This is a genomic window from Mesorhizobium sp. M1066, from assembly GCF_040318635.1.
Lineage (GTDB): Bacteria > Pseudomonadota > Alphaproteobacteria > Rhizobiales > Rhizobiaceae > Mesorhizobium.
On the sequence record NZ_JAMYMR010000021.1, the window covers coordinates 1 to 108,023 of the forward strand.

108 protein-coding genes and 1 riboswitch are annotated in these 108,023 nt (G+C 62.8%); of the genes, 25 read left to right on the forward strand and 83 right to left on the reverse strand.

Features of this window, described 5'->3' with window-relative positions; all coding sequences use genetic code 11:
• Positions 1-117: 117 nt before the first annotated feature.
• From NKH52_RS22765 to NKH52_RS22775, 3 genes are all read right to left on the reverse strand, one after another.
• Complete coding sequence (locus tag NKH52_RS22765; protein ID WP_023813236.1) at positions 118-1,245, reverse strand: sugar ABC transporter substrate-binding protein; 1,128 nt, start codon at positions 1,243-1,245, stop codon at positions 118-120.
• 301 nt (positions 1,246-1,546) lie between these two features.
• Positions 1,547-2,575: an HTH-type transcriptional regulator GntR gene (gntR, locus tag NKH52_RS22770; RefSeq protein ID WP_352611330.1), complete on the reverse strand. Its 1,029-nt coding sequence runs from the start codon at positions 2,573-2,575 to the stop codon at positions 1,547-1,549.
• Between the two features lie 178 nt (positions 2,576-2,753).
• Entirely contained in the window at positions 2,754-3,926 is a 1,173-nt protein-coding gene (locus tag NKH52_RS22775) for an MFS transporter (protein ID WP_502908093.1), read from the reverse strand.
• A 227-nt stretch (positions 3,927-4,153) separates the two neighbouring features.
• Here NKH52_RS22775 and NKH52_RS22780 point away from each other — a divergent pair, with 227 nt between their 5' ends.
• Positions 4,154-4,444: a DUF3175 domain-containing protein gene (locus NKH52_RS22780; protein WP_031213606.1), complete on the forward strand. Its 291-nt coding sequence runs from the start codon at positions 4,154-4,156 to the stop codon at positions 4,442-4,444.
• 12 nt (positions 4,445-4,456) lie between these two features.
• On the opposite strand, the gene NKH52_RS22785 is transcribed toward NKH52_RS22780, so the two are convergent.
• Both NKH52_RS22785 and NKH52_RS22790 read right to left on the reverse strand, forming a co-directional pair.
• Complete coding sequence (locus NKH52_RS22785; protein WP_023813240.1) at positions 4,457-5,233, reverse strand: FadR/GntR family transcriptional regulator; 777 nt, start codon at positions 5,231-5,233, stop codon at positions 4,457-4,459.
• Between the two features lie 102 nt (positions 5,234-5,335).
• Positions 5,336-6,232 carry an NAD-dependent epimerase/dehydratase family protein gene (locus NKH52_RS22790; RefSeq protein ID WP_352733297.1) on the reverse strand — a complete coding sequence of 299 codons (897 nt, stop codon included), beginning with the start codon at positions 6,230-6,232 and terminating at the stop codon, positions 5,336-5,338.
• 119 nt (positions 6,233-6,351) lie between these two features.
• Between NKH52_RS22790 and NKH52_RS22795 the strand changes: the two genes are divergently transcribed.
• Entirely contained in the window at positions 6,352-7,290 is a 939-nt protein-coding gene (locus tag NKH52_RS22795) for an NAD(P)-dependent oxidoreductase (protein WP_352733294.1), read from the forward strand.
• Positions 7,291-7,314: 24 nt separating this feature from the next.
• Here the strand turns inward: NKH52_RS22795 and NKH52_RS22800 are convergent, their stop codons facing one another.
• Positions 7,315-8,097 carry a FadR/GntR family transcriptional regulator gene (locus tag NKH52_RS22800; RefSeq protein WP_352733291.1) on the reverse strand — a complete coding sequence of 261 codons (783 nt, stop codon included), beginning with the start codon at positions 8,095-8,097 and terminating at the stop codon, positions 7,315-7,317.
• A gap of 197 nt (positions 8,098-8,294) precedes the next feature.
• Positions 8,295-9,284 (reverse strand): sugar-binding protein, encoded by a 990-nt coding sequence (locus NKH52_RS22805; protein ID WP_127396614.1) that lies wholly within the window; start codon positions 9,282-9,284, stop codon positions 8,295-8,297.
• 466 nt (positions 9,285-9,750) lie between these two features.
• On the opposite strand from NKH52_RS22805, the gene NKH52_RS22810 reads away from it, so the two are divergent.
• The 12 genes from NKH52_RS22810 to NKH52_RS22865 all read left to right on the forward strand — a co-directional run bounded on the left by NKH52_RS22810 (position 9,751) and on the right by NKH52_RS22865 (position 20,768).
• Positions 9,751-10,491, forward strand: a complete 741-nt coding sequence (locus NKH52_RS22810) for an ATP-binding cassette domain-containing protein (RefSeq protein WP_013530854.1) — start codon at positions 9,751-9,753, stop codon at positions 10,489-10,491.
• 41 nt (positions 10,492-10,532) lie between these two features.
• Complete coding sequence (locus tag NKH52_RS22815; RefSeq protein WP_352733288.1) at positions 10,533-11,531, forward strand: ABC transporter permease; 999 nt, start codon at positions 10,533-10,535, stop codon at positions 11,529-11,531.
• Between the two features lie 11 nt (positions 11,532-11,542).
• Positions 11,543-12,310, forward strand: a complete 768-nt coding sequence (locus NKH52_RS22820) for an SDR family oxidoreductase (RefSeq protein WP_352733285.1) — start codon at positions 11,543-11,545, stop codon at positions 12,308-12,310.
• A gap of 179 nt (positions 12,311-12,489) precedes the next feature.
• The gene (locus NKH52_RS22825) at positions 12,490-13,317 is read left to right on the forward strand and encodes an AraC family transcriptional regulator (protein ID WP_352733282.1); all 828 of its coding nucleotides are present in this window, start codon (positions 12,490-12,492) and stop codon (positions 13,315-13,317) included.
• A 112-nt stretch (positions 13,318-13,429) separates the two neighbouring features.
• A complete protein-coding gene (locus NKH52_RS22830) occupies positions 13,430-13,873 on the forward strand; it encodes an SRPBCC family protein (protein ID WP_013530850.1) in 444 nt (147 codons plus the stop codon).
• A gap of 13 nt (positions 13,874-13,886) precedes the next feature.
• The gene (locus tag NKH52_RS22835) at positions 13,887-14,684 is read left to right on the forward strand and encodes an FAD binding domain-containing protein (protein WP_352733278.1); all 798 of its coding nucleotides are present in this window, start codon (positions 13,887-13,889) and stop codon (positions 14,682-14,684) included.
• Positions 14,685-14,740: 56 nt separating this feature from the next.
• Positions 14,741-15,223 (forward strand): (2Fe-2S)-binding protein, encoded by a 483-nt coding sequence (locus NKH52_RS22840; protein WP_352733275.1) that lies wholly within the window; start codon positions 14,741-14,743, stop codon positions 15,221-15,223.
• A 13-nt stretch (positions 15,224-15,236) separates the two neighbouring features.
• Positions 15,237-16,604, forward strand: a complete 1,368-nt coding sequence (locus NKH52_RS22845; protein ID WP_352733272.1) for a xanthine dehydrogenase family protein molybdopterin-binding subunit — start codon at positions 15,237-15,239, stop codon at positions 16,602-16,604.
• 1 nt (position 16,605) lies between these two features.
• Positions 16,606-17,610: a xanthine dehydrogenase family protein molybdopterin-binding subunit gene (locus NKH52_RS22850; RefSeq protein ID WP_352733269.1), complete on the forward strand. Its 1,005-nt coding sequence runs from the start codon at positions 16,606-16,608 to the stop codon at positions 17,608-17,610.
• Positions 17,611-17,618: 8 nt separating this feature from the next.
• A complete protein-coding gene (locus tag NKH52_RS22855; protein WP_352733267.1) occupies positions 17,619-18,500 on the forward strand; it encodes an AAA family ATPase in 882 nt (293 codons plus the stop codon).
• 244 nt (positions 18,501-18,744) lie between these two features.
• Entirely contained in the window at positions 18,745-19,881 is a 1,137-nt protein-coding gene (locus NKH52_RS22860; protein WP_352733264.1) for a vWA domain-containing protein, read from the forward strand.
• Positions 19,881-20,768 carry an amidohydrolase family protein gene (locus tag NKH52_RS22865; protein ID WP_352733337.1) on the forward strand — a complete coding sequence of 296 codons (888 nt, stop codon included), beginning with the start codon at positions 19,881-19,883 and terminating at the stop codon, positions 20,766-20,768. The genes NKH52_RS22860 and NKH52_RS22865 overlap by 1 nt, the downstream gene beginning before the upstream one ends.
• 4 nt (positions 20,769-20,772) lie before the next feature.
• On the opposite strand, the gene NKH52_RS22870 is transcribed toward NKH52_RS22865, so the two are convergent.
• The 7 genes from NKH52_RS22870 to NKH52_RS22900 all read right to left on the reverse strand — a co-directional run bounded on the left by NKH52_RS22870 (position 20,773) and on the right by NKH52_RS22900 (position 30,087).
• Positions 20,773-21,180 (reverse strand): carboxymuconolactone decarboxylase family protein, encoded by a 408-nt coding sequence (locus tag NKH52_RS22870; RefSeq protein ID WP_352733262.1) that lies wholly within the window; start codon positions 21,178-21,180, stop codon positions 20,773-20,775.
• A gap of 381 nt (positions 21,181-21,561) precedes the next feature.
• Positions 21,562-23,058, reverse strand: a complete 1,497-nt coding sequence (locus NKH52_RS22875; RefSeq protein WP_352733259.1) for a sugar ABC transporter ATP-binding protein — start codon at positions 23,056-23,058, stop codon at positions 21,562-21,564.
• Positions 23,058-24,107, reverse strand: coding sequence for an NHL repeat-containing protein (locus tag NKH52_RS22880; protein WP_352733257.1), 1,050 nt, complete (start codon positions 24,105-24,107; stop codon positions 23,058-23,060). Before NKH52_RS22880 ends, NKH52_RS22875 begins: the two co-directional genes overlap by 1 nt.
• Complete coding sequence (locus NKH52_RS22885) at positions 24,104-26,227, reverse strand: ABC transporter permease (RefSeq protein WP_352733254.1); 2,124 nt, start codon at positions 26,225-26,227, stop codon at positions 24,104-24,106. Before NKH52_RS22885 ends, NKH52_RS22880 begins: the two co-directional genes overlap by 4 nt.
• 85 nt (positions 26,228-26,312) lie before the next feature.
• Entirely contained in the window at positions 26,313-27,338 is a 1,026-nt protein-coding gene (locus NKH52_RS22890; protein ID WP_352733251.1) for a sugar ABC transporter substrate-binding protein, read from the reverse strand.
• Positions 27,339-27,398: 60 nt separating this feature from the next.
• On the reverse strand, positions 27,399-28,385 hold the full coding sequence (locus tag NKH52_RS22895; RefSeq protein WP_128303419.1) for an ABC transporter permease: 987 nt from the start codon (positions 28,383-28,385) through the stop codon (positions 27,399-27,401).
• 268 nt (positions 28,386-28,653) lie between these two features.
• Complete coding sequence (locus tag NKH52_RS22900; protein WP_352733247.1) at positions 28,654-30,087, reverse strand: DHA2 family efflux MFS transporter permease subunit; 1,434 nt, start codon at positions 30,085-30,087, stop codon at positions 28,654-28,656.
• A gap of 121 nt (positions 30,088-30,208) precedes the next feature.
• Here NKH52_RS22900 and NKH52_RS22905 point away from each other — a divergent pair, with 121 nt between their 5' ends.
• Both NKH52_RS22905 and NKH52_RS22910 read left to right on the forward strand, forming a co-directional pair.
• Positions 30,209-31,210 (forward strand): ornithine cyclodeaminase family protein, encoded by a 1,002-nt coding sequence (locus NKH52_RS22905; RefSeq protein WP_352733244.1) that lies wholly within the window; start codon positions 30,209-30,211, stop codon positions 31,208-31,210.
• Complete coding sequence (locus tag NKH52_RS22910; RefSeq protein WP_352733241.1) at positions 31,207-32,688, forward strand: HAL/PAL/TAL family ammonia-lyase; 1,482 nt, start codon at positions 31,207-31,209, stop codon at positions 32,686-32,688. The genes NKH52_RS22905 and NKH52_RS22910 overlap by 4 nt, the downstream gene beginning before the upstream one ends.
• An 11-nt stretch (positions 32,689-32,699) precedes the next feature.
• Here the strand turns inward: NKH52_RS22910 and purU are convergent, their stop codons facing one another.
• From purU to NKH52_RS22985, 15 genes are all read right to left on the reverse strand, one after another.
• Complete coding sequence (gene purU / locus NKH52_RS22915) at positions 32,700-33,581, reverse strand: formyltetrahydrofolate deformylase (RefSeq protein WP_352733238.1); 882 nt, start codon at positions 33,579-33,581, stop codon at positions 32,700-32,702.
• Entirely contained in the window at positions 33,578-34,378 is an 801-nt protein-coding gene (locus NKH52_RS22920) for a 3-methyl-2-oxobutanoate hydroxymethyltransferase (protein WP_352733236.1), read from the reverse strand. The genes purU and NKH52_RS22920 overlap by 4 nt, the downstream gene beginning before the upstream one ends.
• A 33-nt stretch (positions 34,379-34,411) precedes the next feature.
• Positions 34,412-34,726 (reverse strand): MocE family 2Fe-2S type ferredoxin, encoded by a 315-nt coding sequence (locus NKH52_RS22925; protein ID WP_013530832.1) that lies wholly within the window; start codon positions 34,724-34,726, stop codon positions 34,412-34,414.
• Positions 34,727-34,736: 10 nt separating this feature from the next.
• The gene (locus NKH52_RS22930; RefSeq protein ID WP_352733334.1) at positions 34,737-35,819 is read right to left on the reverse strand and encodes a fatty acid desaturase family protein; all 1,083 of its coding nucleotides are present in this window, start codon (positions 35,817-35,819) and stop codon (positions 34,737-34,739) included.
• A 49-nt stretch (positions 35,820-35,868) separates the two neighbouring features.
• A complete protein-coding gene (locus NKH52_RS22935; RefSeq protein ID WP_352733234.1) occupies positions 35,869-37,050 on the reverse strand; it encodes an aldose 1-epimerase family protein in 1,182 nt (393 codons plus the stop codon).
• Between the two features lie 16 nt (positions 37,051-37,066).
• A complete protein-coding gene (locus NKH52_RS22940; RefSeq protein ID WP_164780215.1) occupies positions 37,067-37,849 on the reverse strand; it encodes an ATP-binding cassette domain-containing protein in 783 nt (260 codons plus the stop codon).
• Positions 37,846-38,826, reverse strand: coding sequence for an ABC transporter permease (locus tag NKH52_RS22945; protein WP_352733231.1), 981 nt, complete (start codon positions 38,824-38,826; stop codon positions 37,846-37,848). The genes NKH52_RS22940 and NKH52_RS22945 overlap by 4 nt, the downstream gene beginning before the upstream one ends.
• 82 nt (positions 38,827-38,908) lie before the next feature.
• On the reverse strand, positions 38,909-39,853 hold the full coding sequence (locus NKH52_RS22950; RefSeq protein WP_352612604.1) for a sugar ABC transporter substrate-binding protein: 945 nt from the start codon (positions 39,851-39,853) through the stop codon (positions 38,909-38,911).
• Between the two features lie 67 nt (positions 39,854-39,920).
• A complete protein-coding gene (locus NKH52_RS22955) occupies positions 39,921-40,835 on the reverse strand; it encodes a sugar phosphate isomerase/epimerase family protein (RefSeq protein ID WP_127317901.1) in 915 nt (304 codons plus the stop codon).
• A 54-nt stretch (positions 40,836-40,889) separates the two neighbouring features.
• The gene (locus tag NKH52_RS22960; protein ID WP_352733227.1) at positions 40,890-41,975 is read right to left on the reverse strand and encodes a Gfo/Idh/MocA family protein; all 1,086 of its coding nucleotides are present in this window, start codon (positions 41,973-41,975) and stop codon (positions 40,890-40,892) included.
• 35 nt (positions 41,976-42,010) lie between these two features.
• Positions 42,011-43,072 carry an ABC transporter ATP-binding protein gene (locus NKH52_RS22965; protein WP_352733224.1) on the reverse strand — a complete coding sequence of 354 codons (1,062 nt, stop codon included), beginning with the start codon at positions 43,070-43,072 and terminating at the stop codon, positions 42,011-42,013.
• Between the two features lies 1 nt (position 43,073).
• Positions 43,074-44,165 (reverse strand): ABC transporter ATP-binding protein, encoded by a 1,092-nt coding sequence (locus tag NKH52_RS22970; protein ID WP_352733222.1) that lies wholly within the window; start codon positions 44,163-44,165, stop codon positions 43,074-43,076.
• Positions 44,162-45,121, reverse strand: a complete 960-nt coding sequence (locus NKH52_RS22975; RefSeq protein WP_352733219.1) for a carbohydrate ABC transporter permease — start codon at positions 45,119-45,121, stop codon at positions 44,162-44,164. Before NKH52_RS22975 ends, NKH52_RS22970 begins: the two co-directional genes overlap by 4 nt.
• On the reverse strand, positions 45,118-45,978 hold the full coding sequence (locus NKH52_RS22980) for a carbohydrate ABC transporter permease (protein WP_013530821.1): 861 nt from the start codon (positions 45,976-45,978) through the stop codon (positions 45,118-45,120). Before NKH52_RS22980 ends, NKH52_RS22975 begins: the two co-directional genes overlap by 4 nt.
• A gap of 81 nt (positions 45,979-46,059) precedes the next feature.
• A complete protein-coding gene (locus NKH52_RS22985; RefSeq protein ID WP_352733216.1) occupies positions 46,060-47,673 on the reverse strand; it encodes an extracellular solute-binding protein in 1,614 nt (537 codons plus the stop codon).
• A gap of 336 nt (positions 47,674-48,009) precedes the next feature.
• On the opposite strand from NKH52_RS22985, the gene NKH52_RS22990 reads away from it, so the two are divergent.
• The gene (locus tag NKH52_RS22990) at positions 48,010-49,038 is read left to right on the forward strand and encodes a LacI family DNA-binding transcriptional regulator (RefSeq protein WP_352733214.1); all 1,029 of its coding nucleotides are present in this window, start codon (positions 48,010-48,012) and stop codon (positions 49,036-49,038) included.
• Between the two features lie 49 nt (positions 49,039-49,087).
• Here the strand turns inward: NKH52_RS22990 and NKH52_RS22995 are convergent, their stop codons facing one another.
• The 7 genes from NKH52_RS22995 to NKH52_RS23025 form a co-directional block, all read right to left on the reverse strand.
• Complete coding sequence (locus NKH52_RS22995; protein WP_352733212.1) at positions 49,088-50,107, reverse strand: aliphatic sulfonate ABC transporter substrate-binding protein; 1,020 nt, start codon at positions 50,105-50,107, stop codon at positions 49,088-49,090.
• A gap of 35 nt (positions 50,108-50,142) precedes the next feature.
• Entirely contained in the window at positions 50,143-51,039 is an 897-nt protein-coding gene (locus NKH52_RS23000; protein WP_352733210.1) for an ABC transporter permease, read from the reverse strand.
• A gap of 12 nt (positions 51,040-51,051) precedes the next feature.
• Complete coding sequence (locus NKH52_RS23005; RefSeq protein ID WP_352733331.1) at positions 51,052-51,888, reverse strand: ABC transporter ATP-binding protein; 837 nt, start codon at positions 51,886-51,888, stop codon at positions 51,052-51,054.
• Between the two features lie 32 nt (positions 51,889-51,920).
• Positions 51,921-52,247, reverse strand: coding sequence for a 4Fe-4S dicluster domain-containing protein (locus tag NKH52_RS23010; protein WP_352733207.1), 327 nt, complete (start codon positions 52,245-52,247; stop codon positions 51,921-51,923).
• A complete protein-coding gene (locus NKH52_RS23015) occupies positions 52,244-53,869 on the reverse strand; it encodes an FAD-binding protein (protein ID WP_352733204.1) in 1,626 nt (541 codons plus the stop codon). Before NKH52_RS23015 ends, NKH52_RS23010 begins: the two co-directional genes overlap by 4 nt.
• 30 nt (positions 53,870-53,899) lie before the next feature.
• The gene (locus NKH52_RS23020) at positions 53,900-54,496 is read right to left on the reverse strand and encodes a thioredoxin family protein (protein ID WP_352733201.1); all 597 of its coding nucleotides are present in this window, start codon (positions 54,494-54,496) and stop codon (positions 53,900-53,902) included.
• Positions 54,497-54,774: 278 nt separating this feature from the next.
• Entirely contained in the window at positions 54,775-55,719 is a 945-nt protein-coding gene (locus NKH52_RS23025; protein ID WP_352733198.1) for a heme/hemin ABC transporter substrate-binding protein, read from the reverse strand.
• Positions 55,720-55,904: 185 nt separating this feature from the next.
• Between NKH52_RS23025 and NKH52_RS23030 the strand changes: the two genes are divergently transcribed.
• Complete coding sequence (locus NKH52_RS23030; protein WP_352733195.1) at positions 55,905-58,025, forward strand: TonB-dependent hemoglobin/transferrin/lactoferrin family receptor; 2,121 nt, start codon at positions 55,905-55,907, stop codon at positions 58,023-58,025.
• Between the two features lie 2 nt (positions 58,026-58,027).
• Positions 58,028-59,113, forward strand: a complete 1,086-nt coding sequence (locus tag NKH52_RS23035) for an SIP domain-containing protein (RefSeq protein WP_352733192.1) — start codon at positions 58,028-58,030, stop codon at positions 59,111-59,113.
• 221 nt (positions 59,114-59,334) lie between these two features.
• Here the strand turns inward: NKH52_RS23035 and NKH52_RS23040 are convergent, their stop codons facing one another.
• The 10 genes from NKH52_RS23040 to NKH52_RS23085 all read right to left on the reverse strand — a co-directional run bounded on the left by NKH52_RS23040 (position 59,335) and on the right by NKH52_RS23085 (position 68,353).
• Complete coding sequence (locus tag NKH52_RS23040) at positions 59,335-59,769, reverse strand: aconitase X swivel domain-containing protein (protein WP_352733189.1); 435 nt, start codon at positions 59,767-59,769, stop codon at positions 59,335-59,337.
• On the reverse strand, positions 59,766-61,016 hold the full coding sequence (locus tag NKH52_RS23045; protein WP_352733186.1) for an aconitase X: 1,251 nt from the start codon (positions 61,014-61,016) through the stop codon (positions 59,766-59,768). The genes NKH52_RS23040 and NKH52_RS23045 overlap by 4 nt, the downstream gene beginning before the upstream one ends.
• A gap of 212 nt (positions 61,017-61,228) precedes the next feature.
• Complete coding sequence (locus NKH52_RS23050) at positions 61,229-62,290, reverse strand: ABC transporter ATP-binding protein (RefSeq protein ID WP_352733183.1); 1,062 nt, start codon at positions 62,288-62,290, stop codon at positions 61,229-61,231.
• Positions 62,290-63,078, reverse strand: coding sequence for an ABC transporter permease (locus NKH52_RS23055; RefSeq protein ID WP_352733180.1), 789 nt, complete (start codon positions 63,076-63,078; stop codon positions 62,290-62,292). The genes NKH52_RS23050 and NKH52_RS23055 overlap by 1 nt, the downstream gene beginning before the upstream one ends.
• Entirely contained in the window at positions 63,078-63,941 is an 864-nt protein-coding gene (locus NKH52_RS23060) for an ABC transporter permease (RefSeq protein ID WP_127297903.1), read from the reverse strand. The genes NKH52_RS23055 and NKH52_RS23060 overlap by 1 nt, the downstream gene beginning before the upstream one ends.
• A gap of 65 nt (positions 63,942-64,006) precedes the next feature.
• Positions 64,007-65,068 carry an ABC transporter substrate-binding protein gene (locus tag NKH52_RS23065; protein ID WP_127273265.1) on the reverse strand — a complete coding sequence of 354 codons (1,062 nt, stop codon included), beginning with the start codon at positions 65,066-65,068 and terminating at the stop codon, positions 64,007-64,009.
• Positions 65,069-65,126: 58 nt separating this feature from the next.
• A complete protein-coding gene (locus NKH52_RS23070; RefSeq protein WP_352733176.1) occupies positions 65,127-66,098 on the reverse strand; it encodes a PfkB family carbohydrate kinase in 972 nt (323 codons plus the stop codon).
• On the reverse strand, positions 66,095-67,135 hold the full coding sequence (locus NKH52_RS23075; RefSeq protein WP_352733173.1) for an ADP-ribosylglycohydrolase family protein: 1,041 nt from the start codon (positions 67,133-67,135) through the stop codon (positions 66,095-66,097). The genes NKH52_RS23070 and NKH52_RS23075 overlap by 4 nt, the downstream gene beginning before the upstream one ends.
• A 3-nt stretch (positions 67,136-67,138) precedes the next feature.
• The gene (locus NKH52_RS23080) at positions 67,139-67,864 is read right to left on the reverse strand and encodes a GntR family transcriptional regulator (protein ID WP_023814058.1); all 726 of its coding nucleotides are present in this window, start codon (positions 67,862-67,864) and stop codon (positions 67,139-67,141) included.
• 219 nt (positions 67,865-68,083) lie between these two features.
• Positions 68,084-68,353, reverse strand: a complete 270-nt coding sequence (locus tag NKH52_RS23085) for a DUF982 domain-containing protein (protein ID WP_027035091.1) — start codon at positions 68,351-68,353, stop codon at positions 68,084-68,086.
• A gap of 84 nt (positions 68,354-68,437) precedes the next feature.
• Here NKH52_RS23085 and NKH52_RS23090 point away from each other — a divergent pair, with 84 nt between their 5' ends.
• The gene (locus NKH52_RS23090) at positions 68,438-68,695 is read left to right on the forward strand and encodes a hypothetical protein (protein ID WP_023814060.1); all 258 of its coding nucleotides are present in this window, start codon (positions 68,438-68,440) and stop codon (positions 68,693-68,695) included.
• Positions 68,696-68,976: 281 nt separating this feature from the next.
• Here the strand turns inward: NKH52_RS23090 and NKH52_RS23095 are convergent, their stop codons facing one another.
• From NKH52_RS23095 to NKH52_RS23125, 7 genes are all read right to left on the reverse strand, one after another.
• Positions 68,977-69,132, reverse strand: a complete 156-nt coding sequence (locus NKH52_RS23095; protein ID WP_352733328.1) for a DUF3309 family protein — start codon at positions 69,130-69,132, stop codon at positions 68,977-68,979.
• 251 nt (positions 69,133-69,383) lie between these two features.
• Positions 69,384-70,001: a hypothetical protein gene (locus NKH52_RS23100; RefSeq protein ID WP_352733170.1), complete on the reverse strand. Its 618-nt coding sequence runs from the start codon at positions 69,999-70,001 to the stop codon at positions 69,384-69,386.
• Positions 70,002-70,210: 209 nt separating this feature from the next.
• Positions 70,211-70,906, reverse strand: coding sequence for a methyltransferase family protein (locus tag NKH52_RS23105; protein WP_352733167.1), 696 nt, complete (start codon positions 70,904-70,906; stop codon positions 70,211-70,213).
• 173 nt (positions 70,907-71,079) lie between these two features.
• The gene (locus NKH52_RS23110) at positions 71,080-72,099 is read right to left on the reverse strand and encodes an ABC transporter substrate-binding protein (RefSeq protein ID WP_352733164.1); all 1,020 of its coding nucleotides are present in this window, start codon (positions 72,097-72,099) and stop codon (positions 71,080-71,082) included.
• Positions 72,092-72,859 carry an ABC transporter ATP-binding protein gene (locus NKH52_RS23115; RefSeq protein ID WP_352733161.1) on the reverse strand — a complete coding sequence of 256 codons (768 nt, stop codon included), beginning with the start codon at positions 72,857-72,859 and terminating at the stop codon, positions 72,092-72,094. The genes NKH52_RS23110 and NKH52_RS23115 overlap by 8 nt, the downstream gene beginning before the upstream one ends.
• Positions 72,856-73,617, reverse strand: coding sequence for an ABC transporter permease (locus NKH52_RS23120; protein ID WP_352733325.1), 762 nt, complete (start codon positions 73,615-73,617; stop codon positions 72,856-72,858). The genes NKH52_RS23115 and NKH52_RS23120 overlap by 4 nt, the downstream gene beginning before the upstream one ends.
• Before the next feature lie 94 nt (positions 73,618-73,711).
• Entirely contained in the window at positions 73,712-74,320 is a 609-nt protein-coding gene (locus tag NKH52_RS23125; protein WP_127382253.1) for a YkoF family thiamine/hydroxymethylpyrimidine-binding protein, read from the reverse strand.
• A riboswitch (TPP riboswitch) is annotated at positions 74,311-74,424 on the reverse strand. It overlaps the preceding gene by 10 nt.
• Before the next feature lie 196 nt (positions 74,425-74,620).
• Between NKH52_RS23125 and NKH52_RS23130 the strand changes: the two genes are divergently transcribed.
• Positions 74,621-74,941 (forward strand): RodZ family helix-turn-helix domain-containing protein, encoded by a 321-nt coding sequence (locus NKH52_RS23130; RefSeq protein ID WP_023814068.1) that lies wholly within the window; start codon positions 74,621-74,623, stop codon positions 74,939-74,941.
• A gap of 45 nt (positions 74,942-74,986) precedes the next feature.
• Here NKH52_RS23130 and NKH52_RS23135 read toward each other — a convergent pair whose 3' ends face one another.
• The 3 genes from NKH52_RS23135 to NKH52_RS23145 form a co-directional block, all read right to left on the reverse strand.
• On the reverse strand, positions 74,987-76,018 hold the full coding sequence (locus NKH52_RS23135) for a formyltransferase family protein (RefSeq protein ID WP_352733158.1): 1,032 nt from the start codon (positions 76,016-76,018) through the stop codon (positions 74,987-74,989).
• Positions 76,019-76,399: 381 nt separating this feature from the next.
• Positions 76,400-76,918, reverse strand: a complete 519-nt coding sequence (gene msrA / locus NKH52_RS23140; protein ID WP_128304624.1) for a peptide-methionine (S)-S-oxide reductase MsrA — start codon at positions 76,916-76,918, stop codon at positions 76,400-76,402.
• 132 nt (positions 76,919-77,050) lie between these two features.
• Positions 77,051-78,595: a glycosyltransferase family 39 protein gene (locus tag NKH52_RS23145; RefSeq protein WP_352733154.1), complete on the reverse strand. Its 1,545-nt coding sequence runs from the start codon at positions 78,593-78,595 to the stop codon at positions 77,051-77,053.
• A gap of 89 nt (positions 78,596-78,684) precedes the next feature.
• Here NKH52_RS23145 and NKH52_RS23150 point away from each other — a divergent pair, with 89 nt between their 5' ends.
• Both NKH52_RS23150 and NKH52_RS23155 read left to right on the forward strand, forming a co-directional pair.
• Positions 78,685-78,855: a hypothetical protein gene (locus NKH52_RS23150; protein ID WP_164762750.1), complete on the forward strand. Its 171-nt coding sequence runs from the start codon at positions 78,685-78,687 to the stop codon at positions 78,853-78,855.
• 39 nt (positions 78,856-78,894) lie between these two features.
• Positions 78,895-79,602: a hypothetical protein gene (locus NKH52_RS23155; protein WP_352733151.1), complete on the forward strand. Its 708-nt coding sequence runs from the start codon at positions 78,895-78,897 to the stop codon at positions 79,600-79,602.
• Between the two features lie 84 nt (positions 79,603-79,686).
• Here the strand turns inward: NKH52_RS23155 and NKH52_RS23160 are convergent, their stop codons facing one another.
• The 9 genes from NKH52_RS23160 to NKH52_RS23200 form a co-directional block, all read right to left on the reverse strand.
• Complete coding sequence (locus NKH52_RS23160; protein WP_352733148.1) at positions 79,687-80,001, reverse strand: hypothetical protein; 315 nt, start codon at positions 79,999-80,001, stop codon at positions 79,687-79,689.
• Between the two features lie 362 nt (positions 80,002-80,363).
• Positions 80,364-80,687 carry a hypothetical protein gene (locus NKH52_RS23165; protein ID WP_013530789.1) on the reverse strand — a complete coding sequence of 108 codons (324 nt, stop codon included), beginning with the start codon at positions 80,685-80,687 and terminating at the stop codon, positions 80,364-80,366.
• Positions 80,687-80,872 (reverse strand): hypothetical protein, encoded by a 186-nt coding sequence (locus tag NKH52_RS23170; RefSeq protein ID WP_032909564.1) that lies wholly within the window; start codon positions 80,870-80,872, stop codon positions 80,687-80,689. Before NKH52_RS23170 ends, NKH52_RS23165 begins: the two co-directional genes overlap by 1 nt.
• On the reverse strand, positions 80,857-81,090 hold the full coding sequence (locus tag NKH52_RS23175; RefSeq protein ID WP_023814075.1) for a hypothetical protein: 234 nt from the start codon (positions 81,088-81,090) through the stop codon (positions 80,857-80,859). Before NKH52_RS23175 ends, NKH52_RS23170 begins: the two co-directional genes overlap by 16 nt.
• A gap of 1 nt (position 81,091) precedes the next feature.
• Positions 81,092-81,310, reverse strand: coding sequence for a hypothetical protein (locus tag NKH52_RS23180; protein ID WP_224699536.1), 219 nt, complete (start codon positions 81,308-81,310; stop codon positions 81,092-81,094).
• Positions 81,307-82,017 carry a glycoside hydrolase family 108 protein gene (locus NKH52_RS23185; RefSeq protein WP_352733145.1) on the reverse strand — a complete coding sequence of 237 codons (711 nt, stop codon included), beginning with the start codon at positions 82,015-82,017 and terminating at the stop codon, positions 81,307-81,309. The genes NKH52_RS23180 and NKH52_RS23185 overlap by 4 nt, the downstream gene beginning before the upstream one ends.
• A gap of 475 nt (positions 82,018-82,492) precedes the next feature.
• Positions 82,493-83,284 (reverse strand): class I SAM-dependent methyltransferase, encoded by a 792-nt coding sequence (locus tag NKH52_RS23190; RefSeq protein WP_023814079.1) that lies wholly within the window; start codon positions 83,282-83,284, stop codon positions 82,493-82,495.
• Positions 83,285-83,320: 36 nt separating this feature from the next.
• The gene (locus tag NKH52_RS23195; RefSeq protein WP_352733142.1) at positions 83,321-84,616 is read right to left on the reverse strand and encodes a hypothetical protein; all 1,296 of its coding nucleotides are present in this window, start codon (positions 84,614-84,616) and stop codon (positions 83,321-83,323) included.
• Positions 84,617-84,683: 67 nt separating this feature from the next.
• On the reverse strand, positions 84,684-87,347 hold the full coding sequence (locus NKH52_RS23200; RefSeq protein ID WP_352733140.1) for a right-handed parallel beta-helix repeat-containing protein: 2,664 nt from the start codon (positions 87,345-87,347) through the stop codon (positions 84,684-84,686).
• On the opposite strand from NKH52_RS23200, the gene NKH52_RS23205 reads away from it, so the two are divergent.
• Positions 87,346-87,501 carry a hypothetical protein gene (locus NKH52_RS23205; RefSeq protein WP_352733137.1) on the forward strand — a complete coding sequence of 52 codons (156 nt, stop codon included), beginning with the start codon at positions 87,346-87,348 and terminating at the stop codon, positions 87,499-87,501. The genes NKH52_RS23200 and NKH52_RS23205 overlap by 2 nt on opposite strands.
• On the opposite strand, the gene NKH52_RS23210 is transcribed toward NKH52_RS23205, so the two are convergent.
• The 15 genes from NKH52_RS23210 to NKH52_RS23280 all read right to left on the reverse strand — a co-directional run bounded on the left by NKH52_RS23210 (position 87,489) and on the right by NKH52_RS23280 (position 103,804).
• Positions 87,489-89,837, reverse strand: coding sequence for a glycoside hydrolase family protein (locus NKH52_RS23210; protein ID WP_352733134.1), 2,349 nt, complete (start codon positions 89,835-89,837; stop codon positions 87,489-87,491). The two genes, NKH52_RS23205 and NKH52_RS23210, sit on opposite strands and share 13 nt — an antisense overlap.
• 432 nt (positions 89,838-90,269) lie before the next feature.
• Complete coding sequence (locus tag NKH52_RS23215; protein ID WP_352733131.1) at positions 90,270-90,584, reverse strand: hypothetical protein; 315 nt, start codon at positions 90,582-90,584, stop codon at positions 90,270-90,272.
• Positions 90,585-90,592: 8 nt separating this feature from the next.
• Complete coding sequence (locus NKH52_RS23220) at positions 90,593-90,886, reverse strand: hypothetical protein (protein WP_023814084.1); 294 nt, start codon at positions 90,884-90,886, stop codon at positions 90,593-90,595.
• The gene (locus tag NKH52_RS23225; protein ID WP_352733128.1) at positions 90,874-91,104 is read right to left on the reverse strand and encodes an HNH endonuclease; all 231 of its coding nucleotides are present in this window, start codon (positions 91,102-91,104) and stop codon (positions 90,874-90,876) included. Before NKH52_RS23225 ends, NKH52_RS23220 begins: the two co-directional genes overlap by 13 nt.
• 485 nt (positions 91,105-91,589) lie before the next feature.
• On the reverse strand, positions 91,590-91,904 hold the full coding sequence (locus NKH52_RS23230) for a hypothetical protein (protein ID WP_352733125.1): 315 nt from the start codon (positions 91,902-91,904) through the stop codon (positions 91,590-91,592).
• A gap of 60 nt (positions 91,905-91,964) precedes the next feature.
• A complete protein-coding gene (locus tag NKH52_RS23235) occupies positions 91,965-92,582 on the reverse strand; it encodes a T6SS immunity protein Tdi1 domain-containing protein (RefSeq protein ID WP_352733122.1) in 618 nt (205 codons plus the stop codon).
• Complete coding sequence (locus tag NKH52_RS23240; RefSeq protein ID WP_352733119.1) at positions 92,582-95,224, reverse strand: hypothetical protein; 2,643 nt, start codon at positions 95,222-95,224, stop codon at positions 92,582-92,584. The genes NKH52_RS23235 and NKH52_RS23240 overlap by 1 nt, the downstream gene beginning before the upstream one ends.
• Positions 95,224-95,727 (reverse strand): hypothetical protein, encoded by a 504-nt coding sequence (locus NKH52_RS23245; protein ID WP_031213873.1) that lies wholly within the window; start codon positions 95,725-95,727, stop codon positions 95,224-95,226. Before NKH52_RS23245 ends, NKH52_RS23240 begins: the two co-directional genes overlap by 1 nt.
• Before the next feature lie 3 nt (positions 95,728-95,730).
• Positions 95,731-96,399 (reverse strand): hypothetical protein, encoded by a 669-nt coding sequence (locus NKH52_RS23250; RefSeq protein ID WP_352733116.1) that lies wholly within the window; start codon positions 96,397-96,399, stop codon positions 95,731-95,733.
• 241 nt (positions 96,400-96,640) lie between these two features.
• On the reverse strand, positions 96,641-99,124 hold the full coding sequence (locus NKH52_RS23255) for a phage tail protein (protein ID WP_352733113.1): 2,484 nt from the start codon (positions 99,122-99,124) through the stop codon (positions 96,641-96,643).
• Positions 99,124-99,720 carry a phage connector family protein gene (locus NKH52_RS23260; RefSeq protein ID WP_352733110.1) on the reverse strand — a complete coding sequence of 199 codons (597 nt, stop codon included), beginning with the start codon at positions 99,718-99,720 and terminating at the stop codon, positions 99,124-99,126. Before NKH52_RS23260 ends, NKH52_RS23255 begins: the two co-directional genes overlap by 1 nt.
• Before the next feature lie 430 nt (positions 99,721-100,150).
• Entirely contained in the window at positions 100,151-100,666 is a 516-nt protein-coding gene (locus tag NKH52_RS23265) for a hypothetical protein (protein ID WP_352733107.1), read from the reverse strand.
• Positions 100,667-100,895: 229 nt separating this feature from the next.
• The gene (locus tag NKH52_RS23270; RefSeq protein WP_352733104.1) at positions 100,896-101,885 is read right to left on the reverse strand and encodes a Coat protein; all 990 of its coding nucleotides are present in this window, start codon (positions 101,883-101,885) and stop codon (positions 100,896-100,898) included.
• Between the two features lie 184 nt (positions 101,886-102,069).
• Positions 102,070-102,981: a hypothetical protein gene (locus tag NKH52_RS23275; RefSeq protein WP_352733102.1), complete on the reverse strand. Its 912-nt coding sequence runs from the start codon at positions 102,979-102,981 to the stop codon at positions 102,070-102,072.
• Positions 102,982-103,231: 250 nt separating this feature from the next.
• Complete coding sequence (locus NKH52_RS23280; protein WP_352733099.1) at positions 103,232-103,804, reverse strand: hypothetical protein; 573 nt, start codon at positions 103,802-103,804, stop codon at positions 103,232-103,234.
• Positions 103,805-104,060: 256 nt separating this feature from the next.
• Between NKH52_RS23280 and NKH52_RS23285 the strand changes: the two genes are divergently transcribed.
• Positions 104,061-104,375 (forward strand): YMGG-like glycine zipper-containing protein, encoded by a 315-nt coding sequence (locus NKH52_RS23285; RefSeq protein WP_027040217.1) that lies wholly within the window; start codon positions 104,061-104,063, stop codon positions 104,373-104,375.
• 104 nt (positions 104,376-104,479) lie between these two features.
• Here the strand turns inward: NKH52_RS23285 and NKH52_RS23290 are convergent, their stop codons facing one another.
• Genes NKH52_RS23290 through NKH52_RS23300 form a run of 3 tightly spaced genes read right to left on the reverse strand, consistent with a single transcriptional unit; the run spans position 104,480 to position 107,249 of the window.
• Positions 104,480-105,028 (reverse strand): hypothetical protein, encoded by a 549-nt coding sequence (locus NKH52_RS23290; protein ID WP_352733096.1) that lies wholly within the window; start codon positions 105,026-105,028, stop codon positions 104,480-104,482.
• Complete coding sequence (locus NKH52_RS23295) at positions 105,028-105,399, reverse strand: hypothetical protein (protein WP_352733093.1); 372 nt, start codon at positions 105,397-105,399, stop codon at positions 105,028-105,030. Before NKH52_RS23295 ends, NKH52_RS23290 begins: the two co-directional genes overlap by 1 nt.
• Positions 105,400-105,452: 53 nt before the next feature.
• A complete protein-coding gene (locus NKH52_RS23300; RefSeq protein ID WP_352733090.1) occupies positions 105,453-107,249 on the reverse strand; it encodes a hypothetical protein in 1,797 nt (598 codons plus the stop codon).
• Positions 107,250-108,023 lie beyond the last annotated feature (774 nt).

Consider the following 108,023-nt stretch of genomic DNA (forward strand, 5'->3'; position numbering starts at 1 on the left):
CCCCCACCCCCCCCACCCCCCCCCCCCCCCCCCCCCCCCCCCCCCCCCCGGGCATCGCGGGCTTGCCCCCACCCCCGGCGCCACCCCCCCCCCCGCCAGGTGACAGCCAGCGATGATTTACTGGTTTTCCTTGGTCTGACCCATGATTTCCTGGGCGCTGAAATTGATGCCGCAGGTCGGGAAGGAATTGCCGACGAAGAAATTATCGGATTCCTTGGGGAAATAATCCGTGCCTTCCTTCAAGTTCGGGTCTTCGGCGATCGCCAGCGGCAGCTTCACCTCTTGTGGCACAACCTCGCCTTCGAGTGCGGCGATCGCGGTCTTGATGGCAACGGCGACCTGAGCCGGACCCGAGCCTGCGGACGAGCACTTCAGCCCGTCGGCCGAATGCGCGGCGCAGAACTTGCGGAAGCCGTTCTCGGTCTCGCCGCCAAACGGCACGAACGGATGCTTGGCGTCGATCATCGCCTGCACGATGCCGGTGTCGCCGCCCTGCCCGGTGATGCCGTCGAACGGACCGTTGGTGGCGATCGCATCCGCGGTCACTTTCTGTGCCACGCCGTCATCCCATTTGCCGGCGACTTCGGTCACGTCCCACTTCTTGCCGGACGCGTCGAAGACCTCGTGGATGCCGTTGTGACGATCGGTGTCGACCGAGGTGCCGGCGACGCCGCGCACTTCCAGGATCTTGCCGCCGTTCGGAATCTTGGCGACCAGCCACTTGGCCCACAATTCGCCAAGGCCCTTCTGATCGACATTGACGTTGATGGCGTCCTTGGTGTCGAGGATGTTGTCGAAGGCGACCAGCACGATGCCGGCTTCCTTGGCGCGCTTGATGACCGGACCGAAGGCCGTCGGGTTCTGGGCGTCGGTCACGATGGCGTCATAGCCGGAATCGATGAAATTGTTGATCGCCGAGATCTGTGCCGGCACGTCCTCGCCCGTCGAGACGACCTTGAATTCCTTGATCTTGGCTTTGACTTCAGGTTGTGCGGCGTAGGCCTTGGCCGTCTGCACCATCTGGATGCGCCAGGTATTGGCGATATAGCCATTGGCAAAGGCGATGCGGAACGGCCCTTCCTTCTTGGGATATTTGAAGAATTTGGTCTCCGCGCTCCACGGCGCGAAACAGTCCGCCTGAGCGGCGGGACCCGACACGATTTCGGGTCCGGCGGCCATGGCGGCCGAATTGAGCATGACGAATGCAGTGGCGGCAACGACGCCACCAACAAGTGACTTGATCATCGATAATCCTCCCGATTGCAGTTCAGATTGTTCGTTTCGCAACGCGAATTTTCGCGCGATGGACCGGCACCTCCCGCCTCGCCATGCGCGTCCTTGGCCGCCCGTGGTGGCCGACCCGGTTCCTCCCTTGTCGCCCCCAGCGGTACGAAAACTATCATATTATCCATAATAAACAAGTATTAGTTGTCGCTTATGTATAATAAACAGGTACGCCCTGTCGTTTATGCACCTGCCTGCGGGAAATGGTAGCGCTACCAAATTGGCGTGTAAACCGGCATTTGCACAGTCGCTCCTGTGCGTTTCAACGCGCCGTGCTCTCGCGGCGCTTGAGCTCGAAACCGAGGTCGACGATCCGTTGCTCCGGTCTGTTGCCGGCGATCGCCGCAAGCGCCATGGCAACGGCACGCCGGCCGATCTCATAACGATGGGTGCGGATGCTGGTGACCGAAGGAAACGCCACCTGCATCATGTCGAGATCGTTGAACCCGACGATGCCGATCGTCTTCGGCACCGCGATCGAAGCGCGATGGCATTCGAACAAGACACCGAGCGCGATATCGTCATTGTTGCAGAAGACACCGTCGAGTGTCGGCACCTTGGCCAGCGCATCGCGGAACATCTCGCGGCCGAGCGACACGCTGGACAGCACCGGCGTAGTGGTGACGAGGCGCGGGTCGAACAGGCCCGCGGCCTCCATCGCCGCGCGATAGCCGGCAAGGCGCCGCTGCGAACGCGGATCCATGCGCGCGCCGATGAAGCCGATGCGGCGATAGCCGGCCTCGATCAGATGCTCGGTCGCCGCCCTGCCGCCATCGAGATGCGAGAAGCCGACCATCATGTCGACGGGATCTGGACCGGTTTCCATGACTTGCACCACAGGGCAGCCGGCACTTTCCAGCAGCTTTCGCGAAGCCGGTGTCTGATCGATGCCGGCGACGATCAGCGCGGCTGGCCGTTGCGAACCGAACACCTGCAGCAGCCGCTCTTCCTCAAGGCCGGAATAGTGGGTGTTGCCAAGCTGGATGCGGAACGGGCTGGCCGACAGGCTGTCATAGATGCCACGCACCACCTCGGCGAAGACGTTATTGGTCAGCGACGGCACCAGCACGCCGAACACCTCGGCGCGCGCCGAGGCCAGGGCCCGGGCATTCGGGTCCGGCACATAGCCCAGTTCGTCGACGGCGGCCTGGATCTGGCGGCGCAGCTCTTCGGACACACGCTCCGGCTCGCGCAGGGCGCGCGACACGGTGATGGCGCCGACACCGGCCTTGCGCGCGACATCCGCGATGGTAGGGCGGCCGCCGCCCCGGCGCGAGCGCGGCTTGGTCAAGGGCGCACTCCTGGCGACGGGCTTGTGCAGCCAAGCGCCTTTAGAACCATATTCAGGGTCTTTGCCACCGTCGTCATGCCAAATCGGCCTGTTGCCGCACCCATCCGCCTTCCGGCGTCGCGCAGCCTTGGGTGGTTGTCAAGCCGCGCAGCTCCCGGACCATTTGGGCAGGGTGAGCTCAGGCCATCACGGCTGTGCTGCGCCGTGCCTTCCACAACAGCAGCCCGATCGCCAGTATGTTCAGCAAATTCCAGGCGATGCCGTTGAGGAACGCAGCCGCATAAGAGCCGGTCAAATCGTAGATCCAGCCCGACATCCAGCCGCCGATCGCCATGCCGAAGATCGTCGCCATCAAGACGATGCCGATACGCTGGCCAGCCTCTTTGGCCGGCATGTAGTCGCGCACGATGATCGCGTAGCAAGGCACGATACCGCCTTGCGACAGGCCGAACACCAGCGACACCACATAGAGCGAGGCAAGCCCGTCGAACGGGATGTAGAACAGCAGCGACAGGCATTGCAGCACCGAGCCGATCATCAGTGTCCACACCGCGCCGATACGGTCGGCGAGAAAGCCCGATGCCAGCCGACTGACGACGCCGCCTGCCATCATGATCGACAGCATGTCGGCGCCATGCGCCACGCCGTAGCCGAGATCCATGCAATAGGCGACGATATGCACTTGCGGCATCGACATCGCCACGCAGCAGCCGAGGCCGGCGACGACCAGCAGCACCTGCAACGCCGCCGGCGACAGCGGCATCGACTGCACCGGCCGGCTTCCGGGCGAACCGGCGGCAGCCGCAACTGGGGCACCACGCCTCAGCATCAGCACCAGCGGCACCATTGTCACCAGGCAGAAGATGCCGATTGCCGCATAAGTGAAGCGCCAGCCTTCCGCCTTTATCAGTGTCGGCATGATGGTCGGCCAGATCGCTCCGGCGAGGTAGTTTCCGGCGGCCGCCGCCGTGACCGCGACACCGCGACGGCGGTTGAACCAGTGCGAGATATCGGCGATCAGCGGCCCGAAGATCACCGACGTGCCGATACCGATCAGCACTCCTTGGGCAAGCGTGAATTGCAGGATCGAGGTCGACAGCGCCGCGAGAAGCAGGCCGGCGGAAAGCGCGATCGAAGAGAGCAGCGCCGGGATCCAGTAACCCATCCGGTCGATGGCGCGGCCGACCAGCACGTTGCCGGCGGCGAAACCGACCATGGTCGCAGTGTAAGGCATGGACGCCGCGGCGCGGTCGACGCCGAACTCGGCCTGCACCGCGGGCAGCACCACGACCACAGCCCACATGCCGACGGCGCCGATCGTCGCCAGCAGCATCGAGATGGCAAGCCGCATCCAGGCATAGGAGCTGTCGATGCCGGGGCCGGCCGGGATGCTGTCGGTTCGGGTCAAGGCGTTTCCTGTCGGCGGTCTCGGAGATCGGCCGCCGTTTGCGCCACTATCGGCGCATTCTCAGGCCGCAGCAGCGCCACAGCGGGCAAATCCGTGGCTCCAGAGCCAGGGCGGAACCGATGCCGATGTGCGGAGTTTCCCGGCAACCCACCCTGCAGAGGAGTCCTGCGATGACCGCCACCAGGAAAAAATGGTCGGCCGAGGTGACCGAGCACAGCGACGCGATGGATCTTGAGGATCACGTCTTCGAATCCGACGACGCCAGGAAGATCGCCGCCTCGCTCAAGCGATCCGCCGAACACAGCCACCGGCGCAAGGCCGAGCCGTTCCAGTCGGCCATGTCGATGCTGAACTTCTACATCAACCGCGCCGGCAAGAACTTGCCTGCCGCGCGCAAAAAAGTGCTTGAGGACGCCAAGGACGAACTGCGCAGCGCCTTCGGACGTGACAAGGATGATTAGCGGCGGCCGGCCCTACCGGGCGCGGATGACGCCGTCTGTGTTGGCGAGCAGTTTGCGCACTGCATTGCGCGCCGCGTCGGGGCGCTGCAGGCGGATGTTCTTCTCGATTGCCTCGTGCAGCTTCTGCGCGTGGTTGAGATCGTCGATCTCCCGCGTCGTATAGGCAAAGAGGTGATCGAAGGCGGATTCGATCAGTACGCCGAGCGGCACCAACAGGTCGTTGCCCGAAGCCCGCAGGATGGCAAGATGGAAGCGCGTGTCGGCGCGGGTCCGCTCCTGCAGGCTCGTCGCCTCTCCCATCTCCCGGCAGGCCAGGCTGATCTCGGCCATCTGCTCGTCGGTTCTTCGCATGGCGGCAAACGCGGTCGCTTCCGGCTCGATGATGTGGCGGAATTCCTGCACCGTCTTGAGGAACACTTCGCGATCCGGCGACGTCGCGTACCAGGCAAGCACATCGCGATCGAGCAGGTTCCAGCGTTCCTTCGGCTCGACCCAGCTGCCGATCTTGGGACGTGAGGCCAAAAGGCTCTTGGCCATCAGCATCTTGATCGCCTCGCGCACCGCCGAGCGGCTGACGCTGAAGGTCTCCGACCATTTCGCTTCATTGGGCAGGATGGTGCCGGGCGGATAGTCGCCGCGCACGATCCTGAGGCCAATTTCGCTGGCCAGCGAGGCGTGGACGCTGGAGCCAGGAATACGGGCGGCGTCCGCCCGGCGAACGCCGCCCGGACGGTCCCCGGAGGCCGCTTTCCCCAACGATTTTTCCTTGTTCGGCTTCGCGTCCCGCATGGGTTCCAGAAAGTCCGTATTAAGCAGGCTGTCAAGCGCGGCAAGCGGCTTGCACCGCAAAGCCGCCCGCTGTGCACAGATCAGCCTCGATTGCTTCGCGGATCAGTCCTGCTTGACGTGTTTGCGCCAGCTATGCTCCGGGCGGAAGCCGAGCACGTCACGCGCCTTGCGGTTCGACAGCAGCGTCTCGTATTCGCCGAGTTCGGCCTTGACCGGCACGCCGGGGTAGAACCGCTTCAAGAGTTCGGCGGTCGGCAGGTCGGACGAGGTGTCGTCATTGGCCGCGTTGAACACCTGATAGCCGAGCCCGTCCTTCTCTATGGCGCGCAGCGTGATCTGGCCGAGATCGCGTGCATCGACATAGCTCCAGGCGATGCGCTTGCGGAAACCCGGATCGGCGAACCATTTCGGAAACAGCGAATATTCGTGCGGCTCGATGACGTTGCCGATGCGCAAGGCATAGATGTCGGTGCCGTTGCGCTGCGCAAAGGCGCGTGCCGTCTTCTCGTTGACGACCTTGGACAAAGCGTAGCTGTCCATCGGGTCGACGTCATACTCCTCGTCGAGCGGGAAATATTTGGGATCGCGCGGCTCGTTGGCGAAGACGAGACCATAGGTCGTCTCGCTGGAGGCGATGATAATTTTGCGGATACCGAGCTTCACCGCCGCCTCGATGACATTGTAGGTGCCGAGCGCGTTGATGCGGAACACCTCGTTGTCGGTGGTGATCATGATGCGCGGGATGGCGGCGAAATGCACCACCGCATCGACCGGCTGCGGGCGCAGCGAAGGGTCGAATTCGTGCAGGCCCATATAGCTCGACAGTGCGTTGAACACCTGCCCGCTGTCGGTGATGTCGGTGATCAGCGTGCGCACCTTTGGGTTGTCGAGCGGCCTGGTGTCGATGTTGAGCACCTGGCAGCCTTGCTCCACCAGATACTGGACAACATGGCGTCCGGCCTTGCCACTGCCGCCGGTGAACATGATCCGCTTCGTCATTTTGCTCTCCACATCCTCAGGAATTTATGTGTATTGTCAGACAATATCGCCATCCGCAACCACCCACGCCTGCAAAACGGCAGCGCCTGACATCAATCATTGCAACAGGACTTGAAGACATGAACACGACTGCCGCGCGCGAAAAGATCGGCTTCATCGGCCTTGGCCTGATGGGCCACGGGATCGCCAAGAACATCGTCGACAAGGGCTACAGCCTGACCTTCCTCGGCCGCAAGAACCGCAAGCCGGCGGAAGACCTGCTTGGCCGCGGCGCCACGGAAGCATCGACCTCGCGCGATGTGGCGGCAGCGTCTGATATCGTCTTCATCTGCGTCACCGGTTCGCGCGAGGTCGAAGCCATCATTCGCGGCCCGGGCGGCCTCAAGGAGGGTTTGAAGAAAGGTTCGGTCGTCGTCGATTGCTCGACCTCAGATCCAGTCTCGACCATTGCGCTTGCCGCTGAGCTCAATGCACTCGGCATCGATTTTGTCGACGCACCGCTCAGCCGCACGCCGAAGGAAGCCTGGGAAGGCACGCTCGACGCCATGGTCGGCGCACCGGACGCCCTCTTTGCCAGGGTGAAACCGGTAATCGAAACCTGGGCCGGCCGCATCGTCCATATCGGCGACACCGGCGACGGCCATCGCATGAAGCTGCTCAACAATTTCATCTCGCTCGGCTACGCCGCGATCTATTCCGAGGCACTGGCACTGGCTGAGAAGGTCGGCATCTCGCCGCCGCGCTTCGACAGCGTCATTCGCAATGGCCGCATGGATTGCGGCTTCTACCAGACCTTCATGCGCTGGACGCTGGAAGGTGACCGCGATGCGCACAAATTCACCATCGCCAATGCCTTCAAGGACCTGACCTATCTGGAATCGATGGCGGGTGCGGCCGGCATCGCCAACCCGCTCGGCAACGCCACCAAGAACTCCTTCGCCGGTGCCCATGCAACCGGCCCGGCCGAGCAATTCGTGCCGATGCTGGCGACGCATATCGGCAAAGTGAACGGTGTCGACCTGATGCCGATGAAGGATGGCAAGAAGCAGACCATTTAACCGATCGCCCAACGCTGGCGCCGGTCACCGCCGCCACCGCCCTATCCCGTCGTCGGTATCTGCAAGCAGCTTGTGCACGGCGTTGCGCGCGGCGGCGGGGCGCTGCAGGCGGATGTTCTTTTCGATCGCCTCATGCAGCTTCTGCGCCTGGCGCTGATCGGCGACCTGCTGTGTCGTGAATGCGAAGAGATGGTCGAGCGCCGATTCGATCAGCACGCCGAGCGGCACCAGAAGGTCGTTGCCGGAAGCGCGCAGGATGGCCAGATGAAAGCGCGTATCGGCGCGGATACGCTCCTGCAGGCTCAAGGCCTCGCCCATGTCGCGGCAGGCCTGGCTGATTTCCGCCATTTGCTCGTCGCTGCGCCGCATGGCGGCAAAGGCCGACGCTTCCGGCTCGATGATATGACGAAACTCCTGCACGGTTCGCAGGAACGCCTCGCGGTCGGGCGCCGTCGCGTACCAGGCCAGAACGTCGCGGTCGAGCAGGTTCCAGCGCTCCTTCGGCTCGACCCAACTGCCGATCTTGGGGCGTGAGGCCAATAGGCTCTTCGCCATCAGCATCTTGATGGCTTCGCGCACCGCCGAACGGCTGACATTGAAGATCTCGGCCCATCTGGACTCGTTGGGCAGGATGGTGCCGGGCGGATAGTCGCCACGCACGATCCGCAGGCCAATCTCGCCGGCCAACGAGACATGGACGCTCGCCCCCGCAAAATGCGCGGCACCAGCCTTCCGCATGACAGCCGGACCGTGGCTCGCTTGTGCCTTGGTTCGGTCGGTTCGCTTGCTTGACTTCTCGTCCGGCATCCACGTTCCAATGCGTCGACCGTCTGTCGTCCGGACTGGTCCGAACCGTACGGGCGCCGATCTCGTTGCCGAAAAATCCAGATCACGGGCGCGGCAAAGCCGGAGCCGATTGCCCCAACCATTGCGTCCGTTCGGGAATGATCGCTCCGTTCAGGAATGACGGGGCGCCCGCAACCGGGCGCCCCGAAATCGAGAACCTACTTCTGGATGCAGGTGTCGACCGTATCCTTGGTGCACTCGTCGAGGCCGGTGAACACCGGATCGGCGACCGCCTTGCCTTCGATCAGGTCGATCATCACCGACGGTGCCTTGTAGCCCATTTCGAACGGCCGCTGGCCGACCAGAGCCGTTACAAGGCCGTCACGAGCGATCGCCACTTCGTCGCCGATCGTGTCGGCGGCGCCGATGACGAAGTCGTTGCTGGCGATCCGGTCCTTGAGCGGCCCGAACAGATCGCGGTAGGGCTGCGGCGCGCCGAACAGCGGCCAGCCGCCCATGATGCCGAAGGCGTCCAGCTTGGGGTTGGCGGCGAGGATGTCGGTCATCGCCTGCACGCCCTTGGCGCCGTCGTCATTGGTGAACACCGGGCAGCCGGCGACTTCGGTCCAGCCACCTTCACCCGCAAGTGCGGCAAGGCCTTCCTTGCCCGACAGTGCGTCACGCATGCCTTGCGCACGGCGCAGGATGTTGTCGGCTGCCGGGTTGCCTTCGATGGTGCAGATCGTGCCACCATTCGGCTTGCCCTTCTTGATGTACTCGCCGATCTTCTTGCCCATCAGGTAATTGTCGGTACCGAGATAGGTCTTGCGAAGACCTGCGTCTTCCTTGCTGAGATCGGCATCGACCGTCATGATCGGGATCGTCGGATTGGCGCTCTTGATCGTCTGCGCGATCAGCGGCGCGTTGGACGGCGAGATCGCCATCGCGACCGTGTCGGCCTTGCTCAGCATGTCCTGGACGATCTGCGCCTCGCCGGCCTCGTCCGAAGTCGATGCCGGACCGGTGTAGAAGCATTCATACTCCGAGCTGGCGTTTTCCTTGTTCCATTTCTCGCAGCCCTGGTGGATGGCCTCGAAGAACGGATTGTCGAGACCTTTCACGACAATGACGAGCTGTTTCTTGGCCAAAGCCGGCCCGGCACCCAACGCCATTGCGGCGACGGCGGCGAGCAAAAGTGTTTTCCTCATGTCAGTCCTCCCTTGAAACAAACGGACACGGCGTGCCCGCCATACAGATCGACCGGATGCGTGATGACCGAGGGTCGTTTCGCGAGCGCTCGTGTCGCCAGGACAGATCGATAAGCATTTCCAGATTCGGCTTCAGATCAGCTCACACACAGGTGCCGCCGGATGCTGGGCCGTCAAACCTCCGCCGATTCCGGCCGGCGAACCGCCAGCGGGGATCGGCATAATCTCCTCCGACGCTTAGCTAATATCGGCTTGGCGCCAACGTCAATGCTATTTGTCCTACAAAACGGATTTTTAAAATAGTCCTGGCCCAATTCGTCCGACAATTGATTGACGTGCGCCGGCTTTTGCGTAAAAGAACGCTAACGCCGTCTTCGGGAGGAGCCGGGGAGAGCGAGGCCAAAGCAGCGTCGGCATCCACGCCGGGAACAGCGGCAGGTCGCAAATCACGGGGAGGCAAAGGCTGGTGGCGGTTCTCGAACTCACCAACATCTCAAGGCATTTCGGCGCCATCCAGGCTGTCAACGACGTTTCGCTGTCGATCGAGCCCGGACAGGTGGTCGGCCTCATGGGCGACAACGGCGCCGGCAAGTCGACGCTGGTCAAGATGATCGCCGGCAATTTCCGCCCGAGCCATGGCACCATGCACATGGACGGCAAGGAATTGATCCTGCACAAGCCGGCGGAAGCCCGCCAGCACGGCATCGAGATCGTCCACCAGGACCTTGCGCTCTGCAACAATCTGACCGCCGCCGCCAATGTCTATCTCGGCCGCGAACTGCGGCGCGGCGTCGGGCCGTTCCGCATCCTTGACTATGCCTCGATGTACAAGCGCGCCGGCCAGCTCTTCGCCGAATTGAAGTCCGAAACCCGTCCGCGCGACCTCGTCAAGCAGATGTCGGGTGGCCAGCGCCAAGCGGTGGCGATCGCCCGCACCATGCTGTCGCAGGCCAAGATCGTGCTGATGGACGAACCGACGGCCGCTATCTCGGTGCGCCAGGTCGCCGAAGTGCTGAACCTGATCCGCCATTTGCGCGATCAAGGCATTGCCGTCGTGCTGATCAGCCACCGAATGCCTGACGTCTTCACCGTCGCCGACCGCGTCATAGTCATGCGGCGCGGTCGCAAGGTCGCCGACAAGACGATTGCGTCGAGCTCGCCCGAGGAAGTCACCGGGCTGATCACCGGCGCCATCGAACAGGTTTGATTTCAGCGAATTTCACCACGCACAGCAGATGAAGGTCGACGATGGCACTGACAATTGACCAGCCGATCGAACACAAGCAGCAATCCTTGGCAGCGAGACTGTTTGCCAGCCAGACCTTCTGGGTGGTGATCGCGGTCATCCTCGCCTGCGTGTTCCTGTCGTTTGCCACCGATGCCTTCGCCACGTCGAAGAACCTCTACAACATCACCCGCAACATCACCTTCGTCGCCATTATCGCGCTCGGCATGACCTTCGTCATCATCACCGGCGGCATCGACCTCTCGGTCGGCTCGGTGCTGTGCCTGTCGTCGATGATTTTGGCCGTCACCATGCATGCCGGCTACTCGATCGAGATCGGCATCCTGGCCTCGATCGCCACAGCGCTCGCCATTGGCGCCTTCAACGGCGTGCTGATCGCCTATCTCGGCTTTCCACCGTTCGTGGTGACGCTCGGCATGCTGTCGATCGCCCGAAGCCTCGCCATGGTCGCCTCCAACAACACGGTCGTCTTCCAGTTCGGGCCGGACCACGCCAAGCTTCTGTCATTGGGCGGCGGCGCCTGGGTGTTCGGCATCGCCAATCCGGTGCTTTACATGATCCTCCTGGCGCTGATCACCGGCTTCATCCTGCGCTGGACCAAGTTCGGCCGCCACATCTTCGCCATCGGCGGCAATGAGCACGCGGCAACGCTGACCGGCGTTCCGGTGCGCCAGATCAAGGTTGCCGTCTACATGATCTCGGCGCTGTCGGCGGGCATTGCGGGCATCATCCAGACCGGCTGGCTGGGTGCCGTCACCACCAATCTCGGCACCGGCATGGAGCTGCAGGTGATCGCCGCCACCGTCATCGGCGGCGCCAATCTGGCCGGCGGCGTCGGCACCGCCTTCGGCGCCATCGTCGGCGCGGCCCTGATCGAGGTGATCCGCAACAGTCTCGGCCTGCTCGGCATCAATGCCTTCTGGCAAGGTGTGTTCATCGGCGGCGCCATCCTGCTGGCGGTGCTGTTCGACCGCATCCGCAATTTCCGCCGCAGCGACTAAGCCGACAGTTGATGGCCAACTCCCTGTTCAGCCTCGAGGGCCGGCTGGCGCTGGTGACTGGCTCCGGCCAGGGCATCGGCTTCGCGCTGGCTCGGGGCCTGGCCGAACATGGGGCAAGCGTGGTGCTGAACGGCCGCGACGCCGCCAGGATCGGCGGTGCCGTCGAAAAGCTGCGCGATGCCGGCTTCAAGGCGCACGCCTCGACCTTCGACGTCACTGATTTTCAGGCGGTCAACGAGGACATCGCCCGCATCGAGGCCGAGATCGGCGCCATCGACATCCTCATCAACAATGCCGGCATACAATTCCGCGCCCCGCTCGAGGACTTTCCCGAGGAGCAATGGGAGCGCCTGTTCAAGACCAATGTGTCGGGCGCCTTCCATGCCGCCAAGGCGGTCGCCCGCCACATGATCCCGCGCGGCAAGGGCAAGATCATCAACATCGGTTCGGTGCAGAGCGAACTGGCAAGGCCGAACATCGCGCCCTACACCGCCACCAAGGGCGCGATCCGCAACCTGACAAGGGGCATGTGCGCCGATTGGGCCAAACACGGCCTGCAGATCAATGCGATCGCGCCCGGCTATTTCCGCACCGAGATGAACCAGGCGCTGGTCGACAATCCCGAATTTTCCGCCTGGCTGGAAAAGCGCACGCCGGCGGGGCGCTGGGGCAATGTCGACGAGCTGATCGGCGCCGCCGTGTTCCTTGCCTCCGACGCCTCGTCTTTCGTCAACGGCCATACGCTGTATGTCGATGGCGGCATGACGGCTTCGGTTTGAGGTTGGCAATTCTCCCGACCGCTATTCGTTCCAGTGCCTATCGCTCAGTCTGAAAATCCGGCCTCACTGGCCGTCATTCGCTCTCGCCGCCCCCGCGCGTCTTGACGCGGCCCCGAACTCCGCCGCACAATCCCTGTTGCAGGCGAAGGGAGGCCAGTCGTCTGCGGGAGGATATACCCATGACGGAAGCGATCAGGCTCTACTGGGGCCGGTTCGGACATGTTTCTATCCTGAATGTCGCAAGCGACTTCGTCACCCATGCCCATGTCGAGGCCCATCTGATCATCTGGCTGGAAGGTACGGCCGGCGAAATGACCATCGGCCGCGAGACCGTCCGGCTTGGACCTGGAACGGCCGCCGGCATCAACTCTTTCCAGCCGCACAGCCATGTTCTGTCGCAAAACGGGACGCCCGGTCTGTTTCTCGCCTTCTACATCGATGCCGACTGGGCGCGGCGCCGCCGCGACCTGCCTTCGTCGGCGCCGCTGTTCTCACAAGCCGCGATTACGCTGGAACCGTGGCTGCATCAGGCCGCCGCCAATCTGCTCGACCACCTCAGCGACAATGAGAGCGTTGACGATATCGCCAACTACGAGATCGAGCGTTTCGTCGATAGCGTGCTCGACGCCGCCGACGCCTCGGCGCCGCAGGAGGCCCGTGTCCGCATCAACACCATGCAGGATTTTCGTGTCCGCAAGGCAATCCAGCTGATGAAGGCCAATGTCTGCGAGCGCATCTGCTTCGACGACGTGGCACGCAGCGTCGGCCTGTCGCGGCCGCATTTCTTCGCTCTGTTCAAGGAACAGACCAATCTGACGCCCAATGTCTACTGGAACACGCTGCGCATGGAGGAAGCGGTGCGGCAGCTGCAATGGTCGCAGGAACCGCTGATCTCGGTCGCCTGCAATCTCGGCTTCACCACGCAGGGCAATTTCTCGCGCTTCTTCCGCGACCATGTCGGCGTGCCGCCGACGCTCTACCGCGAGGCCGCGCGGGCGATCGCCTGAGCCAACCGCCCTTTTTCAGACTCCTTGATAGGCGCTCAAGACGCATTGATAAGCGTCGCTGAAATGGCCGCCCTACCCTTGCACCGGATCGCTTTTGCAAGGGAACATTTGAATGGCCAAAGTCACCATATCCAGCGTCATCGACGCGCCGGTCGAAAAGGTCTGGGCGCGCATACGCGACTTCAACGGGCTGCCGGACTGGCATCCGCGCATGGTGGAAAGCCACATTGAAGACGGCAAGGACGCCACTACGATCGGCTGCGTGCGCAATTTCCAGCTCGCCAGCGGCGCCCGCCTGCGCGAAAAGCTGCTCGATTTTTCCGATCAGAATTTCCTGGTCAGCTACTCCATCCTGGAGACGCCGCAGCCGCTGACCAATCACAAGGCGACGCTTCAATTGCGGCGTGTGACCGATGGCGACCGCACCTACGCCGAATGGACCGCCAGCTTCGACGCCGCGCCCGAGGAGGCAGACAAGCTGGCCGAGGGCATGGGCGCCAATGTCTTTCAGGGCGGCTTCAACGCCCTGAAAAGCCATTTCGCCGGCCAGAGCTGACAGGAGCCAAACCATGGCGCTGGCACTGCAGACTTTTGCAACGGTGAAGGACGCGAACGCGGCACTGAAAGCCCAGGGCACACGCTATCTCGGCGGCGGCACGCTGGTCGTCCGCGCGGCCAATGAAGGCGATGTTTCGGTTTCCGGCCTTGTCAAGTCGACCGAGCCGTCCCTGTCCACCATCGCCGTTGCCGGTGGAAAAGCCCGCGTCGGCGCTTCAGTGACGATGGCAGCGATCGCCGGCCATCCGGAGCTCGGCACGCTCGCCAAGGCCGCCCGCGCCGTCGGTGGCCCGGCCATCCGCAACATGGCGACCGTCGGCGGCAATCTTTTTGCCCCGGCCCCCTATGGCGATTTTGCCGTTGCCCTGCTGGCGCTCGATGCCATGGTCGGCACCGATGGCGGCGAAACGCCTATCGAGACTTTTCTGGCCAATCGGGACGGCAGCCGTGCCATCGTCACTTCCGTGAGCTTCACGCTTCCGAAGGCCGACAGTTTCCGCTTCCTGAAAGTGTCGAGGGTCAAGCCCAAGGGCGTCTCGGTGCTCAGCATAGCCGGTGCTCTGGAACTGTCGTCGGATGGCACCGTGACCTCGGCGCGGATCGCGCTCGGCTGCATGGCAGATCGGCCAATGCGCGCCAGGGCGGCGGAAAAAGCGCTGATCGGCCGAACGCTGACCGCTGACGGCATCGCGCCGGCCTTGGCCGCGGCCGGTGATGGCACCTCGCCCATCACCGACCCGATCGCCAGCGCCTGGTATCGCGCCGAAGTCCTGCCGGTTCATCTCGGCCGGTTGCTGCTCGCATACTAATTCGTTCGGGGCGCGCGTCTGTCCGCTGGTTCGGGCAGGCGCGCTGGGAGGAAAACATGGCAAAGATTCCGGTTCAATTCACGCTCAACGGCTCGGAAAAGGCCGAATTCATCGACAGCGGCACGACGCTGCTTCAGGCGCTGCGCGACAAGATCGGCGACACCTCGCCGAAAGGCGGCTGCCATCAAGGCACCTGCGGCGCCTGTTCGGTCATCATAGACGGCGAACTCAGGCTCTCCTGCCTGACCTTGGCCGAGACCTGCGATGGCGCCGTCATCAGCACGACATCGGGACTTTCGGAAGCTGGCGTCCTGCACCCACTGCAGCGCGCCTTCCTCGACACCTTCGCCACGCAATGCGGCTTCTGCACCCCGGGCATGATCATGGCGGCCAAGGTGTTGCTCGACCATACGCCCAACCCCAGCCGCGACGAGGTGGTCGAGGCGCTGTCGGGCAACATCTGCCGCTGCACCGGTTACGAGCCGATCATCCAGGCGGTGCTGACCGCCGCCCGCGCCAATTCGCAGAACGCGGCCTGAGGGGTCCAAAGCAATGGAACTGCGCAAGAACTACTTCGCTGATATCCGCAAGGACGATCTGAACGAGATCGGCCAGCCCCGGCCGCGCTCGGATTCACCCGGCCATGTCACCGGCAAGACCGCCTTTTTCGCCGACCGCAATTTCCCTGGCATGCTGCACCTGAAGATGGTGCGCAGCCCGCATCACCATGCCCGCATCCGCTCGATAGACACGTCGGAGGCCGAGAAGCATCCGGGCGTCGTCAGAGTGCTGACCGCCAAGGACGTGCCGCACAATGTCTACACCATCCTGATCCTGATCCAGGTCGGGCCGGAGGACGAGACGGTGCTGGCCGACGGCAAGGTGCGCTGGAAGGGCGAGGCCGTGGTGGCCGTGCTGGCCGAAACCGAGCGTGCCGCGCAAGAGGCCGCAGCCAAGGTCAAGGTCGACTATGAGGTGCTGCCGGCCGTCTTCGACATGGAAGAGGCGCTGAAGCCCGGCGCGCCCCTGGTCAACGAATATCACGGCCAGAATTATTACCTCTATGACAGCGGCGAGTGCCGCAAGGTGCGCTTCGGCGATGTCGAGGCGGGCTTCGCCGGCGCCGACCACATCCTGGAGGAGAGCTACCAGTCCTCGCCGATCGAGCACGCGCCGACCGAGACCACCGGCTGCGTGGTGTCGCCCGAAGGCAATGACCGCTTCACCTGCTACACCAACACGCAGGCGATGTTCTTCACGCTCGACAACACCTCGATCATCCTGCAGATGCCGGGCAGCAAACTGCATTTCGTCGGCGGCACCGTCGGCGGCGGTTTTGGCGGCAAGGTCGACGTCATCGTCGAGCCGATCGCCATCCTCGGCGCAAAATTAACAGGACGACCAGTCTGTTTTATCTACAGCCGCGAGGAGGAGATGCAGATCTCGTCGCCGCGAGCGGCCGAAAAGGTCGTCATCAAGGACGGCGTCATGAAGGACGGCCGCATCGTCGCGCGCAAGGTCACCGGCTATACCGACGCCGGCGCCTATTCGCGCCACTCGCCCTATGGCGCGCAGAAGGGCGCGGGGCACTATCCCGGCCCCTACACCATCCCAAACGTCTGGATCGACACCTACTGCGTCTACACCAACCGCACGCCCTCATCCGCCATGCGCGGCTTCGGCGTCACCATCGGCGATTTCGCGCTGGAGGTGCAGATGGACAAGCTGGCGCGCCTGATCGGCATGGATCCGCTCGAATTCCGCTTCATCAACGCCTATCGCGACGGCGACATGAAAGCGCATCGCCAGCCGACCGAGGGCGCGGCGCTGATCGAGTGCATGCAGGAAGCCTCGCGCGCAGCCAACTGGCCGGTGGCGGAAAAGTTCATGGCGATGTCGTCCTACGTGAAGGGAGCTTGAGATGGCGATCAGGCGCGGACGCGGCGTCGCCGCGATCAACTATCCCACAGGCATGAACCTCGGCGGCGACCCGACGCAGGCGCTGGTGCATTCGACGCCGACAGGCAATTTCATGGTGACGCTGTCATCGGTCGATCTCGGCCAGGGCATGAAGCAGATCATGGCGCAGATCTGCGCCGAGACGATCGGCGTGCCGACCGACCGTGTCGTCGTCGACACCGCCGACACCGACACCGGCCCGCACTGCATGGGCACCTTCGCCTCGCGCGGCACCCACCGCGCCGGCAACGCCGTCATCCAGGCGGCAAGGGAAGCGCGCCAGGTGATGCTGGAAGTGGCGGCCGAGGAACTGGAGGTGAACGCCTCCGACCTCGAGACCGACGGCCAGGGCAACATCCTGGTCAAGGGCGCGCCGCAGAAATCGATCTCGATCTTCGATGTCGCGCTGTCGGCGCATTTCAAGCGCGGCCGCTCGATTTCCGGCCGCGGCATGTTCCTGATTCCCCGCTCCTATCCCGAGAAAGAAACCGGCGCGATGAAGCCGTCGACCTGTTATGCCCATGCCTGCACCGTGGCCGAGATCGAGGTCGACGACGAGACCGGCGAGGTCACCGTGTTGACGGTCAAGAACGTCTTCGAGATCGGCCGCGCGCTGAACCCGAAAATGGTCGAACAGCAACTGGTTGGCGGCTCCTGGATGGGCATCAGCCATGCGCTCTACGAGACGACCGAGCCCTACTATCCCAACCGCGATCATGGCGGCACCGACTTCAACCAGTATCTGATGCCGGGTCCCGGCGACCTTGCCGAGACAGAGATCATCGTGCTGGAGCGTCCTTCCGCCGACGGACCCTATGGCGCCAAGGGGCCCGGCGAAATGTGCGCCAATCCGCAGATCCCGGCGGTCGCCAATGCGGTCTTCGACGCCGTCGGCGTGCGCATCGACACGCTGCCGATCACGCCGGAGCGCATCTTACGCGCGCTGAAGGCGCAAGCGGCGAACTGAGGGCTGGAATGACCGGGACAAGCGCCGAGACTGTCGCGACCTCGCCGGAGGCGGTGGCACAGCATCTGGCCGCCTCGCGCTATCTGGCCGATGAAAGCCTTTCGACCGCCATCTTCCTGGCGATCCGGCTGGGCAAGCCGCTGCTGCTCGAAGGCGCGCCGGGCGTCGGCAAGACGGAAGCGGCGAAGGCGATCGCCGCGCTGCTCGGCCGCGATCTGGTGCGGCTGCAATGTTACGAAGGCATCGACGCCGCGCACGCGCTCTACGAGTGGAACTACCAGCGCCAGCTGCTCGCCATCCGCCATGCCGGCGAGCATGAGATCGATATCTATGACGACCGTTTCCTGATCGCCCGGCCGCTGCTGCAGGTGTTGAAGGCGCCGGAGCAGCGCGTGCTGCTGGTCGATGAAATCGATCGCTCGGATCATGAATTCGAGGCGCTGCTTCTGGAATTCCTCTCCGATTTCCAGATCAGCATTCCCGAGCGCGGCACCATCCGCGCCGCGGCACAGCCGATCGTCATCCTGACCTCGAACCGCACCCGCGAACTCGCCGAAGCGCTGCGCCGGCGCTGCGTCTATCACTGGATCGGCTATCCGGACGCCGAGCGCGAGGCCGCCATCATCATGCTGCGCGCCGGCGATGTGGCCGAGACGACGGCACGCGCCGTGGCGGCAGCCGTGCAGACCATTCGCGCCCGCCCGCTGGCCAAGCCGCCGGGGATCGCCGAGGCGGTCGAATGGGCCAACGCCGCCACTATCCTGGAAAAAGGCGGCAGTCCGTGGCCGGAAGCCTTCCGCCGCGCCATCGGCGTGCTCATCAAGGACGAGGAAGATCTCTCCTACATCGCGCCGGAGCTTGGCCGCATCGTCGAGGAGGCGCTGGTGTGAGCCGAGACCTCAACGGCACGTTCTCCCCGTTAAGGGTGGCGCGGCCTCACCGGCGCATTCCGCAACGCTGGCGGGACAGCGCCCCCCTCTGTCCTGCCGGACATCTCCCCCTCAAGGGGGGAGATCAGCTGTCATTTCGGTTTTCGCCAATTTCCAGCGTCGCAGAACGGAGCGAAGCGTCGAAGCTGCCAATCTCCCCCCTTGAGGGGGAGATGTCCGGCAGGACAGAGGGGGGCGACACAGAATGATGCGGGAAACAAGCTTGCCCCACGCAGCCGCGCCCCTGCTTGGCTTTGCCCGCCTTCTGCGCCGCTACGGCTTCGCCATCGCCCCCGAGCAAGTCTCCGGCTTCATGCAGGCAGTGACCCTGCTCGGGCCGCGCTCGATGGCAGACATCCGTGAGGCGGCGCTCGCGACGCTGGCACCCCCGCCCGATCGCCGCGACGAATTCGAGGCGCATTTCCAGAGCCACTTTTATGGCAACACATCCGCCGTGGTCGAAGGCGACGCCGACGAGGAAACCCGCATCAAGGATGATGGCGGCGCCGACGACGAACGGATCGAGGCCGAACAGCGGCAAGAGGGCGGCGAGCTGTCCTCGGCGCTGGAGCAGTTGAGCAGCCGCGACTTCCAGCGCGACGATGACGGCCTTGCCGCTTTCCGCCGCAAGCTCGCTTCGGCCCTGCCCGCCCGCCGCTCCTTCCGCACCGTACGCACCCACTCGCGCGGCAAACTCGATCTGCGCCGGTCGCTCAGAGAGATCGTCAGTGCCGATGGCGACGTGCCCTCCCCACTGCTGCGCCGCCGCCAGACCGTGCCGCGCAAGCTGCTGCTCTTGATCGACGTTTCCGGCTCGATGAAGCTGCACACCGCGGACTATCTGAAGCTGGCGCATGCCGCCGTGCAAGGCTCGGACCGCGCCGAAATCTTCACCTTCGGCACGCGGCTGACCCGCATCACCCCAGCATTGCGCATCCGCAACCGCGACCAGGCGCTGGCGCGCGCCGCGGCCCAGGTCGACGATTGGGACGGCGGCACCCGCATGGGACCGACGCTGCTCGCCTTCCTCTCGGTGCCGCGCTTCTCGTCGTTTGCACGCGGTGCCACGGTCGTGATCCTGTCCGACGCGCTGGAGCGCGGCGATCATGGCGAGTTGGAGACAGCCATGCGACGGCTGAGCGCCCGCGCTTTCCGGCTGTCGCTGGCCACACCGCTAGCCGGCGACCCGCGCTTCCGGCCGGCAACGGCGGCACTGCGCGCCATCCTGCCGGTGCTGGACGACCTCATCGACGGCTCGTCGGTGAAAAGCCTCACCGATTTCATCCTGTCTCTCGCCCGCCCTGCTCCGGCGGCGGCGGCAATCTGGAAGAGGGTTTCATGATGCAGAAAACCATCGACGCGCATTTCCACATCTGGCGCCAAAAGGACCAGCCCTGGCTGGTCGGGCCGATGGTGCCGCGTATTTTTGGTCCCTACGAGTCGATCCGCCGCGACTATCCGGTCGAGGAATTTCTTGAAGACCAGAGGGGTTCAGGCGTCGAGAAGGCCGTCTATGTCCAGACCAACTGGGCCAAGGAGGATTTCGAGAAGGAAGTCGCCTTCCTGCAGAAGACATCCGACGAAACCGGCTGGCCGCATGCCATCGTCGGCTACACCGACATGACCGTCGACGATATCAGGCCCCAGATCGATCGGCTGATGAAATACAAGCTGCTGCGCGGCGTACGGATGCAACTGCATTGGCACGAGACCCCGGCCTTCCGCTTCGCGACGGGGCCGGATCAGGTCATCGATCCCAAGGTGCGCGCCAATGTAGCACGGCTGAAGGACTATGGCCTGTCCTTCGACCTGCAGCTTTTCCCCGCCCAGATGAAGGACGGGCTGACGCTTGTCAGCGAAAACCCGCGGACCAATTTCGTCCTCACCCATGCCGGCATGCTGACGGGCATGGAGCCGGAAACCACCGAAGCCTGGAAAACCGGCCTGCGCACGCTTGCGGCCGCGCCCAATTTCTACGCCAAGCTGTCCGGCCTCGGCACCTTCGTCCACCGCAACGATCCGGCGCTGATTGCCTACATCGTCGACAACGCGATCGGTATTTTGGGCGCCGACCATCTGATGTTCGGCTCGAACTTCCCGATCGAGAAACTGTGGACCAGCCACGCCGAGCTGATCAAGGCGCACCGCGATGCGGTGGCCAAGCATGGTGCTGCGGCGGAGGCGGATATTTTCTGGAACACGGCGGAGAAGGTTTACCGGCCGGTGTGACGCTTCACTTAACCTCAAACTGTGGATCGACCGGGATCTGCATCGCCGTCACCAGATGGTTGGTCTGCCCAGCCAATCCGATGATCGACACCAGCTCGCCATGCTGCGCATCGGTCATGCCTTTGGCGCGGGCCGCCGCCGTGTGCGAGTGGACGCAGTAAGAGCAGCCATTGGCGGTCGAGACAGCGATGTAGATCATCTCCTTGGTCAGCGGATCGATGGTGCTGTCGGCCACCATCACCACCTTCAACTGTTCCCAGATCCGCTTCAGCGCAGGAGGATCATTGGCCAGACCGCGCCAGAAATTGTTGACGAAATCGGATTTGCGCGTCGCACGGATGTCGTCGAACACGGCCTTCACCGCCGGGATCTTTTCGACCTCGGCGTCGCTCAGAAGTCTTGTGGTGGCCATGGTATTTCCTTTCCTTTCGATCGATGAACTGGCTCGTTGAATCAAGTTTCGAGCAAAGGCGGCTAACCAGCTTCTTTGACTCAGTTTTTGGCGCAATAGCGTTGAAGATTAGCCGAGGCACCTAAACTTCGTCATCCTAGGGCGAAGCAGGCGCGAAGCGCCGTCGCGGAGACCCTGGGATCCATTCCGTGACCTTAGCCGAAGAGTGCAGCGGAGCAGAATTCTGCACCGCAGCAGCGCTACGGAGTCCCGGCATGGATCCCTTGGGCTGCGGAGCAGCTCCAGGGGTCTGCGCCGCGTCGCTACGCTCCTTGCTTCGCCCGTGGATGACGAAGGGATGGACGTGCGCGCCAATTATCGACGTACGCATCGGCCAGAACCCTAATGCACCGCAGCGTACATGATCTTCTCCTCCGTGGCCTCGGCCGGCGAAAACTCCTCGACGATACGGCCCTGACGGCAGACCAGGATGCGGTCGGACAGGTTCATGATCTCCGGCAGGTAGGACGAGATGACGACGACGGCCAGGCCCTCGTCGGCCAGCCGGTTGATGATCTGGTGGATCTCGGCGATCGCGCCGACATCGACGCCGCGCGTCGGCTCGTCGAAGATGACGATGCGCGGCTGCTGCACCAGCCCCTTGCCGATGACCACCTTCTGCTGGTTGCCGCCGGACAGTTCGACGACGCGCGCATTGTCGTTGATTGCCTTGATGTTGAGCGTCTTCGTCCATTCGGCTGACAGTGCGCGCATCTCCTGCGCGTTGATCACCCAGGCCTTTTCGCGGCCCGCCGCCAGCAGTCCGCCGAACAGGTTTTCGGCAATGCCCATCGTCTCGAAGATGCCTTCGCTCTTGCGGTCCTCGGTGACGTAGACGATGCCGTCCGCCACCGCTTCGCTTGGTACGAGATAGCGCACGGGCTTGTCGTCCAGCTCGATGGCGCCGCCGCGCAGGAAATCGCGCTTGTAGATGCCGGAAACGATCTTGAATGTCTCGGTGCGGCCGGAGCCGATCAGCCCGAACACGCCGGTGATCTGGCCTTCGAAGATCGAGAAGGAATTGTTGCGCACGACATTGCTCATCGAGATGTCCTGCACCGACAGCACCTTCTTGCCCGCCTTGCGCAGCTTCGCTTCGTCGCGCTGGCGGTATATCTGCCCCGACAGCGTGCGCCCGACCATGGCCGCGACGATCCTGTCGCGGTCGAAGGCCGACGTATCGTCGGTGATGACAAGCTCGCCGTCGCGCAAAATGGTGATGCGGTCGGCGATATCGAGCGCTTCTTCCAGCGCGTGGCTGATGAAGACGATCGACACGCCGCTCGCCTTCAAGCGGCGGATCAGCGCGAAGAAGTGCCGCTTTTCTTCCGGCGTCAGCGTCGCCGTCGGCTCGTCGAAGATGATGATCTCGGCATTGTGGTGCACCGCGCGCGCGATCTCGACCATCTGTCGCTTGGCCGCACCCAGCGTCGCCACCATGGCGTTGGGGTCGACCGGAAAATTCAGCGACTGCAGGAACTGCTGTGCTGAAATATACGTGCCGCGCAGCCGGTTGAGAAATTTTTCAGTACCGAGATAGAGGTTCTGCGCCACCGTCATCGACGGCACCAGGCTGGTCTCCTGGAACACCATGGCGATGCCGGCCTCAAGCGCTGCGTGCGGCGAAGCGTAGGCGATCTCCCGGCCCTTGTGGAACATCTTGCCTGAGGTGGCGTCGACCACACCGGCGATGATCTTGGTCAGCGTCGATTTTCCCGCGCCATTTTCGCCGAGCAGCGCATGGATCTCTCCTTTGCGCAGCTCAAAGCTGACGTTTTTCACCGCAGGCACGCCGCGATAAGTCTTGGTGACATTCTCCAGACGGACGATCGGTTCCATCAGAAACCTCCCGTGGCGACAGAAAGGATGCAGTCGCCGCCTTTGGAGGCTACGAACAGAAGGCCGTCTTTTTCCGCAACACTGCAGATGCCGTGGCGCGTGCCGTTGGCGCGGCTGTGCAGGCTGAACTGCGGCTGCATCTTCTGGTCGAGCCTGACCACCAGCCCGTAAGAGCGGCTCGGCGACCACGGCTTGTGGATGCCCATGGTGCGGATGCCGCCGCATTGCAGCGGCTCGAGGAAGCTGCGGCTGGAGGCCAGCGCCGGCGCGATCCAGTAGGCCGGCGGCACCTGGCTCAGCATGTCGTGCCGGTAGTGCGTTTCCCGCAGCACGAATTCGATCAGCCGGTTGCGCGGCGCAAACAAGGTCAGCCAGGCGCCACCATCGGCGGACGGCGACAGCCTCGCGGGATAGCCGGGCAGACGCGTCAGAACCGTCGAGCGGCTACCCGTCGCGCCGTCGAAACGGACAAGCTGGTGACGCCAGCTTTCGCTGACCAGAACATCCCTGCCGACAGGATGCAGCCCATAGGGGAAGGCGATGTCGTCGGCCAATTTGCGGAAGCCGCCACCTGCTGCATCCCGCTTCCAAAGCGAACCGGATGCGCCCTTCCTCATCAGGTCGGCGGCCCATTGCGAGGGCGCGTGCTCGGCCGAGCCGTTGGCCAGCCACAGCGTGCCGTCATCCGCATAGGCAAGTGCGGTGATGCAGCTGAGGTCAGCCGGCAGCGAAACCTCCTCGCCTGATACCAGCAGCTTGCCGCTCTCCAGCCCGACCGTCAGTTCGCCGGATGGCGAGAACGCCAGCGCGGTGACGGCAGACGGAAAGGTCTCGACCACGGTTGGTATTGCGCCGGCAGCAGCCGAGTGGATGGCGTTGCCGCTGGAGGCCAGCAGCTTGTCACCGGAGACCAGCAGATTGTCCGGCTCGGTCAGCTCGGCAAAAGCCGGCGCATCATCCAGCCGCGTATTGGGCCTGAAAGCGCCGTCGAGTGGCGGGATGGTCACCGCCTTGCCGCGAAACAAGTCGAGCACCGAATCGAGGATCATGGCTTCGCTCCCCAGTAGGAAGCGGGGCTGGTCCAGTTCGGGTCGGCGCCCGAAATCTTGTAGCGGCCGATGCGGTTGTTGAGGATACCGCCGACGAAGAGATATCCCTTGTGCTCGCGCATCGAGGTGACCATCGGATGCGCGCCGCCGGTGAGGTCGCCCATCGCCTCGACGATGCCGCCCTTCTCGTTGAACTTCACCACGCCGCCGGTGTTGATGTTGGGGAACAGCCATTCGTCCTGCGGCAGGCGGCGCGTCATACGCTTGCGCATGTCGGGGTGGCGCAGCGACAGGTCGAAACTCGGCGTGCGCATGCCGAGCCACGCCATCCAGTAATTGCCGTCGGAGGCACGGTTGATGTTGTCGGGATAGCCCGGCATATCGCGGATGACGCATTCGGCGGTGCCGGCCTTCGGCCCTTCCAGCCAGTAGCGATGCACGCGGCAGGCCCAGCTTTCGGCGAAGAACAGCGACTTGCCGTCATGCGCCATGCACACACCGTTGGTGTAGCGGTAGCCATCGAGCAGCGTCTTCGTCGAGCCGTCCTTGGGATCGTAGACCAGCAGCCGGCCGGTGGCACGGTTCTCGATCGAATCCAGCGCCCAGTCATGGGCGTCGTAGCGCTTGGTCGAGTCGGTGAAATAGATGCGGCCGTCGGGTGCGATGTCGCAGTCGTTGGGGTCACGCAGCCGCGCATCGTCGACGATCGAGGTCCAGGAGCGCGACGTTTCGGCCGACAGGCGTTTGACCTCCCGATCCGGCGAGACGGAGTAGAGCCCCATGGCGCCCACGCAGCTGATCAGATTGCCCGATTTGTCGAAGGCCAGCCCCAGGGGGAAACCGCCGATGTGAGCAAACACCTCCGATTTGACATAATCCGGCGCGAAGAAGCGGACGATCTCACCATGGCGCGTGCCGCAATAGAGATTGTCGTCGCGGTCGAGAATGACGTCTTCCGGCCCCTCCAGCTCGCCAAGTCCGATATGCTCTGCGGCCGACAACCGATTGTCGAGCTCGTAGGGTGTGCCCGAACCAGGTGCGGCCGACTGTGTCTCGCCCATCTTGAGATAGACTGGCGCGACATAGACTTCGTTCAGCACCTTGTGGCGGTTCTTCAGCCAGCGGATGTCGATGGTCACCGCCACCGCCAGCATGATTCCCAGCATCATCTGGTTGGTGCCGGTGCCATAGCCCAGCCGGATCAGCCCGTTGGTCATGGTCAAGACGATGATGGCGCCCATCAGCCCCTTGATCACCGAGCCGCGGCCGCCGCCAAGGCTGACGCCGCCGACCACCGCCGCCGTAAGCGCCATGATCTCGAGGTTGAGGCCCGTGCCCGGCCCTGCCCCGCTCAGCCGGCAGGCGATGAGGAAGCCGCCGATCGAGGCGCAGAACCCCGAGAAGACATAGGTCATGAACACCGTGCGGCGCACGCGGATGCCGGCATTGTGCGCCGAGCGCCTGGAGCCGCCGACCGCCAGCACGTGCCAGCCCGGCCGCGAACGGGTCAGCGCGATGTGGGTGATGATCGCCAGGATGATTGCTAGCCACACCGAGACCGACAGCCCCCAGAACGTGCTGTCGCCGATGAAATCGAGCACATCGGAGGTGGCGGTCGAAAGCTGCACGTCGGCGGCATAGGTTGTGACCAGGATGTCGAACAGCGCCCGCCCGAAGATGAAGGTGACCAGCGTTGTCAGAAAGGCGCGCAGCCTGAGATAACCGACGAGATAGCCGTTGATGGCGCCGAAGATGAGACCGGTGGCCAGCGACGCAGCCAGCGCCAGCCAGATCGACTGTTCGAGGATGAAGAAGACATAGACGGCGGAAAAGCAGGACAGCGCGAAGATCGAGCCGACCGACAGGTCGATGCCGCCACCCAGCATCACCACCGTCATGCCGGTGACGACCATCGAGAACTCGCCGAGCTGGCGGGTCGATTCCTGCAGCGCTGTCAGCTTGAAGAAGCCCGGAATGATCGAGCCGAAGGTTGCCAGCGTCGCCACCAGCGCCAGGAACGGAATGGCGTTGTCGGTCCAGCGTTTGGTCAGGATCTCGCCGACGACATGGTCGGGCACGAGATTATAGCGCCAGGACTGGAGGCGTTCGCGAAAGGGCATCAGGTCACTGCTGCAATCTGGGATTCAAGATGAAGAGGTGGTCGGGCAATCCGACCACCTCTTCATCGGTGTTGAGAAGGGTCGCTTATTTCGCCGCCGCTTGCGCCTGCAGCGCCTTCAGGTCCCAGCAGCTGTCGGGCTTCAGGTCGGCCTTGGTCGTCGCCTTCTCCAGCGTGTAGATGTAGGTGTGCGACGTGCCGGCCGGCTGGCCGCTCTGCAGCAGGAACTTGATGATAGCGTTCATGTCGCCCGACTGGCGGGCAAGATCGGTCATCACCACGGCGCCATAGGTGCCGTCCTGCAGCTTGTCGCAGTCGGCTGCCTTTTCGCCGCCGCCGGTGGTGACCAGGAACACCTTGCCGTCGAGCTTGGCGTCGCGGATCGCGGCGGAAGCGCCAGTGGCGTCACCATCCCAGAAATCGATGATCGAGCAGATGTCGGGGTTCTGCTGCAGCATCGTCGTCGTCACGTTGCGCGAGGTCGTCGCGTCCCAGTTTGAATCGGGCTTGGCCACCACCTTGAAGTCGGGATGCTTGTCCAGCACCTTCATGATGCCGGCATACTGATAGAGGCTCGACGAATTGGCCTGATCGCCCTGCACGAGGCCGATCTTCTTCGACGAGTTTTCGCCGCAACCCTTGATCGCCGCTTCGGCTTCGAGCTGGCCGAGCCGATCCCAGTCGCTGCCGACAAAGGCGTCGGCCGGGAAGTTCGCCGGATTGTCGACCAGCATCACGTAGGTGCCCGCAGCCTGCGCCTTCTTCATCAGCTTGGAATAGGAGTTGAGGTCCGGCGCATGGATGATCAGCACGTCCGGCCTGGTATCCGACGAGATGGCATCGGTGATCGCCTGCGCGCCGGCATCGACGACCCAGTTCGGATCGCGCGTCTCGAATACGCCGCCCCAGGCCTCGACTTCTGTCTTCAGGTAATGCGACCAACCCTGCGCCAGGTCGAAGCCCATCGCCAGCGGCACCAGCATGACGCGCTTGCCCTTGAGCGCCTGCGCATAGGCGGCGGGGCCTGGATCATCGGCGGCAAAGGTTGGCGCCACGAAGGCGGTGACGGCAAGCGCCGTGGCGGCCGCCATGAGTGTCTTGATCAGTTTCATGTCAGATCCTCTGTTTTTGCTGTTGCTGTTCACGGCCGGCCCCAACCGTCCGCGGTAGGTTTAGATATCGCCTTGCTGGGCGGTCTGCTCGTCACGTGGATTGATGATGCCGTCGACGATGATCGCTCCCAGCAGGATCGCCGCCTTGATCAGGTTCTGGTAGAGCAGCGGAATGTCGATGATGGTCATGGCGTTGAGCAAGATGCCGATCAGTGCCGCACCGACCAGCACGTTGCGCACCCCGCCGCGCCCGCCGGACAGGCCGATGCCGCCGATCACCGCCACCAGCACGATATCGTAGAGCAGCGTTGAGTTGACGACCCGGGTGTTGATCGAATGCAGGCTCGCCGCCGTCAGCAGGCCGGCGACCAGTGCGACCAGGGCGGAGAGCACATAGCGCAGCACCAGCATCGGCCGCACCGGAATGCCGATGTTGCGGGCGGCGACCGGATTGTCGCCGGCGAAATAGATGTAGCGGCCCCATTTGGTGTAGCGCAGGAACAGGAAGAACAGGAATGCCAGGCCGGCGAAGACGAACACCTCGATGGGAACATCGAGGAAGCGCAGGCCGCCGAGCAGCTCGACCCAATGGCCCTGCGGCACCGGCACGGCATCCTGCGTGATCAGTTGCGAGCGCACATAGCCGAAGACGAAGGAGCCTGTCGCCAGCGTCACGAAGATCGCCGGCACGTCGGCATAGGCGACGAGAAAGCCGTTGAGCAGGCCGATGGCCAGCACACCGGCCAGCACATAGGCGAAGGCCAGCCCGTCCGGCGTCCCCGAATTCAGAAGTTGCAGATACCAGGCGACAGACATCGCCATGATCGCGACGGCGGAGAGGTCGATGCCGCGGCCGATGATGACGACGGCCATGCCGAGCGCAAGGATGCCCAGCACCGACACGGAGCGGACGATGGCGACGAGATTGTTGGGGTCGATGAAGCCCGGCAGGCCGATGGCCGCTGCAACGAACAGCACCACCGCGATGGCAAAGACAATGCCTTCCTGATTCAGGCTCCTGAAATTCGGCCAGCCGATCGTGTTCATGTCTGCGTTTGCCCCGATGGCAGCGCTGCCATCCCTAGGAAGAAAGCTAATCGGCTCAGCGCCGGTTCGTCAAATGAATCCGCGCTCGAACCCGGATGGCAGCGGATATTCAGCGAGTGGATGCATCAATTGCCCAAGCTAGCGCAATGCGTGGAAAACTCTGGTTTTTTGGCAATTGGTTGCGCCATTGCGGCCACTCGCGAAAGCGCGGCACCAAGGCGAAAGGACAAGACGGAATTTATCTCCACATCAGGTGGAGAATTCGATTTCAGTTCCCCGGCGAGTGGCCGGAAACCTCCGCGCCCGCACTTGGCGGCAGCACGAGAAAACGCAACGCCGCCACCAGCCCGATGGCGCCGATCGCCAGGAAGGCGATTCGAAAATCGACGAGATCGAGAGCGGGCCGGTCCCTGACTATTTGCGACAGATTGAGGATCGCCGCCGCCACCGCGACGCCGAACAGCATCGCCACCTGCTGCAGCATCGAGGACAGCGTCGCCGCCGAGCTGCGCTGCGCCGCATCGATGTCGGCGAAGGCCAGTGTGTTGAGCGCGGTGAACTGCATCGAGCGCGTCAGGCCGGCAATCAGCATCAGCACCACCACCAGCGCTTGCGGCGTCTGCGGCGAGATCGCCCCGCAAGCCATGATCGCGGCCGAGGCGATGATGCCGTTGACGACCATCACCGAGCGGAAACCGAAACGCCGCAGCGTCGGCGTCGTTACTGTCTTCATGCCGAGATTGCCGAGGAAATAGGCCAGGATCATCAAGCCGGCATCGACGGGCGAGAGGCCAAAGCCGACCTGGAACAGCAGCGGCAGCAGGAACGGCGTGGCGTTGATCGCCACCCGGAAAATGGTGCCGGCGGCCAATGTCGAGATGGCGAAGGTCAGCACCTTGAACGAGGAGAGATCGAGCAGCGGATGCGGCGCGCGCCTGAGATGCCGCACCGCCAGCCAGCCAGTGACGATGCCGGCAACGATCAGCAGCGCTGTCGGCAGCACGCCGTCCTCCGGATGAGCAATCCGTTCAAGGCCATAGAGCAGCAGGGCAAGTCCGGCCGATGTCAGGAAAAAACCCGGCCAGTCGAGCGGCTTGGGGTCAGCTTCACGGTCGCCCGGAATGAAGCGGGCGACCAGCGCCAGCCCGATCACGCCGAGCGGGATGTTGATGAAGAAATTCCAGTGCCAGGACAGATAGGTGGTGATGAAGCCGCCGAGCACCGGCCCGACCACCGGCGCAAACAGTGCTGGCCAGGTGATCAGCGCCGTGGCGTTGAGCAATTCGGATTTCGACGCATTGCGCAGGACGAGAATCCGCCCGACCGGCGTCATCAGCGCGCTGCCGAGCCCTTGCACGACACGGGCGGCGACAAACTGGGTCAGGGTTTGCGAGAGGCCGCAGGCGAGCGAAGCCAGGGTGAATAGGACGATCGCCAGCAGGAAGATGTTTCGCGCCCCGAACCGGTCGGCGAGCCAACCCGACAGCGGCACGAACACCGCCATGGTCAGCATGTATACGGTGATGCCGATGCTCATTGCCACCGGCGACACGCCGAAGGACGCGCCCATCTGCGGCAGCGAGGTCGAGATGATCGTCGAATCCAGCAACTGCATGAAGAAGGCGATGGCGACGATCAGCGCCACGCGCCGCGCATTGGTGGCCGTTTCGGCTAAGATTTCGGTATCGGGAATGGCAGTCATGACGGAACCGGTTTGAACAGCATCTCACCGGCCGCGTCCAGAGACGTCGCAACAAACTTTCGTGTGCCGCCACGGCCTGCTATGGGATGAACGGGGTGGCCGAGGAAAGTGTCCGCGTAACATGAAGCCCATCTATATCGACTACCTCAATGCCCTCGACATCGATGCCCTTGCCATGACCGATGGCGAAATCATTGCTGCCGTCGAGGCTGGCCTGGTGGCGCAAGGCAATGGCCAGACGGTGATCGAACCGCGCGTCCATCTCGAACCGGACCCGTCCTTCCACGGTCATTTCAATGTCTTGCGTGGCCACGTCGCGCCGCTCGACACGGCGGGCGTGAAAATCGTCGGCGACTATGTCGACAATTACCTGCACGGGCTGCCTTCTGAATTCGGCATCCTCAATCTGTTCGATCCGCGCACCGGCACGCCGCGCGCCATCCTCGACGCCACCGTCATCACCGACATGCGCACCGGCGCCGTCACCGCCATCGGCGCCAAGCATCTGGCGCGCAGGAATTCGAAGGTGCTGGCCCATATCGGCGCGCGCGGCACCGCCTACTGGAACGTGCGCCTGCTCGACCATCTCTTCGATTTCGATGAGATCCGCGTTCATTCGCGCCGCCCGGAAAGCCGTGACGGCTTTGCCGCCAAACTCTCCGCCGATCTCGGCAAGACGGTGACGGCGGTGGCCGACTGGAAAAGCTGCATCGAGGGCGCCGACATCGTCGTCGAGGCCTCGCGGCTGCCGGAGCCGCAGCCATTGCTGAAGACCGAATGGATCAAGCCCGGCGCGCTGGTCGTGCCCTATGGCACGATGAGCGCGGTCGAACTGTCGCTGACCGACATCATGCAGAAAATGGTCGTCGACGATTGGGGCCAGTGCAAGGGCGGCAAGTTCGGCTCGCTGCGCGCCCATGTCGAGACCGGGCGGCTGAGCGAGAAGACGCTGCATGCCGAACTCGGCCAGATTGCCGCCGGTCTGAAAGTCGGGCGAGAAAGCGACGACGAAACGATCCTGTTCTGGCACCGCGGTCTGTCACTGTCCGACATCGCGTTGGGCAAGGCGATGCTGGCCAAGGCGCAGGTGCAAGGCATCGGCCAGAGGCTGCGCTTCGCATGACCGCGCTCGTCCTCACCGGAACCGGCGTCAGCGTTGGCGATGTCGCTGCGGTCGCCCGCGATGGGCGCAAGGTGGAGATCGGACCCGAAATCATCGGCAGGCTGGAGAAGGCACGAAAAGTGCTCGACCAGGCCGCCGCGTCCGGCCAGCAGATCTATGGCCTGAACACCGGACTCGGCGCCAATCTCGGCACTGCGGTCGAAGGCGACGCCGGCGCCTTCCAGCGCCAGTTGCTTGAAGGGCGCAGCGGCGCCGTCGGCGAGGCGTTGCCGGTCGAAGCCGTGCGGGCAAGCATGGCCGCCCGCGCATCGATGCTGTCGGTCGGCGGCTCCGGCCTTTCGCCTTCCGTCTTCGTCGCTTTGGTCGACGCGCTCAACGCCGGCGTCCATCCCGTCATGCCGTCGCTCGGCTCGATCGGCGCCGGCGACCTGGTGCTGATGACAGCACTCGCCCGCATGCTCACCGGCGAAGGCGAAGCCGACTATCAGGGCCGTCGCATGCCGGCAGCCAAGGCGCTGATGATGGCGCGCCTCGCCCCCATCAGCCTGGCGCCGAAGGACGGGCTGTCGCTGATCAATGCCTCGGCGGTGTCCGCCGGCAGCGGCGCGCTTGCGGTGACGGATGCGCTGTCGGCTCTTGCCCAGCAACAGCAGGCCGGGGCGCTGACCATGGAAGGTTTCGGTGCCAACCGCACCATCCTCGATCCGCGCCTGCATATGGCGCGTCCGGCGGCAGGCCAGCAGCAAGCAGCCAAGGTGCTGCACGATTTGCTCGCCCGAGACGAGGCGCCGGCGCCGACCACCTTGCAGGACCCGCTGTCGGTCCGCTGCATGCCGCCGATCCATGGCGCGCTGATCGAGGCGATCGGTCAGGCGAGACAGGCTGTCGAGATCGAACTCAACGCCGCCGCCGACAATCCGCTGGTGCTGTGCGATGATGAGCTGGTGCTGTCGACCGGCAATTTCCACACCGCCGCACTGGCGCTCGCCTTCGAGGCGCTCGGCCTGGCGATCGCCCAATGTGCCGCGGCCAGTGCAGCCCGCTTCATCCAGCTCACCGGTTCGGGCCGCAATGGCCTGCCGAAATATCTGTCGCCGGTCGGCGGCGCCTCGGCCGGCTTCGTACCGTTGCAGAAGACGGTGACCTCGATCCTGGCCGCCATCCGCCACAAGGCCAATCCGGTGATGCTCGACTTCCTGGCCGTGTCGGAAGGCGTCGAGGATCACGCCACGCAGACGCCTCTGGCGGTGGCGAAATGCGCCGGGATGATCGCGCTGTGGCAGCGGCTGATCGCTTTCGAGCTGATGGCGGCCGCACAAGCGGTCGACCTGCGCGACGGTTTCACGCCAGCGCCACGCACCGCCGCAATTCACACGGCGATCCGCGCGCTCGTCCCCCCGCTGAAGGAGGACCGGCCGCTCGGCATCGAGGCCGAGGCACTTTACGCCGCGCTCGCCGGCGGCAGCTGGCCGGCCTGACGCGGCTTCGCTCAGAAAACGACGGTCTTGTGGCCGTTGAGCATGACGCGGGCTTCGAGATGCAGCTTGACCGCGCGCGCTAGCACCCGGCTTTCGATGTCGCGCCCGACGGCGACGAAATCCTCGGCGCTCATAGCATGGGTGACGCGTTCGGTCTCCTGATCGATGATCGGGCCCTCGTCGAGGTCGGAGGTGACGTAATGCGCCGTCGCACCGATCAGCTTGACGCCGCGGTCGAAGGCCTGGTGATACGGCTTGGCGCCCTTGAAGCTCGGCAGGAAGGAATGGTGGATGTTGATCGCCCGTCCGAACAGCCGGTCCGACAGGCCTTTCGAAAAGACCTGCATGTAGCGCGCCAGGATGACCAGTTCGGCCCCCGTCCGCTGCACCAGGTCCAGCAGCTTCTGTTCCTGTTCGGCCTTGTTCTCCTTGGTGGTCGGCCAATGGTGGTAGGGAATGCCCTCCAGTTCGGCGAAGCGGCGGGCATCCTCGTGGTTGGAGACGACGGCGGCAACCTCCGCGTTCAGCCAGCCGACCCTGATCTGGTACAGCAGATGCAGAAGCGCGTGGTCGAACCTGGAGACCATGACGATGATCTTCGGCCGGCGTCCCTGATCGACCAGCGCGGTCTTCATGCCAAAGCGATCGACGCTTGATTTCAGGGCCCGTTCCAGACTGTCCCTGGTCGAGCCTGGCGGGCTGATGAAGGCGATCCGCATGAAAAAGCGATTGGTCTGCCGGTCCCAGAACTGGCTGCTTTCGGCGATGTTGGCGCCGTTCGCGGCAAGCTCCGCCGTGACCGCGGCGACGATTCCCGGCCGATCCTCGCAGGAAAGCGTGAGAATATGAACCGGCGCGGCCTCGTCCGTCGCATCATTGCCTTGAGATTTCACGCCCTGTCGACCCTTTTCATGAACAGGCTGAGCTCAGCCGGATCCATATGCACCACATGCTTGTCTTCGGGATAGGCGAGACTGTTGACGTCGGCAACGTATTCCGAGAACGCGGCGATACGCTCGGCCTGCAAACGATCATACTCGGCGGCGAAGTTGCGGTAGACCTTGGAGTGGCGAGGCATGTGGCCCCGGTTCTGGCCGAGGATGTCGTCGGCGAATAGATATTGCGCATCGCAACCGGTGCCCGCCCCCATCGACAGCATGATCAACGATGTGCGTTCCGAGATCGCCTTGGCCACCTCGACCGGTACGACCTCGATTTCGGCGCCGACGGCGCCGGCGGCCTCCAGTTGCTTCACTGCCGCGAAGACCTCCATGGCGGTATCGGCGGTCTTGCCGACCGCCTTGAAGCCGCCGGTCCAGGTGGCCCGCGAGGGGATCAGCCCGACATGGCCGATCACCGGGATATTGTCATCGGCCATCCGCTTGATCGTGGCGTAGCCGGCGCTGCAATAGACTGCGTCGGCGCCGGCCTTGTAGAGCCGGAAAGCCCAGCGCACGAAATCGTCCGCCGTGCCGATCTCGTAGAAATTGTCGCCCGGCATGGTGAACAGGCTGGGCGCTGCGTCGCGGTATTGCGGGTTGAGCACCAGTTCGGGCGGCACCGAGACGATGTCGACCCCTGCGCGCTCCGCAGCCTCTGCCTCGTCCATCGTCAGCACACGCAGCATGGTTAGCTGGCGCTTGCCCTTCATGGCGCGCAAATCCGCCACCGTCGGTCTTTTTCGGCTCATCAAAAGGTCCCCTCAGTTGCATTCGGCGGCAGGTCAGCCGATCTGGATCATCACTTTGCCAGCCTCGACCTTCACCGGATAGGTGGCGAGATTGACGCATACCGGTGCGCCTCGGGCCACACCCGTCTTGTAGTTGAAGCGGCCATTGTGCTTGGGGCATTCGATGATGTCGTCCATCACCAGCCCATCGGCCAGATGCGCCTTCTCATGCGTGCAGTACCCGTCGGTTGCGAAGTACTCGTCATCGGGACTGCGATAGATGGCGAAGGTACGGCCGCCATGATCGAAGCGGATGACATCCTCTTCCTCGACATCGTCGACGCCACACGCTTCAACCCAGTCGGCCATCTGCCTCTCCCTATTCCGCCGCCGCCGGAACGGTCAGCGCATGGAACTCGTCCCGGTATGGCCTGGCCGTCGGCGGCAATTCACGCTTGAGAAAATAATCCTCGTACTGAAGCTGCTTCAGCAGCACCGGCCAGACCTCGCGATAGGCATGCCACATCGAAGGGTTCGGCGCGGGCAGATCATGCTTGATCAATTCATGCAGCCTCGGCAGCGCGTGATACGGCACCATCGGGAACATGTGATGTTCGACATGGTAGTTCATGTTCCAGTAGATGAAGCGGCTGATCGGGTTCATGTAGACGGTGCGCGTGTTCAGCCGGTGGTCGGTGACATTATCGGCCAGGCCGATATGCTGCAGCAGGCCGGTCAGCACCATGTGCCAGCTGCCGTAGAGGCGCGGCAGGCCGATAAGCACCAGCGGCAGGAACGACCACAGATAAAGCGCCAGCGCGATCGCCGCGACATAGATGGCGACATGCCAGCGCGCGGCTGTGACCACCTTGTGAAGCTCCATCTCGGGAATAAAGCTTTTCTCGTCGGGCGAGATGCTGCCGAACGCATTGCGCACCAGCGTCGGCAGCGAATAGCGGAAATCGAGAATGCCGGTGAAGGCGAGTGCAGCGCGTAGCAGGTCCGGCGGACGCATCACCGCGATCTCGGCGTCGCGACCGACGATGATCGTGTCGGTGTGATGGCGCGCATGGCTCCAGCGCCAGGTCACCGGGTTGCGCATCAGCATGAAGCTGGCGATCTGGTAGACGGCATCGTTCATCCAGCGCGTGCGGAAAGCGGTGCCGTGGCCGCACTCGTGCCAGCGCGAGTCGCTGGACGAGCCGTAGAGCACGCCATAGACGAGCAGGAACGGCACCACCCACCATGTGTCCCAGAACCAGACGATCCCGGCGGCGGAGCCCAATATGGCAACGATCCAGATGATCGTGTCGCGGATCGCCGGCCCGTCCGAGCGTTGCATCAGCTCTTTCATCGCCTTGCGCGGCACATCGGTGTGATACCACTCGGCCGAGGCCAGCCCGGTCTCGATCGCGATGCGCGTGCTTTCCCCGACCAGGCTGTAGTCGCGCTTTTTCTCCATCACATCGACCTCCGATTTCCGGCCCGCCAGCCGGAGCATTCGTTTCGCATCATGCCCTGGCCGCCAATCCCGGAAAATTGCCCGACGGCACAGGATAATCCTGTTGCGGCTGCCTGGCGATCGACGCGATCTTCGCTTCGGCCGCCGCGATCGCGCCGGCGCCGTCGAGCACTCGGAACACCGCGTCGTAAGAACGGCTTTCGCCATGCTCCAGCCAGATCATCTCGCCACGCTCGCGCGCCGCGAGATTGCCCAAGACATGGTGTGTCGAGGGTTCGATGCCCAGCGCATACTGCCCCGCCTGGAAATTCTGCCATTGATAGGCGCAAGGCAGCTGGTCCTTGCGCGTGATCACTTCCAGGCCAAGCCCTATGCCGTCATTGACCACCGCCACCGGCACCTCGCCATTGGCGTCCGCCGCCATCTCGTGCTGCCAGACCTGCTCGCTGAAGCCCAGTCGCGGTGCCGGCACGGTGCGGTAACCGACCGTCTGCGCCTCGTAGCGTTCGCCTGCATGGCCAGCCCAGACGACGTCGCGGATCGGCGCCAGATAGCGCGAACCCTCGTCGAGCAAGGGATGGCTGACATTGACGTGGTAGAAATACATGTGCGGCGTGCGATTGAAGCCATGGTTGACGATGCGGTCCGACAGCCGGATCTCGTTGCCGCCGACATCGGCTTCGATACGCCGGATCAGATGCAAATCCTCGCCGAACACCGCCGATTGCTGAACGATGCCTTCGGCCCAAAGCACGCAGCGGTCGCCATCCCAGGCCTCGCCATAACCGGTCAACCGCGCTGGAATAGTGCCGACGCGGCCATGCAGCGAATGGGTCACGGTCTTCCTGCCCGGGTAGTTGTAGCTATCGGCAGGCACCTCTTCGCGGCCCAATATGTGGTCGAGGCCGCAGGTGACAAGCAGGCCTGAAAATGAGCGCGCCCAGGCGAGGCCCCCTTCCCCCTCATAATCGTGCAGGCCGGGGTTGCGAAAGCCGCTCGGCGAATGCCAGCCGATCGCCTGGCCCTTGAAGTCGCAATCGGCGATGTCGAGCGCCCGGTCGACCAGCGCCGTGAAACGCATGCCCGAGCCGGTGCGGAACTCCAGCATGCGGATGCCGCGTTCCACACCGTCGCCAAGCGTCATCAGCCGCACGCCGGCAAATTGCGACAGCATGCCCGAACGTTCCGACACCTGCCGGCGCGAAAGCGTCTTGCCGTAGAGTTCTACCATGTGACGGCCAACTTCTTCACTTCGCTCTCGTCTCCTTCAGCAGGGCCGACATGTCGGCGCCGGTGATGATGCTTTCCACGGTCAGGAGATCGGTATCGGCAACCGTCTGCTCGGCGACGATCTCGCCGCGGCGCATGACGATGATACGGTCGGCGACCTGGAACACGTGATGGATGTTGTGGGTGATCAAAAGCACGGAATGACCGGCCTCACGCACCTCCTTGACGAAGCGCAGCACACCATGGGTTTCCTCGACACCGAGATTGTTGGTCGGTTCGTCGAGGATGATGACCTTGGCGGCGAACTGCATGGCGCGAGAAATCGCGATCGACTGGCGCTCGCCACCCGACAGCGTTAAGACCAGCGCATCGGCGTCGAGTTTTTTCGAGATGCCGACGCGCTTCAACAGCGCCGACGCCGCGTCGCGCAATTTGGCGAAATCGAGCGGCGCGAACACGCCCAGCCATTTCAGCTTGACCGGTTCGCGCCCAAGGAAAAGATTGCGCGCAATGCTGAGATCCGGCGCCAGCGACGTATCCTGGTGGATGGTCTCTATGCCGAGGTCCATCGCATCGCGCGTCGAGCGGATCGAAACCTTTTCGCCGCGCACATAGATGTCGCCCCGATCAGCTGGAAACACGCCCGAGATCGCCTTGATCAGCGTCGATTTGCCGGCGCCATTGTCGCCGAGCAAGGCCACCACCTCGCCCTCCTTGAGAGCAAAGGACGCGTTCTTCAGCGCCCGAACGCTGCCGAAGGATTTTTGCAGATTCTGCAGCCGGAGAACTTCCATGATCAGCCCCTTGCAGCGTTCTTCTGCAGCAAAGCGTGCAGGATGAGCATGGCGAGGATGATGAGGCCGACGAAGATGTTGTAGGCGAGGCCCGGCACGCCGATCAGCACGATGCCGTTGCGGATCGCGCGCAGCATCAGCGCGCCGACGATGGTGCCGAGGATCGTGCCACGCCCGCCGGTCAGCGCCGTGCCGCCGACCACCACCATGGCAATCACTTCGAGTTCGTAGCCGGTGCCGGCCACCGGTGAGGCGGCCGAGATGCGGAAGGCGCTTATCATGCCGGCCAGTCCCGCAAGGACCGAAGTCAGGATGAACAGCCACACCTTGACGGCGTCCGCCGGCACGCCGCGCGCCACCGCCGCGTTCCGATTGGAGCCGATGGCGCTGATCCAGTTGCCGAGCTTGGCATAGCGCAGGATATAGATCGCCAGCAGCGACAGGCCGATGAACCACCACAGCGAAGTGTAAAACCGGAAAGAACCGACATTGAAGCTGCCGGCCAGCAGCGTGACGAAGAAGCCCGGCTGATCCCAGGATTTCAGCGGAAAGCCCTGCGTGATATACAGCGCCGCCCCGCGCACGACGAGCAGCATGGACAGAGTGACCAGGAAGGACGAAATGCCGATCTTGGTGACGATCAACCCGTTGATCGCGCCGATGGCGACGCACAGCAGAAGCCCGGCCAGGGGGGCGACGCCGATATCCACGCCGCCATTCTGCACCAGAAGCATCACCACCACCGGCGCCAGTCCGAATACGGCGCCGACCGACAGGTCGAACTCACCCGCCGTCAACAGCAGCGTCATGCCGAGCGCGATGATGCCGAGCTCGGGCAGGAACGCCATCATGTTGGAGATGTTGAGCGGCGACAGGAAATTGGCATCGGCGATGGCGAACACCGCAAGGAGGACAACGAGGATGACGAGCGAGGAGAATTGCGGCGAGCGCATAAGGCTCGATCTGCGTTTCCCGACAGGCATTTCGTCTTCTGCGGCGATCATCATGACTGCTTGAACCATGCTTTGAAGTGGTGCCCGCGGGCTGTGCCGCGGGCACCGGTTTTCACTTCGTGTCGTAGAGTTTCAGGATCGGTTCGACACTCGAGGCGTCGTAGAGGCTGAATGTATGGATGTCGTAGCCGATCGGTTCGCCCGACGCGGCGAGCCCGAGAAGCGCCACCGGCATGAAGCCCTGTGCAGACGGGAACTGCCAGGCCGCCGCGTTGATAAAGCCGGACTTAACGGCCTCCGCGGTTTCCTTCGAATTGCCCCAGCCGACGACCGGGATCTTGCCGGCCGGCACGCCTGCGCCGTCGAACACCCGCTTGACGCTGGCCGCGACGGAATCGCCGAGCGCGATGATCGCCGGCGGATTGTTGGCCACCATATAGTCGGTCATCTTGGCAATGATGCCGGCCGGGTCGGTGCCGCAATCGACCACATCATATTTGATCCCCAACGGATCGAAGACGCTGGCGATGCCTTCGGTCTCGAGCTGCTGATAGCTGGCGCCAGGCACTTCCACCGGCAGGAACACCTTGTCGCCCTGCTTCACCATCTTGTGGTCGACAAGATACTTGGCCCAGATGACGCCCGCCTCCTTGAGATCGGCGCCGACATAGGCCTGCCGTCCGGTCGCCGGATCGTCTGTGTTGAAGAACACGATCGGGATGCCGGCCGCCTTGGCCGCCTTCACCTCTTCCGTCCACAAGCCTGGCTGGGCCGAGGTGGTGGCGATGCCGTCGGGCTTGGCCGCAAGCGCGGAATTGAAGGCCTCCTTCTGCGCCGCCATGTCGCCGCCGCTGAAGGAGATCTTGCAGGTCACCTTGAGCTGGTCGCAGGCCTTGGTCGCGCCGGCATTCCAGTCCAGCCAGAACGCATCCGATGGGCCGCCATGCGACAGCAGGTAGAAGGTCTTCTGGCCTTCCTGCGCCATTGCCGGCGAGGCGAATGCGATTCCCGCGAACACAGTCGCGGCCGCCGCCAGTTTCAATCCGAATTTCAACACTGCAATTCCTCCCTTGTTGTTGCTTCCAAGCCGGATGCACCGCCGGCAAAGGGCGGCGCACAGCCGGTCAGAGACCGTTGGCGCGGAACTTGTCGTCGAGAAATTTCTTGGCCCTCGGCACGTCGTCTTCCGAAAGGTGTTCGATGATCACCGGGATGTTCGGGTTCTTCTGCGACAGGCGCTGCAGATAGAGGTCGTAGTTCAGCGAGCCGGTGCCCGGCGCGTTGAGGACCATCTCGCCAACGCCGCGGAAGGTGTGCGAGGCCAGCGCGTCGTCATCGCCGATGTCCGCATGCTTCTCGCTCTTGTCGTCGCCGGCTCGTGCGACATCCTTGGCATGCGCGATTTTGACCTTGTCGGCCAGCGTGTCGAACACCTGGTTCAGCACCTTGTCCATCTGGTCGATGTTGTGGCTTTCGAAGTAGTTGGTCGGATCCATCAGCAGGCCGAGGCCCGGATGGTCGACCTGCGCGAACATCCTCACCGTTTCCTCGACCGAGCCGACGACATTGTTGACGTAGGTTTCGAGCAGGAACATTGAGCCGTGGTCATAGGCTTCCTGCGCCAGTTCGGAGATCACCTTGCGGCACATCTCAAAACCCTCTTCGGACTTGTTCTTGGGATCGCTCATCCACTCGCTCTCGGTGTTGTAGGTACCGGTCTCCGAGATCACGTAAGGACTGCCGAGCTGGCGGGCGTTGCGGATGATTTCCTTCAGCCGATCGACATTCGCCTTGCGGTGCGCGAGGTCGGGATGAATGACATTGGTGTAGCCCGAGATGCAGCAGATCGGCAGGTCGTGGGCACGGAACGTGTCGCGAACCTTCTTGGCCTTATCCTTGGTGATCTGGCCGGCCGACAGGTCGATATCCTTGAAATGAAGGTCGAGCTGCACGGTGTTGAAACCGTGGCCGCGAATTTTCTTCGCCGTCTCTTCGAGGCCGTATGGGAAATAGCCCGTGAAAATACCTGCCTGCATCATGGTGTGAATTCCTCCCTGTAAGCGATTCAGTTGTCTGGTGTTCAGTTGCGGTGATCAGATAGCGATTTCGGAAAGCTTGACCGTGCGGGCCTCGTCGATCGAGCGGTAGCCCGCCTCGACCAGCGCCATGGTCTTGACGTTGTCGGCGACCGACAGCGCCGGCGGCGTGCCGGTCTTCACCGCATGCTGCAGCTGCTCCATCACGCCGATAAAGGCATGCGGGAACCACATCGTGTCCCAGCTCGGGCTGACCCATTCGCCGCCGGTCGTCTCGGTCGAGGCATAGGTCAGCGTCGAGGCAGCGCCCGTCGGCCAGCCGATGGTGCCTTTCGCGACGCCCTTGGTGCCGTCGACGCGCCAGTTGATGTGCTGGTCGTCCTTGTAGCCATCCTGGCGCGGACCGGACCAGACATCCTCCAGCGACACGGCGAGCACGCCGGACGGGAAGCGCAGCGTCGACACGGTGATGCCGTCGGAATGGTCGAATGTCGTGCGCGGATCCTTCCGCGTCAGCGTGGTGATCTCTGAGGGGTCACCGAACAGGAAGCGCAGCACATCGAGATGATGCACGCTCATATTGGCCAGCGTCAGCCGGTCGTAATCCTCGAGGAAGCTCTGCCAGTGCGGGATGGCGTGCATGTCGATCTGCCCGAAGACGATCTCGCCCAGCGCGCCGCTGTCGATGATCTGCTTCAAGACGCGCATCGACTGGTCGTAGCGCATGTTCTGATTGACCGAGAGGATCTTGCCGGCCTTGGCCGCCTCATCGCGCAGCTTGACCGCTTCCTCGACCGACAAGGCCAACGGCTTCTGCGCCAGGATCGCCTTGATGTGCTTCTGCTTCAGCGCGTGGCGGATCAGCGCCGGCTGCAGGTCGGGCGGAAAAGCAAGGTCGATGATCTCGACATTTTCATCCTCGATCAGTTTTTCGGGCGTGTCGTGGACCGTGGGGATACTCCAGCGCGTCGCCACCTTCTCGGCGCTGGCCCTGGTGCGCGAGGCGATTGCCACCACCGGGAATCCAGCTTCCTTGTAGGCGGCGAGATGGCACTCGGCCATGATCATGCCGGCGCCGACGCAGCCGATCCTGTATTCCTTCGTGCGGACCTTCACGTCCGGCTCAAAGCCCTTGCTTGCCATCTCTTCCTCCCGAAACTCTTTCCTTGCGGCGGCCGTCATCGTGCCAACGCTCCGCCGCTCTGTTCGAAATAATGCACTCTGGCCGGCTCGCAGGATATCACCACCATGGCATCCGGCCGGACGTCGGGCTGGCCGCGCAGCAATGCCTTCAGCCGCGCCTGCCCGGCAGCGAGCGTCACCACGGTATAGCCGCCAAGCGGCTCGACCTCGAACACTCGCGCCGGGCGGCCCGGGCCCCCATCCGCCCACGGTCTAACCTTGATGTCTTCCGGCCTCAGGCCGATCTCCACGGCGTCGGCGGGCGCTGTCCTGTCTTCGATGCGGATCGTCCCTTCAGCCGCTTCGACACCGCCCTCGCTGCGCGCCGATCTGAGAATGTTCATCATCGGCGAGCCAAGCAGCCTTGCCACATAGGTGCTGGCGGGGCGGTCGTAGATCTCTGCCGGCGTGCCGATCTGCCTGATCTTGCCGTCCTCCAGGATGGCGATGCGGTCGGCGACCGACATCGCCTCTTCCTGGTCATGCGTGACATAGATCAGCGTCTTGCCGAGTTCGCGCTGGATGCGCTTCAGCTCGACGCGCGTTTCCTCGCGCAGCCTGGCGTCTAGCGCCGAGATCGGATCGTCCATCAGATAGGCATTGGGATCGCGCACCAGAGCCCGGGCGATCGCCACGCGCTGCCGCTCCCCGCCCGAAAGCTGTCCCGGCGGCTTGTGCAGGATATGGCCGATATGCAGCTTCGCCGCGACGTCCGTGACCCGCCGCTTGATCTCGGCCTCGGCGACCCGGCGTTCGACCAGGGGAAAGCGGACATTTTCGAGCGCGCTCATATGCGGAAACAGCGCCAGGTTCTGGAACACCATCGCCACGTTGCGCTCGGCCGGCGACATCGCGTTGACCGGCCTGCCTCCGATCAGGACTTCGCCGGTGTCAGGTGTCTCCAGCCCGAGCACCAGGCGCAGAATGGTCGACTTGCCCGACAGCGGCGGTCCGAAGAAGCAGAAGAACTCATTGTCGTTGACGGTGAACGAGGCGTCGTCGACGGCGAGTGTATTGCCGTAGCGTTTGGTCACATTACGGAAGACGATATCGGCCATCTCAACCTGCCTTCATCGCAAGGCCGGTAGCGGCGTCGAAGACGCGCACCGACGACGTCGTGGGGGCAATGACAGCGGTGTCGCCGATAGCCAGTCCGACATCATTGTCGAACACCGTTTTCACAGCCGCCTCGCCCTGGCCGAGATGAACGATGGTCCGCGCACCGATCCGTTCGACAAAGGTCACCGGCATTGCGAGGCCCTGCCCATTCTGCACCAACGTCGCCTGTTCAGGACGGAATCCGTAAAGCACCTCGCCGCGCGCACCGCGCATGGCCGCTGCGAGTTCGCCCGGCAGCGGCGGCGTGACGCCCAACGGTCCGAGATCGACGACCAGTCCGCGATCGCTCTCCGCCAGCCTGCCCTTGAGCAGGTTCATGCCCGGCGCACCGATAAAGCGGGCGACGAAGACATTGGCTGGATCGTTGTAGACCTCGAGCGGCGTGCCGACCTGCTGCAGCACGCCATGATCCATGACCGCGATGCGGTCGGCCATGGTCATCGCCTCGAGTTGGTCGTGGGTGACATAGACCATGGTCTGGCGGAACTGCCGCTGCAACTGCTTCAGTTCGGTGCGCATGACGGCCCGGAAAGCGGCGTCGACATTGGAGAGCGGCTCGTCGAGCAGGAAGATCGCCGGCTCCATGATCGCCGAGCGGCCGATCGCCACCCGCTGCAATATGTTGACCGACAGCCTGTCGGCCTTGCGGTCGAGCAGCGGCGTCAGCTGCAGCATCTCAGCGATAGCGCCGACACGGCGATCGATCTCGGCTTTGGCAGCCCCTCGCATTTTTGGTCCATAGGCAAGGTTCTGGCGCACCGTCATATGCGTGAAGATGGCGTAGTTCTGGAAGACGAAGCCGACGCCACGACGCCCCATCGGCACGCCGGCCATGTCGCGTTCGCCAAACAGGATCTTGCCGCCGGTCGGTTCCTCCATGCCGGCGATCATGTTCATCGTCGTCGACTTGCCGCAGCCCGACGGTCCGAGCAGCGCCATGAACTCGCCGTCGGCGATTGCCAGGTCCATGGTCTTCAGCGCGGTGAAGTCACCGAATTTCTTGACAAGGTTCTGCAGGTGAATGGCACTCATGCCGGCACCTCGCGCGCCCGCGCCATGCGCTTCATGGCGAACACCGCGACGATCGAGAGCACGATCAATATGGCCAGCGCGATCGCCGCCACATAGCCCCAGATCAGGTCCTGCGTGGTGAGCTTGTAGATGTAGACCGAGATGGTTTCGGTGGCGACGCCTGGACCGCCGCCGGTCATGATGTAGAGCGTGTCGAAGATCTTGAAGTTCTCGATCACCCGGATCGCCAGCGCGATGATGATGATCGTCTTCATCTTCGGCAGCACGATGGTGACGAAGCGCTGCCACGGATTGGCGCCGAGCAGCGTCGCCGCCTTGATCTGGTCCTCCGGCACGCCGACCAGGCCGGCAAGCAGGATAAGGAACATCAGCGGCGTCCACTGCCAGATGTCGGCGATCATCACCGCGATCAGCGCCAGCGTCGGATCCGACAGCCAGGCGATGGTGACAGAAGATCCGGTGAGCGACGACAAGATGTCGTTCACCGGGCCGCCCGACTGGAACAGCATGAAGAACATGTAGCCGGCCACCGCCGGCACCACCATCATCGGCATCAGCAGGATGGAATAGAAGACGCGCTTGCCCGGGAAATCGTCGGCAAACAGCGTCGCCAGCGCCAGCCCAAGCAGGAATTCCGCCGGCACGCAGACGATCATGACGATGGCCGTACGCTTCAGCGCACTCCAGAAGCGCGTGTCGACGGCGAGATCGGTGTAGTTGGCAAAGCTGTTCCACATCGACCAGGCGTTCCACCAGCCGGTGCCCGACAGGGGCGACCAGTCGGTGACGCTGATGTAGAGCTGCATCAACAGCGGGAAGGCCGAGATGAACAGCACCAGGATCTGCGCAGGCAGCGTGAGCCGGAAACCCAGCCTTGCGCCCTCATCGCGCGAAACCGACTTTGCTCCGACGGCTTTCATCTCATCCTTGGAAGTCATGACAGTCACCGCGCTCATTGCTTGAGCGCCCCGAACGTCAACCCGCGCACAAGATGACGTTGGATGGCGATGCCCATGATGACGGGCGGCACGGCCGCGATCAGGCCAAGCGCCGCCTTGGCGCCATAGAGCTGCCCGGTCATCGAGGAGGATAGCGAGGCCATGTAGACGGGGATGGTCACCCATTCGCGCGTCGTCAGAAGCAGCGCGATCAGATAGTCCGACCAGTTGAGGATGAAGACGAAGAGCGCGGCACTTGCCAGCGGCGCGCGCATCATCGGCAACGTGATGCGCGTGAAGACGCGCAGCCGCGAACAGCCCTCGACAAGCGCCGCCTCCTCGATCTCGCGCGGCATGTCGTCGAAGAAGGTTTTCATCAGCCAGAAGGCGAACGGCAAGGTGACGATGCCGTAGATCAGCGCCAGGCCCCACCAGCTATCGGTGAAGTTGAGGAAAGCCCACATGATCATCACCGGGATCATGACCGCCATCGGCGGAAAGATCCGGAGCTGGATCAGCGCCAGCGGCAGGTTCTGGCCGGAGCCGAAACGCGACAGCCCATAAGCCGCGGCAGTGCCCGCCGACATGGCGATCACCGTGCCGAAAACCGCCGACAGCAGCGATGCGAGGATCGGCTTCAGCGCGTTACGGTCGAGCGCGACGATCAAATTGTTGGTCGACTCGCCGAAGACGAAACGGAAATTGCTGAGCGTCGGGTTCTTCGGCCACCAGGTCAGGTCGGCGCCGGTCGCCGACCATTCGGCGATCGGCTTGAAGGCCATCGATACCATCCACAGGATCGGCACCAGCGTCACCGCCATGGCCGCGAAGATCGCGGCATAGCGGAATATCAGGAAAGGAACGGAACGCTTCATCTGGCGGCTTTGCTGGTGGCGTTGTGGGCGGAGGGGAGAAGCAAGCTCCTCCCCTCCTTCGATATGATCCAGGGAGAAAGATCAGACGATTGGGTCGAGAACTGTCGGCCAGGCCTCCTTGTTGGTCTTGATGGCTTCGAGCAGTTTGTCCTCGCCGGTGCGCCGGGCGATCTTTTTCCACTCTGCCTCGGTATCGGCCATCGCCTGCTCCGATGTCTTGGCCTTGGTCAGCGCCGCCATCAGGTTCTCGTCGAGCGCATTGTGGAAGGCTGTCGCGCCGGGATAGTTGATGGTTGGCACGGTGCGGGCGACCGTCTCGCGCACGACGTCCATGTGGTAGGCATGATAGGTCTGGCGCACCAGCGGATCGGAGAAGTCCGAAAGCCGGAACGGGTCCAGATAACCGCCGGGGTTGGCGCTCATCCATGCGTAGATGCGGGCCGAGCCCAGCCATTGCAGCAGGAGATAGGCGACCTCCTGGTTTTTCGACTGCGACGAGACCATGCCGGTCAGCGAGAACCACAGCACGGAACGGCTGATCAGCTTGCCGCCGATCTCGCGGCCGGGCGGCAGCATCGAGCCGATCTTGCCGGTGACGGCTGAATCCTTGTTGCCGGCATTGTCGAGGAATTTCGGCAAGTTGGAGAAGGCGCAGGTCATCGCCGCACCACCCTTGGCGAAGTTGCCGTATTGCTCCGGCCAACCCCAGGAGATCGCATCCGGCGAATGATGCGCGAGCGAAGCGACATATTCGTTGGTGGCGGCAATACCTTGCTCGGAATTGATCATCGGCTTGCCGTCATCGCCAAACAGGAATTGGTTGGGCGAAGCCATCGAGACATAGCGCTGGTACCAGTTCGTGTAGCCCCAGCCCTGGTTGCGCAGGTCGGTCGAGCCGAACAGGCCCTTGTCCGGTCGCTGGAAGAAGGCGGCTATGTCGCCATGCTGCTTCCAGGTCTTCGGCGGCGCCAGATCGTAGCCGTATTTGTCCTTGAAGGCCTTCTTCTCGGCTTCGTCGCCGAACAGGTCGGTGCGGTAGACCCAGGTCTGGAAGTCGCCGTCCAGCGACACGCCATAGTTCGAGCCGCGGTATTTGTTGAGCAGCGACACGCCCTTGGCGCCGTTGACATAGCCGCTGACCGGATCGTCCCATTCAGGCTTATGCTGCGCGACAAAGTCGTCGAGCTTGGCGATGCCGCCGGTTTCGGCGAGGTCGCCAAGACGGTTCCATTCTGTCGAGTAGATGTCGTAGGCCCCACCCTTGGTGGAGATGTCCTGCATCGTCTTGGTGAATTCCTGGCCGTTCGGCAAACCGACGATTTCGATCGCGATGCCGGTTTCCTTTTCCCACAGCTCCTTGATCGACGGCGCACCGGCCGGGAACGGCTGCGTGAGCTGGCCGATCGAGCCGTCGGACAGGCCGAGCACGATCTTGGCCGGCGCCTTGCCGGCGCCCTTCAGCGCCTTGGCCGCCTCGATGGCGCGGCCTTCCGGCGTGTCGGCGCCATACTGGTAGCGCTCGGCTCCATCGAAGCCCGTCGGGCCGCCGATCATGCCGGGCGCCAGCGCGTCGGCCGCATAGGCGCGGCCGGGACGAATGAATTGGGGTGCGATACCAGCGGCGGCCATGATCACAGCCGCCTTTCCTCCGGATTCCAGCAGCCGGCGCCGCGAGATGCGGATCAAGTCAGACATTGAAACTCCTCCCTCAGGGCCACGTTTCCTCCACGGCCCTTATGAGGGATATTGACGGCAGCATGGCAAGACTGTCAACATCATAAATAATCAAAACACCTCATAACGTTGCAACAAGGCAAGGAAATGCACAAAAACGGGATCCATGCGTCACGCCGGATGCCTCAATTTGAGGGCACCCGGCCCTTCCCGGCCCCGCGCAGCCCTGCCGGACCATTTGATTTAGCGCGGCGGCTTGCACATCGGCCAAGGGCGGATACATCATTTCCCATCAGAATCGCGGATGGCGGGGAAGCCGTCACCAGCCGATCCGACACATGCAGGAGATGAAAGACGGTGCGTTCCACCCTGACTGACATAGCCCGGGAGGCCGGCGTCTCGGCCGCCACCGTCGACCGCGTGCTCAACAACCGACCCGGCGTACGGGCGCGCACACGGGAAATCGTGCTCGAAATGGCGCAGCGCCTCGGCTACATCGCCGAAGGCCCGAACGGTGCGCCGCCACGGCCCTCGCCCGGCGAGGTCATCCGGCTCGACTTCGCCCTGCCGGCCGGCACCAATTCCTTCATCAAGATGCTGCACCGCCACATCGAGGCACAGGCTCTGGCGCGGCCCGACCTCGATGTTCGTATCGCCACCATAGAGGGCTTCAATCCTGACCGGCTCGCTCGCCTGTTGCAGGATCTGCGCGGACAGACGCAAGGCGTCGGCGTCATCGCGCTTGACCATCCGACGGTGCGCGAAGCGATCCGCTCCCTATCGGCCAACGACATCAAGGTGGTGACCATCGCGTCCGATATCCTGCATGTGCCCAGGGTCGCCTATATCGGCATCGACAACCGCGCCGCCGGGCGGCTGGCCGGCTATCTGCTCAACCGCTTCATGGGATCGGGGCGTCCGGGCAAGGTGGCGCTGTTCGCCGGCTCGCTGTCTTATCGCGGCCACGAGGAACGCGAGATGGGGTTCCGCCATATCCTGACGGAGGAATCGCCCAATCTGCAGATCGTCGAGATGCGCGAAATGCTCGACGACCGCGAGAAGGCCTATTCGGAAGCGTCAGCCCTGTTGGAGCGGCATCCCGACCTTGCCGCGATCTACAATGTCGGCGCCGGCAACACCGGCATCGCCCGCGCGCTCAAGGAACGCGGCCGCGCCCAGTCCATGGTTTTCCTCGGCCACGAGGTGACGGACGGCACCAAGGATCTTCTGCTCGACGGCACGCTCGACGCGGTGATCGACCAGAACCCGCGCGTCGAGGCCCGCGAAGCGCTCAACACTCTGATCCATGCGGTCCGGGGACGGCCCTATGAACTGCACCAGCCAAGGCTGCAGGTGATCTTCAAGGAGAACATTCCGGAGATTTGACCTGTACGAGGCGGCGCCGCAAAGCGCCGCCCGCTCGATCTTTCCGGGCCTATTGGACGGCAGCGACTTCAGCCGCGGCGCCATCGACAAAGCTCTTGTCGACCCATTTGCCATAGTCGATCGAGCCCTTCAGGAGCCCGGCGCTGGCCATGAATTTCTCCTCGCCCTGCAAGGCGGCGATCGCGTCGTCCGTGAGTTTCGGATCCTGATGGAACACCCCGTCGGCATAGGTCTTGCGGACGGATTTTTCCGACGACTTGGTCGCCTCGACAAAGGTCTTGATCGTCTGGTCCGGATGGGCGTCGGCCCAGCGCGAAATCTCGATATCGACCTTCAGCAGCCGCTTGACCAGATCGGGATATTTCGCCGCGAAGGCGCCGTTGACCGAGATGACGTTGGGCACGTTCCATTCCGGATGGGTGCTGGTGTCGAACAGGACGCGCGCCTCGCCGGTGTCGACCAGCTTGGCCGCCGTCGAATCGGTCTCGACAATGGCGTCGATATCGCCGCGCAGCAGCGCCGGGCCGGATGCCTCGAAAGGCAGGTTCAGACCTTCGACATCATTGGTGGTCAGGCCGACGCTGTTCAGCGCCTTGCTGAAATTCGAATGCCGCACCGTGCCGGTCAAATAGGCGACCTTCTTACCCTTGAGATCCTGCAGCGTCTTCAGCGGCGAGTCGGTCTTGACGACGATGTAGGAACCGCCGGCCTTCACATAGCTCGACAGGCCGATCAGCCTGATGTCGGCGCCGGACGCCGCAACGCGCAGCGCTGGATTGTTGCCGGTATAGGTGAATTCGATCGCGCCGGTGGCCAACGCTGTCGTCGCCTCCGAACCGCCATTGAAAGTCACCAGTTCGACCTTGATGCCGTCCTTGGCGAACTCCTTCTCCCACCAGCCGTCCTTCTGGGCGAGGATGAATTTGAGATGCCCCGGCGCGGTACTGCCGATGCGGATGATTTCCGGCTTGTCCTGGGCGAAGGCAGGCATGCCGCCAAGGCCGATGACGACGGCAATGGCGCCCTTCAGGAGCAGTCGGCGAAGTGCATCGAATGGAATGCTGGGCATGGGAAAATCCTTCCTGATTGGAATGAATGGACGGCTCAGATGAGCGAGGTCTCGGACTGGCCTTTCCAGGCTGTTGCCCAGCGCTCGAACCAGACGAGCAGGTAATTGACGGTCAGGCCGATGACGGTCAGCGTCAGGATGCCGGCATACATGTCGGCCGTTTCCATCATCAGCTGCGAGTTCTGGATGAGGAAACCGAGGCCGGATTTGGCCGCCAGCATCTCGGCGCCGATGACCGCGAACAGCGAAGATTTCACCGCCAGCCGGGCGCCGGCGACGATCGAGGGAATGCTGGCCGGCAGGATGACTTTCCGGAACAGATCGAAATCGGACGTACCCATCGAGCGCGCCGCCTTGATCAGCAGCGGATCCACCGACTTGACGCCGCTGATCGTGTTGACGAGGAGAAAGAAAACCGAGGAGTAGAAGGTGATCGCCACCTTCGATTCCTCACCGATGCCGAGCAAAAGGATGAACACCGGCAGCAGTGCGAATTGCGATGTGTTGCGCAGCGTCTGCACCAGAAGGTCGGAAACCTTCTCGAACAGCGAATAGCGGCCCATCAACAGACCGAGCGGGATGGCCACCACCACGCCGAGTGCGAAGCCAATGGCAGCGCGCTGCAGGCTTATGCCGATATGCTCGATCAGCACGCCCGAGGCGAGCAGCGCCCACCAGGCGACCAGCACCTCGCTCAGCGGCGGAAAGAAAATCCGGTTCAGCCAGCCAAGCCGGGGCGCGATCTCCCACAGCAGGAAGAACAGGCCGAGCAGCGGCAGGCCATAGAGGAACGTGCCGTGGCTTGCTTTCTTGCTCCGGATCTTGGCGCTGGCCTTGATGGCAGGGACCCTGGCGGCAGCGACCGTTTCGCCAGCGCCGGCAAACAGGTGGAGCGCTCCAGCGGAGCCAAACTTCTCGGTCAGATAGGCCATTGGTCCAGCTCCTCAGTGACTGAAGGCTGGCGACAGGGTCCAGTCCTTCTGCGCCTTGTTGACCTCGTCGCGCAGCACGTCCCAGACGCGGGCGCGATAGGCGTTGAATTCGGCGCTGGCGCGGATATCGCCGTCGCGCGGCCGTGGCAGGTCGATATCGATGATCTCCTTCACCGCGCCCGGCCGCGCCGTCATCACCACCACGCGATCGGCGAGGAAGATCGCCTCGTCGATCGAGTGGGTGACGAAAATGACAGTCGTGTTGATCTTGCCCCAGATCCGCAGCAGCTCGCCTTGCAGCAGTTCACGCGTCTGCTGGTCGAGCGCCGCGAACGGCTCATCCATCAGCAGCACTTCCGGGTTGCTGGCCAGCGCACGCGCGATTGCCACACGCTGCTGCATGCCGCCGGACAGCTGGTTGGGAAAACGGTCCTCGAAACCAGCAAGGCCGAACAGCGCCAACAGATGGCGGGCTGTGACGGTACGCTCGGCCTTGGCGACGCCGCGCACTTCCAGCGCATATTCGATGTTGGCGAGCGCCGTGCGCCAGGGAAACAACGCATACTGCTGGAAGACATAGCCGGTCTTTGGATCGGGCCTGGTGATGCGCCTGCCGTCGAGCTGGACGTTGCCGCCGGTCGCCTGCGTCAGCCCGCCAATGATATCGAGCAGCACCGACTTGCCCGAGCCGCTCGGGCCGACCAGCGTGATGAACTCGCCTTTGCGGATCGAGAGATCAACGCCATCGAGCACGGTGACGCGGTCGGTCGCCTCGCCATCCACGGTGACGAACTGCCCCGGCTTGAGCTGGAACGTCTTGCTGATGTCGCTGACGACGATCCGGTCCATGTTCGGGCGATCCATATCTGTCTCCGATCGGTTCACTGCGCCACGCGGATGCGGTGCGTCGGGTCGAATTCCGAGCCGCCCGCCTTGCCGCGCTTCCAGCCAAGCGCGCGGGCATAGGAGCCGAACAGCTGTCGGGCGTCGGCCTGAGCTTCCGTGATGCCGGTCGACCCCTCGGCGAACTCGGCCACGTAAAGCGCGTCGGTCGGGCAGTAGATCTCGCACAGAAAGCAGGTCTGGCAGTCCTCCTGGCGGGCGATCACCGGCACGCCGTTCTCGGTCGCGTCGAAGACGTTGGCCGGGCACACCTTGACGCAGATGTCGCATTCGACGCAGCGCGTGGCCGAGACGATCTCGATCATGACGCCAGGTCCGCCAGCCGCTCAGGCGCACCTGCGATGCGGAACTCATCCACACCAGTGATGACCAGCCGGTGCACGAAGGCCGGGCTCTTGCCCGGCAGGTCGGTGCGGCGATGCATGCCTCGGCTTTCCGCGCGGTGCAGCGCCGCGGCCACGGACCAGCGCCCGGCAGCGGCGATCGATGCCGCCTCGCGCGTGCGGACCCGATCCAGCCCCTCGCCTTGCAGATGGTCGCGCACGTCGCGCCAGACACTCTCCAGCCGCTCGCCGCTTTTCTCCAGGCCCTCGCCGGTGCGGAAGAAATTCTTGTCGAGCGGCGTCACCTCGTTGCGCACCGCCTCGATGACCTCGCCTGCCGAGGTGTCGGCACGCGGCGAAGATGCAGGACGCAATCCAGCCTGGCCAAGCGACTGCACCGCACTGCGGAACGCCTTGCCGGTCCGGCGCCTGGCATGGGTCGAAGCGCCCTTGCCGGCCCACCAGCCGCTGGCCAGCGCCCAGGACGAATTGACGGCGCCGCCGCCCGACACGGCCCCGGTCATGATCTCGCGGCTGGCGGCATCGCCGGCGACATAGAGGCCGGGCACGCCGGTGGCGCAATCGTCGGAGACGATGTCGATGCCGCCGGTGCCGCGCACCGTGCCTTCGGCGCGCAAGGTGATGCGGAACAACTCGCTGAACGGGTCGATGCCGGCGCGGTCGTAGGGCACGAAGCAATTCGGCTGGCCCTGGCGCAGCCAGCCTTGCAGCGCCGGCTCGGCCTGATCGAGCCGCGCATAGACCGGGCCGTCGATCAGCGCGCGCGCCACTTCCTCCTCACGGTCGCCGATGCCGTTACGCAACGGCTCGCCGGTCGGTCCGACGATTGGCGAGCCATCTTCGCGATGGAACGAGGCCCAGCGGAACGGCAGGCCCTTGTTCAGCGATGAGCCATAGGGCGCCAGCGTGTATTTGCCGGTGAACTCCATACCCGACAGGCTGGCGCCGGCTTCGGCCGCCATCAGATAGCCGTCGCCAGTCAGCCCGGTGGCGCCGAGGATGCGTTCGCGAAAGGCGCAGCCGCCGGTCGCCAGCACCACGGCGTTGGCGTCGACGCGCCAGTCCTGGCCGATCTGTCTCGCAACACCTGCGGCGCCGACAATCGCATCCCCATCCGACAACAGTTCGAGCGCGGGATGATGGTCGAGCACGGTGACGCCGGCCAAAAGCACCCGGCGGCGCATGAAGCGCATGTAGTCCGGGCCGCGCAGATTGGCGATGTAGAGCCGTCCGTCATCCTCGCTCGGAAAGGGATAGCCCCATTCGGACAGCCTGAGCAGGTTGCGGTAGGCGGTGTCGACGCAGCGCAGCATCCAGCGCGGGTCGGCGAGTTCGCCGGTGCGCTGCCAGCGTCGTTCGACCACGGCATGCCTGTTGTCGCCCGGCGGCACGCACCAGGTGCCGGTGTTGGACGGCGCGGTGGCGCCGCTGGTGCCGAGATAGCCCTTGTCGGCCAGCACCACCTTGGCGCCGCTCTCGGCCGCAGCGATTGCTGCCCAGGCGGCCGACGGACCGCCACCCAGCACCAGCACGTCTGCCTGGAGCAGCAAGCTGTCGGAAGCGGATTTTTGCGGCTTGGGCATGGACACCTGGCGAATGCGTCGAGGCCGGCGCTAGGCCGCGCGCGCCGCGCTGGAAGACCAGACCGGCTCGTTGCCGGCACTCCATTTGATGTTGCAGCCGATCGACGGCACTTGGCTGGCAATGGGCCTGCCGCCCTCCAACACCGTGTCGACCGCCGCTCGCAGATCGGCACCCGTCACCGGCTTGCCGTTGCCCGGCCGCGCCTCGTCGAACCGGCCGTGATAGGCGAGCCGCCGGTCAGTGCCGAACAGGAAGAAGTCGGGCGTGCAGGCCGCGCCATAGGCTTTCGCCGTCTGCTGCGACGCATCCTTGAGATAGGGGAAGGAATAGCCGAATTTTTCGGCCTCTTCGCCGATACGGGCAAGCGTTTCTTCCGGATGCGCTTCGTGGTCGTTGGCGTTGATCGCCACCACTTGCAGCCCCTTGCCCGCATAATCCCTGGCGAAAGCGGCAAGCTGCTCGCGGATCAGCACGACGAACGGGCAACGGTTGGAAATGAAGGCGACGAGCAGGGCCGGCTTGGCGTCGAAATCGGCGAGGCGGTGCAGCACGCCTTGCGCGTCGGGCAGCAGGAAGTCGGTGGCCCTGGTGCCGAGGTCAATCGGATTGGACTCTGTCTTCGGCATCGATGCGCTCCATGTGCAACCATTTTTCACAGCCCAAGATGCGAGCGCTCCGAACGTTCGCAGTTAGTCTATGAATTTAGTATAATTATAGGCTGGAGAGCGCATTCGCGGTCAACCGCGCGGCTTAGAATATCGTGCCAATGTTTCAGGCTGAGCCGCCAAGTTTGTTCGGGCGGAAGCCGATCCGGAGAAATCCGGACGGACAGGATTTATCAAGCGCAACGGGTTCGGCGACGAAATTGGTATTGCCCAGCCGAACCGCCTTCCGATTTACGGCGTCATTCCCCTTCGGGATAGAGCGCCTTCGCCAGGTCGCGGATCGCATCTGATGTGCGCGGACCGAAGCCGATCATGTAGGCGCCGTCAAGCACGACCAGCGCCTTGTTGGCCGCCGCCGGCGTTGCCGCCAGCGCGCGGTTGCCGAACACCTGCTCGGGCGTCGGCCCGCCCTTGCCGTCGCTCATCATCAGGATGACATCAGGCGCCATCTCGATCAGCTTTTCCTCCGATGCCGCCTTGTAGCCCTGCACGACACCCATCGGGTTGAGGCCGCCGGCGTAGCGGATGATGGCGTCGGCCGAGGTGCCGGCGCCGGCTGCGCTCAGCTTCACAAAGCCATGGAAGAACACCACCTTCTTGCGCCGCGCCGGCGGAATTTTCGCAGCCAGATCAGCTGCGGCCTGGAAGGCAACGAGCACTTCGGTGGAAACCGCCCTGCCCTTGTCCTCGAGCCCAAGGCTGGCGGCGATCAGCGTGATCTTGCGCTCGATGCCGTGCGGGGTGTTGTCCTGCGAGATGAAGACGATCGGGATCGCCAGCGACTTCAGCACCTCCATCGCCTCGGGCGGTCCGCTGTCTTCGGCCGCCAGGATCAGGTCAGGGCGCAGGCCCGCGACGCCCTCCACCGAAAGCTGGCGGCGATAGCCGACATTGGGTTTTCCGGTCACATCAGGCGGATACTTGCTGCCGCGATCGATGGCGATGATCCGCTCGCCGGCGCCGAGCGCATGGACGATCTCGGTGACGTCGGAGCCGAGCGTCAGGATCCTTGTTGCCGGTCCCGGCGCGACGGTTCGTCCCAGCGCGTCGACAACCGTCTCGGCGGCCAGCGCCTTGAAGCCGCAGGAGGGCGCCAGCACCGACAGCGCCAGAAGCAGCACCGCTGCGATCCTGCCCGGTTGCAACCAGCCGATCCTGTTGCCCTCGCCCGCCCTGCCGACCATGCCGCTGCCTCCGTGCCAGATGCTTCCGATGATGGTCGGCTATAAATTTAAAGTTGACTGATGTCATCATGTTTTAATATGTGACCCCTGCCCTGACCCGCCTGGTCGAGGGATTCTCGATCATGCCAGCCAAGGCCCTTCAGCCACCGCCAGCAGTTTTGCTTTTGCTTGGGGGCTGCATGACCATGACAACGACAACAAACACGACCTTGATGGCGAGCACCGCGCTTGCCTTCGTGCTCGGCCTGTGCGCCGTGCCTTTTGCCAGCGCGCAGGAACAGGACCTGGAGAAAAAGGCCGCCGCCAAGACCGGCCGCCTGGCGCCGGCCAGTGTCGCGCAGAACCAGCCGGCGACGATGCTCGATGTGATCACCATCTCGGCGACGATGATCAAAACGGCGGTGATCGAATCGATGGCCGCCATCAGCGCCGTCGATCAGGACGAACTCGACCGCATTCAGCCCGACACAGCCGCCGACATGTTCCGCACCACACCGGGCGTCGCTGCCTCGATGAATGGTGATGATCCCGCAACCGCCATTAACATCCGCGGCCTGGAGCAATATGGCCGCGTCGTCGTCACCCTCGACGGCGCCCGCCAGGACTATTGGCGCGTCGGTCATGGCTCTGGCTCGTTCTATGTCGAACCCGATCTCATCAAGGAAGCCACCGTCATTCGCGGTCCGGTGTCGAATGCCTATGGTTCGGGCGGCATCGGCGGCGTCGTCTCCTTCGAGACCAAGGATGCCGGCGATTTCCTCAAGAAGAACGAACGCTGGGCGCTGAGCGAGAAGCTTGGCTATGAGGACAATGGCGACGGCTTCACCACCAGCACCACCGGCGCCTACCGCTTCAGCGACGATGCCGACATCATCGGCAACCTCATCTACCGCGATCGCGACAGCTACACCGACGGCGACACCGTGCCATGGACCGGCGAGCGGGTGACCAGCGGCTATCTGAAGACGACGCTGCGGCCGGCCGATGGCCACGAGCTGAAGCTCGGCGCCATCCTGCAGCGCTACAACGACCAGATCACCGGATCGAGCGGCTCGACCTCGCCGACGCTGAGCCGCTACGACACCAACACCACCAACCAGACCTACACCGCCGCCTACACCTGGAAGCCCGACGACAACGAGCTGATCGACTTCAGCGCCAATGCCTACCACAACCGCACCCGCGCCGAGCAGACACAGGTCTGGCCTACCTCGGCGATCGGCAATTTCCGCTTCTACGATGTCGCCACATCCGGCTTCAACGTGAAGAACTCCTCACGTTTCGACGCCTGGGGACTAGCACATACGCTGACCTACGGACTCGATTACTACTATCTCGAGGCCTCCTCGGAAGCGGCGCATTTCGGCGCCGGCGAACAGCAGGGCTATGGCGGCTTCCTGCAATGGCAGGGCGACTATGAGGACTGGCTGCAGGTGATTGCGGCCATGCGTTACGACGGCTACCAGCTCGACGGCGAGACCCGCGTGCCGCTGCCGCAGCAGGCCTCAATCTCCGGCGACCGTTGGTCACCGCGCCTCACCGTCGGCGTCACGCCATTCGACGGTTTTCAACTCTACGGCACCTATTCCGAAGGTTACCGGGCGCCGGGCCTGCAGGATGTCTTCCGCGGCGGCGGCGCGCATGGCGGCGGCGATACATACCGGCCCAATCTTCTGCTGCAGCCCGAGACGGCAAAGAACTGGGAGGCCGGCGTCAACGTGAAATATGACGATGTGCTGACAGCGGGTGACCGGCTGCGCGCCAAGGTCAACGTCTTCCACACCGCCGTCGAGGACTATATCGACGTCGACCTGACCGTCCTGCCGCGCACGGCAATCAACATCGGCGACGCACGCCTGAAGGGCGTCGAGGCCGAGATGGTTTATGACTATGGCTCAGGTTTCGTGAACCTCTCCGGTGCGCTGATCGACGCCAAGGTCGTCAGCGGCGTCTATTCCGGCCAGGCACTGAACAACACGCCGCTCGACCGCTTCTCCGCCACGATCGGCTTCCGCATGCTGGAGGACCAGCTCACCGTCGGCGCGCAGTATCTCAGCGTCGGCAAGATCACCCGTACCAGCCGCACCAATCCCAACGCCGTGCCGGTCGTCGATGACGGTTTCGATCTGGTCAACGTCTTCGCCAACTGGCGCGTCAATGACAACCTCAAGCTCGATTTCGGCGTCGATAACGTCTTCAACACCGCCTACACCGACCCGCAAAGCGCATGGTCGACCTCGGCGGCAACCGAACAGGGCAAGGGCCGCACCTTCAAGGTGGCCCTCACCGGCAGGATCGGAGGCTGACAATGAACGAAGCATCGGTGCGTGAACTGGCCTGTGAGGCACAGCTCAACCTGCGGCGTCTGCCTGATTACATGGACAGCATCAGCGACAGACTGCGGAGCTTCGAGGCCGATGCTTCGCATCAGGGACAGCGCATCGATTTCCGCTTTGCCTTCGGTGGCGCCTCTTTCGACATGGAACGGCTGGTGATGCGGGCCAATGCCGCCGACCGCGACGGGCTGGCCCGTATCAAGGACCTGCTGGCCACGGCCGTACAGGTCTACGCCAAGGAGGAAAACCCCGAGATCGTCTGGACCGGCGATCTCTCAGGCGAAACCAGCCTCGCTCAGTTCCGCGAGATGGTGGTGACGGATGTTCGCGACCTCACCCCGCATATGCGCCGCATCCGCCTGGCCGGCGAGAACCTCTCGCGCTTCGCCAAGTTCGGCGGCATGCACATCCGCATGCTGTTTCCGACGAGGGATGTCCCCGATCCGCTCTGGCCGGTGCTGGGCGGCAATGGCCTCCCGGCCTGGCCCGCCGATGACCGGCGCCCGGTGGCGCGCGTCTATACCATCCGCGCGCTCGACGTGGAAAAGGGCATCATCGATGTCGACTTCCTGATTCATCCCGGCGAGAGCGTCGGCTCCACCTGGGCCATGCAGGCAGCGCCCGGCATGAAGGTCGGCATCATGGGACCGGTCGGCCGTCCGGTGCGGCAGGCAGAATGGTATGTCTTGGGTGCCGATGAAACCGGCCTGCCGGCGCTGGCGCGGCTGCTGGAGACGCTGCCGACCGAGACGAAAGGCGTTGCCTTCGTCGAGATCGCCAATGACGGTGAACGGCAGAAGATCGCCAATCCCACCCGCATCGAAGTGCATTGGCTGACACGGGATGGCGTGGCGGCGGGCGAGGACAGATTCCTGGCCGAGGCTGTCCGCTCGGTGGCGTGGCCGCAGGACGGTTCGGCGTTCGGCTGGTTCGCGGCGGAAGCCGCTGCCGCCAAGATCGTGCGCGAATATTGGCGCGACACGCTGGGACTTGGTCGCGATCAGACGCTGGCGGCTGCCTATTGGCGGCGTGGCTCTGCCGGATTGATGGCTGAATGAGGCGCGTTTGATGGGAGCATGGATTGAAAGCGTCAGCGCTGCCCCTCATCGCCCTGCCAGGCACTTCTCCCCGTATAGCGACGGGGAGAAGGGGCTGGACGCAATGCTGGCGTTCTTTCTGCGACGCTGGCGATTGGCGAAATCATCGGCGAAGACGTCCTTCTCCCCGTCACTATACGGGGAGAAGATGCCGGCAGGCAGATGAGGGGCAGCGCTGACTCTCAGCGATCCTGGGTCCTGCCGACGACCGCCCCACCATCCCCATCAACGCCAATCATGACCTGATCACCGGAAACAATACCCGCAATATCGCACACCACCAGCGGCATGCGGGTTCCGTAGAGGAATTCTGCAACGATAGCGCCGACCGCCAGGATTGGGTCCGGCCGCTCCAGCAAAATACCGGCCGGCGCCGTTCCCCGGCGGATCGCCTCGGCCAGGACCGAGGAGGACGACGACGACCCGCGCCCGCTTGGCATGACCAAAATCCTGCCGGCGACATTTTGGCCGAGGCCCGGATGGGAATGGTCTGTTATGTCGCCGGTCTCGGCATCGATACCGCCCCAGAAGCTGAGCGGTTGCGAGAACACCAGCGCCTGGCCCTTGGCTTCGCCGGCCAACTGGAAGGTGCCGGTTCGTTCCACCGGTCGCGTCATGAGGCGCTCCGCACGACATGCCCGACGGCAGCGGAGCGGATGCAATCCTCCATCTCTGCGAAGGCGACGGACACGCCGATATTGCCCGGTGCATAATGCGCCCATTTGCCGGAATTGGTCATCACGACGCCGTCGAGGCGTTCCAGGATCGATGTGACATAGGTGCAGGTGTCGGCGACCGGGACCAGACCAAACGCCTCCATCCCCGCCAGCGCGCCCTCCTCCTGCAGTCGCGCCAGGGTCGCACGGCCCGTGTTGACGTAGATCGGTATGCGCCTTCCGGGTGCTGCCTCGCGCAGCAGCGGCAGCAGTCGCATCCACTCCTCATACGAAAAATGCGGCGTGCCGAGCGACACGGCCGCCACCGGCGCGCCATCCCGTACGCTCGATAAGCTGGCCAGCGCATGGTCGATATCGGCGCGGGTGATGCGGATCGTTTCGTCAGGCGCATGACCCTGGAACGCCTCATCGAGCGTCATCGCTTCCGGCGTGATGCCGACCGCATGGAACAGCGCCACAGCACCCGTCGTTGCAGCCGCCGCGCCCAGCGCCTTTAGCTGGTCCTCATCGCGCGGCTGCGGCAGACCGGCAATCACCGGAACGCGGTCGCCGCTCGCTTGCCCGATGAATAGCCCGACGCCGACGAAAAGGCTGTCGCTCGGCTCGCCGTCCGGAACATCCAGCTCAAATAGGATCCGGCCGCGCCGGTTCTCGCTCAGATGCAGACCCCAGGCCGGCGCGCGCCCAGTCATGGCGCAGCACAGATCGATGAAATCGCCGTAGCGATTGGTGCGCGAGCCGATCACCGAATTGGCAAAGACGATGGCGTTGGATTCGCCCCAGGCGATCTGCTCGCCGAACTCCGGCCTGAACCGCGTCTGGTAAGGTGCGCAAGTGAAGGTCGCCTGGCAGCCGAGCTCCAGATGCGCCTTCATCAGCCGCCGCGCCGGCACCTCTTCCGCCGCCGGCATCTTGACCATGCCGGGATGGATGAGGTCGAACGAGCCGACATTCAATGTCGTCGGCACCTGGACCCGGCCGCCGCCTTCGACCAGCCGTTCCACGAAATCGAGACCGGCCTTGCCGTGGTAGAGACAGCCGTCGATATGGGCCCCGGCAATGTCGAGCAGGCCGCCCGCCCCGACCGCATTGGAAAACGCGACCAGGATTTTCATGGCAGCGGCTGCGGACAGGCCCTGCTCGCCGTCGAGCATGGATCGGTCGTTAGCCGTCAATTCCAGCGTCATAGATGTGCTCCCGGCCCTATCTAGCCCGATGGAGGGACAGCACCCCCCCTCTGCCCTGCCGGGCATCTCCCCCGCAAGGGGGAGATTGGCCCTCATATCCGCCTTCGCAAATTCCCAACGCTTCGGGAAGAGCATCGGCGCTGAAGCAGCCAATCTCCCCCCTTGCGGGGGAGATGCCCGGCAGGGCAGAGGGGGGTGTGACGGAACGCTGTCTAACCCGCAAGCAGCACCGTACTCTCAGGCGACCAGCGCAGCACCACCTCTTGGCCCTCCGCCAGCCTGTCGACACCCGTGTTCTGCACAATCACCTTCAACGTCTGGCCGCCACGCTCGACGAAATAGGTGCTGTTGTTGCCGGCGAAGATGCGCTTGGAAACCTGCCCCTTGAGCATGTTGGCGGTGCCATCCGGCGCTCCGGCATCCGTGGCGATGCGGATGCGTTCGGGGCGCACGGCGCAGCTCGCCTTGGCGCCGGCGGCAAGCTTGGCACCCGCGCCGGCGGCAATCGCCGTGCCGTCCGGCAGCCGGATACCATCGCCCGTCGTATCGCCGCGAAAAATGTTGGCGTCGCCGAGGAAGGTGGCGGCGAACTCGCTCTTCGGCCTGTTATAGATCTCCTCCGGCGGGCCTTCCTGCACCAGCCTGCCGTCGCGCAATATGCCGATGCGGTCGCTCATCGTCAGCGCTTCTTCCTGGTCGTGGGTGACGAAGATCGTGGTGATGCCGATCTCGCGCTGGATACGTTTGAGCTCGATCTGCATGTCGACACGCAGCGCCTTGTCGAGCGCACCCAATGGCTCGTCGAGTAGCAGCACGCGCGGCTTGGTGACGATGGCGCGGGCGAGCGCCACACGCTGGCGCTGGCCGCCCGACAGCTGATGCGGCCGCCGCCCACCGAGCTTGCCGAGTTGCACCAGATCGAGCGCGCGCTGCACCTCGGTAGCGATGATCGCCCTGGCCTCGCCGCGCACCGACAGGCCGAAGGCGACATTGTCGGCGACGCTCATATTGGGAAACAGCGCATAGTTCTGAAACACCATGCCGATGCGCCGCTTTTCGACCGGCACCCGCTCAACGCTTTCACCGCCGATGGTGATGCGGCCGGAATCGGGAAAATCGAACCCGGCGATCTGCCGCAGCAGCGTGGTCTTACCGCTGCCCGACGGCCCGAGCAGCGCGTAGAAGCCGCCATCGGCGAAGTCGATGGAGACGTTGTCCAGCGCCTTGTGTGCGCCAAAGCTGCGCGAGACATCAGATACCTGCACGCCGGCCATTATTTCTCTCCGCCGAATTTGAAGAACCGCGCCGTCAGCAGCATCAGCGCCATGGACACGACAATGATGATGGTCGAGACCGCGTTGATCTCGGGCGTAAAACCCTTGCGGATCGCGGCGTAGATTTCGACCGGCAGCGTCGTCTGGCCCGGCGTCGCCAGGAAATAGGACACCACGAACTGATCGAACGAAACGGCAAACGCAAACAGCCCGCCGGCGATGACGCCGGGCATGATCCAGGGCAGCGTAACGCGCCTCGTCACCTGCCACTGGTTGGCGCCGAGCGAGCGCGCCGCCTCTTCCAGCTCCGGCGCGAAGGTCTGCAGCCGGGCCGAGACGACGACGATGACATAGGGCAGCGCCAGTGCGACATGGCCGAGCAGGATGGCATGCAGGCCACGGCCGATGCCAACGTCGAAGAAAAAGATCAGCATCGCCGTGCCGGTGATCAGCCACGGTATGGCGATCGGCGGAAACAGCAGCGCCTGCAGGAATTTCTTGCCACGAAACTCATAGCGGTAGAGCGCCAATGATGCCGCCGAGCCGAGCACGACGCAGATGACTGTGGTGATGACCGCGATCTCGACGCTGTTCCAGGTGGCCGCGATCAGCTGGTCGTTCTGCCACAGCGAGGCGTACCATTCGGTCGTCCATTCGAACGGCAGTTGGTAGAAGGGCGAGACGTTGAACGACATCAGCGCCATGATGATGATCGGCAGATAAAGAAAGGCGAGCAGCAGCCCGATGTAGAACCGGCCGAGCCATTCGAGGATGCGGGTCGTCGCCATCACGCGGCTCTCCGCAGCATTGGCGAGGCCACCGCCAGAATGACCAGCACCACCGCCAGCAGGATGAAGGAGAGCGCCGCACCGAGCGGCCAGTTGAACACGGCGACGAACTGGTCCTCGATGACCGTGCCGTAAAAGGTGCCGGTACGGCCGCCCAGGATGCGCGGCTCCATGAACGAACCGACGACCGGCACGAAGATCAGCGCCGCACCCGCCACCAGTCCGGGCATCGACAGCGGGATGATCACCCGCTTCAGCACCTGCAGCCGCGAGGCTCCAAGCGAACGCCCGGCCTCGATCAACGAGTCGTCGATCGCCTGCAGCGTCAGATAACAGGTCAGCACCATGTACGGCACATAGGAATGCACCAGCCCGATGATGACGGCCGGATAGGAATACATCAGGTCGATGTTGATCTTGAACGGCAGCACGGCATTAAGCGCGGTGTCAAGGATGCCGCCCTCGCGCAAAACCATCGCCCAGGAAAAGATGCGCACCAGCCCATTCGACCAGAACGGCAGGATGACGAGCAGGAAGATCGCCTCGCGGCTGCGCCCCTTCAGCACCTTGGCGAGCACATAGGCCGCGGGATAGCCGATGACGACGCACCACAGCGTCACTTCGAGGCCAAGGCGCAGCGAGGCCAGCAGCAGCGTCAGATAGAGGCTCTGCGAAAAGAAGGCGGCATAGTTGCCAAGCGTGAACGCCCACGGCTTTCCCGACAGCGGCAGCTCGGTCATAAACGAGAAGAAGACCATAGCGGATAGCGGCAGGAAGATCGCCACCGTCAGCCAGAGATAGGCTGGCGCCAGCAGCGGCAATGCCGATCTCAGCCCGCTTCGCGACGCTGTCGCAGCTGCCATGGTACCCTCCTCCCAGTATTGGAAGAACCAGCCGACGCGAACCGCCGGCTGGCCTGGCTGTGATCTTACTTCACGTCGACCTTAAGCTGCTGCCAAAGCGCCAGATAGGCTTCGCGCTGGGCATCGGTGATCGGTGCCTGGAACTGGATGCGCTTGGCCACCTCGGGATCGCCCATGACCTTGCGGTTGAAGGCATCCTCGGGCAGCGCTTCCACCGCCTTGGTGTTGGCGGAGACGGGAGCACCGACCTTGGTGACCCATTCGACGTAGAATTTCGGGTCGATCATGTAGTTGATGAAGGCCTCGGCACCGGCGACGTTCTTGGCGCCGACCGGAATGGAAAACGCGTCGAGCCAGGCGACGGCACCCTCCTGCGGCACCACCAGCGAGACCGGCAGCTTGAAATGCGTCTTGGCGCGATCGGCCGAGCCGCTCCAGTAGGTGCCGATGTCGATCTGGTTGGAGGCGACCATCTGGTTCCAGTCGTTTTCCGAGCTCCAGAAGGTCTTGATCTGCGGCATCAGCGAGGTCAGCTTCGTCTTGACCGCATCCATATCCTTGATGTCGTTGATGTTCTGGCCAGTGGCGATGGCGCCGAACTGCACCGCTTCAACGGCATCGTCGCGAATGACGACGCGGCCCTTGTGGGCGGCATCCCACATTTCGGCGATGCTCGTCGGTGGCTTGTCGAAGGACTTTTCGTTGATGGCGAGTGCGGTGAGACCCCATACCCACGGCACGCCATAGACCTTGCCGTCGTGGACGAGCATTGGCGATCCCGCCTTGTCCTTGCTGATGTCGGCGTAGTTCGGCAGCTTGGAAACGTCGATCGGCTGGATCAGTTTCCCGGCCATCGCCTGGTCGTTGAAGGCGGCGTTGATCATGACCACGTCATAGAGGCCGGGATTGGTCCGGATCTTGGTCAGCATTTCCTGTTCGGAATTGAAGAAATCGTTGACGACCTTGTTGCCGGTCGCTTTTTCGAAAGCCTCGACGGCCCACGGTTCGTCGGCGCCGTAGCCCTTCCAGTTGAGCACATGCACTTCGTCGGCCTTGGCGGCGAACGCGAGTGCGGAGGTAAAGACGGCGGTCGCCGTCAGCAGAGCAGTCAAATCAGGCATGCGCATGGTTGGTTCCTCTCTGTGGGTTTGCCCGGTTCCCGGGCTTGTCAGGCTTTTCCAGCTGTTATGCATTGGCCTTCTGTGTCCGGCCTGCTCCCGATAGGTCGGCGGCATGGCTCAGGAATGTCTGGATTTCACGGTTCGTCGGCGCCGACGAGCCACCATGGCGGGTAACCGAAATGGCCGCAGCAGCATTGGCATAGCGCGCTGCCTCGAAGGGCGGTTTGCCGCGCGCCAACGCGCTGACAAAAGCGCCGATATGGGTGTCGCCGGCGCCATTGGTGTCAATGGCAGCGACCTTGAAGCCGGCAATGGTCTGCACTGAGCCATCGGCCAACCTGATATGGCAACCCTTCGCGCCAGCGCGGATGACCACGCCCGCAGCCTGTGGGCAATGGTCGACCAGAAGTCGTGCAGCGACAGCCTCGACATTGCCCGAACCGGCAATCTCAGCCGCCTCCGTCGTGTTGCAGCTCAGCCATGTGGTGCGGGCAAGCACCCGCGACAGGATGGGACGCGGAATGTCCGAGATGACCGGCGTCGGATCGAAGACGAAGGGAATATCTGCCGGAAGTGCCTCGATCCAATCGGTGAGCGCATCGCGGCTCTTGGGATAGCTTAGCGTGTAGCCGGAGGTGAACACCCAGTCTCCCGGCGCCACCGCGACCGGCGCCATCAGGTCGCGGCTGAGCACGCTCTCCGCCCCTGGCCACGACACGAAGGTGCGTTCGGCGTCGCTCGAAATCATGGCGACGCAGTTGCCGCTGTCCATCAAGGGCGATGGCGGCGTCAGCGTCGCGATGTCCTCGGCGGCGAAAGCGGCACGCAGGAAATCGCCATTGGGTCCGCTGCCGAGTTGGCCGCCGAACACCACCTGCATGCCGGTGCGGCTGGCCGCGACCATCATGTTGAAGCCGCCGCCGGCGACCTGGGCGAAGCTCGACGCCGTCTTTTCCATGCCGGGCGCCGGCAGGGCGTCGATGCGGTAGACATAGTCGACCACGGCACTGCCGACATGGACGAGACGGCCGCTCATTCCGCCGCGTCCTTGGCGGAACCGATTTTCGCCATCCTTGCTGCCACGAGGTCGGCGGCGAGCGCGCCAACCTCTGCCAAGTCGATGCCGACAAGCCGGAGGATGTGCTCTTGCGGCAAGCGGGAAAAGCCGGTGCAGGCGCCGGCCATGCCGGCAGCGATGGCGCCGATCGTATCGGTGTCGCCACCGAGATTGGCGCTGATGATGGCTGCTTGCCAGGGGTCGCCACGGGCGACTTCCAGCACGGCGAAGGCAGCCGGAACGGATTCCTGGCTAGCGACGCCGGTGCCGACCAGATCGGTGATCAGCCGGATCGCATCCCGCATCGCCTTGCCACGCACGATGTCCTGCGCCCAGACGATGCGCGCGGCGATGTCGCCGCCGGTGACCCAATGTCCGAGCGTCGCCCCTCGCCTCGCCGCCGCGACCGCGCTGGCCGAAGCATCGCGCCAGCCGCCGCCGGCGACGCCGCGGCTGACGGCGGCTGCGACGGCTGCGGCCGAGGCTATGGCGATCGAGGTGTTGTGCGTCGCCCGGCAAGTCTCCGCCACCTTGGCGACGAACGCCTCCAACGGTTCAAGCGGCATCATGATGCCGACAGGCGCGATGCGCATGGCCGCGCCATTGGTGTCGCCGCTGCGTCCCGCTTCCTCGGCCGGCACGCCATTGTTGATGGCATCGATGGCCCGCTTGGTCGACGGCCCCAAAAGATCATAGCTGCCGCGCGCCTTGACCTCGCGCTCCCAGTCGAGCAGCGCATTGACCCAGCGCGCGTGGTCGAAACGGTCGCCGGATTCGACCAGGATGCGGCCGAGCAGCAGCGCCTGCTCGGTATCGTCGGTGATGGTTCCGGCGGCCAGTCCCTTCGACACCGGATGATCGGCGAAAGGCTCGATGAAATCCTCGACATGGCCGTGGAGTTCGGCAATGCGAACCGGCGACAAAAGCTGCGTCGGCATGCCGAGCGCATCTCCCAGCGCTCCGCCGACAAGCGCGCCCATGGCGCGATCGATGGCCTTGCTGGTTGCATCCGACATCGCTCAGAACCTCATATGCAGCGCAAAATGTGCCGGGTTGAGCAGGCTGGTGACATACTCGATCGGCCGATCGTCGGCCGCACGCGTCAGCCGGCGGCCGCGCAGGAAGGGCGTGCCTTGTGGGCAACCGAGGATGGCCGCATCCTCGGCATTGAGCATCTCGATCTCGACCCATTCCTCGCCATGGTCGGGAATGAGGCCGGCGGCGCGCAGCGTCTGGTGCAGCGAGCCCTCGCGCAGTCCGCGCAACGGTACGTCCTCAAGCTCGGAGGACAATGGCAGCCGGCTGCGCTCGATGGAGATCGCATGGCCGTCGCTGGCGTTGGTGCGCACCCGGTCAACGGCAATGAAGAACGGGCTTTCGATACCAAGCAGCGCAGCCAGATCGGGGTCTTCAATGACCTCCAGCCGCAGCGTCCGCGTCTCGGCATTGGCGCCGGCATCGGCCAGCGCGCGCGACCAACCGATGGAGTCATCCACCGGCTTGCCGTCGAAGGTGACGAACGAGCCAATACCAACCCTGGTCGTGATCAGCCCGCGGCTGGACAGTTCTTCGAGGCCCTTGCGGACCGTATTGCGACTGACGGAGAAGCGCTGGACAAGTTCATTCTCGCTTTGCAGGCGGTCGCCGAAGCCGAGAACACCGGAGCGGATTTCATGTTCGAGAACGGTGGCGATCTGCTCGGGTTTGCCCGTACCGGGAGACAGTTGAACCGCGCGCCGCTTCATATGGGTACCTGTTCAGTGAACCTGTATAGTCCTGTTCAATACCTGGATAGAAATGCCGTGTCAACAGATGCCGGAAACAGGCCCAATGAACCCCGAATTTCGGATTGTCCGCAGAGCGCGCCGAACTGGCCGGTTGCCATGGCCCGGAAAAGCCGGTGTGAAAGACCGAGATCAATCAAGAGGATAGAGCCGATCCTTGATTCAATCTCACCGGGTAGGCTACGGGATCGACACCTCACGCGGCTCAACGAGAATGTCCGCCTCGATAGCGGCGTTGATGAACGCCGCCCTTGCCGCCGAGACTTCTTTCTTTCCCTCGAGCACGGCCAGACAGACCTTACGGGCAACCATATGCTTTTGCCCGGTTGCAACCGGCCAGCGGTTCAGCAGGATGTCGGCAGCCTGAGCGACCCGCTCCACGTTGAAGATCGAGTTTCGCGATCGGCCGAGCGCAATCCTGACCGGCTCATCGAAACGCTGATCTTGCACGATGCCACTCCCCAAAGTCGGCATTCATCGATTCGCGGCCTTCAACCCCGCGCAATGTGATAGGTTCCGCGACAAAGGTGCAAGATGTCCGATTCCAGTGGCCAGAAAAATCCCAGGCTGATCGTCGTGGTCGCGTTCGATCGCGGTGAGGATGGCGAGTTGTTCCCAGCCTTTGGACCCGCCGACCAGCAGAGCGAAGACCGCGCCATACGCACCGCCAGGGCTCTGGCGGCAAAGCATGCCGGCGTCATCGCCTGGAGCCGCGAGGCCGATCCGACGCTGGGCGAATACGGCCCGCCGAACACGCTCTTCGTCAGCGGCGACGTACCTGACATGGAATAGTCGACTGGCATCAGCTTCTGGATGCCTTGCCCATAGGGTTTGATGCGAGCCGGTTTCCCCTCGCCAGCAAGCAAAAGCCCGCTACGGTGAACCGGAGCGGGCCTTGGAGGAGGACAAGGGGTGGGACCCTCTCCTCTTGTTTCCACGGGGGGTGTGGACCGCAATGACCATACGAAAGTTTTGCAGAGTGCAGGATCACAAGCCGGCTTGCCTGCATCACAATCCGGTGCACGCCGATATTGGGGGCGCTCACGATATTGCGATCAGTTGCGATAACCCGGCTAGATACGCCCGAGCACGACAAGCACGATGGCGATGAGCAGCACGAGCCCAAGGCCGCCGCCGCCATAGTAGCCGATGCCGTAGAACGGACCGCCACCGAGGCCGCTGAGGCCGCCAAGCAGCGCAATGATGATCGGTATGGTTCCAAGACTCATGGCGATGTTCAAAGACGAGCGCTCCAAAGGCTCTGCCGTTCCGCGCGATTGTGGCGGGCATCGCGTGCGGAAGAGGTCTGCCGGCAACAGAAGCGGCCATCCAGATGATGGCAACCAGAATTTGATTCCGGCACGCCTGCGGACGCAGAAAGCCCGCCAGCGTGGCGGGCTTTCCTACCGGCCGGAGGCCAGGAGAGTGCGGTCGAGCCTCACGTCTGGTTCGGCACTTCCAATCCCCGGCCCCTCCAGTATCAGCGACGAGCGATCAGGAGGCAGAGTTGCCGTAGATCGCGGTCGTAGGCGCCTTCGCTGCTGAGCACGTCGACGCAGCGCTTCTTCATTCGCGCCACGTTGCTATCAGACATCTGGGCCACGACACCCGGCAGGCTCGGCCTGCTGGGGTTTGACGGATTGGACGGATTGCTCGGGTTCGACGGATTGGACGGATTGATACCGCCCCCAATACCCACGCCGACACCGACGCCGACGCCGCTCGTCCCGCCCACATTGGCGCCGAGGCCGGCAGCAATGCCGCCAGATCCTCCAACATCGGCGCCCGCGCCGGCATTGATGCCATTGCTGCCGCCGACCGAAGCACCGAGACCAGCATTGACACCGCTCGAGCCGCCGACATTGGCACCGGCACCGGCATTTACACCACCGCTGCCGCCGACCGAGGCGCCCACTCCGGCACTGATGCCGCCACTGCCGCCAACGGAAGCCCCGACACCGGCATTGACGCCGCCGCTACCACCCACCGAGGCACCCACGCCAAGGCCGATTCCCGCAGCATTGGCGGGCAGGGAAAGAGCTAAAATTACCGCACTACCCGCCAACATGTTGGCGACTGTCTTGATGGTGTGAGCCATAACACTCTCCTGTTGTCGTTGCGCTAAGCAATTGGCGAGAGGCCGATTGCAAGATCAACTACGCGAGGTGGTGAATTTCAGTTTCAGAGAGAGAATACTGAACCTGAAGCGTGGTGTACATCAACAAAATTTCTGAAATAAAATGATACTAAAGTTCGAACAATTGTTCAAGCGTGATTGCAGACCGAACGATTCTGCGCACCCGCTTGTCAGACGACGCCGTAGAACAGCCTGTAGTGGACGCGCTTCATATAGTCCCGGTATTCCGGCGTGGCGGCTAACAGCGCCTCTTCGCGCAGGATGCGATGCACCTGGAAGAAGGTGATCGCGGCGTAGACAGCAAGATTGTAGAAGGAAAAGGCCGACAGCAGGAACAGGACATGACCGGCAAGGTATCCGGCATAGATCGGGTGCCGCACCAGGCGGTAGGCACCGTCGGTCATCACGCCGCGATTGCCCGGCAGAATGGCGAAAGAACGCCCTAGCGATATCTTCCCCCAGATCACGAACCCCAACGCCAGGACTTGCAGCGGCGCAGCGGCATAGACCGGGATGATGGCCACGCCCGGTTCCAGGTCGATGAAGCCGACACCGAAGCTGGCGACCACCGAAACAACCACCGTCAGCGGGTTCCAGTCGCGTACCTGCGGTCGCCGCGACAGAAGCAGCCAGGTAAAGGTCAGGATCTCGGAGATTGCCACCAGCGCCACATTGATGCGGGTCGGGTCGAGCATCAGGTGATATACGCCGCGGTAGACGAACATGCCCGCGAAGGCCAGCGCGCAGATCCGAAAGAAACCTTCGCGCAAATCCACCAGGATTTCGCGCTTTCGGGCTGCGGACAGAATCCTGCCGTCACTGACGTGCGAAAGCGCCTCGCTTTTTGATATGAGCAATGCAAACACCCCGATGATCCCTCGAGGCGACCTTTGCACGCAACCATTGCCGGGCAGTTAATCAACAAGATCAGATCGGTGTTAAACTGGCTGTCGGGGAGCCAGGGTGCCACATCCAGACGACCCTGCTCCACGCGGTCGTCCAGAAAGACGGGCGACCCATTTCATTTGATCTTGGCAGACTAGCTCAGATAGTCGTTGCGGAAATAGCTCCCGAAATCCGGGCGTTGAGCAACCAGCTTGCCATCGGCATCGCGCAAGATGCCGGACGCGAAGAGATAGTCGCCGATCGCTTCCATCTTGGCCGAATCCATCGTCCCGATGGCGCCGCTTTGGCTGCGCAGATAATGGCCGTCGATCAGCGCCTTCAGCGAGGCGTGGATCAGCGCCGGATTAGTCAAGGCATCGTTGTTGGCCGCGATCAGCAGGGCTGCCGCATCTTCGGGGTGATCGACCGCGAACTGGTAGCCGCGCCGTGTCGCCTGGACAAAGGCTGCCGCAGGCTTGGGGTTTGCCTGGAGATAGGCTTCGCTCGAAGAGATCAGTGTCGTATGCTCGTCAGGCACGCCGTAATCGGCATAGACGAAGCTGCGTTGTTTGACGCCCTTGAGCTCGGCTTCGACACCCTCCCAGGTCGAGACTTCGAGCGTGAAATCGACCGAACCATTGGCCAGCGCCTCATAGGCTGAGGTGCCGAGCGTCACCGTCTCGAAATTGCCCTTGCCGCCATCATGGCGGATGATGGTCGATATCAGGGCGTTTTCCCAGGCGCTGCCGAAGCCGCCATAGGTCAGGCCGTCGAGGTTTCTCGGGCTTACGATCTCGCTGCGTGCCGCATTGAAGACCACGCGGCCGGTTTCAGACTGCACCACCGCATAGACGCCCTTCAGGTCCGCTCCGGCGGTTCTCTGGGTGAACAGGCTGATGGTGCCGTTGATGCCGAAATCGGCGACGCGATTTGCAACCAGCGTGCCCGCACCGGTATCGCTGTAAGGCAGGATGTCGACCTCGAGCCCGGCCTCGCGATAGAAGCCCTTGTCGCGGGCGACGAACGGTCCGATGTGGTTGGTGTTGACAGTCCAGTCGAGGGCAACAGTGACCTTTTGTGCCGATTGTGCTTGGGCTCGCGCCGATCCGGCAATGAGCGGAAGGCCTGTGGCAAGGGTCAGCAACAAGGCCTGCCGGCGCGTCAAGTCAGTCATGATCGTTTCCTTTGGATGGGGTGGCGTTGAGGATGATGTCGAGAATCTCGGCCTCGAGCGTACTTGCCTGGCGCGCGGCATCGCCGCCAAGGCTGCGCGGGCGCGGCAGCGGCACCTTGATTTCACGCACGATGCGGGCCGGGCGCGCCGACAGCACATAGATGCGGTCGGACAGGAACACGGCTTCGCGCACGTCATGGGTGATCAGGAGCGCCGTCCAGCGATGATGCCGCCACATCTGTTCCAGCCAGCGCTGCATGGCCGTGCGGGTCAGCGCGTCGAGCGCGCCGAACGGCTCGTCGAGCAAGAGCATGTCGCGTTGCTGCACCACCGTGCGCAGCAAGGCCGCGCGCTGGCGCATACCGCCGGACAGTTGCGCTGGAAAATGCCGCTCGAAGCCGGCAAGCCCGAATTCGGCAAACAACGGCGCAACGCGCGCCCGCGCCGCCTTGCGCCTGATGCCTTGCACCTCGAGCCCGAGCGTCGTGTTGTCGAGGATCCGCCGCCACGGCATCAGCGCGTCGCGTTGCGGCATAAAGGCGAAATGCCTGCCGTGGTCGTCGAGCGGCGCGCCGTCGAACAACATCTCGCCCTCGCCATGCTCGGCGCCGGTCAGAAGTTGGAAGAGCGTCGACTTGCCGGCGCCCGAGGGCCCAAGGATCGAGACGAACTCACCGGCGCCGACGCTGAGCGAGATATCGGCCAGCACGTCGAGCCCACCGAACGCCTTGCGCACATGTCGCAGCTCGAGCCGGCTCATCGCCGCGGCCCCTTCCCCTCGGTTTCCTTGCCGGCCCGCTCCCAAGGCATCGCAAGGCGCTGCAGCAGTACAGTCAACCCGAACAGAACAAGGGTCAGGGCAGCGCTCACTCCGACGGCGGCAAGAACCAGGTCAGGACGGAAATTGTTCTTGGCGTTGAGCATGTAGATGCCCAGCCCCTTCGCGGCCCCCGCATATTCGGCGAAGATGGCGCCGACCACGGCGTAGGTGATGGAGATCCTCAAGCCAGCGAAGAAATAGGGCAGCGCCGAAGGCAGCCGTGCCAGCACGAAGATGCGCCAGCGCCCTGCCCCCATGGCGCGCAGCATTTGCCCGATCTCGGCCTGGGTCGACTCATAACCCTCGACCAATGCAACCAGCATCGGAAAGAAGGTAACCAGCGCCACCAGCATGATCTTGGGCGTCAGCCCGAAGCCGAACCACAGCACCACCAGCGGCGCGATCGCCACCAGCGGCAAGGTCTGGCTGACGATTAAGACGGGAAACAGCGCACGCCGCAGCGGCTGGAAGAAGTCGACCAGCATCGACAGCACGAAGGCAGCGCTGAGCGAACAGGCAAAGCCGAGCAGCGTGGCGCCGATGGTCGGAATGGCGTTGTCGGCCAGCGCCTGGCGATTGAGCAGCGCTTGCTCGAACACGCGCGACGGCGCCGGCAGTATCGTCGGCCGGATGCCGGAATAGGTGGCGTAAAGCTCCCACGCCACTAGGAGCAAACCGACCGAGATCATGGCCGGCATTGCCTTGACAAGAAGGCCCGCGATCGGGCGCGAAGCGACTGATGATGTGACCACGGGAGAAAACCTTTGACGGCAGCGCGAAAGCGCGGCGGCTTCAGACAGCCGACGGGCTGTTGGCCGAGACCGTGACGTCGAGGGTTACGTGGCCGGCGCCTGGTCCGAAGCGACAGAAGGCCTCGTCCAGCGCCGAAAAGATCGCACCGGCATCACCGCGCAGTTTCGTGCAGAAATGCTTGGAACGCTCATAGACGCCGGACTGCTTGAGAAAATCGATGCAGCCGTAGATCTCGTCCATGTGGTCGTCGGTGCCCATCACATAGAGCGAGAACTGCGCCGCCGCCGGCTGGCCGGTGGCAGCAGCATTGCGCACCGCCGCGATGGCCGCATCCTTGCGCGGGCCGAGTGGCCCGACAGGCCCGCCAAGTGCATCGGAGCGGCAGATCGGATCATCCGGCTCACCAGGGCACCCGCGCGAGATGGTGGCCGACAACACGCAATGTTTGCCGCTACGTGCCGCCGCCACGAAGAGGTCGCGCATGGCGGGAAACAGCACTTCGGGCGGCCCGACCAGCAAGGTCGAGATGTCGTCGGTCTCGATCCTGAGCTTGTCGCGCCAGGGATCGAGCGCACCGAGCGCGCCAAGAATGACACCGACGAAATCGTCGGTCATGGGGTATAGGGAAATCTGTGCGCCTGAAAACATCGCCCGCCTCGCTCCGCTGGTATTACCCAGATCAGCTTCTAGGGTCTGTGGGCTTGCCGCCCCCGTCTCAGCCCCGACCGTACGGAGCACCCCTGTGGATGTGCGCCTTAAAGCATCATTCGAGTTCAAGGGGAAGCCGTTTTTTTCAGAGCACTGCGCCAAAAGCATTACGCCAGTCACGGTGCCCCTGAGCGGAATTTTATCGGGAAGCTTCGCCGCCGCGACCGGTTGTCCCCACAGTCGCAACGCGATCACTTTCGTAGAAAATAAGCGACGACTTCACAGAAATGGAGACAAACCATGTTCATGAAAATCCTCGCAGCTTCGGTTCTCACCATTGGTCTGGCCACGTCAGCCATGGCGCAAAGCGCCGGCAGCAACAACGCAAATGGAAGCGGCAGCGGCAAGTCGGTGACGGTTGAGCCGAACACGCCGGCTTCACCGAATACGATCGAGCCGGACACTGTCGACCCGGGCACGACCAACAGCACGACTGGCACGGTAGGTGACATGAATTCGAACGCGGATCAGAATTGCCCGACCAACCCGCAAGGCGCGCAGCCGGACGCCGATGGTAACGCGACGGCGCCAACGGTAAACGATAATCATTGTGGCAAGTAACTTACGTCGCAAACGGATGAAGCCGCTGGGCATCGCCCGGCGGCTTCATCCGTTTTTCTGGTCCGCAGCACTCGCTTTGCCGAACAGCCGGATTTCTGGAGCGGGTTTCCCGGCGGGCGGGCGCGAAAATAGGTGTTTTGAATTGATCAGCCGTTTGAGCACTCTACCGTAGGTAAAATACAGGACCCGACCGTTGGCGAGATCGAATTCCACTGTTCCCCACCGCCTGACCGGAGCCTTTCCTGTGCAGGGCCCCAGCCTTCTGATCTGGAATCCCAGCCTGACTTTGCACGTTCCGATTTCAAGATAGATGCCTGGCAGAAGGCCAAGCACATGCCATAGCCGTACAACATGCTCGACCGACATGGCCGGCGAGATTATCAGGTGGCTGGGCTGAAGCCGCGCCCAGACGAAGTCGCCTTTCGGCTGCGGCATTCCTGACAACAGCCCCCGGCAGTAGGCCGGCACCGCCTCGCTTACCAGAATCCGCATAGCGGTTGCCGTGCTGTCGACCAAGGCTTCTCTCGAGGTCCAGTCAGCTTCGGAGAACGGCACCTGCCCGAGAATGTCACCCTCGTCAAAACCGGCGGACATCTTGTGGAGCGTGACGCCGCCATGAACCGCATGCCGGCCGTCCACGGCCAAGCGCTGGATCGGGTGGGGCCCTCGATAGTCGGGGAGCAGCGCCGGGTGGAGGTTGACCCCGCCTTTGGAAAAATGGCCAAGAACCTCTTGAGGGATCAAGACAGGCAAAGTGTAGCAGACCAGCACATCGGCGCGGACGTCAGACAATTGCCGTCCAAGGGCATTCCAATCGTAAGGGCGGCCAAATTCGATCAGCTTGACAGGCGTGTTACCGATAAACCGCCTGAGCAGCAGCTTGCGTTGAAGCCTTCGCCGGAAATTGCCAATGCTGAAACCGGTGGGACGACGCCGGAACCCGGGCACGATGATCGCGCCAATTGCATTTCCAGCCTCTAGCCAGCCGGCGAGCAGAGGCCCGGTATAGTTAGAGATATCGAGGACAAAAACGGCTGTGATCGGCTCCGAGTGATCGGTCGATTCGATCGGCCTCATCTTCGGCAGCTCAAACGGGCCGACAGATCAGGGCGAGCTTGTCAGGTCGGCTGAGTGGAAGGCGATGCCAAGGCAGTGACAACCGAAAGACGCTCGCGTTTTACAAACACTGGCTTTTCGTAAACTTTTTTCACGGCCCGTCTCCCGAAATCAACTCTTCCTGCGCAATTGGACCGCGATACGGCAGGCTGTCAACCGCCTGACCGTGTTTGCCTACCGCATCCGCATTCGCCGTTGACGAAGGTGTTCGAAGGGCGCTCGGACATTATGAAAGCTCAATGGCCGACGCGACAAGACGCGCTGACTGAAAGAGGTTTGGATGCGATGATCTGCTCGACGACACCGTCGAGCAGCAATGCAGGGCAAATCGCAGTTGCGAATCTACGAAACCGCCGTCTCGCGAACCGGCAGCTTCCAGCCTGGCCTGACGAAGTGGCAGGTGTATCCGTTGGGATATTTCTCCAGATAGTCCTGATGCTCGGGCTCGGCTTCCCAGAATGGACCAACGGGTGCGACTTCGGTGACGACCTTGCCCGGCCACAGGCCCGAGGCATCGACATCGGCGATAGTGTCCTCGGCGACGCGCTTCTGTTCGTCGCTGGTGTAATAGATCGCCGAGCGATAACTCGTCCCGACATCGTTGCCCTGGCGGTTGCGGGTCGTCGGATCGTGGATCTGGAAAAAGCGTTCCAGCAGCGTGCGAAAGCTGATGATGGCCGGATCGAAATTGATCTCGATGGCTTCTGCGTGGGTGCCGTGGTTGCGGTAGGTGGCGTTGAGCACGTCGCCGCCGCTGTAGCCAACACGGGTGGAGATGACGCCGGGATAGCGCCGTATCAAATCCTGCATGCCCCAGAAACAGCCGCCGGCAAGGACTGCACGTTCGGTCGAAGTCGCCATGTCACGTCTCCTCAAAAGCAATTCCAGGAAGAATGTGTAGCGGTTTTCCGTCAGGAATTGCGTGAAAGCAAGTTGTCTCGCCATAAATGGGCATTGTCACCTGCTTCGTCCAGCGGACGCGGTGGATCTACTTCAGTTGCTCGTTTGGGCGAGGCTGTCGATCAAACCCGATAGCTTCATGCCAGGCGGAATGGCGGCAAAGCTGATCGCCACCGGTGGTGCCCTGAGCGACCAGTCGAAAAGAACGGTCTTGACCGGGATGTTGCCCAGCCACGCCAGCAGCCGAGGTGGCACGCCGCTCCCGGGCCAGACCAGGAGCATGCCGTGATCGCGCAGCCGCTGGCTGGTGATCCAGGGGGCGAGCCGCATGTCGAGGTCGGTGAAGATCGACGGCTTGTCATAGGCGTTGAGGCCCGCCAGCAACGCGATGCGGGTATCGCCGCCGACGATGTCGAGCCGACCGGGCACCGCCGCGTGCCAGACCGCCTCGGCTTCGTCCGAAATCTGCCGCGCTGGCCAGCAGACGGCATCCAAGCGCCCGCGCAAATTGCAACTCGTCCAGCGGATGCCCGCATAGGCACCCGACATGCCGATGATGCAGGCGAACGCGCAGATCGCCAGCCGTCGCAGTTCGATGGCGCCGAGCCGATGACCCAGCAAGGCGAGCGCCACAACGCCGACAAGATTGTACATCGGCGCGCCCCACGCCTCGCCGGCGCCGGTGAACAGCGAAGCCACCATGACAAGCACCGCCGGACCAAGCCCCATCCACACGAGATAGGCCAGCGCGCCGCGCTTGATGGGCTGTTCCGGCGCGGGTGAACGCCGCAACAGCCCCGATATCGCCAACACCAGCAATAAGCCGCAGAGCCCCGCCATTTGGACACCGATATAGTAAAGGCGGGCGCGGTGGACCAACACCCATTCATCGCGGCCGGCGACATAGGTCAGCGGCAGGAAATCGATGCGGTAGAGCTGGACGGCCAGCGGCGCGGCGACGGCGAGGAAAACCGCGAGCCCAAGCCAGGGCCAGGGCGTGGCGAGCCGATTGCGTGCCCGTGTGTCCGACAACAGCCAGATCGCCCCGAAGAGCAACAGCAGCCCGGTGGAAAACTTGGCATAGAGCCCGACGCCCGACACCAGTCCGAGCGCCAGCCACCAGCCCGGCCCACCGCCACGGCCCGCACGCCACAGCAGCCAGCAGATTGCGGCCCAGAAGGGCATCTGCGCGTAATCATGATTGAACTGCGGTGTCGGCCAGCCGAAGAAATACAATGACGGCATCAAAAGCACGGCGGCCAGCGCGCGGGTTCTCCCGAGCATGTCGCGGGCCAGCAGGTAGACGAAGACGAAGGTCGCCGAGACGACAAGCTGGGCGAGCAGATATTGCGGCCAGCGAAACGATCCGGTCAGAAGATGGCTGATCTCGAGCAGCCAGCCGGGGAGCTGCGGATGCTTGTAGGTCAAAAGCACCCATTCGCGGCCCCACATGAAGCTCTCGACGACATCGCCGGGCGGGGCGGCATCGACAAGCGCCGGCACCACGGTCCAGCACAGGATCTGCGTCAGGCATAACAGCGCCAGGCCGGCTTCTGGATAGTGCGTCAGCCCCGGCCAGATCGACGACTGCCGCCAGTCGCCTGGAACAGAACTGCCGACCGGCAGCCAACCGTTCATGGGTTCGTCGATTCGCGTCATGCGGTGGATAAATCACACCGGACTGTTTTACGAACAGCCCAGAACTTGAAGCTTACGAAAATGTATACTTGGCCGACCATGGCAAAACCAAGATTGAGGCAGAGTTTCGCGCCACCATGCCGCCTCTCCCGTCATCACATGCCAGCAAGACAACAATGGAACACGCCATCCCGCAGCACCCTGAACATGCCGGGCATGGCGCCTTGGGCGTGATCGCGGCAGGTGTCGCCTACGCCTGACCGGCTCCCGTCCCCAAAAAAGCATCCAGGATTTGAAAAATGCGCCACCACCATGCCGTCATTCATTACCGTGCGCTCGATTTCTGGATGGCCCGTGCGGCCGTTCTCGTCATCATCTGCCTGCAGCTTCTGGTCATCAACAATCTCTCATTCGGGCCGCGCTGGGTGGCGCCCGCGCTGGAGGCGGCCCTGCTGCTGCCCTTGTCGGTGGCCACCGCCTGGACACAGGCCGCCACCCGAAAGGCGGTCGAGGACCACGAGTGGCATGCGATCGGCCAGTTTCGGGTCATAATCCGCAGAACAGCCCTGACCATGACCGCCATCATCAGCATCATGAATTGCGGTTCGCTGGTCCTGCTGGTGCGTGCCTTGCTGGAGGGCCATGCCGGCAACAGCGGTACGACGCTGCTGATCGACGCACTCAACATCTGGGTTACCAACGTCATCGTGTTTGCCTTGTGGTTCTGGAGCACCGACCGCGGCGGTCCGCCGACCTGCGGCCTCGTCAAGCTCGCACAGGCCGATTTCCTGTTCGCGCAGATGACGTTGAACGACCGAGAGCTTCGAGACTGGCTGCCCGGCTTCGTCGATTATTTCTTCCTCGCCTTCACCAATGCGACCGCATTTTCGCCCACCGATACCTTGCCACTCTCCCAGCGCGCCAAGCTGCTGATGATGGCCGAGGCCATGATTTCGCTGCTGACAATCGCGCTGGTCGCGGCACGCGCGGTCAACATCCTCGCTTGATCGGCCCGACACGCGAAAAAGCCCGCCCGGCGAGCCGGAACGGGCTATTTTGGGTTGTCTTCGCTGATTGAATGCAGCGCCGAACTAGCGGCGCTTGCCCAGCCTGTAGCTGTTGCCGCCCAGCAGGTTGACGCCGAGCCCGCTCAGAACGCCACCGACGATGTTGGTCTTGTTGCCGTTCAGAATGCCTGAGACGACATTGCCGCTCAGGATGTTGTTGCCGCTGAGCACGTCGTTCAGCGCGGTGATCTTGCCAAGGTCGATGGACGGCGAAACATTGATCAGGCTGCCCGAATTGCCTCCCCAGCCGCCCGAACCTCCGCACCCACAACCTGCCTCGGCGGCTCCAACGGACGATGCAACTGCAACAGCGGCTAAAATAACAGTGAACTTGTTCATGAAAGCTACTCCCGTTTGATGATGGAGATGGCTTCCGTCTTCTGTGGTCTACCTCTTGCTTAACAATATATGAACACTTCATCCGCTCAAGTCTTTATCTAGTTTCGGTGCATCAATCAAAAATTAACAATAATCATTATGCATAACCGACATGATTAACTTGCTTGTGACAACGGGCGATGACGAGACCGGTCAGATCGAATGCCGCTCAGCAATGGCCGATCGGAAATACAAAAAAGCCGCCCCGGCGTGAGCAGAAGCGGGCAGCGGTCGTTTCTGGAAATGAGAGCAGCGCCGCGCCAGGTCGCCTGCCTCGGTAATTCCGTCAGGCAGTAGCCAACAGACGAGGCGGTGCCAATAAGCTACTCCTCCACCCCCGGCTTGAATCTCCGCACCACAAACTCGAACAGCACGTCCGAAATCCACATGGCGCAGACGCCGATCAGGAAGGCGGCCGCCAGCGTGGTGGTGTCGTCGGCGGGATCGGGCATCGGCAGGCCGGCGATCCTGGCGTAGGAAACCGCCGGCAGCGTCAAGTAGGCCGCCGCAAGTGCGCCGCAGATCGGCGAGGCCACCATTTCGCGCAGCTTGTAGCGATGCCGCGACAGCGCGCGCAGAACGCCGCCGGCGAGACCCGCCGCCACGACCGGTCCCTTGATGCCGAGCAGGTCGAAAAGATCGTTCATCATGGCCTCCAGCCGCAAAGTTTCTGGCCCTTTTCGTTGTGAGCCAGGATCGCCGCCACCGACGCATCGGAAAGGGTCGCCGCCTCTGCCCTTGTCGGCCGGAGGGGATGCCCGGCCGCGCAGAACGACCCGCCTGATTTGGTGCAGCCGGCCAGCAGGAGCGAGAGCGCTATGATTTTGACCATCTGGCCAGCCTCCCCCTGTTGTCGTCCGGCGCCCGGCCGGCGACGGCATCGTCGATCTTCTGGGCTTCGGTGCGCGCCGCTGCGTCGGCGGCATCCTGCCTGGCCTTCTGGCTGGCCTTGCCCTTGGCATAGGCGGTCCAGACACCGGCAAGCGCGGCGCCCATTGCCAGAAGATACGGCCAGGCCTGGCCAAGCAGCGCGAGGGCGAGTGTTCCCATCTCATGTCTCCTTGGCCGGCGGCGCGACCATGCCGCGCGGCCCGTCACGCACCGCGTTGATGATGATCTTGGCAAGGGCAATGGCGCCGCTGATCTGAAGCGCGGTGCGGTCGCTCACCCCGAGCAGCGTCCAGTCGAAGCCGGCGAGCGCGCCGCCGCAGATGATGGCGATCAGCGTGTTGAGGAGATTGTGCAGCGCATTGGTGTTGAACCATGTCATTGAAACAGGCTCCCGAAAAAATCGGCGACCCGATGCCGGAAGGCCGCGAGCGCTCCGGCCATGAGAACGAGGATGCCGGCCCCGGCAGCCGTCTTGCCGCCGGGCGCCGGCTGCACGGGCTGGGTCGCCGGCATCACATCAGCCGATGTCTCGACCCTGGGCGACGCCGGCGCGGCCACCGGTGCCGCGGGGCGCTGCGCCGACATCAGCAGGGCCTGAACCCGCACCGACCTGACACGATCGGACCAGCCGCGCCCGAATGTTGCCCATGTCGGCAACCGCTTGAGGAACGCCAGCCGCGCATCGCAAAGCGCATCGATGGTGACGCCGGCCGGCTTTGCCTTGGCCGCCGCGACGGTGACCGGTCCGATCCGCCCGTCCTGCGCAACGCCGACGGCCGCCTGCAAATATTTGGCCGCCCGGCCAGACCCGCTGTTGACGGCGAAATCGAACACCGCATGGTCGACGCCATCGGGCAATTCGGCGCCGAGCACAGCGTCCCAGTAGAAGCGGCGATAAACGGTGGCGACCTGCGCGTCGCTGATCGCACGCAGATCCGCCTTCGTCGCGTCGGCCTTCACATAGCGGCGGAAGCTGGCAAGCGTCACGCCCTTCATGGTGGCGCCGCCGGGGTCAGCCGGATTGTCCGACCACCCGCCTTCCGATTTGAGAACAAGCGCAAGCGCCCGCGCGAAGTTGCGGTCCATGGTGTTTCCTTTCCGCCCTTCCGGGCAGTTGTTCAGTTTTTGATTTTTGGTATGTTCGCCGGGTGGAGGTTAGGTTTGGCGCGGGCGATTATGATTCTGGATATCATTCGCCAAGTTGGCAGATACAGACTTTAAAATTCTGAGTATCGGCAAGAGACTCGTGCGCTCGGTAAGTCATTGACGCACCTAGGACGCATAAAAGCACGTATGCCTGACATAAAACATTTAGTTTTAGGAATACTCATCGGCGCCTTCTCTATCGCGTGGGTAGTTATTGCCACGATAGGGGTGCGGCGAGAGACGCGCGCGTACAACAAAAGCCTGAGAGACATCGATGAGAAGCTCCGTCAGGATAAAGATCAATAGGACTTCAGTCGAAGCGCCGAGCCACGTTCATGCCGTACGAAGACGATCCCGCGACAACTCGCTGGATACAAGTAACTGAGGTCGGAGTTCGAAAATTCAGCGAGTTCAGCTAGTGCTTTTTGAAGACGAACAGCTTTGTGTGAAAGGATACTGGGCTGATCACTAAGTCGATCGCGCGTCGTAAGGTCACCATCGGTCGCGACCGGCTCTCATACAATGGTTCAAGCAGGCGCTTTAACAAGTTGCTTTCCCGCATCAACCCCAGATATCCGCCCCTGGACCGACTTTCCAAAAGCCGGAACCCCATCCCGCTGATCGTTCTAATTGTGTCGTTCGGGGTGAAGGCAAATTGGTAAAATCGGGCCATGTCCGCGGCACTCACATCTTCGTATCGACCGAGCCGCATCTTTAGACGCCTCAATGGCGACACGCTGGGGACAGTTAGGAAAAGGAGTCCGCCGGGTTTCAGCACTCGGCGTGCCTCCTCGATGATCGACGCGTAACCATCCTTGAAGTGTTCGATCACCCCCAAGGACCACACCCCTTCGAAAAAGGCATCCTCGAATGGCATTTCTCGCACGTCACCGAGAACGATATTAAGTTCGGGGGCGTGCTTTTTGATCCTAGCGATGGTTACGGGGGCAAAGTCTAATCCGTATGCCTCGAACCCTGCGTGATGGAGCCCAAAGACTGTGTTGGCCACACCGCAGCCTGCATCAATCACTCGATCAGACGGGCTTAAATACTTTCGGGTAACATGCTGGACAAAGACGCTCTTTTTCCGAATGTCCGCTGCTGTTAGGGATTGCGCCCAACGATCGTCCCAGAATCCTTCGTCGGCTGGTCGGTCGATGAATACAAGACGATCATGCTGCCGATCGAGATATACCTGCTCCACCATTCATTTGCCTCCCCCAAGGCGCTGCTCAACATCAGTTCATTTGCCGTAGTCTCGACCCACAATCGGAACAGCCGGAACGCTGGTATGGAAGCGCCCGAAGAGCAGTACCCACACCAAGACCTGAATCGTCACGAAACCGACGAATGGCTGCCGTGCCTGCGCAAGAACGTTCTCCAAGGCATTCCGGTGCGCATAGACCCCAATCACGCTGCCGAGGATGATCCAGAAGAAGAACCACATACCCTTACTTTTGAGCGAAGCATGGTGCAACGCCACCAACGCTCCGCCATAGATCAACCCAAATACGATCACAACGGGAATACCACCAATCGCCCACGCCTGCCCCCAGAATGTACCAGCCAAGCCGTACAACGCCTGCGAAAATATCTGGGTCTGGAGCACCGTGTTGAACCCAGTGCTGTCGAAGCCGAAGGCCGACGGCTGAATTAGCAGTTGCGCCAAGGTATCGCGAACCGTGTTCCACCATGGATAGGTCGTGCTACTCCTAATCAGCCCTTCGATGTTTTCATGAGTGCCGAAGGCTTCCCAGGAGGCCACCATAGCCATCGGATCAGAACCGCCTGTCAGCATCCTGCCAAACGGCAGGTCGCGTTTGTAAGCCAGATAGAAGGGCTTCATAAAGAAGATGATCGCAAGCGTCGCCAGCCCGATCGCCCATGCCTTCCAATGCAGGGCCGCCTTCGTTATCGGCCACTCCCACAATAACACGATGGCAAACGCCATTGCCAAGATCACCGGGACAGTCCGATCACCCGCGATCGCATTAAGTGCGACCATTAACGCAAAGATGGCTTGATTAATACGAGCGCCGCGACCCCATAACCTATCGAAATAGATCGATGCCAGAAGGCCGATGCCGCTGACCCAACGCCACACGATGGAAATGAGCCCACCAACGGCGTCATAGATGTCGGCACGCTCCATCGCGTACCACTCAAGTCCAGCCCTGTTTGCCATCCATGCATAGCAGGCTAAAGAAATGATCAGCGCGCACCGAATGAACCAGGTGACCCGCATCGGGTGCAGCTGGTAACAAGGGGGACGCCCCCCGTCCACAGACGAAGGCATCAGCAGCAGCGCCAGCCCGAACCCTAGCCAAGCAGCGACCATCACCAGAATTGCTTCCGACGACGCCGGCTCGAGATATGGCACCAATCCTTTCGCGCTCACAGGCCGCGTGAAGCCAATCAGCGCGGGCACCGAATAAGCAAGAAGGCCGACATAGCCAATCGCTACAACAGAAACCCGATTGTGGCGGGCCACAAGTATAACGGTGGTCACGGCCACCATTGACCACAGAGCGAGGACCATATCTTTCGTTCGTCCATTTGGATCAAAAAAGCAACCTAGGCGATTCGGTCATTCACAACGACAAAGTCTACAACTCGAAATCGCCCGCCCAGCCGACTGTCGCGCTGACCACCCATGAGCCCGTTGCGTATGCCTCCAGGGTTACACGCTCGCCGGGATCGAGAATGAGATATTTTCCTGCACCGCCGCCCTTGATCGTGTCCGTCCCGTTGGGCTCGATGTTCATGACATGGGTTGCGTGCACTCCGGCAAAACCGATCCGAAGGCCAGGCACGGCAGGCGGCAGCGTATGAGTCCACGTCGCGCCGGCGCCGTTGTTGTGGCAGAGTGCCCGGTTATGAAGTCCGGACAGCGTTGTGTTGACGGTCAGATTGATCGGCACACTCGACGTCCCCTGCAGGCCGGGATTGTTGCCGCCAATAAACCTGGTCACGGTGCCGGCCGTGATGGAACTGCCGGTGCCATCGCCAATCCATTCCGACATGTCGAAACCATCGACCAGCATTTCGTCTATCGCGCCGCCGGTGGTTACCCGAAAGGCAATGCCAATGGAGGTCGAGTTCTTCAGGGCGATGTCCCTGAGACTGGCTTTGCGCAGCCGCTGGCCCACGGAAAGGTTGAACCGGATGCCATGCGACTGGGTGTTTCCCCTGATGCCAGAAAGGCTAAGGCTCGCCGGTGTCACGACGTTCGCAACGACAATGGCGTCGGTCGAGCAGTTCATCAACGTGCCCGGGCCGACCGCAAGATGCGTCTGGTAGGGCGCGGCCATTACGGCTGTGGCACCTGACGTTCCGCCCGTGATTGTCTCTCCCGTCGAGAAGATGCCGGCCGAACCGCGCACATAGATGCGCCGGGTCGCGCTGTTTGCCGTTTTGGCAATCGCAGAGGTGCCTCCAGTGATTGTTTCAGCGGCCTGAAACGTCCCGCTTATCGGCAAGACCCTCAGCACGTTGGCAAAGAAGTCGACCAAGATGCCCGCCGCGCCGGATGAAGCGCCTGTCACCATCTCACCGAGTTCATAGTCGACGGTTGAACCGGTGATGACGATTTCAAAATGTTGGAACCGCAGGGTTCCGGTGGAGCCAGAGGTGCCGCCGCTGACCGTTTCGCCAGTCGCAAACGATCCAACTTGCGAGCTGAGGGCGAACTGATATTCGCCGTTTGGCTCCAATTGCAGGGCGGTGTTGTAGTGATCGATGTACCAGTTATCGAGCCGGCCCGACTGAATCTGAACGCCGAAGACGTTGCCGGCAGAACTACCGGAGAGCCGGTTGCCGATTGCCTTGACATTCGAAATGACGATCTCGCTGTTGGCGTCAGTCGCGGCTACGCCCACCAGACAGTCATTCGCCACCACGTTGGTTATGATCCCTCGTGGATCTCGCGCACCGGTCATCTCCACCCAGACACCGGCGGAGGGGCTGTCGAGATGTGCATCCGCGAAAACCCCGTCGACCAACACGTCGGTGGTGTTTAGATTCCCGGTATAGGTCAACACGACGCCGTCGCGTTTGCACTTCGCCGACCGGATGTTGCGCACGATCGGCTTGCGGACGCCGGCCACGTAAACCGTGTCGCCAAACTCGCCGCCGGTTGGCGTGACGATGTTATAGCCGTCAATGTCCTCAATCGTCGGGCTGTCGACACAGAGCGCCATCACGCCGGCAAGGCCAAGATTGCGGACTTTCACGCCGCGAATTGTCGGCCGCTTCCGGCGTGCACCAGTGGAGAGGCCGACGCGAATACCGATAGAAGCCTGGTAGCCGGCATGTGATCCACCATCGATCGTGAGGTCCCCGTCTATCAGGACGTCATCGGCGGCGATATCGATGACGGGATGGTGGCCGGTAACGGTACCGACTGGCGCGCGCAGGATCAGGGCAGAGCCGCCCAGGCATTCGACGCGCTTCTTCGCTGTCGAGATCGTGTGGTTGCCGTCGGTCTGGTAGGAGCCGTCAATCAGCACATGCGGATAGCTGCCCGCGAGCAGTGCACTGATAGCAGCCGTGGCATTCGCACCGCCACCACGCGCCCCGAGCATTGATGCCGTCACCGGGATTGAGGCGAGCGTATAGCCTGTCTTCGTCATGCCATCGCTCAGCGTGATCACCAAATCCCCGACATTCGTTCCATTCTTGCGGTACACAGCGCCGCTGCCTGCCACCTGAGAGCTGTCGTAGAAGGCGGTGCGGATGTATGTGGGTGCTATCGGCGGCGAATAGGCCTCCGCCGTCGCCTTGGTCGCGAATTGCGGATCGAGCAAGGTTGTCATGGCGCCCGTCGCTACGTCCGCAGCGGCCTGTGCCTGGTCGATGATGCCTTGCGCGGCTGCCTGGATATCCCCGACGGTGTCGTCGGACTGGTAGAACGACAGCACAATGTCATCGGTTCCGATCACAGGGTTCAGCGTCTGGAAGGCAAAGACGAAATCGGCCGAGGCGTTGCCCTGCTGGACATGCACCGTCGTTCCCTTCTGCATGGTGCGCCCGGTGCGGGCATCGGCGGCGCGGAACCATCGGCCTTCGCTTACCGTATAGATACCGTTTTGCGTCTGGTCGGCCTGGTCCTTGACCAGCACGCGGTCGCCCACCTCCGTCGCCACCCCGTCGATGGTTTGAAGGCCGAAAAACGCAATGCTGGCGGTCGTCGCCAGACGAACGGGTTCGCGCTCGCCGGTCAGAAGGCGAACGGCGGCGGCTGAAGATCGGGCCATGCTGGCTTGCTCCATGAAAAAGCCCCGCAAAAGCGAGGCTGAAAAAGATTTTGGTCTTGCAATGCAGCGAGCCCGTCCCTCGGGCCTGCCGATCAGCCGGCTGATGACATCAGTGGCGATTGTGATGGCGCAGCGGCGTCGAACTTCTCAGCAGAATCAAACCTCCTGAAGCCGCACAACGGCGTTCCAGCCATAGGTCTTTGCCGCGACGCCGGTAACGGTCACCTCAATTCCGGAAGCCCCAGCGGTGACCGACGCGTCGAGCGATGCGGCGTCGGTTGCATATTCGCCGATCACCGTTTTGGTGATCGCACCTTCGATCGCCAGGGTTCCGCCCGTGTTGCGGATCACCCCGGCGAACACATAGCCGGCGCTGGTCGACGATGAACCATCCGTGCGGCGGGCGGCGACATCGACGGTGAACTTTGCGCCTTGCCCTGACCTGATCGGAACAAAGCTGTTTCCGGCTTCGAAGATCATAAGAGCGGGCGTTGCGTCCGGCGTCGATTTATAGCCCTTGAAAAGATCGCCGCCCCGGTTTCCTTCAATCAGCGCTATGTGCGATCCGTCATCGGTTGGCTTGCCCGTCGCCGTGCCGGAGTAGATGTTGCCCCGCACCTCGATGTTCGGCGAGGATCCGCTGACTTTCACGTCGTTGACGACACTGCCGGTCGTCGCCTTGAAAAGGCCACCCGTCGCCCTCTGCCGTTCGCTCGATAGTGTCGACAGGGCGACATAGGACGATCGCGCATCCGCGATGCCTGCATGGGTTTGCGACATGTCGCCGTTCAATCGAACGCCGATGGAAGCGGCTGCGCCGCCCATGTCGACAAGCGTGTCAGCCGACACAATGGTCTCATCCGCCGCGCTGAAGACGCCATAGGCATTGGCCTGGGTGAACCCAAAGATGCGGCCGGCGCCAATCCTGACGCCGCGCGAGATCTGTTGCCCAGCCGGGGTTTCGATATAGATGCCCTGATGTGTCGCCTGGATGTCGAAGGACAGCAGGCGAAGATCTTCGATATGATGGCCGGTGCCGGCGCGAATGCCTTGCTGCACGCCTTCCGTCACCAGGCTGCGCACCTCGATATCCTTGGCCCCTCGCAGCACCAGACCATAAAGGCCATCCCTGGATTTGGCACTGATGCGAAGGCGTTTGTACTTCAACACCGATCCGGCGGGCACAGCGCTGCGGGTGAAGGCGACGGCCGCGCCAAGCTGAACGCCGCCAAGCTGCGTCCAGTCGATATCCACCTCGATATCGCTCACCGGCCAGTCGTCGTCGCTCTCCGCATCGAAACCGTTCAAATAGGCACTCACGCGAGCGCGGCGGACAAACACGTGACTTGTGCCGGAAACCTCGTCGTTGATGGTGACGATGTTGCGCGCCGTGTCGCCCCTGGCGTCGTCGATGTAGACCCAGTTGGAATCGGCAATGCGGTAGTGATCGCCTTGCGTACCGGTGAGCGTGCCATGCTCGATCGTGACGCCTGAAATGCCGCTGATGTTGAAAACGCCAAAGCCGTTCGGAGCCGCGACATGATTCCAGGCGCCGTCGACCTTTGGAGCGATGATGCGGTTGTCGCCCTTCAGGTTGAATAGGTGCGTGGCCTCCTCGGTGCGCTGTAAAAGCGCCTTGTCGTCAAACTCGACCATCAGCCCCTGCGGAATATCGATATTGCCGGCCAGCGAAAATGTGCCAGCCGGGATGATCACCCTGCCCTGCCCGGCGGCAGCAATGGCGTTGACGATCGCGGTCCTGTTGTTGCCGGCTGCCGTGTCGGCGCCCGCAGCGCGAATGTTGATCTCCTTTGCCCTCGGTGCGTTGATGATGTCGAAGCCGGCTTTCGCCCCATCTTGCAGCGTGATCGCCAGGCCGCCTCCGCCAGCCGAAATGGTGCCATTCTTCCTGTAGAGGGCTTGGCCGTCGCCGACCTGCGAATAGCCGGCAGTCCTGATATAATCCGGCGCGATCGCCGGTGAGTATGCCTCTGCCGTCGCCTTGGTTGCGAATTGCGGATCGATCACCGTCGTCATGGCGCCCGTCGCCACATCCGCAGCGGCTTGGGCCCGGTCGATGATGCCTTGCGCGGCTACCTGGATATCCCCGACCGTATCGTCGGACTGGTAGAACGACAGCACAATGTCGTCGGTGCCGATCACAGGGTTCAGCGTCTGGAAGGCATAGACGAAGGCGGCCGAAGCCGTGCCCTCCTGGACATGCACCGTCGTCCCCTTCTGCATGGTGCGCCCCGCGCGCGCATCGGCGGCGCGGTACCAGTAGCCTTCCGAGGCCGTATAGATGCCGTTCAGCCTGGCGTCCGCCTGGTCCTTGACCAGCACCCGGTCGCCGGTCGCTGTCTGGACGCCGTCAACCATTTTGAGGCCCTGGATCCAGGCGATGCCGTCGATGACGATCGTCTCCAGGTTCGCGGTCGTCGCCAGGCGCACGGGTTCGCGCTCGCCGGTCAACAGGCGAACGGCAGCGGTTGCAGGTCGGGCCATAAGGCTTGCTCCATGAAAAAAGCCCCGCGAAAGCGAGGCTGTGAAAGGGTCTGATTTTGGGGCGTGGGCGCGTCGGGAGGTTAACCCCAGTCACATGGGTAGGACCGATGAAAGTGCGCTGTCACCGTAATTGCAACACAAGGTCGGCATCAGCCTTTTCGCCTCGGTCAGCAACCCAGTTGCCGCGCTTTTCGCACTCACTATCGATCTTTTAGATAATTTCGCGCCCAGGCTCTTGCTTCGGGGCTGCCTACATTTGGCGAGTCGTGCTCTTGCACTATTTTCTTTGTCTAGATTCCACTCCGATCCGTATCGATAGAATTCATAAAAGTGCATCGTCACCGTAATCCCCCTCCGGGGAGATGTCGGGCAGGACGAGGGGGGCGCCGTAGAACGCCAGCCAGCACCGCAATTCCAATCAGAAAACAGCGTTCAACCTGCGAAGTTGTTGTCCACGAACATCTTGGCAAATTGCTGGGGCGTAAGCGTTACATTATTGACACGGGCGATTTCGAGATTCTTTGCCCACATATCCCGGATTGCTGCCGGCATTCCCTCGGGCATGTGCATGGCTTGGGCAATTGCATCATGCCATTGTCCGTCGCCGCCATAGATAGATTGCAGTTTGGGGGCCATCTTTTTCAAGCCATCCTCCGACTCTTGAGAAAGTTCTCCAATGGCCCAGAGCACATAAAGCTCCAGCAGCCTAAGCAGCGGCTGTCCATCGTAACGTGGGTTAGTCGCCATGTTTCCCCTCACGCATCATTGGTGGCGTATTCGATGAGTCTTTGGCAGATAGCCGACAGGCTGGGCTTTTCCTTCAGTGAAGCTACCCAGGCCTCGGTAAATTCAATCGCAATGAATATCTCGATGAAATATGTAAGCCCCGCTTTGGCTGCCGCCTTCGGAGGCACCGTGCTATCGTCGGGTGCGGTCGCAACCATTGCATTGGAATCTTCAGTCCAAGGCTCCGCCACATAAATCGTGTCATCCTCGTCAAAGTCCGACAACCGTCCAACAATATCCAACAACTTGATTATTTTCCCCATAAAGAAAATCCTCCTCGACGATTCGGGTGCAATGCTTTCTGAAAGATAGTCCCAGGATCATGCTGCGATCTAGGGACAAGTTGCATCACACCGGCTTTTGTGTCGTGGTGCCAAGTGTAGCCGGGGGGCGCTCTTCGGGGAACGAGCCCCCTCTTTGTCCGCTGGAGGTTAATTCCCGCATCTTGCAGAGCTTTCGCGAAATCCGGCTCTCTTTCCATTAGCACCAGCAGGAATTACGGTGACAGTGCACTCTTTTCCATGTGGCAGTCCGGAGCTTCACTCCAATCACGTGGGTGCAACCTCTAGGAGTGCACTGTCACCGCGATTCCCAGCGTCTGTGGTCTGTGGTCTCCCGCATCCCGATGCCGCTTTATATGGTCGGCCCTGGCGCGAGGTGCAGCCGATAAAAATGAACTGTCATCGCAATCAAAAAGCGTAAGGCTCGACCAAGGCAAACGGTATTCCCAATGACTCCAGCAAATCGAGAATGCGTTTCGAGATGATGAGGCGATAGTTTGCTGCGATCCCGAAGAATTACGGTGACAGTGCACTCTTTTCCATGGGCAGTTCGGAGCTTCGCTCCAATCACGTGGGTGCAACCTCTAACAGTGCACTGTCACCGCAATTCGTAATTGTAAGTATTCGCATCAGCGTCGCAATCATTGACAGACCAAGGGAGTGGTTACGGCATTAGACGACAGACCTAGCTCAGCTCCATTTCTGGAGGTTCGGGAGGCTTTCTGCTCCGCCTCCATGGCGAGCTTTTTGTATCGCGCCGAGCATGCCAGCCCAAAGGCAAATCTGCCAATTGTGCAACCGTTTTATCAAGCTCTACCACCTCGAACAAACCCACCAAAATTAGGTCATCGTGATCAACCTCAGCTTCATCGCCGTAAAATTGCCACGACTCATCATCGGCATCATGTGAAGCATAGGCAATCCAGCCGCTCCCCCTAAATATTTTCCGGGTTGATATAACGGCCAAATTTTTTGGATCTTCGAATTTCCATTCGCCCATGTTTTACACTCTTTTACCTCGCTTCCATGATGACGATTTCGTCTCGCGCCAGGCATGCCATCAGCTTAGACGGACTCGAACAGGACTTCCCTGCGGCAAATCTTTGGTTTGGATCATAATTTGACCCATCAGATGCCAGTAGATCGTGAGATCTGACAGTTCGAGATTATCAATTGCATCCTTGCCGTTCAGGAAAAGTGGTTTCTTGTAACCTATGCATTGGTCATAGGAAGGCTCAGCGCCACCATCCCTCCGCCAATCGGCGTATATGTTTGCGGCCAGCGCAGCATCTTCATCCTGTATCAGTTCGACCTCATGGAAAGTTCGGATATTAGCCGGTATCTGCAGGGCCTTTCCGGTGCCAGGCTCGAACATTACTACGCCTGGCTCTCCTTGCTCCAGCCGCCACGTGTCAGTGGCAAATGCCGTTCCTTGCCAATCGTAGCCAAAGCAGGTGATCCGCTCGGTGAACTCAGGAAAACCCAGGCAGACACGGGCGTTCCAATCTGCGACGTCCGATGGACGGATGATTCGGTATAGGCCATGTTTGAACGAAGCGCCGCCAAAACTTGTCAGCAATTCATTCAACCCAACCACCTTTGGATCCCCCGGAAAATTATCGGCCCCAGACGTTCGCCCATCGTCCATGGGAAAAATTCGTCGGAATGTCTCGAACACTAGCGGTCTCCAATCGTCACTCTGTTGATTTTCGCCCCATGGGGCAGATTCTTGATTCGGTCCTTTATCTGAGGTCCCAAACTGCGGTTAACGCTTCGGTCCAAGGCGGCCAAATTGGATAGTTCCTCGGAACCATTTAACTGCAGATCGCGGATGTGATCTACATCTTCATCGGGCGCAACCTCATTGCCAGCCTCAATATACCTCCGGCGAGCTGATTTTGTATCCCTAGCCGAGTCACGGTTTACTGAGGCGTCGCTGTTACTCAGTCGTTGGGCCTTCAAGGCTGCTGCCTCTCGTTGAGCAGCATTCCACTTGCGCATATGGTATACTTGTATGTCCTGCCCAGCAGGAGTTTCGCGGACTAACCAGCTGTTAGTCTCGCTATTCGATGCACCGAACTCTGCAAGTGACTCCGAAGCGGTAGTATCTACGGCTTGCTTATTTACGGCGGTATCGGCGGCTTCTGGACTGCGTGGTCCGGGGGGATCGGCGACACGCATGGTGATTTTCGCCACCACCTGTCTGCCAACGGCACTGAGCCCTTCGGCAAGGACACTGCCGCCGGCACCCCAAAGCGCACCATTGGCAATTCCCCAGGGAACGCTGCCGCCTGTATTGTAGGCGTATGCTCCACCATAAGCGCCACCCGCCATACCCCCTACGCCGGTTCGGGCGGCGAGGCCGGTCAAGCCGCCGCTCTCCGCCGCGCCAACGCCTGCGCGGCCCAGCAAACCGAACAAACCCTTCGCCAGGCCATATCCTGACAGGCCGGCGCCGAGGGCCTCCGCCACCCAACCGGCCGAACCGGCCCGATCCTCGGCATCCTCCGTCGCGGCCTGTTCTTGATTGAGACGGTCCTCGTAGCTCTCGCCTGCCCCTCCAGGGGCGAACCCCGCGACGAGCGCGTCCGCACCTCCGGCGGTCGCGCCCTTGGCCGTGATCCGACCGATATCCCCGAATGCCATGCCGAGCTGTTGCAGCGTCGACATGGTGCTGTACTGGGCCTGGGCCGGGTGTTCCTCAATCCAAGCCAAGCCTGCCCTGAGCGCCGCAAGCTGGGCTTCCAACAACTCTGGCGTCATGTTCGGATCTTGGGCGGCCCTGGCCCGCCATTGGGCTTCCGCCGCCATAGAAAACTGTTCGGCCGTCGCTTTGCGCGCACCCGGGTCGCGGATCGCTAGGACAATCGAACTCGCCCTCGCAAAACGCTTGTTGAACGGTACGCTTGGGTCGATGTATTGCGCGGCTTCATGATCTGCGACAGCCCACGGTAATGGCAGTTTTCTATCGAAACCCATTTCCTGTTGGGCGGCGGTGGCCCAAGTGACAGCAGCCTGGAAATCCTCAGGTGTTGTGACCTTGCTCCAGTCCGGAGCTCGGCCCGGCAACAATTGGCCGACGTAACTGGCAGGATCGGCGTCCCTCGCAGCCATGATCAGCTGGGCGGCACCGACTCTTACATCGTATCGTTCGCGCTCTTCCGGTGCGCCGTTAGGCCCAGGTTCGAAATCCCGAAGCTCCGCATGTATCGCTTGGTTCGGCGCCCGATACATGTCGTTAAAGGCCTTGGCGACGCCCGCCGTTATCCTGAAATTCTCGAAATGCTTCGGGCCGTCTTCCGCGCCATAGATATTGACGAAATCCTGTGCGGTCGGTTTCTCCTCGGGATATTCGCCCGTGGCGGCGATGACAGCCGGGGCGTTTTGCTCCGCGAGTTGCACTTTCGCGCGAGCATCGACCAGTTGGGCTGCGGTCGCAGTGTTGGCCTGATCCCTTAGCGCTGCGAGATCGCTGGGCTTCAGGTAGGTGATGGCGTCGAGTGGGATAGCTGGCTTGTCATCAGGCGTCGTCGAACTGCTTCTATCGAATGTCGATGTGATCGAGGCACTGGAGCCACCAACCGCCTCGGCCGTATCATCTTTGATCCGGCTGCCAGCCCGCCCCGCACCCAGCATCTCAGCCGCCCGCTTCGGATCCTGGGCAATCATTGCCTGGACCAGCGCCTTGGCCGTGTTGGTGCGCCAGGTGGCCTCGGCTGTTTGCCGAATGATCGGGTTGCCGATCTTGGCGATCAGGTCGAAGCCGCTCTGCCGGATCGCCTCGAATGTCTCGGCGTCGTTCGGGTCGCCCTGTGCGATGGAACCCGTGGACATGGTGTCGACCTTGGTCCACTCGGCCAACTCATACTCGTCACGGCGCTGGAGCTGCCGCTGCGCCATGCGCCGTGCGCCAATCGCGCGCATCGTCTCCTTCTGCCTGGCGAAACCAGCACGCTGGCTTTCGGGCATATCAGGCAAGGCATCGCCGAACAGCCTGTCGAACAGGCCTGTTTTGACCACCCGGCCGTCGCGCGGATTGACCTGGCCGTACATGGCCTCATGCAGGCCGGCGCCGTCAGCCGGGGCGTTGGCCGCCACCTCGTCTTCGGCTTGCCCGATCCGGCTGGTGAACCGCCGCCGCGCCAGTTCGGCGTCGAACGCGTCCTGCTGGTCCTTCATCTGCTGGTAGCGCTCGGCGATAGCCGAGAACTGGTCGCCAAGACCCTGCATGGCGCCGCCAATCGGCGATCCCCCGGGGTACGGCACCGCATTGGCGGCATCGAGCCGGCGCTGCGCTATGTGGAGCGGAATGGTGGCCATCAGTAGAGGCCTCCGGTGGACGAGCCGCCCGGCGGCGGTGGGAAGGCGCCCTTGCCGAAGGTCACGGCCTTGGTCGGGTCGTAGAGGCCGGAGAGACCCGATACGAGATTGCTGCCGGCCTTGAAGATCGAGGCCGTGACCGCCTGCTTGCCGGAGAAGCGCGAGAGCGCGGCTTGCGTATTGAGACTGTTCTGGCGCAGTTTCGAGCCGTACTGGATCGCGTCGAGATCAAGCTGGCCCTGCCTGGCATTGGCGGCCAGCACCTCGGCCGGCGAGCCTGATATGCCGACGCCCGAGGCGCCGGCCTGCGCACGCGCCTGGCCCAGCAGGAGATCCTGCTTATGGCGCTCCTGGCTCTGCTCGAAGGCGGAACTCTGCGCCTCGGCCTGCGCCTGCTGCCCGTAGGCCTTGGCCTGATAGTCGGCCATCTGCTTCGACTGCTGGCCTTCGACCAGCGCGCCGCCAACAGAAAGGGCGGTGCCGATAAGGGCAAGTGTGCACATGGTTCAGCCTCGTTCGCCAAAGGAGGTGTTTGCGGGAATGAATTTGCTTTTGACGCCGTCCACCGGCGCGCCGAGCGCCGGGCGCGGGTCGAGCGCACCGCCGGGGGTGAGGAACGACACAAGCAGCCTGTCGGCCTGCAGCGCCGGCCGGCTGAGACGGGCGGGTGCAGCGGCCCGCGGGCCGGCCATGGCGGCGCGGCGGGTCGTGGTCAGGTTGATCTTCAGCTCGGCGACGCCGCCGGCATCGAACAGGCCGTTGGCGGTGGCAATGGTGCGGGCGAGCGCATCGGCCTCGAACAATTCCTGGCGCAGCAGCTCGACCAGCCGGCGGGCGCTGCCCCAGCGCTCGCCAAGCACGGCAGCTTTGGCCTTGATCTCGTCGCCAAGCGCGGCGATGTCGGCCCGCGCTTCGCTCCGAGCGGCCTCCGCACGGCATTTGCCGGCAGCGACGATGATCTTTTCCAGCAGCCCGATCTGGTCGTTGCAGTCGTCCAGCGCGGCACGCGCGGCGGCCAGGTCGCCATCGCCGAAGACCGCGCGGTCCTCGGCTTGCGCCAGTTCGGTTCTGCAGTGAAGCGCGTCGTTGAGGTCGGTGTCGAGCAAGGCGATGACGGCGGCGAATTCGGCAGCCGTCCGCGCCCTGCCGAGGATTTCGGCATGGTGGGATGTCATTTCGGGGGGTCCTTTTGGAGAGGCTATGAGCGGTCGGCGAAGCTGCCGATCTCCCCCCTCGTGGGGGAGATGCCCGGCAGGGCAGAGGGGGGCGTGACGGATCGCGGCCTTGCCCGACTTGCTTAGAGTGCGTTCAGCTGAGAGGTGGCGCGAAGACGCTAAATTGAAATGCCGGCGGGACAGCGCCCCCCTCTGGCCTGCCGGCCATCTCCCCCACTTGGGGGGACATTGGCAGCTTCACCTACGGCTCGGCGTCGAACACCGGCGTGAACGCCCGGATGGTGCAAGGCGTGGGATTCACGTGGCGGATTCTCACGCGGCCCTGCCCTTCCCAGCTGTCGTCGATCGGCACCTCGACATTGCCGGTGAACAGCGTTGCGCGCCCGTCGGGCGCGACGATCGAGGGCATGCGCACCGGCTCCCAGCGGCCACGCATCAAGGACTGGACTTGAAGTCCCGTGATGTCGGTCTCCAGCAGCGACAGGATCACCTTCGCCACCTTCTTGCGGCGGCCGATGATGGAGCCGTCGCGGCCGCCGACATCAAGCTCCAGCGTGTCGGCGCCCGCAGCATAGGGCAGGCCAAGCTGCCATTTGGCGGCGGTAGAACCGCCGGGCAGCGTGACGGTGCCGCCGCCGCTGACGGTCAGGCCGCGATAGACTTTTCCATCGGCGAGAACATCGACGGACTGGCCGGCGAGATGCATGGCGCCGCCCACCGTGGTGACGGCAAGACCCGTGTAGGTCAGGCCGCAATCGACCTCGAAGGCGTCCGCGATGGCGCCGTATTCGAACGGCGCGGTCTTGATCTCGATGTAGCGCCTGGTCACGCCGCCAATGCTGCGCTTCACGATCAGCCAGAGATCGTCATTGCCGTCCTGGCCGGGGGTGACCGCAGCGCTTTCGACATCAGCCCAATTTGATCCATCGGGGCCCGCCCCGCTGACGTTGCCGCCGAGGCGATGCCGGTGCATGCCGCGCACCTCCTGACTCGGCTGATGGGTGTAGCCGCCAAGCTCGCCATTCTCGAGCGGGAACCACAGCAACGGGTCGGGATCGGTCTGGAAGGCGAGCTCGACCACACCCTTTTTGGGAATATGCTCGGAGACCTGGCCGACATCGTCCGAAGCAAAACGGCTCTGCGCCGTCTGCGTCAGCTCGGCGATCGATTTGCGCGAGCGTGTGACATAGAGGAACGACTGGCCGGCATCCACCGGGCGGATGCGGGCGCAGCCAAAGGTGCGCGAGCGCCGGTTCTTGAACGAGGAGGGCGTCAGCGCCTCGTCGATGCCCGAGCCCGACAGGGCGCGGATGCCGCCTGAGGTGCCGATCAGAAGCGCGCCGTCGCTGTCGGCGATCCAGACAATGTCGTTGGCCTGGCCGCCGCCCGCCTGGACGAACTCCAGCGCATCGTCGTCCTTCTCGCCGAGAGCGAAATTGTCGAAGTCGCCGGTGGCCGAGGCATAGACCGAGAATTTGCGGCTGAAGGCCAGCCGCTCCTCATAGAGCGAGCCGCTCTCCACATATTTTCCGGGAACAAACGTACCGAGCCGCCAGCGCGTGATCGGGTTCATGTTCGGCAGCGCATGGCCGTAGAGGATCACTTTGACCACCGTGGTGCTGGTGCGGCTGGTGATCCTCGCCCACCGCCAGATGCCGTCGGCGCCCAACAAGCGGATGGCGCGGCCGACATCGGTCGCCTGGAAGCCGGTGTCATTGTTGATGCCGATGCTTGAAGACGCGGTGATGTCGAACGGCGTCTGGTCGAATGCGGCGACATGGATCGCAAGCTCGGCCGAAACGCTGCTTTCGGCATCATCGCCGCCACCGCCGCTGAACACCAGTTGATGATATTCAAAGGCCGATTTGTTCGTGAATTCGTAGAAGCGCGTCTCGCCATTGCCCCAGCCGAGCTCGCCCGTACGAGTATCCAGGGTGACCCAGTTGGTGCCATCATTGGAACCCTGCAATTCCCAGGCGGTGAAGAAATCATAATTGCCCGTTGCCACCCGTGACGTGGTGATCCAGTAGGCATCGGCCACGCGCTGTGAACCGCCGGCATTGCGGAACCGGATATAGCCGTCACCGCCGCCAGAGATCTGGATATCCTGCGTCTTGTCGCGGTCGAACATCTGCCAGGCAGAGGCGCTGCCGCTGCCGGTGGAAGCGGTGCCGGAAGGCGTCGTGTTGCTGGTCATCTGCGGCGTCAGATGCCCGGTGTCGGACGGTGTCAGCGTCGTCGCCGTGTCGTTGACCGGGTCGTACGGACCGTCGAGGAATTCAAAATCCGTCAGAGCCCACGCCGTGTGTGCGCTGCGCGTCAGCACCTTGGGCGGATAGTCCCGGTGAGTGACCCACATCTGGTCGGCCGACTGGACATAGGCGAGCTCGAACAGGTCCGCCTCGAGATAGGGCGAAGCGACCTCCACCGTATCGACGCGCGCGCCATAGGCATGGACGCGGATGTACCGGTCGCCGAATTCGAGCGCATAGGCTTGATCGGCCGAGAAGATGAACGGGATCAGCCGCGTCGTCTTCGCGGAAATCTTCACCTCGCCGGCAAAATAGGTGCCGCCGCGCTTGCGGATGCCGCCATGCGGCAGGGTGATGAAGTTCTCGCATTTGGCCAGCGCCGCCCGATAGAAGTCGAGCGAGGCGCGTGCATGCAGGCGCGGCGAGATCTCGCCGCGGGTGAAGACGTCCTGGACGGGATAGAGCGTCGTCATCAGCGCGCAATCCTGTTGTCGCCGCGCTGATTGGACCACGAGGCGGTGTAGAGCCGGCTGCCGCGCTGGATGGCGTTGGCGTTGAGCGCCGCGTCCAGCGCCCGGTCATAGGCAGAGCGGGCAATGTCGATCATGCCCGATTTGTGGGTCAGCGGATGCGCCACCTTGATGGCAAGGGCCGCCACCAGAACCTCGGTGAACAGCGCATCCCAGTCGTTGGGATCGGTGAGGTTGGCGACATAACGGATGGTCAGCGGGCCGGACTGGTCGGAATAGATCAGCCCCGCCTCCTGGCGCCACGAAATCGGCACGCCGTCCGGCTCGCCATCACGGGTCAGCGGCAGCGGCCGCAGGCAGTCGGCCGGCAGTTCATAGGCAAAGGTCAAGCCGCAATCGCTGCCGGTGTCCGCCCCGGCAACCGTGGCGCGCAGGATGGCGAACACCCAGGCGCATTTGGTGAGTTCTGCTTCCCGCGCCAGGTCGAAATGCAGGTTGAGCAGGCGTGCCGCCTTGACGTCCTGATCGAGACTGTCGATCGGCGCCTCGTCGAGCACGGCCAGCGCCATGTTGGCGATATCGAGCGGGGTGATGGCCATGGGTCAGCGCCTCGTCCATGTGGGTCGAGCAAGGGTCATGATTTTCTCCGGACATAAAAAAAGCCGCTGCGAAGCGGCTGAGAGTTTCGGTTGAATGAATAAGGCGGCGGCTGGCTGCCAATCTCCCCACTCACGGCAGGGCTGTCGCATATGGATGCGAAGAAGGACCCCCACCCTAGCCCTCCCCACAAGGGGGAGGGAACGCTGCCGCGTGCCTTTTCTTCTTCTTTGGCGCCGAAAAGACAGGCGATTTGCCTAGGTCAGCGCTGACGGAGATCTCCCTCCCCCTTGTGGGGAGGGTTAGGGGTGGGGGTCCGTGCCGGGCAGACATCTCAGGAATTTCATGTGCGATAGCCCTGCCACTCACGGGGAGGCTGACAATTTCAGCGTCTCGTCATTCTTTCATTGCGAAGTGAGATTAGAGCCACCGTCACTTCTTCGGAATGACAATGGCCTTAACTAAGTCCAACCATGTCTTTTTGGCGATCTCGTATTCGCCCTCGCTGCTATTGCAGGTTAGCGTGACCACACCGAACGATGCTTCTTCGACCACCATCCAAGTCCGGGCAGGACCCGGACTCCTGAGACGGACAGAAGACTGTGAAACATCCCTGCCGTTGATCGTGACGATTGTCGGTTTGTCGATCACTATAGGATCGAGCCCATAAGTGGATGCCTTGGCAATAGTGTTCTTGTTTATCTCGTTCCGGTATCGATCGAAGAACTCGTGCGAGGTCAGACCTGTCGGAGTCATCGTCAGCACTACATCGCAATCGCCGCCGCAAGCCGAGGCCATGCAGGATAGAACGATGTCCCGTTGGTCAAGCCTCGCCCACCACAGTTTGTTGTAGGTCAGGGTAACGCCCTTGGCAGGTTCGGAAATCTCGCCAGCAACGGCCGGCGCCGTGATGGAAAGCAGGAACAGAATTGTGGCTGCGAGGCGCATGAGGACAAATCGCTGCTTTCTGATCTCGGAAAGGTTGGATGGCTTTCCATCAGTCTGTCCCAAACAAGCCGATTGCGCCACACGCAATCAACAGTAATCAACAGTAATCAACAGCCGGAGGGACGACCCTGTGTCCTGCCGGGATCTCCCCTGCCAGGGATTGAAACCGTGAAGGCCGCCATCCCTGAAAAGGGCGGGCGCATCGCCCCCGCCCCTCGCTTCGGCCCGGTCAAGCCTCGGTGGTCTTCAGCGCGATGAACGTCATGTTCTTGACGCTCGACGCGGTGCGGTCCCAGTTCGCCGCCAGCGCCAGCTCGGCATCGGTGGCGAATTCGCCGGCCGAGGAGGCGTCGAGGAAGCGGGTGCCGGGCACATGCGGAACAAAATGCCGGCGGCCGACCATTTCGGTGACGCCGCCGCCATGGCCCTGGCGCGGCTTGCGGTCGAACTCCAGCGGGCCGCCCTCGGTGTTGACCGGCAGCTCGTTCCACAGGATCGCCTTGTCCTTGAACATGAAGGCGGTGTAGACGCCCGCCGTCACCGGGATATCGTCGTCGACCACGGCCCGCAGACCCATGTAGTAGGGGATCAGCGGCCCGCCCTGCTCGGAAGACGGCACATAGTCGATGAGGTCGGCGAGCTTCAGCGCCTTCATCTGCTTGGAGTGCATCCAGATCGTCTTGAACTTGTCCGCGCGGTCGCCCATCAGATAGGCGGCCTCGATGATGTCGGTGTCGACGATGGAGGCGCCGGTGGTGCGCACCAGGTCGCCGCCGTCATTGGCGACGTTGTCGGCGACGACGCCTTTCAGGATGCCGAGCAGGGTCAGCTTGTTGGCGCGCTGCCAGTACTCGGTCTGCCGCTTGACGATCAGTTTCTGCGGATCGTCGCCGGCCAGAATTGAGGTCAGGTCCGGAACGCCCCACGCCTGGGCGCGGACATTGCGGGCGGCGACCTCGCGGCGCGAGCCGATCTTCTTCATCTCGATGGAATCGGCCGGATCGTCATTGACCGGCTCGGACGGGTCGTTGCCGAGATCCTTCCAGCCGGGCATGTCGACCGAGCGGCCGCCCATCGACAATTTCGAGGAGATGGCCGGGTCGGAAAACAGGATTCCGGCCTGGTAGATCTCGAGCGACTGGACATGCTCCTCGAAAGCATATTGCGCATAGACGGACGGAACGATCGCGTCCGCGATACGGGTATAGGCGTCTGCCATTTTTCTCTTCCTTCAGGTTTGGGTTGGCGGCGGGTGCGCCCTCACCCAGCCTCCGCTTCGCTCGGCTGACCTCTCCCCGGGGGGAGAGGAGACTTGCGACGTCGGCGCGCCTCTTCTCCCCGGCGGGGAGAAGGTGGACGCGAAGCGGCCGGATGAGGGGCGTTTCAGTGCGGCTGATCGATCGTCAGCGCGGGTTGTTGGGCATCCAGCGGTCGGGATTTTCTCCCGCCTCGCGTGCCAGCCGCCGGGCGCGGGCGGGGTCGCTTTTGACGAGGGCTGAAATATCAGTCAGGTTGCGTTCGCCAGCGGCGTTGCGCTTGAACGGATTGGCTCCGCTGAAAGAAGCACCGCCGTCGATCGTGTCTTCCCGGAACATCGCCTCGCCGATCGCCTGGAACGCCCTGGCGATCTGCGGATCGGTCAGCGCCCCGTCAGGCAGAAGGATGCCCTTCGCCTTGTAGGCGTCGACCAGGCCGAGCTTCTTCATCGCCCGGTTGGCGACCTCCAGTCTCTGGCGAAAGCCGTCGCTGTCGGTCGGTCCCCAGTCCCTGACAAGCTCGTCATGGGTGGCTTCCACCGAGTGGGCCAGGGCGATCTCCTGATGCTTGGCCTGCTCGGCCATGTAGCCGACGAACCTGTCGTGATAGGCCTGCGCGATCTTCGGCGAGGCACCCGCCTCGACCGCCCAGGCCTTGGACGCCTGAGCGAGTTCGTCCGAATAGGCGAAGTTTTCCGGCAGCCCTTCCGGCCTGAGGTATTCGACCTTCTCGGACGACGTGACCGGACGCATGGTCTCGGGCAGCCGGGCATGAAACCGCTCCCAGTCTTCCCGTGGCGCGTCCGGGGCGGGAACGCGCAGGCTCTCACCCTGCTGCCGCTCCAGCTCCGCATAGGATGTGAAAACCCGATCGAGGCTTTCAGGCTTGGTCCAGCCCTTGGTTTCAGCGAGCTTGCGGTTGCCTTCGGAAAGACCGTCAAACCAACTTTTGCCGCCAGGCGCGGCGGACCCGTTATCCGTGCCTGCCGGTGACTGTGCCGGGTTGCCCGCCGGCTGCGCACGCGCCGCCACGGACCCGGCGTCTGCCAGATCTGTCATGTAATGTTCCTTTGCTAGGGGTTAGAAATGAGCCGGCGGCAAAGCTGCCAATCTCCCCACCTGTGGGGGAGATGTCCGGCAGGACAGAGGGGGGCGCGAAGGAACGCAAGCGTTCGACGCTCTTCGTCACCCGATGCCCTCCCGAGGCATGCAAATGCTAATCAGCAGGACAGGCTCGTGGGACAGCGCCCCCCTCTGCCCTGCCGGGCACCTCCCCAACGAGGGGGGAGATTGGCCGCGTCATCGGCAACTAGGCGTTATCCCCCCAGTTCTCCCAAAGCAGCGTGATCGTACCCGTGACCGCCAGCACACCGTCGGTATCGATATCCGTGCCGGTGGCAAACGCCAGGTTGAGATAGAGATCGACCGGCGTCACCGTGCCATCCAGCGTCGCGGCGGCGGCGATGTCGGCCGTCGAGGCGGTGGAGAGCGCTGCACCCACACCGTCGAGCGTGCGGGCCGTCGAGGCCAGCACGTTGACCATGGTCGAGGCCAGCGTCGCGCTCGATGCGGCGGCCGAGCCCAGCGACCAGGTCAGCGCCGCATTGTCGTTGATGGTCGCCGCACGGATGCCGAGGACAGCGAACTGCAGCCGGGCCGTGCCGCCCTTGATGCGCACCTTGCCGTCGGTGAAGTCGAAGATCTTTTGGGCGGCATAGGCCAGCGCATCGGTGACCGGCACCTGCATGCCGGCGAAGGTGAAGACGGTGCGGTACGATCCGCCCTGCCCTGTGGTGACGGCTTTCAGGCCGGGCTTGGGCGGGGCAAGGCCGGCCTCGCGGGCGGCGGCACGAACAAGCGTCCGGGGAAGACCTCGGGTCATGGCATTTCTCCATTTTTTCAGTGGCAATTCTGGCAGCTCGACCAATCAAGCCACGGTAGGGCGAGCCGTCGAAGGCTGAATCATTTTGACAACGAGCACCGCTAGCGCCTTGTTCGAAAGAGATGTTTTCGGCCCTCGGCCTATCAACGCCCGAGAAACCATGTCTTATATCGTGAGGCCTCGTGCCCCCGTTCCGCCGCAATGCGACCGCACGGGACGAGCCATAGGGATTTCAGGCCTTTAAGGGAGACCTCACATGAACTTTCACAAAGCCATAGCCGCCGTGCTGATGACCGCAGCACTGGCAGGCTGCGCGCAGACCGAAGGCCAGCAGCGGGCCGGAACCGGCGCGCTGATCGGCGGCGCCGGCGGCGCTCTCGTCGGCCAGGCCATCGGCGGCAACACCGAAAGCACGCTCATCGGCGCCGGCGCCGGCGCCCTGCTCGGCGCGGTCGTCGGCAGCTCCACCACGCCGCAGCGCCGCGGCGAACAGATGTGCCGCTACCAGGACCGCCGCGGCCGCATCTACACCGCGCCCTGCGACGACCGGTACTACAACGGCGATTATTGAGGCGCTGATCTTCCCTTCTCCCTCTGTGGGAGAAGGTGGCCGCGCAGCGGCCGGATGAGGGGTGTTCCAGCTTGGCGACACCCCGGCAACGTTGCGACAGCGTGTTACTGTTCGTAAGGCTCGACCACAGCAAACGGTATTCCCAACGACTCCAGCAGATCGAGAACGCGTTTCGAGATGACCAGACGGAAGGGTATCGCGATCCCAAAATCGTCGCGACCAGCCTTCCCATTTACCTTCAGCCAGACGAAGGGTGGTAGCTCCAGCCCGGGTTGATCCTCTTGACACTCTTCCGAGGTAGTCACCTCTGCGTCGGCGAACGTCGCACCTGAAAAGCCCATCTTCTTCAGTGCGCGCTGGGTTTCTTCAGTGACGAGGAAACAGGGGAATGTCGCAACGATCACATCGCCGAACCAGCCTTCTACCTCATAGTGAAGCCTGGTCACGATTGGCGGATGGACGCTCGAGTCGAGAACGGTGTTTTCGCCGATCCCGCCAGCGACGTTCGGCCGAATTTTAAAGTATCTGGTCGACCCGTTGGTCGGATGCCCCCGTGCCGCCTCACGTGTCGCTTCGGCGAGTTTCGCCCTCAGGCCAGCAATCCATCGCTTCAACACCGCCCGCCCCCAAAGAGCCGCCAAGACTAAGGACATCAAGATGCCTCGAAAGGTTCAATCAAGGCATTGGAGATTCCCGAAGGCTTGAGGGCATCGAGAACCCGCTCGGAAACGACAAGGCGGAGATCTTTCGCTATTCCGAAATCATCGCGACCGGCATCCCCGTTCACTTTCAGCCATACGAAGGGCGGAAGCTTCTGGTCCGGTTGCATTTCCTCGAACAATTCAGAAGTGGTCACCTCGACCTTGTCGAAGGTTACGCCTGAAAATTCACTCTTGAGAATTTTCTCTGCAACATCTTCAGTGACAAGATAGCACGGGAATGACGCCACCATCCTGTCCCCCAACCACCCATCAAACTCATAATGCAAACGGGTTACGAGTGGGGGATGGACGCTTCTGTCCATGGTGGTATTTCTACCGGGCCCGCCAGAAACTTCTGGTTCTAGATAGTAATATCTCATTTCTTTCCTATGGGTGGATTGAAAAGGTGGCCATATTTTTGATCTATTTCAGCCGCCTTCTCTAACAATTTCTGTAATGTGGTTGTGGGATTTTGCCTGTAGAACGCATCCCATTCGCGTCTGATGGTACTCAGATGCAGCGTGGAATTCAACTCCCTGGGTATACCGCGAAGATTTTCGAGCGAATGCATCATCTCTTCGCTCATAATTCCAACGTATCTTTCAAGAACTTTTTGCTCTATACGATGATGTACAAACACCAATCCAACCAACTCAGGATATTCCTTAAAGAATGTCTTCTGACATCTTTTGGAGAAAACTCTTAACGCTGGTTCAATTAATTCAGTGGCGATTTTTCCGTCTTTGAGAAAATTGGCGCCCAGCCACCGAAGGCCCGCGACCCCGCCGGCCGTTGCTCCGGAGGCGGAAGTAACCGGCAGTTGACTAACGGCATCTAATGGATCGTCGTACAGATCCTGGAGAGCTATCCCGATGTCATGCGGGACTCGGCCTAGGGCCTCGAAACCCTCACTGAGATAGTCCCCGAAGTCGTCAGCGGCTTGTTGGAATGCAGACCGGGGCTGGCCAGGTTGTGCGGATGGAACCCGTCCCTGCCCTGTCGCACTGGTGATGATCGAATCGACCTGGGCCGGCTGAGGAGGGCGAGCTTGATCCAACTGCCGAGATAAGGCCTGGCGGACACCCGGATCGGGTGCTGCTGCCAGAAGATCATGCAGGATGATGTCCTTCTCAGCCTGTGGCACGTCTTCGTCGCTAAAGGTGTCGGCAAGGCTTTGGACAACGGCCCTTGGTAGAGGTTGAGGGGTCTCGACGCCCAGTTGCCTCTGGGCTGCGACAGAGATGGCGATGGCCCATCTGTACGCCGCCGGATTGCTGGTCTCCGATTTGCTGTCCGGGCTCGTTGCCGCCCTCCACGCGGCGTCGACATTGGCGAAGACATCGCGAACGTAGCCAGCAGGGTCCGCCCGCCTCATGCCCAGAGTCTTGAGCGCAGCGGCAGCTGTAACCTGATACCGTGTCTGCTCGTCCTCGGAACTGCCCGCCGCAGGCTCCGCATCACGCAGTGCTGCGTGGATCGCCTGGTTGGGCATCGTCCGCATGCCAAAGGCTTGGCGGCCGACATCCATCTTCAAGCTGAAGTTCTGGTACTGCTTGCCGCCCTCCTCCGCGCCATAAACGGCCGCGAAGTCAGCGGGGCTGGGCATCTTGCCGGAATAGCTGCCCGTATTGGCGATTGCGTCCGGAGCGTTCTGCGAAGCGAGGGCGATGTTGGTGCGCGCCTCGATCAGTTGGGCCGTGGTCGCGGCGTGCGCCTGGTCGATCAGTCGCTGAACGTCATTTGGGGATAGGTCGGCGAGAGAGTCGGCTGCCGGCTTTGTCGCGATCGGATCGGGCGCCGGAGCACGGCCCTCAAACGCCCGCGCCACGGTTTCATCAGGTGTTTTCTTGCCGAGGCGGTCGCCCGTAGCCTCGCCGCCGGAAGCCGGCGTCCCGACGCCAAACATCTCCAACGCGCGTTTCGGATCCTTGGCGATCAACGCCTCGAAGCGCGTCTTGGCCGCGGTGCCGAACCAGTCCTTCACCACCTGCTGCCTGATCTGCGGGTCGAGGCCTCTTTTGGAGATCAGGTCGAGCCCGTCCTGCCTGGCCGTTTCGAAGCTGATGATGTCGTCGGGGTCCCCGCTCGCGATGGCGGTGGCAGTGGCTTGCAACACCGTAGTCGTTTCAGTCTGCTCGTAATCCTGCCGTCGCTGGAGTTGCCGCTGCGCCATGCGCCGCGCGCCAACCGCACGCATCGCCTCCTTCTGCGTGGCGAACCAGCGCGCTGGCTCTCGGGCATACCAGGCAGGGCATCGGCGAACAGCGTGTCGAACAGCCCAGTCTTGACCACTCGGCCGCTGCGCGGATCGACCTGGCCGTACATCGTCTCATGCAAGCCGGCGCCGTCGGCCGGCGCATTCGCCGTCACCTCGTCTTCCGCCTGCGCGATCCGGCCATTGAGCCGGCGGCGCGCCAGCTCCGCGTCGAACGCCTCCTGCTGGTCCTTCATCTGCCGGTACCGCTCGGCGACGGCGGAAAGCTGGTCGCCAAGACCCTGCATGGCGCCGCCAATCGGCGACCCTTGCGGGTATTGCGGCGCGTTGCCGGTATCGAGTCGGCGCTGGGCAATGGAGAGGGGGATGATGCTGACCATTGGCTGTCTCCTGCGCAACTGGCTTTGAACAAAAGGGGGCGCGGCGCTGGCGATCACGGCACGGCCGGGTCGCACGCTGTCTGTGGCGTTCGCGGGTTTTGTCGGATCGATTTTTGGAAGAATCCTGGAGCAGCGGTGCTGCCTGGGTGAGCAGCGCTACCGCGCCGCGCAGCCGCGGCGACCGCCCCCTCGGGCGCGTCAAATTGTTGAAACGTCGGCGGGACGGCGCCCCCCTCTGCCCTGCCGGGCATCTCCCCCACGAAGTGGGCTAGGCGATTCACACATCTCGCAGGCTCCAGCCGTGTGCTATGGATTGGAAGTACTGAAGGCCGTGGCGGAAGGTGATTGGGCC

What these genes read in the sequence shown, in the direction of transcription:
- NKH52_RS22765 (WP_023813236.1), bottom strand. Translation starts at nt 1,245, where the DNA reads ATGATCAAGTCACTTGTTGGTGGCGTCGTTGCCGCCACTGCATTCGTC.
- NKH52_RS22775 (WP_502908093.1), bottom strand. Translation starts at nt 3,926, where the DNA reads ATGCGGCTTGCCATCTCGATGCTGCTGGCGACGATCGGCGCCGTCGGC.
- NKH52_RS22780 (WP_031213606.1), top strand. Translation starts at nt 4,154, where the DNA reads ATGACCGCCACCAGGAAAAAATGGTCGGCCGAGGTGACCGAGCACAGC.
- NKH52_RS22785 (WP_023813240.1), bottom strand. Translation starts at nt 5,233, where the DNA reads ATGCGGGACGCGAAGCCGAACAAGGAAAAATCGTTGGGGAAAGCGGCC.
- NKH52_RS22790 (WP_352733297.1), bottom strand. Translation starts at nt 6,232, where the DNA reads ATGACGAAGCGGATCATGTTCACCGGCGGCAGTGGCAAGGCCGGACGC.
- NKH52_RS22795 (WP_352733294.1), top strand. Translation starts at nt 6,352, where the DNA reads ATGAACACGACTGCCGCGCGCGAAAAGATCGGCTTCATCGGCCTTGGC.
- NKH52_RS22800 (WP_352733291.1), bottom strand. Translation starts at nt 8,097, where the DNA reads ATGCCGGACGAGAAGTCAAGCAAGCGAACCGACCGAACCAAGGCACAA.
- NKH52_RS22805 (WP_127396614.1), bottom strand. Translation starts at nt 9,284, where the DNA reads ATGAGGAAAACACTTTTGCTCGCCGCCGTCGCCGCAATGGCGTTGGGT.
- NKH52_RS22815 (WP_352733288.1), top strand. Translation starts at nt 10,533, where the DNA reads ATGGCACTGACAATTGACCAGCCGATCGAACACAAGCAGCAATCCTTG.
- NKH52_RS22820 (WP_352733285.1), top strand. Translation starts at nt 11,543, where the DNA reads ATGGCCAACTCCCTGTTCAGCCTCGAGGGCCGGCTGGCGCTGGTGACT.
- NKH52_RS22825 (WP_352733282.1), top strand. Translation starts at nt 12,490, where the DNA reads ATGACGGAAGCGATCAGGCTCTACTGGGGCCGGTTCGGACATGTTTCT.
- NKH52_RS22830 (WP_013530850.1), top strand. Translation starts at nt 13,430, where the DNA reads ATGGCCAAAGTCACCATATCCAGCGTCATCGACGCGCCGGTCGAAAAG.
- NKH52_RS22835 (WP_352733278.1), top strand. Translation starts at nt 13,887, where the DNA reads ATGGCGCTGGCACTGCAGACTTTTGCAACGGTGAAGGACGCGAACGCG.
- NKH52_RS22840 (WP_352733275.1), top strand. Translation starts at nt 14,741, where the DNA reads ATGGCAAAGATTCCGGTTCAATTCACGCTCAACGGCTCGGAAAAGGCC.
- NKH52_RS22845 (WP_352733272.1), top strand. Translation starts at nt 15,237, where the DNA reads ATGGAACTGCGCAAGAACTACTTCGCTGATATCCGCAAGGACGATCTG.
- NKH52_RS22850 (WP_352733269.1), top strand. Translation starts at nt 16,606, where the DNA reads ATGGCGATCAGGCGCGGACGCGGCGTCGCCGCGATCAACTATCCCACA.
- NKH52_RS22855 (WP_352733267.1), top strand. Translation starts at nt 17,619, where the DNA reads ATGACCGGGACAAGCGCCGAGACTGTCGCGACCTCGCCGGAGGCGGTG.
- NKH52_RS22860 (WP_352733264.1), top strand. Translation starts at nt 18,745, where the DNA reads ATGATGCGGGAAACAAGCTTGCCCCACGCAGCCGCGCCCCTGCTTGGC.
- NKH52_RS22865 (WP_352733337.1), top strand. Translation starts at nt 19,881, where the DNA reads ATGCAGAAAACCATCGACGCGCATTTCCACATCTGGCGCCAAAAGGAC.
- NKH52_RS22870 (WP_352733262.1), bottom strand. Translation starts at nt 21,180, where the DNA reads ATGGCCACCACAAGACTTCTGAGCGACGCCGAGGTCGAAAAGATCCCG.
- NKH52_RS22875 (WP_352733259.1), bottom strand. Translation starts at nt 23,058, where the DNA reads ATGGAACCGATCGTCCGTCTGGAGAATGTCACCAAGACTTATCGCGGC.
- NKH52_RS22880 (WP_352733257.1), bottom strand. Translation starts at nt 24,107, where the DNA reads ATGATCCTCGATTCGGTGCTCGACTTGTTTCGCGGCAAGGCGGTGACC.
- NKH52_RS22885 (WP_352733254.1), bottom strand. Translation starts at nt 26,227, where the DNA reads ATGCCCTTTCGCGAACGCCTCCAGTCCTGGCGCTATAATCTCGTGCCC.
- NKH52_RS22890 (WP_352733251.1), bottom strand. Translation starts at nt 27,338, where the DNA reads ATGAAACTGATCAAGACACTCATGGCGGCCGCCACGGCGCTTGCCGTC.
- NKH52_RS22895 (WP_128303419.1), bottom strand. Translation starts at nt 28,385, where the DNA reads ATGAACACGATCGGCTGGCCGAATTTCAGGAGCCTGAATCAGGAAGGC.
- NKH52_RS22900 (WP_352733247.1), bottom strand. Translation starts at nt 30,087, where the DNA reads ATGACTGCCATTCCCGATACCGAAATCTTAGCCGAAACGGCCACCAAT.
- NKH52_RS22905 (WP_352733244.1), top strand. Translation starts at nt 30,209, where the DNA reads ATGAAGCCCATCTATATCGACTACCTCAATGCCCTCGACATCGATGCC.
- NKH52_RS22910 (WP_352733241.1), top strand. Translation starts at nt 31,207, where the DNA reads ATGACCGCGCTCGTCCTCACCGGAACCGGCGTCAGCGTTGGCGATGTC.
- NKH52_RS22920 (WP_352733236.1), bottom strand. Translation starts at nt 34,378, where the DNA reads ATGAGCCGAAAAAGACCGACGGTGGCGGATTTGCGCGCCATGAAGGGC.
- NKH52_RS22925 (WP_013530832.1), bottom strand. Translation starts at nt 34,726, where the DNA reads ATGGCCGACTGGGTTGAAGCGTGTGGCGTCGACGATGTCGAGGAAGAG.
- NKH52_RS22930 (WP_352733334.1), bottom strand. Translation starts at nt 35,819, where the DNA reads ATGGAGAAAAAGCGCGACTACAGCCTGGTCGGGGAAAGCACGCGCATC.
- NKH52_RS22935 (WP_352733234.1), bottom strand. Translation starts at nt 37,050, where the DNA reads ATGGTAGAACTCTACGGCAAGACGCTTTCGCGCCGGCAGGTGTCGGAA.
- NKH52_RS22945 (WP_352733231.1), bottom strand. Translation starts at nt 38,826, where the DNA reads ATGCCTGTCGGGAAACGCAGATCGAGCCTTATGCGCTCGCCGCAATTC.
- NKH52_RS22955 (WP_127317901.1), bottom strand. Translation starts at nt 40,835, where the DNA reads ATGATGCAGGCAGGTATTTTCACGGGCTATTTCCCATACGGCCTCGAA.
- NKH52_RS22960 (WP_352733227.1), bottom strand. Translation starts at nt 41,975, where the DNA reads ATGGCAAGCAAGGGCTTTGAGCCGGACGTGAAGGTCCGCACGAAGGAA.
- NKH52_RS22965 (WP_352733224.1), bottom strand. Translation starts at nt 43,072, where the DNA reads ATGGCCGATATCGTCTTCCGTAATGTGACCAAACGCTACGGCAATACA.
- NKH52_RS22970 (WP_352733222.1), bottom strand. Translation starts at nt 44,165, where the DNA reads ATGAGTGCCATTCACCTGCAGAACCTTGTCAAGAAATTCGGTGACTTC.
- NKH52_RS22975 (WP_352733219.1), bottom strand. Translation starts at nt 45,121, where the DNA reads ATGAGCGCGGTGACTGTCATGACTTCCAAGGATGAGATGAAAGCCGTC.
- NKH52_RS22980 (WP_013530821.1), bottom strand. Translation starts at nt 45,978, where the DNA reads ATGAAGCGTTCCGTTCCTTTCCTGATATTCCGCTATGCCGCGATCTTC.
- NKH52_RS22985 (WP_352733216.1), bottom strand. Translation starts at nt 47,673, where the DNA reads ATGTCTGACTTGATCCGCATCTCGCGGCGCCGGCTGCTGGAATCCGGA.
- NKH52_RS22995 (WP_352733212.1), bottom strand. Translation starts at nt 50,107, where the DNA reads ATGCCCAGCATTCCATTCGATGCACTTCGCCGACTGCTCCTGAAGGGC.
- NKH52_RS23000 (WP_352733210.1), bottom strand. Translation starts at nt 51,039, where the DNA reads ATGGCCTATCTGACCGAGAAGTTTGGCTCCGCTGGAGCGCTCCACCTG.
- NKH52_RS23005 (WP_352733331.1), bottom strand. Translation starts at nt 51,888, where the DNA reads ATGGACCGGATCGTCGTCAGCGACATCAGCAAGACGTTCCAGCTCAAG.
- NKH52_RS23010 (WP_352733207.1), bottom strand. Translation starts at nt 52,247, where the DNA reads ATGATCGAGATCGTCTCGGCCACGCGCTGCGTCGAATGCGACATCTGC.
- NKH52_RS23015 (WP_352733204.1), bottom strand. Translation starts at nt 53,869, where the DNA reads ATGCCCAAGCCGCAAAAATCCGCTTCCGACAGCTTGCTGCTCCAGGCA.
- NKH52_RS23020 (WP_352733201.1), bottom strand. Translation starts at nt 54,496, where the DNA reads ATGCCGAAGACAGAGTCCAATCCGATTGACCTCGGCACCAGGGCCACC.
- NKH52_RS23025 (WP_352733198.1), bottom strand. Translation starts at nt 55,719, where the DNA reads ATGGTCGGCAGGGCGGGCGAGGGCAACAGGATCGGCTGGTTGCAACCG.
- NKH52_RS23030 (WP_352733195.1), top strand. Translation starts at nt 55,905, where the DNA reads ATGACAACGACAACAAACACGACCTTGATGGCGAGCACCGCGCTTGCC.
- NKH52_RS23035 (WP_352733192.1), top strand. Translation starts at nt 58,028, where the DNA reads ATGAACGAAGCATCGGTGCGTGAACTGGCCTGTGAGGCACAGCTCAAC.
- NKH52_RS23040 (WP_352733189.1), bottom strand. Translation starts at nt 59,769, where the DNA reads ATGACGCGACCGGTGGAACGAACCGGCACCTTCCAGTTGGCCGGCGAA.
- NKH52_RS23045 (WP_352733186.1), bottom strand. Translation starts at nt 61,016, where the DNA reads ATGACGCTGGAATTGACGGCTAACGACCGATCCATGCTCGACGGCGAG.
- NKH52_RS23050 (WP_352733183.1), bottom strand. Translation starts at nt 62,290, where the DNA reads ATGGCCGGCGTGCAGGTATCTGATGTCTCGCGCAGCTTTGGCGCACAC.
- NKH52_RS23055 (WP_352733180.1), bottom strand. Translation starts at nt 63,078, where the DNA reads ATGGCGACGACCCGCATCCTCGAATGGCTCGGCCGGTTCTACATCGGG.
- NKH52_RS23060 (WP_127297903.1), bottom strand. Translation starts at nt 63,941, where the DNA reads ATGGCAGCTGCGACAGCGTCGCGAAGCGGGCTGAGATCGGCATTGCCG.
- NKH52_RS23065 (WP_127273265.1), bottom strand. Translation starts at nt 65,068, where the DNA reads ATGCGCATGCCTGATTTGACTGCTCTGCTGACGGCGACCGCCGTCTTT.
- NKH52_RS23070 (WP_352733176.1), bottom strand. Translation starts at nt 66,098, where the DNA reads ATGAGCGGCCGTCTCGTCCATGTCGGCAGTGCCGTGGTCGACTATGTC.
- NKH52_RS23075 (WP_352733173.1), bottom strand. Translation starts at nt 67,135, where the DNA reads ATGTCGGATGCAACCAGCAAGGCCATCGATCGCGCCATGGGCGCGCTT.
- NKH52_RS23080 (WP_023814058.1), bottom strand. Translation starts at nt 67,864, where the DNA reads ATGAAGCGGCGCGCGGTTCAACTGTCTCCCGGTACGGGCAAACCCGAG.
- NKH52_RS23090 (WP_023814060.1), top strand. Translation starts at nt 68,438, where the DNA reads ATGTCCGATTCCAGTGGCCAGAAAAATCCCAGGCTGATCGTCGTGGTC.
- NKH52_RS23095 (WP_352733328.1), bottom strand. Translation starts at nt 69,132, where the DNA reads ATGAGTCTTGGAACCATACCGATCATCATTGCGCTGCTTGGCGGCCTC.
- NKH52_RS23100 (WP_352733170.1), bottom strand. Translation starts at nt 70,001, where the DNA reads ATGGCTCACACCATCAAGACAGTCGCCAACATGTTGGCGGGTAGTGCG.
- NKH52_RS23110 (WP_352733164.1), bottom strand. Translation starts at nt 72,099, where the DNA reads ATGACTGACTTGACGCGCCGGCAGGCCTTGTTGCTGACCCTTGCCACA.
- NKH52_RS23115 (WP_352733161.1), bottom strand. Translation starts at nt 72,859, where the DNA reads ATGAGCCGGCTCGAGCTGCGACATGTGCGCAAGGCGTTCGGTGGGCTC.
- NKH52_RS23120 (WP_352733325.1), bottom strand. Translation starts at nt 73,617, where the DNA reads ATGCCGGCCATGATCTCGGTCGGTTTGCTCCTAGTGGCGTGGGAGCTT.
- NKH52_RS23125 (WP_127382253.1), bottom strand. Translation starts at nt 74,320, where the DNA reads ATGTTTTCAGGCGCACAGATTTCCCTATACCCCATGACCGACGATTTC.
- NKH52_RS23130 (WP_023814068.1), top strand. Translation starts at nt 74,621, where the DNA reads ATGTTCATGAAAATCCTCGCAGCTTCGGTTCTCACCATTGGTCTGGCC.
- NKH52_RS23135 (WP_352733158.1), bottom strand. Translation starts at nt 76,018, where the DNA reads ATGAGGCCGATCGAATCGACCGATCACTCGGAGCCGATCACAGCCGTT.
- msrA (WP_128304624.1), bottom strand. Translation starts at nt 76,918, where the DNA reads ATGGCGACTTCGACCGAACGTGCAGTCCTTGCCGGCGGCTGTTTCTGG.
- NKH52_RS23145 (WP_352733154.1), bottom strand. Translation starts at nt 78,595, where the DNA reads ATGAACGGTTGGCTGCCGGTCGGCAGTTCTGTTCCAGGCGACTGGCGG.
- NKH52_RS23155 (WP_352733151.1), top strand. Translation starts at nt 78,895, where the DNA reads ATGCGCCACCACCATGCCGTCATTCATTACCGTGCGCTCGATTTCTGG.
- NKH52_RS23160 (WP_352733148.1), bottom strand. Translation starts at nt 80,001, where the DNA reads ATGAACAAGTTCACTGTTATTTTAGCCGCTGTTGCAGTTGCATCGTCC.
- NKH52_RS23165 (WP_013530789.1), bottom strand. Translation starts at nt 80,687, where the DNA reads ATGAACGATCTTTTCGACCTGCTCGGCATCAAGGGACCGGTCGTGGCG.
- NKH52_RS23170 (WP_032909564.1), bottom strand. Translation starts at nt 80,872, where the DNA reads ATGGTCAAAATCATAGCGCTCTCGCTCCTGCTGGCCGGCTGCACCAAA.
- NKH52_RS23175 (WP_023814075.1), bottom strand. Translation starts at nt 81,090, where the DNA reads ATGGGAACACTCGCCCTCGCGCTGCTTGGCCAGGCCTGGCCGTATCTT.
- NKH52_RS23180 (WP_224699536.1), bottom strand. Translation starts at nt 81,310, where the DNA reads ATGACATGGTTCAACACCAATGCGCTGCACAATCTCCTCAACACGCTG.
- NKH52_RS23185 (WP_352733145.1), bottom strand. Translation starts at nt 82,017, where the DNA reads ATGGACCGCAACTTCGCGCGGGCGCTTGCGCTTGTTCTCAAATCGGAA.
- NKH52_RS23190 (WP_023814079.1), bottom strand. Translation starts at nt 83,284, where the DNA reads ATGGTGGAGCAGGTATATCTCGATCGGCAGCATGATCGTCTTGTATTC.
- NKH52_RS23195 (WP_352733142.1), bottom strand. Translation starts at nt 84,616, where the DNA reads ATGGTCCTCGCTCTGTGGTCAATGGTGGCCGTGACCACCGTTATACTT.
- NKH52_RS23205 (WP_352733137.1), top strand. Translation starts at nt 87,346, where the DNA reads ATGAAAAAGCCCCGCAAAAGCGAGGCTGAAAAAGATTTTGGTCTTGCA.
- NKH52_RS23200 (WP_352733140.1), bottom strand. Translation starts at nt 87,347, where the DNA reads ATGGAGCAAGCCAGCATGGCCCGATCTTCAGCCGCCGCCGTTCGCCTT.
- NKH52_RS23210 (WP_352733134.1), bottom strand. Translation starts at nt 89,837, where the DNA reads ATGGCCCGACCTGCAACCGCTGCCGTTCGCCTGTTGACCGGCGAGCGC.
- NKH52_RS23215 (WP_352733131.1), bottom strand. Translation starts at nt 90,584, where the DNA reads ATGGCGACTAACCCACGTTACGATGGACAGCCGCTGCTTAGGCTGCTG.
- NKH52_RS23220 (WP_023814084.1), bottom strand. Translation starts at nt 90,886, where the DNA reads ATGGGGAAAATAATCAAGTTGTTGGATATTGTTGGACGGTTGTCGGAC.
- NKH52_RS23225 (WP_352733128.1), bottom strand. Translation starts at nt 91,104, where the DNA reads ATGGAAAGAGAGCCGGATTTCGCGAAAGCTCTGCAAGATGCGGGAATT.
- NKH52_RS23230 (WP_352733125.1), bottom strand. Translation starts at nt 91,904, where the DNA reads ATGGGCGAATGGAAATTCGAAGATCCAAAAAATTTGGCCGTTATATCA.
- NKH52_RS23240 (WP_352733119.1), bottom strand. Translation starts at nt 95,224, where the DNA reads ATGGCCACCATTCCGCTCCACATAGCGCAGCGCCGGCTCGATGCCGCC.
- NKH52_RS23245 (WP_031213873.1), bottom strand. Translation starts at nt 95,727, where the DNA reads ATGTGCACACTTGCCCTTATCGGCACCGCCCTTTCTGTTGGCGGCGCG.
- NKH52_RS23250 (WP_352733116.1), bottom strand. Translation starts at nt 96,399, where the DNA reads ATGACATCCCACCATGCCGAAATCCTCGGCAGGGCGCGGACGGCTGCC.
- NKH52_RS23255 (WP_352733113.1), bottom strand. Translation starts at nt 99,124, where the DNA reads ATGACGACGCTCTATCCCGTCCAGGACGTCTTCACCCGCGGCGAGATC.
- NKH52_RS23260 (WP_352733110.1), bottom strand. Translation starts at nt 99,720, where the DNA reads ATGGCCATCACCCCGCTCGATATCGCCAACATGGCGCTGGCCGTGCTC.
- NKH52_RS23265 (WP_352733107.1), bottom strand. Translation starts at nt 100,666, where the DNA reads ATGCGCCTCGCAGCCACAATTCTGTTCCTGCTTTCCATCACGGCGCCG.
- NKH52_RS23270 (WP_352733104.1), bottom strand. Translation starts at nt 101,885, where the DNA reads ATGGCAGACGCCTATACCCGTATCGCGGACGCGATCGTTCCGTCCGTC.
- NKH52_RS23275 (WP_352733102.1), bottom strand. Translation starts at nt 102,981, where the DNA reads ATGACAGATCTGGCAGACGCCGGGTCCGTGGCGGCGCGTGCGCAGCCG.
- NKH52_RS23280 (WP_352733099.1), bottom strand. Translation starts at nt 103,804, where the DNA reads ATGACCCGAGGTCTTCCCCGGACGCTTGTTCGTGCCGCCGCCCGCGAG.
- NKH52_RS23285 (WP_027040217.1), top strand. Translation starts at nt 104,061, where the DNA reads ATGAACTTTCACAAAGCCATAGCCGCCGTGCTGATGACCGCAGCACTG.
- NKH52_RS23290 (WP_352733096.1), bottom strand. Translation starts at nt 105,028, where the DNA reads ATGTCCTTAGTCTTGGCGGCTCTTTGGGGGCGGGCGGTGTTGAAGCGA.
- NKH52_RS23295 (WP_352733093.1), bottom strand. Translation starts at nt 105,399, where the DNA reads ATGGACAGAAGCGTCCATCCCCCACTCGTAACCCGTTTGCATTATGAG.
- NKH52_RS23300 (WP_352733090.1), bottom strand. Translation starts at nt 107,249, where the DNA reads ATGGCGCAGCGGCAACTCCAGCGACGGCAGGATTACGAGCAGACTGAA.